Genomic DNA, 103,088 nt, shown 5'->3' with positions numbered 1-103,088 from the left:
CTTTGTGTACTCCCCCCCCCCCCCGGCCGGGCGCGCTAGCGCCCCCCCCCCCCCCGGCTCAGGCTGTGATGACCGGGCGCTTACTTGCCGCAGTGGTTGTCGTTCACCGTCGGCGCCATCGTGCCCGGAGCCTTGCCGGTCGCATCAGGCAGAGCCCCCTGCGGGCCCGGCGGGCAATTCCGGTCGGCATTCGAATTCGTCGTTGAGAAATCGCGAATGCTATTGGTGATGGTCGAATCCGTGCCGGTGTCAGGGCCGCCATTATCCGGGACTACGACCGTCCGCCCGCTACCGTCGGCAACGGCTCCGGACGGGTCGCCGACGTTCTGGGCCATCGCTGACGTGGCCAGACCGATCGTAAGCGCCGAAGCTGCGAGAATTTTCGTGAGCATGATGCTTCTCCTTTTTACGAGGGTCGTCGCGTTGCGACTACGAAAACAACCGTTCGGGCGGGCGAAGGTTCCGACAAATTCCCCATGAAATTCAGCATGTTCTCAGGTGTTCAAGGTGGCCGCCATGCCATTCTCCGCGGGCACGCATCTGTGGACTTTTCTAACGGCACAGCCCGGCATTTTGCTCGCCGCATGAGCGTACGCCTTACCGCCCCGCCGGAACAGGAATGCTCCTTGCGAGTTCATACCTTTGTACAATGCGACGCGCTGATGCGAATGGCGGCAGCGCAAACAAGGAGAGCAGACATCATGGGCCTTGGAACCATTCTCATCATTATCTTGGTCCTTGCCTTGCTTGGCGGCTTCAGCGGCTTGGGCGGCGGACCGTTCTATGGCACCGGCTATTACGGTGGTGGCGGCCTCGGCCTCGTGCTGCTTATCGTCATTATCCTGGTCCTGCTTGGGCGCATTTAATGCATGTCGCGCAAAAGTGTGCAGCGGTTTTGTGATAGCGACATGCATAAAACAGGTACCTAAAGCGCATCGCATGAGGCCAGTCAAACGCGACGCGCCTTAGTGTCACGCTCGCGACAAAAACGCCTGCCGCTTGGCAACAAGCGCCGGGCGTTTTGGAGACAAGATTTCCAAGATCCTTGGCCAACCAGGATCCCTGGCTAAAAAGAGCGACCCGGTGCCGAACCTTTCGGCACCGAGGACACCACCATAGCAGCAGCTTAGTGTTGGCGATCGGCGGCCAGCGCTTCTTTCAGATCGGCGCTGAGCACGCCTTCGTTGAACAGCGACATGATACGGGCGGCCAACCGCTCGCGGACAGGACTGTCGTCCGCAACACCCAACTCGCGGCAGCAGTCGTCGAGCGCTTTTTTCAGCACGCTCAGTTCGGCTGGAGTTGCTGCACCTTGCATCGACATGCCATCCTCCCTTGAAAAAGGGCGAAAGCGCGAAGCGTCTTTCAAGCGTCCACTCGCCATGTCTGTGTGGACGACTCCAATTCAATTAGCGCCGCTCTCGTCCAAACTCAATGTACGGAAATTACCAAACAGACAGTTTGGGAACGACTGCCTTGCACCTGCATTGTTGCTGCGATCCAACCCACCCCTCATTTGGATCATTGGGCGTAGCCCACGACGCCCGAATGGAGCCCGTTGCATCCCTCGCGACGGGCTCTTTCGCGTCCGGTGACCTCAATTGTCGTTTTCGTACCAAACCGTCTTTGGTACGTTTCCAACTCTAACTTTCAGTCGGATGTTTTCGTAGGCAAGCGGCAGGAGAAAGTGCCGTGCATCGATTCATTTTTTTATTTAATAGGCTCCATACCTTTCAGTGCTTATATGAGCATTATCGTCCGCAGGTTATACCGGGCGCGGACGGCTGGGAGATAAAAAAGCTCTTGCCCTGTTTTGGGGCCAGCTATGTCTGATCCAGCAATTTCCAATAGAAATCTATACAGAAACAAGCTGTTGCGCCGGATGAGCGCCGGCGATTTCGCATCTCTCGAGCCGCACATCGAGCGCTGTTCGCTGGAGTTACGGCAATCGCTCGAAGTGTCCGGATCGCCGATCGAGGCCATTTATTTCCTCGAGGACGGCATCGGTTCGGTGGTTGCGAAAATGCCGAACGGCAGCGATGCGGAAGTTGGCCTTGTCGGCTTGGAAGGTATGACCGGCTCGGCCCTGATAATGGGCGACGACCGTACGGTCCATGATTGCTATGTGCAGCTGGCGGGAGAAGCCGCCAGGATCGACGCCGAGCCGTTCAAGGCGGCGCTGACGCAAAGCCCGACGCTGCGGCTGTTCTTGCTGCGCTACGTGCAATATCTGCATGTCCAGACTGGCTATACCGCGCTGGTCAACGCGCGATCGAAACTTGAAGACCGGTTGGCGCGCTGGCTGCTCATGTGTGACGATCGGGTGGACGGCGGCCGGCTGACGATCACTCACGAATTCCTGTCGATCATGCTTGGCGTAAGACGTCCGGGTGTCACGGTCGCGCTGCAGCTGCTCGAGGGGCGAGGGCTCATCCGGTCCCGCCGCGGCGAAATTATCATTCGCGATCGCGATGGTCTCGTCGCACTGGCGGATGGCGGCTACGGCCTGGCCGAGGCCGAATATACCCGCCTGGTCGAGCATATCGGCGAGCGCTGACGCGGCGCTTTCCTGGCCGATTGCTGCCGCAGGTCGAGGCCCCTTGCGACACTACACGGCGGGTCGGAAAAATTTTCAAAGCTCCCGGACCGTCAGGGAACTTGTTTCCCGTCGGAGGGTTATGGGACGCCTCTACTTTGCGAGGCGGCACCAACCATTCGGGAGAGGATCATGGCGACCACGAAAAAGGCCGCGAAGGCGGCAAGCAAGGGCCTTGAGGATCTGTTCCTCGACGGGCTCAAAGACCTCTACTACGCCGAGAAGAAGATACTGAAAGCGCTGCCTAAAATGGCCAAGGGCGCGGAGTCGGAAGAAGTGACCGCCGCCTTCGAGAAACACCGCATGGAAACCGAAGGACATGTCGACCGCCTGGAAGAGGTGTTCGAGAAATTCGGCAAGCCGGCCCGCGGCAAGACCTGTCCGGCGATTGACGGCATCATCGAAGAGGGCTCGGAAGTGCTCGAGGAGTATAACGGTGCTCCCGCGCTCGACGCCGGGCTTGTCGGCGCGGCGCAGGCCGTCGAACATTACGAGATCGCTCGCTACGGCACTTTGATCGCGTGGGCGGAAGAACTCGGCAAGAGCGACGTTGTCGAGCTGCTCAGGGCAACTCTCAAGGAAGAGGTCGCGACCGACGAAGCGCTTTCCAAGCTCGGCGAAAGCGGTGTCAACGAACGCGCAATGCAAGAAGCCGCTTGATTTCAAAACCGCAACCGAGCCTCGGAAATGGTTGCCAAGGCTCGGTTGGCCGCGGTGAACCGGTGAATTCTGCATTGGTCTGTCATGAACGGCAGGACGGGGCAGCAAGAGCTTGAATCGGTGCCTCGGGACGGACTTACTCGATCTGCTCGAACGTGCATTGCCGGGGCTGCTTGTCCGGCCGCCAGCGCAATAGCTTGGTTCCATGCCGGAACCGGTCGCCTGTCACATGGTCGAAACGAACCTCGACCACCAGTTCAGGCTTTATCGGCTCCCATTGTCCGCTGCGCTCCGTGCTCCAGCGGCTTGGCCCGCCCGGCGCCTTGCCGGTGAAACCCGGTTTGGCCCGCAGTTTTTCCAGCTGTCTGGTTAGCGCCGCCCTGTCGTCCTTGCCGATGGTCGAGGTGAATCCGACATGGTCCAGCCTGCCTTCGTTGTTGTAGAGGCCAAGCAGCAGGGATCCGACTTCGTTGCTGCCGGCGAGATAGCGAAAGCCGCCGACCACACAATCCGCAGTTCGCAGCCGCTTGACCTTGACCATGGCGCGCTCGCCGGGCCGGTATGGCCCGGCGATCAGTTTTGCAACGACACCGTCGGTCGAGCCATGGCCGGCGCCTTGCAGCCAGCGCTCGGCGGCAGCGGCGTCGTGCGTATATTTGGACAGGTGCAGTTCGGGCCGTGCCGCCGACGCGACAAAGGCCTCAATCGCCTGCCTCCTGGTGGTGAGAGGCTCTTCGATGATGATCCCGCCGCCGGGTTCGGCCAGCATGTCGAACAGGACCAGCATGGCAGGCGTCTCGAGGCTCAACTTGCGGATCCTGCTTTCGGCGGGATGAAGACGCATTTGCAGGGCCTCGAACGAGGACGATCCGTCGACCTCGATGACGATTTCGCCGTCGGCAACAAACCGCCGCGACCTCACATCGCGCAGCACCGCGACCAGTTCGGGAAAATAGCGGCCAAGCGGCTTGCCCGATTTTGCACGCAGATCGACGGCATCGTCGCCCTTGAACACGAGGCAGCGAAACCCGTCCCATTTCGGTTCGTACTGCCAAAGCCGGTCGCCGCCAGGAATTGCGTCGGCGGCTTTGGCTTCCATCGGACGAAGGTCGAGCGGCAACGGAAATGCGGTCATGGCTGGTCCGCGCCGCCGCTGAGGCATTCGCTACCGCCGTCGGCCATTCCCCTGCGCCCCGCTTTCCCGCCTCGGCACCTTGCGGCCGGTTTGGTCGGGTGAAGGCGACCGCGGATCGACCTCGTCGGACCCACCGATCTCCTTGGTGATGCGATAGGCCAGATAAGCGACGGCTCCGGCAAGCAGCAAGCGGACCATGACTGCAAATCCTTCGTTGGCGTGAACCCACCAACCCGCAGGCCGAAGGTTTTGTTCCGCCGCTGCCTATCGCCGGGGTGAATCGTCGGCGGCGCAACCAAAATCCAAGCGCATCGTTTGTTGCTTATCGACGAAAAGAATTTGCGATGAAGACGCTCTTGCCCTTGTTCGCTTTGACCCTGGCGCGATTCCTGGCCAGCAGCGCTTGGCCTGACGGGTGACCGCGATGCTCCTCGTTGTTCCGGTCTGGCAGGACATCGCGGCACGACTGCTTCTGACCGCGCTCGCCGGCCTGTTGATAGGCCTCAACCGCGAGGCGCGCGGGCACGCGGCGGGGCTACGCACCACCGTGCTGGTCGGATTGGCCGCCGCCATCACAATGATCCAGGCCAGTATTCTGCTCGAGACCGTTGGCAAGCACCCGGATTCGTTTGCATCGATGGACGTCTTGCGCTTTCCGCTGGGCGTGTTGACCGGCGTCGGCTTTATCGGCGGTGGCGCCATTCTTCGCCGCGGCAATCTTGTCAGCGGCGTCACCACGGCGGCCACGTTGTGGGTGATGACGGCGATCGGATTGGCTTTCGGTGGTGGCCAATACGGCTTGGGCGCGGCCGGCACGGCGCTGACGCTGGCCACCTTGCTGGTCCTGAAATGGGTGGACCTTCGAATGTCGCGCGAACACCATGCCCAGTTGGCGCTGACGTGGAAGGCCGCGGCTCGACAGGAGCTCGATGCGCTCATCGGGCCGCTTGGCTACCAGGCACGCCTCGTCGCAATAGAGAGGCGCCCAGATCTCAAGGACCCTGTGTTCTCGTTCGAGATCAGTTGGAGGCGGCCCGACACGGGCGCACCGCCGATGGATCTGCTGGCATCGGTGGGCGAGCATTGCGAGATCCAGAAGTTTGATCTCCTCAGCGAACCTGCCCGCTAGCTGGCGGCTTGCAACGATCGCGGCCTGAATCAGGCCATAGCTTCTCCACACCCCTTTCGATACCTATCTGTCGAGGCAGGACTCAAGGAGCAAGCAAAAGACCGTGGCACAGCGATCGGGAAGTGCTGATCTTCCACTTCACGGCGGACGCGTGCCGAAATGGCTCGGCGACCGCATGACGCGGCTTGGCGCGGTCATGTGCGAGGCGATCATCCACCATTACGGCCGCGATGAGTTGCTGCGCCGGCTGGCGCATCCGTTCTGGTTCCAGTCCTTTGGCGCCGTGATGGGGATGGACTGGCACTCTTCCGGCATCACCACCAGCGTCGTCGGAGCGTTGAAGCGCGGTCTGTCGTCGCTTTCCGGCGAACTCGGCATCCACGTTTGCGGCGGCCGCGGCGCGCATTCGCGCAAGACCCCGCACGAGCTTGCCCTGATCGGCGAGCGTGTCGGCCTCGACGGGCAAGGCCTCGCGACTGCCAGCCGGCTTGTCGCCAAGGTGGACAGCGCCGCGGTCCAGGACGGTTTCGATCTCTATCTGCACGGCTTTATCGTCACCGACGACGGCAAGTGGGTGGTGGTGCAGCAGGGCATGAACGGCGACAGCAAGGTGGCGCGCCGCTATCACTGGCTGTCCGAAGGCCTGAAGAGCTTTGTCGACCAGCCGCATGCTGCCATCGAGGGCGCCAACCAGGGCGAGATCGTCAACCTGACCGACCGCCGCGCTGAAGCGTCGCGCCAGGGACAACTGGACCTTCTGCACGACCTTGGACCGGATCGCATCGTGAGGGAGCTTGCCGCTTTGGAGCGGGGTTCGGCGCCAGCGCCGGAGCCGGCACAAAAGCTGCTGCCGCATCTGGTGATGCCGGCGCACCACGATGTGCGCGAAAGCGATGTCGTCATGCGCCGCCTGCACGGCAACATCGCGGCGGCGGCCGAGCGCGGCCCGACAGATTTCGCCGGGCTTCTCCTGGTGCCCAATGTCGGCGCGCGCACGGTGCGGGCGCTGGCGCTGGTCGCCGAAGTCGTGCATGGCGCGCCGTGCCGTTTTTCCGATCCAGGCCGTTTCTCGCTGGCGCATGGCGGTAAGGACAGGCACCCGTTCCCCGTGCCGCTGAAGGTCTATGACGAGACCATCGGCGTACTGAAGTCGGCTGTCCAGAAGGCCAGGCTCGGCCGTGACGAAGAGATCGGCGCCTTGCGGCGGCTGGACGACCAGTCGAGGCAGGTCGAGCGCTATGTCACCGGCCCAAGCCTGAAGGAAATCGTCGCCGGGGAGTTCGAGCAATCGCATCTGCTCGGCGGCCGCAGCGTCTTCGGTTGGGAGGTCGTACCCGAAACGGCCGCAGTCAAATCAACGAAGTGATCGGCTCGGATCAAGCCTCCAAGTCGATCAGGGCGACGCCGAGTTCGGGACGGTGCCTGCGGCGCAGATGGCCAGGCGTCTCCACCAATGTGACCTCGAGCGTCGGCCGCACGATGCCGTCCAGCAGATGACCGCCCCTCGTGGTGCCGTCACTCAATCCAAGGACTGCGTGGACGTGCAAGCTGGGCCTGCCGTCGTCGCCGATGGCAACATCGCCGATCGCACTCAGCACCTCACATTGTTCCCGGACGGGGATTTTCCGGTAGGTTCTTTCTCCAGGGTCGAACCAGCCGACGGTTGCGCTTTCGAAAGCGCCGAGCGCGGTCAGCGACGCGCCGCCGACGCCACGGTCGACCGCAAATGACGTCAGCTGCGCAAACGCCTCTTCGCCGGGATCAAGCACAACGACGAACGTTCTCTGTCCGGCGCTTTCGGCAACAAGCTGTGATTTCATGATTTCGCTCCAGCCGTCAGGAATTCAAATCCACCACACCAGCAATGCCAGCAAGACGAGACCCACTAGGCCGGCGATGAAAATGATCCGGCGCGCCCGCGTCCGCAGGATGATCTCGCCCTGCCGCGCCTGTTCCGCTGAAAAGACAGGACCATCCTTGTCCCGGTCGTTGCTCATCCATCGTCTCCTTTCGGGCAATTATTCAGCATTGAATAGATCTGGCGCCCGATAGAACACAATCTCGTTTGGCGGATGAGGTTCCACGATGGACCATCGACGGTTGGAACCGACTGGGACTCGGCCGTCTGCCGAGGCGGGACGGAGATCGACCACGAGGCGAACCCAGCCGGCTTGGACCGGCTGGGCGCCGTTTGCATCTATTCCTTCGGCGCGGTCGCGGGCGCGGTATAGCGGCGGCGCACCGCGTCCAGGACGTGGCTGCGGCTCTCCTGCGCCGAAAGTGTGCCGTCTTTCTCCGCTTCGGCGGTTTCGCGCGCCAGTTCCTTGTCCCTGATCTGGTGGCGAAACCATTCGGAATAGTCGCCGGCGCGCAAATGATGTTCCCAGGTCCTGTCGTCGATGCCCTCGGCGATCTGGGCGAAAATCATCAGATTATGGGCGCGGAGGTTCATCGCATTGTCGGGACCGCGGAAATAGAAGCTGCCCTTCTCGTCCAGCTGGCCCTCGGCATATTTGCGGCTGTGGCGCTTGAGCGACTGTCGCGGTTCGATCGGCTCGACCATGGCAGGTTTCTTGCGCGCCTGCGGCCGCCAGAACAGCACGCGCTCATCTTTTGGAGAGTTCAGGTTCTTGTCCTTTGGCGGTTCGGTGCCGGTCTCGTGACAGAACGTCTTGATGACCTTTCTCGCCTTGGGGCCGAGTGCGATGACGGCGGTGACCAGCCGCAATGCCTCGGTTGAGATCGCGTCCGGATGAACCGTGATCAGGATCGTGCCCGGCAATTCCATGGCCAGCACCATTGGCGTGTCGTCGCGCCGCTTCGGCAAGAGGTGATGCGCCTCGTCGATGATCAGCCAGTGTGGTCGTGCCGTGCGGAAGCGAACACCGCCAAGGCCCGGCAGCAGGTCGGCAAAGAAGTCCGGCCGCTCCTTAACGCGCAGCGCCAGGCCATTGACGACCAGATTGTTGTCCGGCTTCTCCAGGAGATCGAGCAACTGCGTCTTCGTCGGCGCGTTCGAGCCGTCGCCCAGCCGGACGGCGCCTTCGAGGCCGTCATAGTCGCCTTCCGGATCGAAGATGCAGAACTGGAACTTTCTCTCGACGAAGCGCTCCGTCAGTGCGGTCGCCAGGGTCGATTTGCCGATGCCGGAGCTGCCGGCGATCAGCACCGTATCGGTTGGCGACAGATACACCTCCTTGCCATCCTCCGAGCCAAGCAGAATGCCGTCGCGGTTCGGCACAAGCTCGCGATCGCGCTCGACCACCTTGGCGATCAGTTCCTCGACGCCTTTTCCGCGCGCGCCGCGTGTCACGAGATCCGCCGTATCCTTGACTGCCGGCAGTGCGTTGTCGACGGCCACGCTGAAGCCGCAGGCGCGCAGGAAGGCGTGGTCGTTTTCGGCGTCGCCGACACCGACGACGTTGTGCGGCGACAATCTGAGGTCCTGAAGCGCAGCTGTCAGCCCGGTCGCCTTGTTGATGCCGCTGGGCAGGATCATCACCGCGCCCTTGTTGAAGATGATTTCCAGCTCCAGCCCCAATTTCTTGATGACCTCGAGCGCGGTAGCCTGATGCGGTTCCCAGGTTGCGACGATCGAGCGTCCGACCGAAAGCGGTTTGACACCGCGTTTCCTGAGTTTGGCGATGAACTCGGGGGCGGGCGGCGGAGATATCGTCCGCTCCTCCTCGCTGGCCGGCGTGTAGATCAGCGCCCCGTTTTCCGCGACCACCTTGTCGAAGATCGCGACTTCGGGAAAGACGCGTTTCAGGTCGGGCAGCTCGCGCCCGGTGACGAGAATGAGTTTGCGCCCGCTCTTCTTGAAGCGTTCAAGCGCCGCAAGCGTCTTCTCGGTAACGACCCCTTCATGCGCCAGCGTGCCGTCATAGTCAGTGGCCAGGGCAATGAAATACATGCCGTCAGTAGCCGCCCACGATCGGCAATATCTCGCCGGTGATGTAGCTCGAGCAGTGCGGCGAGGCGAGGAACACGTAGGCCGGCGCGATCTCCTCCGGCTGGGCCGGCCGTTTCATCGGCGTGTCAGCGCCAAATTTCGAAACATCGCCGGCTTCCTTGTCCGAGGGGTTGAGCGGCGTCCAAACCGGGCCTGGCGCCACGGCGTTGACCCTTATGCCCTTCTCGACAAGGTTGCCCGAGAGCGCGCGGGTGAAGGCATGAATGCCGCCCTTGGTCATGGAGTAATCGACCAGTTGCTTCGAGCCCTCGATGCCGGTCACTGAACCGGTATTGATGATCGCCGAACCGGGTTTCATGTGCGGCACGGCCTCCTGCGCCATGTGGAAATAGCCGTAGAGGTTGGTCTTCAGCGTCGTGTCGAAATGCTCCTCGGTCAGCTCGCTGAAATCGCTGGAGTGGATCTGGAAAGCGGCGTTGTTGACCAGCACGTCGATCCGCCCAAACTCCTGCACGATCTCAGCCACCGCGTTGTGGCAGTGGTTGCGTTCGCTGACGTCGGCCTTGATCAGGATGCAGCGCCGGCCTTCCGCTTCGACGGCCCTTTTGGTATCTTTGGCGTCCCTATCCTCCGAGAGATAGACGATCGCCACATCGGCGCCTTCACGCGCATAGAGCACGGCCACCGCACGGCCGATGCCTGAATCGCCGCCGGTAATGACGGCCACTTTGCCGTCGAGCTTTTTCGATCCGATATAGTACGGCGCATCGTAAAGCGGCGCCGGCTCGATCGCCCATTCATGCCCCGGCTTCGGCTGGTGCTGCTCGGGGAAAGGCGGCTCGGGATATTTGCGGGCGCCGGCCTGCATGGCACCTTTTTGCTTGCCATTGGATTTGGACTTGTCCTTCTCGTCGATACGGCGCTGGATATGCCGCTGCTTGGCGGCCTCGCCGGCGATTTCCGATTTCATCTGCATGGTCGTCTCCCTGGCTTGAAACCCAACAACGCATGTCCGGCGAAAAGGTTTATGCGACCACGTCATTCCTTGAGCCCGGCGACACGCTCCAGCAGCGGCCGTTGCAGCAGCGGCAGATGGCCGACGACGCTAAAGGCCGCGTTCCTGACGCCTTGCATGATGCCGTTGTCCGATTGGGCCAGCGACAGGATGCGCTCGCTGAGCGTGATCCATCGTTGCCCTACCGGGTGGCGTTCGCTTGTGTAGCCGGCAAGCGTGCCTTCGACGAAACGCCTGGCGAATGACGCGGCGTCCTCGATGCCGAGATTCATACCGCGCGCGCCCAGCGGCGAATGCACATGCGCGGCATCGCCTCCCAGGAAGGCGCATGCGGTTTGATAACGCGGTGCCTGTCGCACCGGAATATGGAAGCGGTCGGTCCGCAACAACCGCGTGATCCGGTAATTGCCGGGGATGCGGGCCAGCGCATCCTCGGTGTTGGAGACCGCGCGATAGCGCTTCTCGCCGATCGGGATGACGAAACCGACGTCGCCGTCCTTGTGGAGAAACGCGTGGGCGGCCATCGGCTCATAGGGCCAATCGTCGATGTCGGCGTCGGCAATGCTCCATTGCCGCCGATGCGTGTAGCCATCGAGGCCGATGCCCATGGCATCACGCACCGTGCTTTGCGCACCGTCGGCTCCGAAGACAAGATCGAAACTTGCCTCGTCACGGCCGTCTGGCGCCTCGATCCGCACCTCGGCCCGGCCTTTGTGCTCGGCCATGCCGACAAATGTGCTTCGCCATTCGACGTCGATGCCAAATCCCTTGAGCGTATCGGTCATCAGCGATTCGGTGTCGCGCTGCGGCAGCGACAGCAGGAAATTATGGCGGTGCGGCAGGATCGAGAAATCGATCTCGCCGAGCGCTCGTCCTTCGAAGTAGAAACGGGCTCGGCGAATTTTCAATCCTTCGGCGAGCAATCGGGCAGCGACTTTGGACGATTCAAGGATGTCGAGGCTGTGCGAACTGATGCCGACCGCCTTGGCGAGCGGCGTCGGGCCTTCCTTGCGGTCGATGATGCGAGGTGCAATGCCGCGCCTTGCCAGTTCGACTGCCGCCGTCAGCCCGGTCGGGCCGGCACCGACGATCAGGATGGAAGCATCCCGCGAAGCCGTCATCGTCGGGCGTCAGCTTTTTGGCAGTGCGTAGGCAATGATGTCGTCGCCGATCCTGGTCTCCGTGAAATGGTGGCCGCCGGGTGCAAGGGTCGCCAGCCAGGTCAGGACATAAAGCCATACACCGGCGGCATTGCCGGCAAGCAGCAGGCTGCCGGCGGCCAGCAGGGCGATCCCGGCGGGCAGATAGTACCAGGATCCGCCCAGCGCGATCAGCCAGGCACCGCCCCCTCCGATCAGCAGGCCGAGGATCGTCAGCAGCGCGCCGACGAACATCGTCCACCAGAAGGCAACGCCGGACCGGCGGCGAATGGGATGGGGTGGGGGATGGTCATGATGCTTATCCGGGTGAAACAGAACGTGACCTCATCCGAACGTATGGAGGGTTCGATGGTTTCCGGTCAGCCCGACCTGATGGGCCAGGGCGGGGTAACCATTCTGTGATCTCCGCTGCTCCAGCCGGAACTTACCCACGCAGCCGCAGTTAGGCACTTTGGGGGGTGAATATGGTTTGCTGGATGCGAAATCGGCGAGGGGATGCCGCAGGTCTTTTCAAGGAGTGCCAACGGCATTTCACGCTTCGCTCTGTGGGGCGCGTGTTTCATGGCGATCTTTGCGGCTCTCGGCGGTACCGCCGTCTTGCGTTCGGACTTCGTCACCGGCGTTGGCCGGCCGTTGGCGCAACCAGTGCCGTTCAGCCACAGGCACCATGTCGGCGAGCTCGGCCTCGATTGCCGTTATTGCCATAGCGGCGTCGAGACTGCGTCATCGGCGGGTCTGCCGGCGACCGAGCTGTGCATGAGCTGCCATTCGCAGCTGTTCACCAACGCGGACATGCTGGCGCCGATACGGGCAAGCCTTGCTTCCGGGCAGCCATTGCAGTGGCAGCGGGTGAACAGTGTCCCCGACTTCGTCTATTTCAATCATTCGATCCATATCGCTAAAGGCGTCGCCTGCGAGACGTGCCATGGCGAGGTCGACGACATGCCGCTGATGCGGCGGGCGCACGCACTATCGATGGAATGGTGCCTGGCATGCCATCGCGATCCCGAGCCTAATTTGCGTCCGCCGCAGGACGTGTTCCTGATGCACTGGAAGCCACCGGCCGGCATCGCCGAAATCCGCCGGTCACTCATCAGCCTTCTTGATATCCACCCCGAGACCATGACCGACTGTTATGTCTGCCACCGCTGACAAACCGATCGCGGCTCCAGATATGGCCGGCCTGCGCGAACGGCTTTCGCCCGGCCCGGAGCTGTGGCGAAGCCTCGACGAGCTCGCCGATACGCCGGAATTCCGCCGCTTTGTCGATGCCGAATTTCCCTCGATCGCCGAGCGCATCCCGCGGCTCGACCGGCGCACGCTGCTGAAGCTGATGGGGGCATCGCTGACGCTGGCCGGGCTTGCCGCGTGCAGCCGGGCCGAAGACATCCTGCCTTATATCCGCCAGCCGGAAAACATCGTTCCCGGCAAGCCGCTTTATTACGCGACCACGCTTTCGAGCGATGGCTACGGTATCGGTGCGGTGGTCGAAAGCCATGAGGGCCGGCCGACCAAGGTGGAAGGCAATCCCGACCATCCGGCCTCGCGCGGTGCGACGGACGCCATCATGCAGGCGGCGGTGCTGTCGCTTTTCGACCCCGATCGCTCGCGCATGCCGCTGAAACACGGCGAACCGGCGGCCTATGGCGACTTCCTTGCCGACATGGCCGAGCTCACCTCGCGGCTGGCCGGCTCAGGCGGTGCCGGCGCGGCGCTGCTGATCGAGGCGACGACCTCGCCCACCATGAAGGCGCAGCTCGAGGCGCTGCGCGCGCGCTACCCCAGGCTGAGGCTGTTCCAGCACGATCCCCTGGCAACGCCGTCCGGCGCCGAAGCCACGCAGACCCTTTTCGGCAGGGCGCTTGCACCGGTCTACCGGTTCGATCGCGCCGACGCGATTGTCAGTCTCGACGCGGATTTCCTGGGCGAGGGCCCCGGCCGTCTCGCTTACGCCCGTGACTTTGCCGCGCGGCGTCGCGTGCGCCGGGCGGACGATACGATGAGCCGGGTCTATGCGGTGGAATCGACGCCGACGATCACCGGCGCTGCCGCCGATCACCGCAGGCCGGTGCGGCCGAGCGAGGTCGAAGCCGTCGCCGCGGCGCTGAGCGCGGTGCTTGGCGGCGAAGCGGCGCCAAGCGCCTTGGCACTGGACCCGGCCTGGTTGGCTGCCGCTGCGGACGACCTGAAGGCGGCCGGCCGCGCGGCGCTGATCGTGCCGGGCGCCCATCAAACACCGTTCGTCCATGCCGCGGCTCTTGCCATGAATGCGCGGCTTGGTGCGCTTGGCAACACCGTGGAACTGATCGAGCCGCCTGACGCGATGCCCATCGAGGGCGACCTCGCTGCACTTTGCCAGGCGATCGCCGCGCGAGATATCGACACCGTTGTCATACTCGGCGCCAATCCTCTCCACACCGCACCTGCGGGGCTCGATGTCCGCGACGTGTTTTCGCAGCTGAAGCTTCTTGTCCACTGGGGTCTCTACCGCGACGAAACCGCCTTCGTCGCACACTGGCATGTCCCTGCTGCGCATGATCTCGAGAGTTGGAGTGACCTGCGCGCCCATGACGGAACCGCGTCGATCGTGCAGCCGCTGATCAGGCCGCTTTACCAGGGGCGGGCGGTGCATGAAATCCTGGCCGGGCTTGGCGGTGAATTAGCTGTTTCTGCGCTGCCGCTCGTCCGCCGGACCTGGGCACAAACGACTTGGGCGCAAGCACTGGACGATCCCGCGTGGCGAAAGGCGCTTCGCGACGGCTTTGTATCCGGCAGTGCCAGCACTCCAGTCGATGTTGCGATGCCGGCGGATTTGCGCGGCCTGAACCGGCGCGTCGAAGTGGCCAAAGGCGTCGAAATCCGTTTCGTCGCCGATCCCTGGCTGCGCGACGGACGCAATGCCAACTCGTCCTGGCTGCAGGAATTGCCGCGGCCACTGAGCAAGATCGTCTGGGGCAATGCAGCGCTGGTGTCGCCAGCGACGGCGGGGCGGCTTCAGGTGGAAAACGCCCGGGTCGTCAATATCGCCTCGAACGGCACGGACATCGATGCGCCGGTCTGGATCATGCCTGGCCATCCCGACGAGACCGTGACACTTGCTCTGGGCTTCGGCCGGAAGCTCGGTTCGGTAGCAGCACTCGCCGACGGCCACGACGCGTACAGGCTGCGAAGCCTCGAGGCTCCCTGGATCGTCTATGGCGCCACGGTCGCGCCGCGGGACGGCAGTGCGCGGGTCATCACCACGCAACACCATCAGGCGATGGAGGGCAGGGCGATCGTTCGCCATGCCTCGCTCGAGGCCTTCCGCAAAAATCCACATTTCGTGCGCGACGGCGCCCCGCCCGCGCCAACCGGATTGCTCTATCCCGACTGGCAATACAGCCAGGAAGCCTGGGGCATGTCGATCGACCAGTCGGCATGCATCGGCTGCATGGCTTGCGTTTCTGCCTGCCAGGCGGAAAACAACATCGCCACCGTCGGGCCGGACGAGTCGGCACTCGGCCATGAGATGCATTGGCTGCGGATCGACCGCTACTACTCCGGCCCGCTCGGCGATCCCGACGTCTTTTTCCAGCCGGTGCCTTGCATGCATTGCGAGAAGGCGCCGTGCGAGGTCGTCTGTCCGGTCAACGCCACCACCCACACCCATGACGGGCTGAACGCGCAGGTCTACAACCGCTGCATCGGCACGCGCTACTGCTCGCAGAACTGCCCCTACAAGGTGCGGCGCTTCAACTTCCTGGACTTCCAGGAATTCGACAAGGATGCGGCCGGACCGGAACAGGCCGCGCACAATCCAGACGTCAGCGTCCGTTCGCGCGGTGTGATGGAAAAATGCACCTACTGCGTCCAGCGCATTTCCGAAAAACGCATCAAGGCGCAGATCGAAAACCGCCACATCGCCGACGGCGAAGTGGTGACCGCCTGTCAGCAGGCCTGCCCGACACAGGCGATCGTTTTCGGGGACCTCAACAGCAAGGGCGCCGCTGTCGTGCGGGAAAAAGCAGCGCCGCAACACTACGCCTTGCTCGAGGACCTCAACACGCGACCCCGCACCACCTATCTCGGCAAGATCAGGAATATCAACGGCCGTCTCTCGCCAGGCGGGAAAGCCGATGGCTGAGGCTATTGGTGGAAAACCGGGCGCACTGCCCGTTCTGCGCGGCCGGCACGACCTTCCGGAGATCAGCGGCCGTATCAGTGCGATCGTCCTCGACGGCAGGCTGCCGCGTTATTTCTGGGCAGCCTTTTTCGCCTGCTTCGTCCTCGTCCTCATCTTCCTCTATTCGATCACCTACCTGATCTCGGTCGGCGTTGGCGCGTACGGCATCAACGTCCCGGTGGTCTGGGGCACGATGATTGGCAATTTCGTCTGGTGGATTGGCATCGGCCATGCCGGCACGCTGATCTCGGCGGTGCTTCTGCTTCTGCGCCAACCATGGCGCGCCTCGATCAACCGCTTTGCCGAGGCGATGACGCTGTTTGCCGTGGCGATGGCGGGGCTTTTCCCGATCCTGCATCTCGGCCGCCCGTGGTTCTTCTACTGGCTGCTGCCGCTACCCAACACGCATATGCATTGGCCGCAATGGCGCAGCCCACTGGTCTGGGATTTCGCGGCGATCGCCACCTATGCCAGCGTTTCGCTGATGTTCTGGTATATGGGCCTGCTGCCCGATCTCGCCGTCCTGCGCGACCGGGCGAAATCGCGCCCGGCGCAGCTGTTCTACGGGATACTGGCGCTCGGCTGGCGCGGTTCGGCCTTTCATTGGGCGCGCTACCAGACGGTCTATTTCCTAATGGCGGCACTGGCCACGCCGCTGGTCGTCTCGGTGCATTCGATCGTCGCGCTCGACTTCACCTTCGCCATCACGCCGGGCTTCCATTCGACTATCTTTCCTCCCTATTTCGTTGCCGGCGCGCTGCTGTCCGGCTTCGCCATGGTGCTTACCATCGCCATCCCGCTGCGCTGGGCGTTTTCGGTCCAGGATCTGATCACGCTGCGGCACATGGACAATGCCGCCAAGCTGATGATCGCCGCCGGCATGATCGTCATCTACGGCTATGCCTCCGAGGCTTTCTTCGCCTGGTATTCGGGCGAAACCTATGAGCGCACGATGATGTGGCAGCGCGCCTTCGGACCTTATGTCCCGCTGTTCTGGACCATGCTCGCCTGCAACGGCGCTGTTTTGCAATTGCTCTGGTTCCGGCGGGTGCGCCTCAACATGGCGGTGCTGTTCGCCATTGCCCTGATCATCAATGTCGGCATGTGGATCGAGCGCTACGTCATCGTCGTCACCGGGCCAAGCCGCGATTACCTGCCGTCGTCCTGGGGCGAACAATCACTGAGATGGCTCGACTTCGGCATCCTGTTCGGCTCGATCGGCACCTTCTTCGCATTGGTCTTCCTGTTCATCCGCGTCCTGCCGGCCATCACCATTTTCGAGGTCGAGGAGCTGGCCGGGGAGAGGGGCGGCGCAAGATGAGCCTTTACGGCGTCATTGCGGCTTTCGCCGATCCCGAAGCGCTGACCGAGGCGGTCCGCACCATGCGGGCGCGCGGCTACCGGCGCATGGACGCGTTCTCGCCGTTCCATGTGCATGGGCTGGCCGACATGCTCGGCATGCGCAAGACGCGCTTGCCATGGGCCATCCTTGGCGGCGCCATCGCCGGCGCTGTGTTTGTCTATGGCCTGATCCTCTATTCGGTCGAGATCGATTTTCCGCTCAATGTCGGCGGCCGGCCGCTGCATTCCTGGCCGGCCTTTCTCGTCATCGCCTTCGAGGCCGCGATACTTGGCGCTGCGCTGGCCGCATTCTTCGGCATGCTGGCCGCCAATCGCCTGCCCGAATATTATCACCCGGTCTTCAACGCCACGAGCTTCACCTATGCGCGCGGCGGCAAGTTCTATCTGCTCGTCGAGGCCGCCGATCCGAAGTTCCGCAAGGGCGTGACCAAGGGCCAGCTGACACGGCTCGGCGCCGAAACCGTCGAGGAGGTGGAGGCGTGAACATGCGCACGATCCTGCTGTCGGCAGCCTTGCTGGTCGCCGGCTGCCGGCAGGACATGGAGGACCAGCCGCGCTACGATCCGCTCGAAAGCAGCAACCAGTTCGCCGACGGCATGTCGGCGCGGGCGCCGGTCGAGGACACGGTCGCACGCGATGCCGATCTTTCGCCGGTACCCGACACGTTTCCCTATCCGGTCACGATGACGCTGCTGCGGCGAGGCCAGCAGCGCTTCGACATCTTCTGTTCGCCTTGCCACGGCCGCGCCGGCGACGGCCACGGCATGATCGTCGAGCGGGGCTTTCCGGCGCCGCCGACCTATCACAAGGACGCGTTGCGCAAGGCGAGCGACAGGCATTTCTACGACGTCATCAGCAACGGCTATGGCGCCATGTATTCCTACGCGGCGCGTGTCCCGCCTGCCGACCGCTGGGCGATCGTCGCCTACATCCGCGCCCTGCAATATTCGCGCGATGCACCAATTGCCGAGCTGCCGGAAAGCCTCCGCGCCGAGCTCAATGCGGAGCCGGATCGATGATGCGGGCGATGATGCGGCTTGCCGCCGAACGTTTGATTTTGCCGGCGCTTGCCGTGGCCGCCGTAGGACTTGTGCTTTGCGCCACGGGATTGGCCTTCGACTTCAGAGCCATGTTGGCCGGCTGGCTGCCTGCGGCGCTCTTCCTGCTCGGCCTACCGCTCGGCGCGCTGACCATCCTGATGGTGCATGGGCTGACCGGCGGCCGCTGGGGCGAGGCAATCCGCCAGCCGCTGCGCGCGCTCGTCGCGACGCTGCCGCTGGCGCTGCTTCTGCTGCTGCCGGTTCTGGTCTGGCTTGACCTGGTCTTTCCTTGGGCGAGTGCCGACGCGGCTGCATTGCCTGAGACGGTGCGCCAGAAATTCTTCTATCTGAACGTTCCGTTCTTTTTGCTGCGCTTTGCCGCCTGCGGCGCGATCTGGCTGGTGTTGGCGTGGCGTGTGCTCGACTGGACAACGGCCGATGGCGGCCACGGCAGCGCCGGCCGCGGCAAGGCCTATGCCGCTGGATTGATTGCGCATGGGCTGGCGGTCACGATCTTTGCCATCGATTGGATGCTCTCGCTCGAGCCGGAGTTCTCCTCGACCATCTATGCGCTGCTGGAAGCGTCCGCCGAAGTCGTTGGCGCTTACGCCCTGGCGATGACGGTACTGTGCGTGAACCGCTCGATCGAGGTCATGCCGGGCGGCGAGGAGGATGTCGCGCTCGGCAGGATTTGGCCAACATGCTGTTCGGCTTCGTGTTGCTCTGGACTTACCTGTCGTTCATGCAATGGCTGGTGACCTGGGGCGGCGACCTGCCGAACGAGATCCGTTGGTACCTCATCCGCAGCAGCAATGGCTGGCAGTATCTGCTCTGGCTGCTGATTGCGCTGCAATTCGCGGTCCCCTTTGCCGGGCTGCTCAGCCGGGATCTGAAGCGCAGCCATGCCGGCCTGCTGTCGATCTGCGGCATCGTGCTGGCTGGCCACTACGTCGATGTCCTTTGGCGGATCAGACCGCCGTTGGCGGACGGTAATGTGATCGCATTCTGGTACGATCTTGCCGCGCTGGCAGGAGCTGGCGGCCTCTGGCTTGCGCTGCTGCTTTTCGTGCTTGGCCGGCCGGACCGGATCGCCCTCTGGTGCCGGAGGCCAGTCCATGGCTAGGGCAGCCCGCCATCCCGAAACGCGCGACGTCTGGCCGGGCGCGCTGCTTGCCTTCGCGGCCGGCCTGCTGCTGCTCCTGGCCGCAACAATCATCGTCCCCGGGTTCATCTTCGACACCAGGCCGTTCTGGCCGCTGCCGGGACCGTCATCGGTCGGCAACCGGGGCAGTCCAGCCTTGCAGCGCTTTCCGGAAGACGACCTTGTCGCTTTCCGCAAGGCGGAGGAGCAGGAACTGAACAAGGTCGGCTGGGTCGACCGCGCGGCTGGCATCGCCCGCATTCCGATCGAAGACGCCATGTGGGCGATCGTCAGCCATGGTTTGCCGAACTGGGGGCAGCCGGCGCCGACCGCCGGCGCCGACTGCCGATTGGTCGAGGCCGAGATACCACGCGCGCCAAAGGCCGCCCGCTGCCGGACCGCGCCAGGCCAGGGAGGCCGGCCGTGAAGGCCTGGCTAACCGCTTTTTCCCTTCTCGCGGCACTGCCGGCCATTGCCTTCGCACGCCCGGCCTTCGATCCCGAGATCGGCGCGTAGCTCAGCCTCGACCGGGTGTTTCGCGATGCGTCCGGCGAGCAGCGCACGATCGGCCAAATGCTTGCCGGCCGGCCGGCGCTGCTGATTTTCGGCTACGACAAATGCCCGAACCTTTGTGGTGTGACCCAACAGGCGGTCGCCTCGGATTTGACAAAGACCTCGCTCGACCCCGACACCTATCGCGCTTTGTTCGTCTCGATCGATGCCGCCGACACACCCGAAGATGCGAGCGATGCGCAAGCCACGGTCGCCGCGGCGGCCGACGCGAGGAACCTGTCGGCGTGGCGGTTCCTGACAAGCGCCGACGGCGCCGGCGGCGCCCTTGCCGCGGAAGCCGGCATCAGTTTCGACACCCGCGCCCGGATCGACCAATTCGCCCATCCGATCGCGGTCATCGCGCTGACGCCAAAAGGCCGGATAGCGCAGGTGCTGCCGGCGCTGAGCTTCACGCCGCGCGATCTTGAGCTTGCCCTTGTCGAGGCATCTTCCGGCAGGCTCGGCTCGATCGCCGATCATGTCTTCCTGCTCTGCGCCGGCTTCGATGCGTCCAAGGGGCGATATACGCCGGCGATCTGGGCTGCGTTGAAGCTCGCCAGCATCGTGATGGTGGTGGGGTTGGCGACGGCCATACTGCTGGCGCGCGGGAGGCGGGCGTGAGCTTCGGCATCCGGTTTTTCCCGCAGGAAGCCTCGTCCATCGCAGGCAGCGTCGATGCCTTGTTCTACACATTGCTGGCTTTCGCAGTCGCGCTCGGCCTGTTCCTGACCGTTCTCGTTGTCGGCTACGCCGTCAAATATCGTATCGGCTCCGCAGCCGACCGTACCGGGGCGCGTGCCCGCAGCCTGCCGCTGGAGATGGCGTGGACTATTGCCAGCCTGGTGATGGCCTTCATCTTCTTCGGCTGGGGCGCAGTCCTTTTTGTCCGGCGCGACCGTCCGCCACCGGACGCCGTCGAGATCGCCGGCTTCGGCAAGCAATGGATTTGGCAATTCCGCCATCCCGGCGGCCAGCGCGAGATCAACGAGCTGCACGTGCCGGTCGGCAAGGCGGTGGTGGTGTCGCTGGCATCACAGGACGTCATCCACTCCTTCTACGTGCCAGCCTTTCGGGTCAAGCAGGATGCCGTTCCCGGACGCACGGCCAATGTCTGGTTCATCGCCACGCAGCCGGGGCGTTATCACCTGTTCTGCGCCGAATATTGCGGCACGCAGCATTCCGAGATGGGCGGCTGGGTGACGGTGCTGGCGCCGGAGCAATATGCATCATGGCTCGGCAGTCAAGGTGAAGGCGAAAGCCTTGCCACGAGCGGCGGGAAACTGTTCCGCGCGCTCGGCTGCTCCGGCTGTCACGGCAATTCCAGCAAAGTGCGGGCGCCCGGCCTCGATGGGGTTTTCGGCCAGCCGGTGGCGTTGGCCAACCGGCAGACGGTCATCGCCGACGAACGCTATCTGCGCGATTCGATCCTTGTCCCGAACAAGGAAATCGCCGCCGGCTACCAGCCGGTGATGCCGAGCTTCGACGGTCTCGTTGACGAAGCCGAACTGCAGATGCTGATGGCCTATCTCAAATCCCTATCGCTCCAATCTCCCTCGTTCCCGGCGGCAAAAAACGAGGCGCCGCAATGAGCAGCGATTTGGCGTCGGCAAGCTATCTCGCAGAAGGTGCCGGGCCGCGCTCCTGGCTGCTAACAACCGACCACAAACGGGTGGCGTGGCTCTATTTCGTCTCGCTGACGGCCTTCTTCTTCCTCGGCGGAACCTTTGCCGTGCTGATGCGCATCGAGCTTGCGACGCCCGCCGGCGACCTGGTCTCCGACGATGTCTACAACCTGCTGTTTTCGCTGCACGGCATCATCATGGTGTGGTTCTTCCTGGTGCCGTCGATCCCGGCAACGCTCGGCAATTTCCTGCTGCCGCTGATGATCGGCGCGCGCGACCTCGCCTTTCCCCGGCTCAACCTGGCAAGCTGGTACGTCTTCATGTTCGGCAGCCTGTTCGCGCTCGCCTCGGTGGTTTTGGGTGGCGTCGACACCGGCTGGACCTTCTACACGCCGCTGTCGACGCTCTATGCCAACGGGTTTGTCTCGACCGCGGCATTCGGCGTTTTCATCGTCGGCTTTTCGACGATCATGACCGGCATCAATTTCATCGTCACCGTCCACACTTTGCGAGCGCCTGGCCTCACCTGGTTCCGGCTGCCGATCTTCGTCTGGACCCTGTACGCCACCAGCCTGGTGATGGTGCTGGCGACGCCGGTGCTTGCAGCATCGCTGATCCTCATCGTGCTGGAGCGCGTCTTCGGCATCGGCATCTTCAATCCCGACCTCGGCGGCGATCCGCTGCTGTTCCAGCATCTGTTCTGGTTCTACTCGCACCCCGCCGTCTACATCATGATCCTGCCAGGCATGGGAGTGGTCTCGGAAGTGCTGCCTTGCTTTAGCCGCCGGCCGCTGTTCGGCTACAAGGCCGTCGCCCTGGCTTCGATGGCTATCGCCGTCTTCGGCTTTCTCGTCTGGGGCCACCACATGTTCGTCAGCGGGCAGTCGGCCTATGCCGGCGTGGTGTTTTCGTTCCTGTCCTTCTGCGTCGCGATCCCATCGGCGATAAAGGTCTTCAACTGGAGCCTGACGCTGCGCAAGGGCGAAATCAGCTTCGAGACGCCGATGCTTTATGCGCTGTTCTTCCTGGCATTGTTCACCTTCGGCGGGCTGGCCGGCCTTTTCCTTGCCGCGCTCGCCATCGACGTCCACGTTCACGACACCTATTTCGTCGTCGCCCATTTCCACTACATCATGGTAGGCGGCATGGTGACCGCCTACATGGCAGGGCTGCATTTCTGGTGGCCGAAACTCACCGGCCGAATGTATTCGGAGGTTTGGGGGCGTATAGCCGCGGCGGTCACCTTCATCGGCTTCAACCTGACCTTTTTTCCGCAATATGTGCTCGGCTTTCTGGGCATGCCGCGGCGCTACCATACCTATCCGCCGGAATTCGCTTTCTGGCACATCCTGTCGTCGGCTGGCGCCGTGGTGCTGGCGATCGGCTATCTGATGCCGCTCCTCTATTTGGCGTGGTCGCTGTTTCGAGGCGCGCGAGCCCCGGACAATCCGTGGCGAGCCACCGGGTTGGAATGGCAAACAAGCTCGCCGCCGCCGGCGCATAATTTCAATCGCACGCCGGCCGTCACCAGACCAGCCTACGACTATCCGATGAAAGGCCTGACCGAGAAACGGTCGGACCCGGTGGAGGATCTGGTTTGAAGTCACCAACGACAAGCATCGCCTTCGACCGGCCGGCTCGCGAAACGGCAGCCGACAGCTTTGCCATGTGGGTGTTCATCGGCTCCGAGGCGATGCTGTTCGGCGCCATCCTGCTCGTCTTCATGTTTGCCAGGTTGAGTTACGGCGACGCCTTCGCCGGCGCGGCGAAGCGTCTGTCGCTGCCATTGGGCACCGCCAACACCGTCGTCCTGATCACCAGCAGTTTCGCCATGGCACTCGCCCACATGTACACGACCGCGAGGCGATGGCGCGCCGCCGGATGGGCACTGGCTGCGACGGCCCTGCTCGGCGTCGTCTTCCTGGCGATCAAGGCGACGGAGTACGCCAGGGAATTCGGCGAAGGGCTGGCGCCGGTGCTCGGCGCACCTTTCATCTATAAGGGCCCGGATCCTGTTCATGCCGAATTCTTCTTCGGCCTCTATTTCGCGATGACGTCACTGCACGCGCTGCATCTGATTTGCGGCGTAATCGTGATCGGCGGCATCCTCGCGCTGTGGCCACGCACGATCGAGGCCAGCCGGTTCCGGCGCGTGCAGGCAATCGGCCTCTATTGGCATTTCGTCGATATCGTCTGGGTCTTCCTGTTCCCCGTCCTCTATCTGATCAACAGATGAGCGAGTTCCGCAAACTCACGCTTGCTTATATCGGGCTTTTAGCCTTGCTGGCCCTGACCGTCGGCTCGTCCTTCCTCGCGCTCGGCGGCTTCAATTCGGCACTCAATCTGGTGATCGCCGCGGCCAAGACTGCCGTCATCGCCATCCTGTTCATGCATCTGGCCAGCGACGGCGTCCTGCCGCGTCTTGCGGTCGCTGCTGCCGGGTTTTGGCTGATGATCCTGTTCGGGCTGACGCTGATCGGACAATAGGCCGAAGCGGCGCACCTCGTGATGCCTTGCCTGCGCTCGGACCGGCCTCATACGGCCCGCTTTTGCCCGGCCGCCAGCGTAGAAATCTTTTGGCCGTGGCCATTGAGTTGCCGGGCCTCGTCCTCGGCTGCGTCTTCGAGCTTGGCGACGAGCAGATCCTTGAGGTCGCCAACCTCTTCCTCGATGTCTTCGATGGGTACGCCGGCATCGGCCGCCTCTTCCTTGCATTCCCTGGCGAGGATTTCCGCCTCCCTTTCAAGCTTGATCGGAGGCGGCGGCACATGAACGTTTTCGTGGATCCAGTCCTGCAAGAATTCTATCGCACTGTCACTCGTGGCGCTCACCTATAGCGGCAACCCTGTAGTGCACATTAACGTACGTGCTGCAAAATGGATGCTTGGCAACGCCGGATTTCGGGTAGCGATACTTGACGATAGCGTGATCGCTTAGGAACTGGAGCTTCTGCAGCCAAATGGAATCACTTGGCGTCGCGGAATTGCGTCTAACCAGACAGTTGGAGCGGGATCTAATTTGAAAGCATCCCGCCCTAAGACGTGTTGCGCCGACGCGCCGGTGTTGCTCGATTCGGATCGCTTGTCGGCCGACCATCGTCGTCGGCAGCAGCCGGTCGTGTCGGCCGCTCAGCGGCGCGGTCGGCGCGCATTTTGCGTTTATGCGCCATCCAGAACGGCAAGAGCTCGGCAAGAAAACTGTATATCGTGGTCTTCATCGGCATGCTCCGGACAACGGTTACAACTCGTGGTCCCGCATTTCCGTTCCGACAAAGAGTTCCGTTCCGACAAATCCGTCGCTTCTACAATTGCGATTCGATCGGCAGGCAGCCAACCAGCGCTGCAACGATGCGCCGATAGAGACTGGCCTCCGGTTCACGCGAATATTGACGCATCTCGCCATCCGCCATGCCGAGCCACCGCAAGGCCCCTTTGTCCAGGACCAGTTGATAGCTCGTCTGCGGCGACTTTTCGTGCTCGAACAGCCGGCGCAACTCCATCACCAGATTGGCATCGTGGAAAAGCACGCCCATTTCCGCATTCAACGACACCGAACGCGGATCGAAATTGAAGGAACCGACAAACCCCAGCGTGTCGTCGACCGTAAAGGCTTTGGTATGGAGGCTGGCTCCCTTTGAGCCGAAAACGGAGATGTTGGCCTGGCGGTTGAAGGGTTGCAATTCGAAAAGCTGGATACCTTTTTTAAGCAGCTTGCGGCGGTATCTGGCATAGGCGCCGTGCACGGCGGCGACGTCCGTCGCGGCGAGCGAGTTGGTGAGGATTGCAACCTCGGCGCCACGATCCACCAGCTTCGACAGGATGGCCAACCCGGTGCGGCCGGGGATGAAATAGGGCGAGACGATTTCGAGGCGCTGCCTGGTCGCCGCGATAGCGGGAAGCAGCTCTTTGGTCAGCCAGTTCCTGCGCCGCTTGCCGCGCACCTTTTCCGGCGGATCGGAAATGACGCGAACGCCTTTCGTCCAGCAGACGTCGCTGTGCGCTGCAATGAACTCCGTGATCGTGCGCCAGGCACTGAGGCTGTTCAAAAGCTGGCCGTCCGCGGTCGCATCGAGATTGTCGAGGAAATCGGCGCGCGAGCCCACCGCAGCCGGGTTGAGCACCTGGATCGGCTTTGCCGCCTCGCAATTCCAGAACGCCTCGAAGATCTGCATCGTCTGCCCTACGGCAGGACCGAGAAGCAACAGGTCGAGATCACGGAAATTTGTCTCCGCGGCGTCGAAATAGGCATCGCCGATATTTCTTCCTCCGACGATGGCCAGGCTCCCGTCGGCGATCCAGGCCTTGTTGTGCATGCGGCGGGTCATCGCAAACAGCCGGGCGACCATCTCCAGCGAGCGAAAGATGCTGCCGTTCCTCATGCCGCTGGGGTTGAACAGCCTCAGCTCGATGTTCTTGTAGCTGTTGAGCGCCAGGTAAGCGGCGTCGCTGTTGCGCGGATTGATATCGTCCAGCAGCATGCGGACGCGGACACCGCGCTCCGCCGCCTTGACGACCTCCTGCATCAGCAGCCGGCCGCTATGGTCGTCGTGCCAGAGATAGTACATCAGGTCGAGGCTGCTGGTGGCACTGCGCGCGGCAAGGATTCGTGCGGCAAACGCGTCATAATTGTCGGCGATCAGCACCAGCCCGCTATTGCCGGCAGCGATCTTGTCCCGGGCAAACCGCGAAATGGCTGTATCCATAAAGTGCACCGACAAACATCAGCGAAGCAAACCGTCTGAAATCTGACTAACAACCCTTCAGGTTCATTCTGGTTGCAGTCGCGGCTGCCTTATCGCGTCAAGGTTCAGTCGGGCCTTGATGGGCAGATGGTCGGAGGCGCGCTGCGCCAGCGGCGTCTTGTGCACCTCGATGCTGGAAATCAGGTGCGGCGGCCTGGCCAGGATGCGGTCGAGCGCAAACAGCGGAAAGCGCGACGGAAAGCTCGGCAGAACCGCATCGATCGGACCGAAATGCGGCAGCAGGGCCAGCAGCGAAGACCTGTTGCGGACGCGCCATTCGTTGAGGTCGCCAAGCAGGATTGTTGGCCGCAGAACCGGGTGCGTGGCTTCGACAAGTGCGTTGGCTTGCTGCGAGCGCGAGCGCCGCAGCAAGCCGAAATGCGCGGCTATGATCCTGAGCGAGACGCCCTTCAGCTCCAGGTCCGCAATCACCGCGCCGCGCGGCTCGAGGCCGGGCAGCCGGATCTGGTTCACGCTTTCGACCACGCCGCGGCGTGCCAGGATCAGATTTCCATGCCAGCCATGGCTGCGGCGGTTTTCCGGGATGTGTGTGGGGACGAGATCGCTGTCGCGCTCGAGTGCTGCGAGATCCAGCAATCCCTGCCTGCTTCCGGTTCTTTCGTCGGCCTCCTGCAAAGCGATGATGTCGGCGTCGAGTTCCTTGACCACGGCCGCGACCCGCTCCGGATCGAACCTGCCGTCGGTGCCGACGCATTTATGCACATTGTAGGATGCGACCGTAGTGCATGAAATTTCATTGCCGGGTGCCGCAAACCGCGGCACTTCCCTTCGCAGCGCAGCGCCAAGCGACCTTGGGAGGGTAGGCGATCGATCCAGCATGTGGTCCATTTGCTGTTGAGTCGGCGAGTGGCGGCCATTGCGATTATGGCGCGTGCGGAGGTCTGAAACAACGACGACCTTGGAAAACCGTTCCCGTCGGTCTTCTTCCACCGCGAGCAGCGGTGAGGTTTCATTGGAAGTCCGCCTCTGTCATGGAACAATCGCAGCCGCGCGCGGTTCAGCAAACTTGCGCCGAAAACGATCTGACGCCATGCGGCGTGATCGAAACGGGATGGCCGGATCATGGAAACACCCACCTTCTGCACCACGCCGTTGCTGCGCATCGCGTACATCGCCGGTGGCCCTGGAGCCGGCGCGCCCGTTCTGCTTCTCCACGGCTGGCCGGACGACGCAACCACCTTCACGCGCATTGCGCCTGTCCTGCATCGTGCCGGCTTCCGCACCTTTGCGCCGTGGCTGCGTGGGTTCGGCAAAACCACCTTCCTGTCGGACGAGACCATGCGATCCGGTGAAATTGCCGCCATGGCTCAGGACGTGATCGATTTCGCCGACGCATTTGGCCTCGGCCGTTTTGCGGTCGTAGGCCACGATTGGGGCGCGCGGATCGCTTACCTGCTCGCCTCGGTATTTCCCGAACGGATACGGTGCTGCTCGGCATTGTCGCTTGGCTGGCAGCCGGGCGAATTCGCAACGCCGCCGTTGGACGAGGTCAGGGCATTCTGGTACCAATGGTTCATGGCAACGGATCGCGGCGCCGAGATCGTTCGCCAGCAAGGTAAGGCGTTCGCGCATTTTCAATGGGAAAGCTGGAGCCCGCCCGGCTGGTTCGAGGAAGAGCTTTTTGACAGCGTTGCCGCTTCCTTCGAAAATCCCGATTGGGCCGACGTGACGTTGCACTCCTACAGGGTTCGCTGGGGCGAAGCCGATCCCGATCCGCGCTACGCCGATCTTGCCCGGCGCCAGATTTCCGCCAAGTCCATTCCCGCGCCTACTCTGACGATCCACGGCGATGCCGACCGCGTTGTGCTGCCGCAATCGTCCGAAGGCAAGGAACTATACTTCACGGCCCATTACGAGCGCCAGCTTCTGGCTGGCATCGGCCACTTTCCGACGCGCGAAGCACCCGAGCGCGTTGCCGATCACCTTGTCGGGTTCCTCGACAGTTTCGGAAGAGGAGAAGCGTAGAACTGGAACCCTGACCGGCGATAGTACGTTTCGGGAAGGCAGCGCAGTCAACGGAGAAGTCGAATGCAGTCCTTAGCCGCAGATTCCGCCCCCCGCCCAGGCCCGCTCAGGATTGTCCCGTTTGATGGAACCGTGACCGTCCGGTTCTCCGATGCCATTATTGCGTCGAGCGAGCGGGCAAAGGTGCTCTATGAGGACGGCCATGATCCTGTTTTCTACATACCCTTCGAGGACATCTATTTCGACCTCTTGGAGAAGACGAACACAACGAGCCACGGCCCGCTGAAGGGCACGGCAAGCTATTGGCGTGTTCATGCGGTCGGTTCGTCGGCAGAAGACTTCATGTGGGCCTACGAGACGCCCGACACCCCGGCATTGGCGATCGCCCGCCATGGTGCGTTCGATCCCGGCAGGGCGCGGATCGACGCCGATCCCGCGGAAGACAAGCGGCACACGCCGCACGTCACCGAGTAGACCCACATCGGCGACAGCCGCCAGCTGTCCGTCAGCTCGCGAACTCTTCCCTGAGAATGCGCAGGCCGTCTTCGTATTTCGCTGTCGAGGCACCGATCTGCCGTGCCTGCCATAGATTGTCGGCGAGATCGGCGCGCTTGACCGGCAACGCCAGCGGGTTGGCCGCAGCCCTGCGAACGAACGCGGCATCGCCCTCGTTCGGCCGCCGCGTCATGGCATCGACGGCCGATACGATGGACGGTCCAAACCCGGCCGCCTCAAGCCGGTCGCGGTTCCAGCCGTCGCCTTTTTCGATGACGTCGTGAAGATAGGCGATGGCTTTCTGGTCGAGCGTTTCGACGGCATCGACAACCCGACGGCAATGTTCGATATAGGGCCGCCCTGTCTTGTCAGACTGTCCGGCATGGGCCTGTTCGGCGATTTTCGCTGCGCGATAAAGCACGCTCATTGGGTCGACCCCGTAACGAACAGCGCATGTCCTGGCTAACGCGCCATCGTCAGCGCGAGTTCCGATGCACCGCGGGAACCCTGCTGCCTCACTTGCGAGCTGAATGCCGCGGCGGCGGGCCCGACACGTCAGGAGACGCGTTCAAAACTGTCGAGGCTGGTTCCAAAGGCGCGCCAGGCGGGCAGTTTCCTGGCTCGGGCCGGGGCACCTTCCTTTTCCGCCGACAAAGCAGCATCCGCAACGGTGTGCCACAGCATCTCCAGCTTCCCGTTCCTGAGGATGCCGGTATAGCTCACCGCCGCGGCTCCGACCCGCCCTTCGGCCGCGCAGGTGAAGCCGATGACGTCTCCGTGGCAGGCTCCGAACAGCGGCACGGTCATGCCGAAGAAGGCGCTGTCCTCCAGCGCCGTCCTGAAGGTTCCGCTGATCCGTCCGCCCTCTTCGGTGGTCAGTTCGACGACCGACCCGTACTGATTCCGCCAGATGCCCAGCCAACTCATCGCTGCTCCTCCTGATTGCTACCAAAGGGATTGCGTTGCCACACGGCCGCCAAGCCGCGGCCGGTGTAGCGGCCTTCAATCAGCCGCGATGCCAGCCATCGACATCTGAACGAAGCGCAGCGGCGCTTCCAGCGTCCAAGTAATGCCGTGCCTGGCGAATTCCAGGCGGCCGGTGCCGCTGAGCGCCTGCGGCGTGACGCGTTTGAGCACAACCGTTCCGAAACCGCGTCGCGTGTTTTCATCCACCAATGGTCCGTCCAGTTCCCGCCAGACAAGGCGGAAGCCGTCGCTGCCATCGGCGGCTGGGGTCACGGTCCATTCGACCTCGACCCGTCCGTCATGGTGCGACAGCGCTCCGTGCTTTACCGAATTGGTGGCCAGCTCGTGAAAGGCAATGCCGAGATATTGCACCGCGTTCGGCTGCAGCATGATCGTCGGCCCGCTCATCGACAGACGGGCCTGTGTCGCGAAGGCCTTGGTCTGTGCATGGATCAATTCGCCGATGGTCGCGCCACGCCATTCCGCATCGACCAGGAGGTCGTGCGATTCCGAAAGCGCCATGATGCGTTCCCGGACCCGTGAAAGGAAGGCCTCTGGCGTACCCGCCAGCTTGCTGGTCTCGCGGATCATCGAGACGATCACCGAATACTGGTTTTTAACGCGATGGTTGACTTCGCGATGAGTGTGCGGATGCGCCGTTCGCTTTCCTTGTGGGGGCTGATGTCGCGCGCGATCTTGGAGGCGCCGATGATACGCCCGATGCCGTCGCGTATCGGCGAGATGGTGAGCGAAACCGGAACCAAGGTGCCGTCCTTGCGCTGCCGAATAGTCTCGTATGAAGGAATCCGTTCGCCGGCGCGAATGCGGCTGATGATCATGGCTTCCTCATCCAGGTGGTCGGGCGGGATGAGGATCGTCACCGGGCGCCCGATCGCCTCGGCGGGCGTATAGCCGAACAGGCGTTGTGCCGCGTCGTTCCAGCTGGTGATAATGCCGTTCAGGTCTTTGGACACGATGGCGTCCATCGAGGATTCGACGATGGCGGCGAGCCTTATGCCGGCGTCGTCGGCCAGCGTCTGCACGCGCAGGTCGAGCAGGGTGTTGATGGCGCCGACAACCTCGCCGGCTTCATTGCGAAGCAGGACCGGATGCGCACTGAACGGGATGAGTTGGCCGTCCGGCCGCTCGGCGATGGCTCGGCCCCCACGAACGTCCCGCTCCTCGAGCAAGGCAACGGCCATTGGACACTCGTCATGCGTCATCGGTCGCCCGTCGAGGTGGCGAAGCTTCCATGACCCGCACCAGCGATCCTGGCCGATAACCGGACGATATCCCCAGAGATCGGCAGCGGCTTCGTTGAAGAAGGTGATGTAGCCTTGTTTGTCGGTAGTGTAGACGGCCACAGGCAACGCCTGCATCAGATCGGCGGAGGAAACTTGCGGGATCCCGCCAGTCCTTAGTTCAACGACGTCCACCAGTCCCCCGCTCCGCTTGGCTTGCCGACGGATTGCTACGTCATCTAAATGCGCGCGAGCGTTTTCGGTTCCGTTCGATCCGCTTTCGGACATTCAGGCTGATTTGCGTTTCGGGGCCGTTCTCGGCTTTTTGCTGGGAGCCTTGCCGCCTTCCTGCGCCAGGCTTTTGCGCAGAACATCGGCGAGATTGATGACGTTCGTCTTGGGCTCAGGTGCCGGCTTGGGCGGTTTCTTGCCCTTGCGCTTGGCCTCGATCATTGCAACCAGCGCCTTTTCATAAGTATCGTCGAACTTCGACGGGTCGAATTTGGCGGGCTTCCTGTCGATCAGCAATTGCGCGATTTCCAGCATCTCGGGATCTACCTTGCGAGCCTTCAGCCCTTCGAACACCGCGTCCGCCGCGACCACTTCATTGTGGTTGCGTAATTCCGTCATTACCATGCCCTTGCCCAGCGGTTGGATCAGCACCTCTCGGCCTCGCTGGTAGAGCACGACGCAGGAGCGGGCTGCTACCTTTTTCCTGGCCATGGCGTCCCGGATCACCGCGAAAGCCTCCGTGGAGGGCGCGTCGGCCGGAACGAGATAGTAGGGTTTTTCGAGGTAGCGTGCGTCGATTTCGGCGGCAGGCACGAACTCGCCGATTTCGAGCGTATGCTGCGATACCATCTTCAGTTTCTTGATTTCGTCCGGCTCTATATGGATGAACTCACCCTTTTCGACCTCATAGCCTTTTACCTGCTCGGCCGCCTCGACCGTGTCGCCGGTCTCCTCGTCTAGATAGGCGCTCTTGACCGGGAGACCGTCCTTGCGGTTCAGGATCCTGAAATGCACTTTCTCGGCCTCGCTGACGGCACCGATGATCTTGACGCCACAGGAAACCGATCCGACTTTCATAAAGCCCTTCCAGGCAGCTCGCGGCGTCGCCATGTCGATCACTCATTTGTCGAACGGACGGAACGGCTGCGCGCGGAAATCGTTCCGCCATGGCAGGCTGTTCCATATGCCGGCCCGGACGTTCGTTTCATTTTCGTCAGGGGAAATAGCGGAATGGCCCAACGCAGCGCAGGATTGCTCATCTTTCGCCGAAGGGAAGGACATCTCCAGATCTTGCTGGTGCATCCGGGCGGCCCATTCTGGGCGACGAAGGACGACGGCGCATGGTCGATCCCGAAGGGCTTGGTCGACGAGAACGAGGACGAGCTGGCGGCGGCAAAACGCGAGGCCGAAGAGGAGCTAGGCGTCGCCATCGATGGCGTTTTCGAACACCTTGGCAGCTACAGGCAGCCGGGCGGCAAGCTCGTCATCGCATGGTGCGTCGAGGCGGATTTCGACAGCGACGCCATCAGCAGCAACACCTTTGTCATGGAATGGCCGCCAAGGTCCGGCTCGATGAAGGAATTTGCCGAAGTCGACAAAGCGGGCTGGTTCTCCCTGCCTGAAGCCAACCTCAAGATCCTGAAAGGCCAGCGCGCCATGCTGGCGGACTTTGCCGGCCGGCATGGCGACGGATGAATTTGTTTCAGCCCAGTTCTTAGGGCAGTGCTCGGGCTTCCTCACCGCTCTGCTTTAAGCGCGTTGCGGCCGCAGCGTGCGCAACGTGATCGAGTAGCGATGCTCCGCCCCCGGCGGAATGCTGTGCTCCCATTCGCTGCGCGCGGCGCCCGTCATCAGATAGGCCGATCTTGGCTCGACGGTGACCGTCTTGCGGTCCCATCGCGTGCCGTTTTTCCGCCGCAGGCGAAAGCTGCAGGCGGCCAGCAGGGAAACACCGGCGACGGCCTCGAAATGAGGCTTGTCGCGGTGCCAGCCAATACCGGCGCCCGGCCGGTACTCGTTGATCAGCACCTGCACGAAGGTCTCGGCGGGCAGGCGGGCGAAGGCTGCAACCTTTTCCCTGAGCGGCAGCAGAAAGCCGGGTATCGGCGGTGCCTCGACGACTTCGCGCCGGTCGTAATCATAACGCAGCCCAAAACCGACCACCCGCCGGTTTGCCAGATGGCCGTGAAAGTCGAAGGCCTGAAAAGGCAGGCTTGCGAGCTGGCTCGCCAACGCTGCTTCTTCGTCCGGCGTGATCAGTTCGGGCCGGTAGCGGAATCCTTCCGGCAGATCGTCGGCGGCGGCAAAGAGATCGCCCTGGCGGGCTGCAGCCGATGTCTTGGGCGATGGCATCAACCGTATTTGGTAAAGCCGGCCCGTAGCGGCAAGGCTACTTCGGCAGGAAGGAACCTCGCTCTCCGTGCAGGGTTATTCACACGACGGGGTGGATTGGACCTGTCGAGGATGCCTTCAACTGCGATCAGAAGCATCGATTACCAACCGGCGACGAGGATCCTCTCCGTATGGTTCGTCCCGAGCGGAAACCGCTATGATTACGAGGACGTGCCGCCGCAGGTCCACGCGGCATTCCGCAAAGCCTCGTCAAAGGGCCGGTTCTTCAACGAGCATATTCGCGACCGGTACAAATACCATCTGGTCGAGCAGAGCCAGTCGAGCTGAGCCTTCAGCCGCTTCTCAACCACGATCTCGGCTCTCCGCCATGCCTGGCCGCGTGGTGGCAATGAGCGGCCTTCGCAGTTGGCGAGCGACCTGATATTGATCATGGTCCCACCCGAAACATCGAAAGCTTGGAATGTCCGCCGAGCCGAAAAAACCGAGCGAAGGCGAGACCTGGCCGAAACCCGGCAAGCTCGGAGCACTGATCGCTCAATCGCTGACCGAAAAATGCCAAAGCCCGGTTCGAGGTGGATTCTGCCCCCGGCAAAGGAACGCGGGTGACCATCGTGTTCAACAGATCGGCCGCCCTCGCGACGTAGCCGGTCGAGCAAGCGCCGCCATTCGAGGCCATCCGCCTCAGCCGGGCCCCTCCATCACCTTGCGCGTGTGGCGGGCGATGACACCTTCTTCGTCGGTCGCCACGACGCGGACTTCCACCTTGCTCTCCGCCTGGCTCATCAGCGCGGCATGAGAGCTGTTGGTGGCCTCGTCGATCGCCACGCCGAGCCAGTCAAGCCTGTCGCAAATCGCTTTACGGGCCGTGGCCGAGTGCTCGCCGATGCCGGCGGTGAACACCAGGCATTCCAGCCCGCCCAGCGTGTTGGCGAGGGCGGCAACTTCCCTGGCGGCGCGGAAGGCGAAAAGCTCCACCGCTTCGCGGGCCCGGCCGTCGTCGCTGGCTTCCAGCGAGCGCATGTCGCCGGAAATACCGGACACGCCGAGCAGCCCGGATTCCTCATAGAGCATGTGCTGCAGTGCCTCTCCCGAAACGCCTCTTTCCAGCAGCAGGTACAAAAGCACGCCCGGATCGATGGCGCCGCAGCGCGTGCCCATGACCAGGCCGTCAAGCGCCGAAAAGCCCATCGTCGTATCGACGCTGCGCCCGGCGCGCATGGCGCACAGGCTCGCCCCATTGCCGAGATGGGCGACGATGGTTCTTTTCGCCGCCAGATCGGGCGATATCTGCTTGAGCCGGCCGGCGACATATTCGTAGGAAAGCCCGTGAAAGCCGTAGCGGTGGATGCCGTCTGCCTCATAGCGGCGCGGCAGCGCGAAACGGCTGACCAGAGGCTCGATGGTCCGATGGAAGGCGGTGTCGAAGCATCCGACCTGCGGCAGGTCGGGCCGCAACGCGGCAAGCGCCCGGATCGGCGCGAGGCTGCGCGGCTGGTGCAGTGGCGCAAGCGGGGTCAGCCTGTCGAGAGCCTCGACAATTGTCGGCGTCAGGCGGACAGGTTCGACGAACTCGCGTCCGCCATGGACGATGCGATGGCCGGCGGCGATCAATTTCCTTCCGCCAAGTTCGTTCTCGATCCATTGCAGCATCTGGCCGATGCCTAAATCGGGCGATGCGTCTGCTGCAAGTGGCCGATCGCACTGCACCGCCCCATCGGCGGCTTTTGCGGTCAGCCTTGGCGCATCGCCCAAATCCAGCGAACCGCGCGAGGCAAGATCCAGCTCGGCGGACGCTTCAAGATCGTAAAGCCCGAACTTGATGCTGGAAGAGCCGGCATTCAGCGCGAGGATCGATCGTCGCATCAATCGCCGGCCCTCGTCGCGCCGTCCTGCGGCCAGGACCATTTCTGGATCTCGGGCATGTCCTCGCCATGTTCGCGGACATAGGCCGTGTGCTCAGCCAATTTCCCGTGCAACGCCGCGGCAAGATCCTTCGCCCGCTCGGCCAGCCCCGGCACACGCGCGATCGCGGCGAGCGCCAGATGATAGCGGTCGAGCTGGTTGAGCACCACCATATCGAACGGCGTCGTCGTCGTGCCTTCCTCGCGAAAGCCGTGCACATGCATGTTGTCGTGGTTGGCGCGCCGGTAGGTCAGACGGTGAATGAGATAGGGATAGCCGTGATAGGCGAAGATGACCGGCTTGGCCCTGGTGAACAGCGCGTCGAACCTGTCGTCGGCAAAGCCATGCGGATGCTCGGAATTCGACTGCAAAATCATCAGGTCGACGACATTGACGACGCGGATATTCAGGTCCGGAATGCCCGAGCGCAGGATATCGGCTGCAGCCAGCGTCTCCAGCGTCGGCACGTCGCCGGCGCAGGCCAGGACCACATCCGGATCTTCGTCCTTGGCAACCGTCCCGGCCCATTCCCAGATGCCGGCGCCGGCCTGGCAGTGTGCTTCCGCGCCTTCGGCGGACAGCCATTGCGGCGCCGGCTGCTTGCCGGCGACGATGACGTTGATGCGGTTGTAGGTTTTCAGGCAATGGTCGGTGATCCACAGCAGCGTGTTGGCGTCGGGCGGGAAATAGAGCCTTACCGTGTCGGCTTTCTTGTTGGCGACGAAATCGGCAAAGCCCGGGTCCTGATGGCTGAAGCCGTTGTGATCCTGTCGCCAGACATGCGAGGTCAGCAGGTAGTTGAGCGAGGCGATCGGCTTGCGCCAGGCAAGTTCGCCGGAGGTCTTCAGCCATTTGGCGTGCTGGTTGACCATGGAATCGACGATGTGGACGAACGCCTCGTAGCACGAGAACAGGCCGTGGCGGCCGGTCAGCAGATAGCCCTCCAGCCAGCCTTGGCAAAGGTGCTCGCTGAGCACTTCCATGACGCGGCCGTCGCGGGAAAGATGGACGTCGTAAGGCTCGATCCGCTCCATCCAGATCCGATCCGTGACCTCGAACACATCGTCGAGGCGGTTGGAGGACGTCTCGTCCGGCCCCATCAGTCGGAAATTCCTGGCATCGGCGTTCAAGCGGATCACATCGCGAAGATAGCTTCCGACGGTCCGCGTCGCCTCTCCGACAGCACCGCCCGGACGCTGTACGTCGAGCGCCAGGCCTTTCCAGTCGGGGAGCACCAGGTCTTGTTTCAGCAGGCCGCCATTGGCGTAGGGTATTGCACCCATGCGTCTTGACCCTGTGGGCGCCAGCGCCGCGAGCTCCGGCAGGAGATGGCCGCCTTTATCGAACAGTTTTTCCGGCTCGTAACTGCGCATCCAGTCTTCCAGGATCTGGCGGTGCGCCGCATCGCCGCGTGCATTCGACACCGGCACTTGATGCGAACGCCAGAAATCCTCCACCTTCTTGCCGTCGACCTCTTTCGGCCCAGTCCAGCCCTTTGGGCTGCGCAGCACGATCATCGGCCACAGCGGCCGCTCTCCCTTCCAGCCCGCGGCTCTTGCAGGCTCCTGGATGGAGTGGATCCGGTCGAGCACGGTATCGAGCGTGCGGGCCATCTCGCGGTGCATCGTGGCAGGTTCATGACCTTCGACAAAGAAGGTCTCGTAGCCATAGCCGAGGAACAGGCTGCGCAACGCCTCGTCTTCCATGCGGCCGAGGATCGTCGGGTTGGCGATCTTGTAGCCGTTGAGATGCAGGATCGGCAGGACGGCACCGTCGGATGCCGGGTTCAGGAACTTGTTGGAATGCCAGGCCGCGGCGAGCGGGCCGGTCTCGGCTTCGCCGTCGCCGACGACGCAGGCAACCACAAGGTTCGGATTGTCGAAGGCGGCGCCGAAGGCATGGACCAGCGCATAGCCGAGCTCTCCGCCTTCGTGGATCGAGCCGGGCGTCTCCGGAGCCGCGTGGCTCGGCACTCCGCCGGGAAACGAGAACTGCCGGAACAGCTTGCGCAGGCCGTCTTCGTCCCCGCCGACCTCGGGATAGATTTCGCTGTAGGTGCCCTCGAGCCAGGTGTTCGCGACCATTGCCGGGCCGCCGTGACCCGGCCCGCAGATGAACAGGACATCGAGACCACGTTCACGGATAATCCGGTTTAAATGCACATAGATGAAATTGAGGCCGGGCGTCGTGCCCCAATGGCCGAGCAGCCGTGGCTTGATGTGCTCGGGCCGCAAGGGCTCACGCAAGAGCGGATTGTCGAGCAGATAGATCTGGCCAACCGAAATGTAGTTCGCGGCGCGCCAGTAGCGGTCCATCAGATCGACCTGGTCAAGGCCGGTTGTTTGCGCAGTGGTGCGAGCCTCGTCGTTCATGGAAATGCCTCCGGAATACCCTCGTCCGTCGTTATCTGGGGTGGCGTCGCGTCGGAGAAAGGATTTGCCTCGAAATAAGTTTGGGCGGCGTGGCCAGCGCCCGCTTGCCGATCCTGCAACCCGCCTCGCCACACAAAAGCGGGTCGGTCTTTTGGGGAACCTCGGGGCTTGCTAACGGTTAGGGAGATGCACCGCATTGCTTGAATCCAAAGGGACTGCCGAGGCCCTGAGATACGAGCCGGCCGAGGTGGCGTTGAGCAGCTTGGGCGATTGTAGCGGAGGCCCATAGGAGGAGCAAAAAGATGCTCGATCTCTCCCATGCCCGCAACCAAATGGTCGACATCCACTTGAGCCGCCGTGGCATTCGCGACCGCAATGTCCTTCAGGCGATGCGCGAGGTCCCGCGCGAGGCTTTCGTCGAGCCTGGTTTCGAAGAATTCGCCTATGAGGACGGGCCGCTGCCGATCGCCGAAGGTCAGACGATATCGCAGCCCTATATCGTTGCATTCATGATCGAAATGGCGGAGATCGGAGCCGGCGACCACGTCCTAGAGGTCGGCACCGGCTCGGGCTATGCGGCTGCCGTAATGAGCCGGATCGTCGAACGCGTCTACACGATCGAGCGCCACGCCGCGTTGGCTGAAACGGCAAGGCAGCGGTTCAAAAAGCTTGGCTACGACAATATCGAAGTCCGCACCGGCGACGGCACCAAGGGCTGGCCCGAGGCGGCACCCTTCGATGCGATCCTGGTTGCGGCCGCCGGCCCCGGCGCGCCGCTCGCCCTGCAGGAACAGCTCGACGTCGCTGGCCGGCTTGTCATCCCGGTCGGCGATGAATTCGACTCGCAGCGCCTGCTCAAGGTCACCCGCACCGGCGCCGCAACCTACACCGAGGAGGATTTCGGCGGCGTGCGGTTTGTTCCGCTGATCGGCGAGCAAGGCTGGGGCGAGCCAGGCAGCGACAGCCAAATAGCGGCCGATCTTCCGCACCGGCATCAGCGCAGGAGCAGCTTGCCGCAGATGATAGCGGCCGCCGCCGAACCGCTTCCGGATTTCGACGATCCGGCCTTCGGTGCGCTGTTCGACCGGTTTGCCGACCGCCGCGTCGTCTTGCTCGGCGAAGCCAGCCACGGCACATCGGAGTTCTATCGTGCGCGCGCGGCGATCACTCGCACGCTGATCGAGAAGCATGGCTTCACCATCGTCGCGGTCGAGGCCGACTGGCCCGATGCCGCGGCGATCGACCGCTACGTCCGCCATCGGCCGCCGCGGCCCGGCGCCGATCCGCCGTTCCAGCGCTTTCCCACCTGGATGTGGCGCAACACCGATGTCGCCGTGTTCGTCGACTGGATGCGACAGCATAATGAGCGGATCAGGCTATCCTCCCGGCGGGCCGGGTTCTATGGCCTCGACATCTACAATATGGGTGGATCGATAGCGGCGGTCCTGCAATATCTCGATCGGGTCGACCCACAGGCCGCAAGGATCGCGCGCGAACGCTATGGCTGCCTGACGCCGTGGCAGAACGACCCGGCCACCTATGGCCGTGTCGCACTCACCTCCGGTTACCAGAAATGCGAGAAGGCCGTGCTCGAGCAATGCCGGGAACTGCTTTCCAGAGAGCTCGACTACGCGCAGCAGGACGGCATCGATTTCCTCGACGCGAGCCAGAATGCCCGCCTGGTCGCCTCCGCCGAGCGTTATTACCGCACTATGTATTATGGCGGCGCGCAATCCTGGAACCTGCGCGACACCCATATGTTCGAAACGCTGGAGCACCTGCTGCAGGCCCGCGGCCCGAACGCCAAGGCGGTGGTGTGGGCACATAATTCCCATATCGGCGATGCCCGCTACACCGAGATGGGGATCGTCAGGGACGAACTGAACATCGGCCAGCTCTGCCGCCAGCGTTTTGGCGACGAGGTTGCCTTGATCGGGCTCAGTACGCATTCCGGGACGGTGGCCGCCGCCACCGACTGGGACGGCGACATGGAAGTGAAACCGGTTCGGCCTTCCCACAACGACAGCTATGAGCGGCTTTGCCACGACAGCGGCGTCTCGCCTTTCCTGCTCGATTTCGAGCGCGACGACACGCTGCGCGAACGGCTTCTGGAGCGCCGGCTGGAACGCTTTATCGGCGTCATCTACCGGCCCGAAACCGAGCTCCACAGCCATTATGCGGACGCCTCGCTCGCCCGCCAGTTCGATGCTTTCGTCTGGTTCGATGAAACCAGTGCCGTGACGCCGCTTGGGCCGGAACATGTTGGGACAGGCCTTCCCGAGACCTATCCTTTCGGGCTGTAGCGAATTTGGACCCTGGCAAAGCGGAAAATCAAAAGAAGGAGGTCACCGATGGCCGGAAAAAAGACTCATGAGCAGCAATTGCGCATTATCGAAGAGCGCGAGAACACGAAAAACGCCGGCAAGGATTTCGACGCGGAAGCGGATTTGAAAAAGACCAGGCAAGAGCGCGAGGCGTTCCGGCGCGGTGCCGAGCTCAGATCGGACCCGAAGGACATTGCCGATCCCGACGACCGCAACATCATCCGCGGCGAGCACCAGGAAAGCGCCCACAACAAGCATCGCGCCGACCGCTGAAATGGCAGGATCGCTTGACGTTAAGACAATACGGCCGCCGGGTCCGTTCTCTGATCTGACGGATGCAGCGTTCGTAGCCGCAAATTGGCGGACGAGGGCGCCGTCTTGATCTCCTCGGCGCTATTCGGCAAAAAATGTCGCCGCGATAGCAATTGAGACGAGGCTCAGCATCGCCAGGCCTGCCCTGGCGACATGCGAAGCCTCCCAGACGTTGCGCAAGTCTCTCCAGTCGCCGGTCTGCTTTCGAGAGAACATTGAAAAAAACGTCGCGGCTGATTGCGGCATGGCAACGTCTTGCACCCAGAAATTATTGACGGGATGCGTGATCAACCAATAGGTCGCATGTTCCGCCAGCAGGAAGGCAAGCGCCGCCAGGGTCCACCAGAATCGAGCGCTTGGATAAGGCGTCAGGTAGAGCAGGATGGCGAGGGCAATGATGCCGCCGATTTCGGCGAAGCCGCCGATCGTGAAGCCGGGATAATAGATCGCCTGCACTGATTTGTAGGTGGCCTCCTTGAGGCGCAACTTGCCGGGCAATTCCAGTGCGTGCGCGAGCGAGAGCGCCATCGAGACGGCGACCAGAAGAAGGGTGGCGATCATCAATGCGCGCATGCTCCTGCTCCCGACCATGTCAAGGTGCGCGCGTAGATAGGGTCGTTGGTGATCCGGAAAAGGCAACGACACCCGACTTCGCCGGCAAGTCCGGTTCGGTCATTCCCCGATCTGGCTGGTCGACCGTTCGTGGACTGTGGCGCCGGTCTGCGCGTCGACCGCGGCCATGCTGACCTCGTAGCCCCAGAGCTTGCGGATATGGCGCAGCGTGGCGTCGCGGCTGCCGCCTTCCAGCACTATGCCGTCCTTGACCTTATGCTGCAGGCGCAGATGCCGATCGCCGAGCAGGTCCACGTCCACCACCTGGATGTCCGGCCGGCTGGCGCCGATGTCGTAGCTGTGGGCGAGTGCGGCGCGGATGCTCTCGTAGCCGCGCTCATTGTGTATCGAGGCGACTTCGTAGTGCGGATCGTTGGCCGCATCGGCAAGCACAAAGAACCGCCATTTCCGGATCAGGGTAGGGCTCAGATACTGGCGGATGAAGGACTCGTCGCGATGGTTGGCCCAGGCGTCCAGCAGGGTCTGGCGCCAGTCGCCATTGCCGGCGATATCGGGAAACCAGTCGCGGTCCTCGGCGGTCGGCGCGGTCGAGATGCGCTGGATATCCTGCATCATGTCGAGGCCCAGCACGTAAGGGTTGATGCCGGAAAAGCGCGGATCGTCGAAGCCCGGCTGGAAGATCACGTTCGAATGGTTGCGCAGCACTTCCAGCATGGCGCCTTCGCCGATCAGGCCGCGGTCGAACAAAAGGTTCATCAGCGTGTAATGCACGAAGGTGGCGCAGCCCTCGTTCATCACCTGCGTTTGGCGCTGCGGATAGAAATACTGCGCGATGACGCGGACAATCCGGATGACCTCACGCTGCCAGGGTTCCAGGATCAGGCTGTTCTTCTCCAGGAAATAAAGCAGGTTTTCCTCGGGCAGCTTGAGCGATTTCTTGCGCTCCGCCATTGTATCCGTCTCACGGGGCTTGGTGCCGTCCTTCGAAGGCGGCAGCGTGCGCCATAGGTCATTGTAGGAACGCTCCTCGTATTCTAGGCGCTCGCGAACGCCCTCGCGCTGCTTTTCCGACGACAGTTTCGGCGGCCGGTGATATCTGAACACGCCCTGTTCCATCAGCGCATGTGCGGCATCGAGGATCTCTTCCACCGCATCGACGCCATGCCGCTCCTCGCAGCGGGCAATGTAGCCCTTGGCGAAGTCGAGATAGCTGAGGATGGCGCTGGCATCCGTCCACTGCTGGAACAGATAATTGTTCTTGAAGAAATGGTTATGGCCGAGTGCCGCGTGCGCCGTCACCAGGGCCTGCAGAGCCATGGTGTTTTCCTCCATCAGATAGACGATGCAGGGATTGGAATTGATGACGAGTTCATAGGCCAGCCCCCGTCCGCCTTTGCGATAGAGCAATTCCTGGTAGAGGTAGTGCTTGCCGAACGACCAGTGCCGGTACATCAGCGGCATGCCGACAGAGGAATAGGCGTCGAGCATCTGTTCTGAGGAGATGATCTCCATCTGCACCGGATAGACGTCGAGGTGGAGCTCTTCCGTGGCGATCGCCTCGATGGTCTCGTAGGCACGCGACAGCGTCCTGAAATCCCAGTCGGAACCGGAAAACAGCAACCCGGATTTGCTCGCCATCAGCCCCCTCTTTCAGCGCTCTTTTGATAACCCGGCTGTCTGGCGAAGAGCTGGCGGAAAACCGGGTAGATGTCGGCCGCCGTGGCGATGCGGCTCATCTGGAAGTTCGACCATCTCAGCTTGACCGCACTGTAGGCACGCCACAGCGACGTGCCGTTGTCGGTGGCGCCGAAGATGTGGCTCTCACGCTCGTCGAGGATCTCGACATAGGCGAAATACTGGCAAAGCCGCATGATCTGTTCGTCGAGAAGGGTGATGCAGCGCTCCGAATCGGTGACGAAATTGTCGCCGTCCGAGGCCTGGGCGACATAGATGTTCCATTCGCGGCTGGGATAGCGTTGCTCGACGATGCGGTGCATCTCCTCGAGCGCCGTGGAAACCACCGTGCCGCCGCTCTGAGTGTTGTAGAAGAAGGTTTCCTCGTCCACCTCCTGCGCCTCGTGCGTGTGGCGAATGAAGACCACCTCGGTGCGGTCATAGCGCCGTTTCAGGAACAGGTGCAGCAGCACGAAAAAGCGCTTGGCCAGATCTTTCTCGCGTTCGCCCATCGAACCGGACACGTCCATCAGGCAGAACATCACCGCATTGGCGTTCGGCACCGGCTGGGCGTCGAAGCGGTTGAAGCGGATATCGACCGGATCGACAAAGGCGATCCGCTTGCGGCGGCGCTCCAGCCGCTCAAGCTCTTCCTGCAGCGCCACGATGCGCTGCCGCATCTCGGCGTTTTGCGGCTTCGCCTCCAGCGTCGCGATCTCCTGCGCGACAGCGTCGACCGCCTCCTGCTTGGGGCGCCTGAGCGCTATGCGGCGGCCATGGCTGTTGCGCATCGTGCGTCCGACATTGATGTTGGTCGGCGAGCCGGTCGCGGCGAAGCCGGCCCGGCGCGGCTTGAAGGCGAGGATCTCCTTGAGGTTGAGCTTGACCATATCAGGCAGTTCGAGGTCTTCAAAAAAGAGGTCGAGCACCTCCTCGCGCGACAGCACGAAACGGAAATCGTCCTCCGATTCGGTTCTCCCCGGGGCGGATCCCATGCCGCCGCCCTGGCCGGGTTTAGGCAGCCGGTCGCCTGGGGCAAAATGCTTGTTGCCGGGCAGGACGTGCTGGCGGCTGCCGCTGTTCCGGGCATCCTTGAAGCTCGGCTCGCCGGTGCCTCGCGCCGGCATCGAAACGGCATGCTCGGCGTCCACGTCGGCGATCTTGCCGGTGCGGATCTGATCGCGGATGGTGCGCTTCAACTCTTCGCGCGCCCGCCGCAGGAAACGCTGCCGGTTGCCGAGGCTTTTGTCCTTCGGGTTCAGTCGGCGATCGATGAAGATCGGCATATGTTACCCCGGGCTGGCTTCAACCCGCCTTGTTCACCCGCATGTACCAGTCCACCAGCCGGCGGACCTGGCGCTCGGTGTAGCCGCGCTGGATCATCCGCTGCACGAATTCGGTATGCCGCTTCTCCGTCACGCTGTCCTGCTTGGAGCCGAAGCTGATCACCGGCAGCAGATCTTCGACCTGCCCGAACATCCGCTTCTCGATGACTTCGCGCAGCTTTTCGTAGCTTGTCCATGATGGGTTGCGGCCGTGGTTTCTGGCCCGCGCGCGCAGCGTGAACTTCACCACTTCGTTGCGGAAGTCCTTGGGATTGGCGATGCCGGCCGGCTTTTCGACCTGCGACAGTTCGTTGTCCAGAACCTCGCGATTGAGGATCTGGCCGGTATCGGTATCCTTGTAGTCCTGATCCTCGATCCAGGCATCGGCATAGGCGATGTAGCGGTCGAACAGGTTCTGGCCGTATTCGCTATAGGATTCCAGATAAGCCTTCTGGATCTCGTGGCCGATGAACTCGGCATAACGGGTCGCCAGCTCGGACTTTATGAAATCGAGATAGTCCGCCTCTGTTTCCTTCGGGAACTGCTCGCGCTTGATCGCCTCTTCCAGGATGTACATCAGATGCACCGGATCGGCGGCCACCTCTTCGGTGTCGTAGTTGAAGGTCTGCGACAGGATCTTGAAGGCGAAGCGGGTGCTGACGCCGGTCATGCCTTCATCGACACCGGCCGCGTTTCGGTACTCCTGGACCGACTTCGCCTTGGGATCGGTTTCCTTGAGGTTCTCGCCGTCATAGACGCGCATCTTGGTGTAGAGCGGCGAATTGTCGTGTTCGGCCAGGCGGGTCGAAACGGTGAACCGGCTGAGGATATCGAGCACTTCCGGAGCGCAGGGGCTGTTAGCCAATTCGCTTTCGCGCAACAGCTTCTCGTAGATCTGCCGCTCTTCGGTGACCCGCAGGCAATACGGCACCTTGACCACCAGGATACGGTCGAGGAACGCCTCGTTGTTCTTGTTGTTCTTGAACTGCAGCCATTCCGATTCGTTGGAATGGGCAACGATGATGCCCTGATAGGGGAAAGCGCCGAAATTCTCGGTGCCGTTGTAGCTGCCTTCCTGGGTCGCGGTCAGCAGCGGATGCAGCACCTTGATCGGCGCCTTGAACATCTCGACGAATTCGAGCAGTCCTTGCGTGGTCCGGTTCAGCCCGCCGCTATAGGAATAGGCATCCGGATCGGACTGGCTGAAGTTTTCCAGCTGCCTGATGTCGACCTTGCCGACCAGGGCCGAAACGTCCTGGTTGTTCTCATCGCCCGGCTCGGTCTTGGCGATGCCGATCTGGCGAAGCCTGGACGGCATCAGCTTGACGACGCTGAATTTGGAGATGTCGCCGGACAATTCGTCGAGGCGCTTGGCCGCCCAGGGCGAGATCAGGCCGTTCAGTCGCCGCCGGGCGATGCCGTATTTGTCCTCCAAAAGGTCGCCCATGCGATCGGGGTCGAACAGCCCGAGCGGCGATTCGAACACTGGGCTGACCTGGCCGCCGACCTTCAGCGTATAGATCGGACGCTGCTCCATCAGCCTTTTCAGCTGCTCCGCAAGCGAGGACTTGCCGCCGCCGACCGGGCCGAGGAGATAGAGTATCTGCTTGCGTTCCTCGAGCCCTTGCGAGGCATAGCGGAAATAACCGGCGATACGCTCGATCGTATCCTCCATACCGTAAAAGTCGGCGAAGGTCGGATAGATCTTGATCGTCCGGTTCGAAAAAATACGGCCAAGCCGCTCGTCCTTGCTGGTATCGACAAAGGTCGGCTCGCCAATCGCCTCGACCATCCGCTCGGGCGCCGAGGCGTACATCGACTTGTCCTCGCGGCAGGCAAGCAGATATTGCTGGAGGCTTATCTCCTCCTGCGCCGCATTCTTGTAAACCTCGGAAAACAGATCGAAGACGTCGGATTGATTCTCACGCATGGTATTCCTAGCCCCGGAGCCGGTGTGGCTGCACGTTTGTCTCTTGAACAACCAAATGTCGGAAAGCCCTTGTGGTTCCCTTCACTTTGCAGAGAGTGCCTGTGACAAAATGATAAGACTCTAGATAAGGGCATCCTGAGTGCAGACAAGGCGTGGAACGCCCCGCTCGAAGCATTAAATCCTGAATCGCGCCACGCCGTGCGGGCGACCTCCGATAAGACGGAGGAACGGTTCTGGTCCTTCCCGGTTGTGAAGGAAAGGAGACGGTTCGATGTTTGAGACTAGTTTGTGGTTGCTCGTTGTTGCAGGCGGTCCACTGCTGCTGGCAATCCTGATCGCCTACGCCCTGCTCACCCAGCGTCGTCGCAGCCCGGCGGAGCGCAGGGAAAGCGACCGCGCCACCGAGCGCCTGTACCAGGAAAAGAAGGACTGACCGACAGGATCGCAGCTCAGCTGCCGGCAACCGCCAGCCCGGCCACTTTTTCGGCGCGCAGCAGCATGCCGAACAGGTCACGCGGTTCATCGGGATCGGCCAGAAGGTCTAGTTCCTCGTAAAGGCCGGTCCGCTGAAGCTGATCGCGGACGTAGCGCAGCGCGGAAAAATCCTCGATCGCAAAGCCGACGGAATCAAACAGCGTGATCTGTCCGGCGTCCGTCCGGCCTGCTGCCTTTCCTGTCATCACCTGCCACAATTCGGTGATCGGATGGTCCGCATCGAGCTGCTGGCTCTCGCCTTCGATGCGCGTCTGCGGCGGATACTCGACGAAAATATTCGAGCGCAGCAGAATGTCGCGATGCAGCTCGGTCTTGCCCGGGCAGTCGCCGCCGACCGCGTTGATGTGCACGCCGGACCCGACCATGTTGTCGGTCAGGATTGTTGCCGACCGCTTGTCGGCGGTCACCGTGGTGATGATCTCTGCACCTTCGACGGCCTCCTGCGCCGACGCGCAGAGCTTGATGTCGAAACCCATGCCGGCAAGGTTCTTCATGCATTTGGTCGAGGCCGCCGGGTCGATATCGTAGAGGCGCAGCCTGTCGACGCCAAGCAGCGCCTTGAACGCAATCGCCTGGAATTCCGATTGCGCGCCATTGCCGATGATCGCCATGCACCGGGCGGCCTTGGGAGCGAGGTATTTCGCGGCAACCGCCGAGCTGGCCGCCGTTCGCAGGGCGGTCAGGATGGTCATTTCCGAAAGCAGCATCGGATAGCCGTTGCCTACATCGGCAAGCACGCCGAAAGCGGTCACGGTCTGACGGCCGTCACGCGTGTTCTTCGGATGCCCGTTGACATATTTGAAGCCGTAAAGCTGCCCGTCGCTGGTCGGCATCAGCTCGATGACGCCGTCAATGCTGTGCGAGGCGACGCGCGGCGTCTTGTCGAACAGCTCCCAACGCCTGAAATCCTCTTCGATATAGGCGGCGAGTTCGACCAGAAAACGCTCGATGCCGATGGCAAGCACCAGCTTCATCATGCGGTCGACGCTGACGAATGGAACGATGTTCAAATTGACGGTCATGGCTTAGAACCCCCTCGTCGGGCGATCCATGATCCGCCGGCCCATCAGGCTTGCGGTCAGGTCGACCAAAAGCGTGGCGGTGCGGCCGCGCTCGTCAAGAAAAGGGTTGAGCTCGACCAGGTCGAGACTGCTGACGAGGCCGCTGTCATGCAGCATTTCCATCGCCAGATGCGCCTCGCGGAAGGTGGCGCCGCCGGGAACGGTGGTGCCCACCGCCGGGGCGATCGACGGGTCGAGAAAATCGACATCGAGGCTGACATGGAGCATGCCGTTGGCGGCGCTCACCCGTTCGAGAAAGGCGCGAAGCAGTTGCGCGATGCCGTGCTCGTCGATCGAACGCATGTCGTGGACCGTCACGCCGGCTCTGCGCAATGCATCCCTTTCCGCCAGGTCCACGCTGCGGATCCCCAGCGCGCATATGCGAGCCGGCTCCACCTGCGCTGCAAGGCGGGGGAAATAGCCCTCGAAGCCGGGCTGCCCGCTGGCATAGGCAAGCGGCACGCCATGCAGATTGCCGCTGGTCGTCGTGTCGAGCGTATGAAAATCAGGGTGGGCGTCGAGCCACAGCACGAAGAGCGGCCGGCCGGCATTCGCCGCCCGGCGGGCAATGCCGGCGAGCGTGCCGGCCGAAATGCTGTGGTCGCCGCCGAGAAAGATCGGCATCGCATCGGCGCTCGCGGCATAGGCCGTTTCGCTGATTGCCGCCGTCCAGGCCGCAATTTCCGGCAGCGCCTTCACCGCCGCGTTGCCGTGTACGACAGGACGCATGTCGGCAGGGACGATCGTTCCGAGGTCGGTCAACGTATGGCCGAGCTCGGTCAGTGCGCCGGCCAGGCCGGCCGTGCGCAGCGCACTCGGCCCCATCTCGCAGCCCATGCGGCCTGAGCCGGCCTGGATCGGCGCCCCAACGATCGTGCAATGCATTTGTCATACCCCGCCAATTACGATGCCTTTATTGAAGCCGGCATCGCTGGCAGAATGAACATGTCAAATTGGCAAATTTGTCGAAGTGCCTTACCATAGCGGCAGCATCTACTTCCGTTGTGAGCAATCATGGACCGCCTCGACGAGCAGATCATCACCTCTTTGCGGCACGACGCCCGGCGCAGCATTTCCGACCTTGCCGTTAGCCTGGGTGTCTCCCGGGCAACGGTAAGGTCCCGGATCGAGCGGCTTGAAAGAGACGGCGTCATCGTCGGCTACACCGTCATTCTGCGCGCCGACGCGGTCGATCAGCGCGTGCGTGGCATCATGATGATCGAGATCGAAGGCCACGCCGCCGATCGCGTCATTCGGGCGCTGGGCGGCTTCTCCGAGGTCTCGACCATCCACACCACCAATGGCCGGTGGGACCTGGTGATAGAACTCGGAACCCAGACACTGAGCGAGTTCGACGCGGTGCTGAGACGTATCCGCCTGATCCCCGGAATTACCGGCAGCGAAACAAGCCTGCTCCTGGCAACGCCGCGCACCACCAAGGCGCGGCTGTGACCTTCGAGGAACCGCCTTGGACCTGTAGCGATAACGAAATCCGAAGCCACGGAACCTTCAATTGCCGCCGCGGTTAGAGCAATTCCGGGAAAAGTGTGAAACGGTTTTCCGTTCGGAATTGCGTCAAAACAAGAGAGATCGGTTCAGCGTTTCCCCCGATGAACCGTTCTAGGCTCGGACAGCTTCGAGGGAGAACAATCATGGCTCACGCCCAGCAGGAACTCGTCGAATTCGTTATCAGCAAAGCCTTCAATCCGGTCATGCGGGCCAAACCAGACGGAAAATCCGATGCCGAGCGCAAGACGCTCGAGCACGTCCAGCAAGCCACGAAGACCGAGATCGAGCGCTATCGCCATTACGGCTCGGCCGAGGAGGTCGCGACCAATTTCAAGCGCGACCTGAGCTCAGATGCCGCCAAAAAGTTGCACGCCCAACTGCGGCGCCTGCATCTGCCGACGATCGAGGATATTCGCGACGACTTTGAGGACAAAGCCCGCAAGCTCGGGGTCAAGGCCTCGTCGTAGATCCGCGACCGGTCCTCGGTGACGTCCGTCAGGCTGTCATCACAAACCGTCCTTGGTCGGAGGCCACCCTGACCGAACCGTCTCGGGGATGTTGTCCGACGTCAGATCGCCCCGATTGAGCTTTTCGATCGCTTCATCGGCTTCGCTTTCGTCGAGACCGGAAAGCGGCAACCCGCCGACCACGACGGCTTCGCCGCTCTCGCTGTCATAGACCTCCCAGAGGCCTTCTGAATCCTGTCGTTTGTCGAACGGCATGGCACTCCCCAACACCGCTATTGTACGCCTGCCACCCATTTCAGGGCCTGGGCTTTTTCGTCCTCCGGGAACACCCGCGCCTCGATTTGCGGAAACAGCGCGTCCGTCATTTCCGTAGCTGCCTTGATCCATTGCTTGTCGGAAATCACGGCGGCACGTTTGAAGCGGTGGAGCTCGCCAAGTTTGCTCAGCCCATACTGCAGGTCGCGCCGCAAGGCGCCAGCCGTCATGTCCTCGAAATCAGTAAGATCGGTCAGGACGCCGATGTCCTTATGGTCGCTCAGTTTCGCTTCGATTGCCGGGATGACTCTGTCGTAGTCGTCCGCCGTCACAGTGCCGGTGACACGAAAGGCGGCGACGTTCTGGGGAGCGGAAATCATCTCGATCATTTTTTCCTCCGGTTTCTGACTGGCTGGCTGCCTGAAACAAACTCGGGCCATTCGCGGATGTTCCCTGTCAAAGGCGTGTTTCACTTCGACCTAAAATGACGATCGGCCGGCTTCCCCGACCGGCCCTCGGATCGCCTGGGTGACGACGGTGTAACGCGTGATTTGGCCCTCCTCGGGGTCCTCTCCGTCGAAGTGGATTTCTGCATTCAGCGGCAGCTGCGCGGTGTTGCCGAACTGCTTGACCGCGGAGACATGCACGATCTGCACGTCGGGGTCACGCGTCATGGCCTCCATTGCCGCAAGCTCGGCCGTGCTGCTGCCGCCGATCCGCCAGCTGGCTTCCAGCACACCCGATCGCCAGATGCCCGAGGAATCGACACCTTGGCCGATGTCGTAGTTGCGCCGTGAGGCGAAAAATCCGGGATAGTCATCCATCGCCGCGTCGTAGGTCCTCGCCTGCGCCACAGCCAAACTTAGCGCCGGAGAAAGCTGCAGCCTGTCGAGCGCCTCCCATCCGCCGCGCACGACGACCAGATCGGATCCGCCGTAAACGGGCTGTCCGGCATTGTCGGCCGTCATCCGCTGCACGCCGTAATAGGCGACCGATGTTCCGTCGATCGCCGTTCTGCCAATGCTCAGCGTAACGATGTCGCGAAGCTCCGTTTCGAGAACAAGGCCGTATTCCCTCAGGTCGGAGGATGGATATCGATCCAGCAGCCTTTCGATATCGGCGACGGTCGCGGCGGTGTGCTGGTCGCGGCCCCGCGAAGCGCGCGGTGGCTTGAACCGGACCAGCCCGAGCTGCAGCAGACGTTCCGCTGCGCGCAGCGCGTCATCGCGTGAAAATGCGGTATAGCCGGGCAGTACGGCCGCGCCGACGGCTCTGCCGAAGCCGGCTGGCCATTCTTTTGGCCGTGCCGCCGACCCGTCCACCAGCTCGTGGGTTATGGCCTTGGTGGTTGCGAGGCGCCAGGGCACCACACCGCCGAAGAGGTCGTCCGGCCCGTTTATGCCCAGTTGGAGCGCATCGACGGCAAGCAGGCTGTCGTCCGGCACGAAATACAGTCGGCGACCGTCACCGCCGCCGTCACTCAGGCCCTCGCGGAAGGCAAAGCCCTTCAACGCCGCAATCGTGCGCGCAACGGCAGCGACGGTTTCCCGCTCGTGGGTATAGATTGTCTCGCCGCCCGGCACGGAGAATGCGACCACAACACCTTTCGCCCCGCTTGGTTGCTTACCGCTTAGCCCGGTCATGTCGCGCCCTTCGTCCATTGCCGAGCCTCTTGCCGCCATTCCGCGGCGATGCGTCCGAACCGAAAAACCCGCTTCCTCGGCGAATGTTCCGGCCAACGGCCGGCAATCCGGTTTGACCGGGTTTGACCGGGGCGGCGACCGGAACATCGGCGGCTCGTAGCTGTTTATGAGGGAATCTCAGACAGGGAGATGGAGACCATGGCTTTCACTCTCAAAAGCTCTGCCTTTGCCGATGGCGAAAAAATACCGCCGCGCTATTCCCGCGACGGCGGCAACGTCTCGCCGCCATTGGAGTGGACGGACGCGCCGCAAGGAACCAAAAGTTTCGTCCTGGCCGTCGAGGACCCCGACGCCCCTTCAGGCATGTTCCGTCATTGGGCGGTCTACGACATCGACGCACAGCGCAACTTTCTTCCCGAAGGCACGACCGCCGGCGCAAAGACCGAGAGCCTCGGACACGGCGTCAATGATTTCGGCAATCCTCATTATGACGGTCCCCAGCCGCCGCCTGGGCATGGGCTCCACCATTACCATTTCCGGCTTCTTGCGCTCGACGTCGAGACGCTGGGTCTCGGCGAGAAGGCTGCCGTGGACGACGTGCTGAAGGAGGCCGCGCCGCACGTCCTGGAAGAGGCCGAGCTCGTCGGCACATTCGAACGGGCTTGAGACCGGAACTCGCTGTCGCATGAACTGCGGCGAACCGCCGGAATAATCGCTAAAGCGCGTCGCGTTCGATCGGCCTCATGCGACGCGCTTTAGATTCTTGTTTTTACGCATGTCGTTATCACAAAACCGCTGCACACTTTTGCGCGACATGCATCAGCGGTTCATGTTCATGATCGCGTTCATCGGCATCAAATTGTTGTCGAGGTTGGCCATGATCCAGATCGAGCCGCCAATCACCAGAACTACGATCAGCACGCCGAAGGCAAGCGCTAGAGCGTTGTTGGTGTTGTCCGGCCCCGTCGTGATGTGCAGGAAGAAGACGAGATGCACGCCCATCTGGGCGATCGCAAGCACGACCAGCGCCACCGGAATGCCGGGTGCCCATATCAGGTTGGTTCCGAGCAGCCAGAACGAGGCGATGGTCAACAGCGTTGCCAGCCCGAGGCCGATCACATAGCCGCGTAGCCCGGATCCGACTTCGGTGTCGCCGAGGTATTCGTCACCCGGCGCCGTATCGATGTCGTAGCGCTCCAGCCCATCGGTGTCGCGCCGTTGCGCGTGGCGATCGTCCGCATTGCTCATCGACTTGCTCCCAGGAGATAGACCACCGTGAACAGGGCGACCCAGATGATGTCGAGGGCGTGCCAGAACAGGCTGAAGCACATGAAACGCCGAAGTATATCGTCGCGGAATCCCTTGGCGAAGATCTGCGCCATCATCGTGAGCAGCCACAGCAGCCCCGCCGTGACGTGAAGGCCATGGCATCCAACCAGCGTGAAGAACGCCGACAGGAAAGCGCTGCGCGTCGGTCCGGCACCGCTGGCAACCATATGCGCGAACTCGCGCAACTCGAGCAGGATGAAGCTGGCGCCGAGCACGAAGGTGACAGCCATCGCGACATAGAACCAGGAGCTTCGCCGCGCTGTCACGGCGAGGCTGGCGAGACCGCAGGTGAAGCTCGACAACAGCAAAGCGGCCGTCTCGATCGCGACGTTGCGCAGGTCGAACAGCTCGGCTCCGCTTGGTCCGCCCGCCGTCTTGCCCGCCAGCACGGCATAGGCCGCGAAGAAGGCCGAGAACATCACGATGTCGCTCAGAAGGAAGATCCAGAAGCCGTAGCCGACGACAATCCGAATCGGTGCCGGGCCGCCGTCGCCGTGGCCGGGTGCATGGCCGTGCCCGCCATGGAGGCGGTAAGGGTCACGCTCTCTGACGTCGATCGCGGTCATAGTCTTGGCCCCGTGTAGGTAACCAACGCCTCGCGGCGGGCACTTCGGTTGGCGCGGTCGATCCGGGCGACTTCGGCGGCCGGAATGACGTATTCGGGTATGTCGCGCCACGCGAAGACGACGAAGGTGGCGAAAGCACCGAGCGCGCCGAGCGCCACCATCCACCAGATATGCCAGATGAGGGCGAAACCCATCACGGTCGCAAAGAAGGCGCAGATGAACCCGGTGGGACTGTTGCGCGGCATCTCGATCGGCTCGTAGTCAGGCTCGTCGCGCAGCCGGTTTTGCTCGCGTGCCCGCTGCTTGATGCTCCAGTAGGGCTCTTCACCCTCGACATGCGGAAGCGCGGCGAAGTTGAAGACCGGCGGCGGCGAGGGCGTGGCCCATTCCAGCGAGCGGCCGTCCCAGGGATCTCCGGTGGCGTCGCGAAGCGCCGCGCGCTGCCGGATGCTGACGACGAGCTGTACGATCTGCGCGACCACGCCGGCGGTGGTGATTAACATGCCGACGCCGGCAGCCAGCACCCAGGGATACCATGCCGACACGTCGAAATGCTGCATTCGGCGGGTCATGCCGAGCAGGCCAACAGCGTAGAGCGGCACGAAAGTGACGTAGAAGCCGATCAGCGTCAGCCAGAAGGCCAGCTTGCCCCAGCCCTCGTGCAGCCGGAAACCGAATGCCTTGGGAAACCAGTAGGTATATCCCGCGAAGGCGCCGAACAGCACACCGCCGATAATGACGTTGTGGAAATGCGCCACCAGGAACAGGCTGTTGTGAAGCAGGAAATCGGCCGGCGGCACGGCCAGCAACACGCCCGTCATGCCGCCGATGACGAACGTCACCATAAAGCCCAGCGCCCACAGCATTGGCGTCGCGAAGCGGATGCGGCCGCCATACATGGTGAACATCCAGTTGTAGATCTTCACGCCGGTACCGACAGCAATGATGCTGGTGGCGATGCCGAACGCGGCGTTGACGTCGGCCCCGGCGCCCATGGTGAAGAAGTGGTGCAGCCACACCATGAAGGAGACGATGCAGATGAAGAGCGTCGCGGCCACCATCGACCGGTAGCCGAACAGCGGCTTGCTGGAGAAGGTGGAGATGACCTCCGAGAAGATGCCGAACGCCGGCAGGACGAGGATGTAGACCTCGGGATGGCCCCAGGCCCAGATCAGGTTCACGAACATCAGCATGTTGCCGCCGGCTTCATTGGTGAAGAAATGAAAGCCGAAATAGCGGTCGAGCGTCAGCATCGCGAGCGTGGCGGTGAGGATCGGGAAGGCGGCGACGATGAGCAGGCTGGCGGCAAGTGAGGTCCAGCAGAACATCGACATCCTGAGGTAACTCATGCCGGGCGCCCGCATCTTCAGGATCGTGGTGACGAAATTGATCCCGGTGAGCAGCGTTCCGACGCCCGCAATCTGCACCGCCCACAGATAATAGTCGACGCCGACGCCCGGCGAATAGGCGGTCTCGCTGAGCGGCGGATAGGGCAGCCATCCGGTACGCGCGAATTCTCCGATCACCAGCGAGATGTTGACCAGCAGCGCGCCGGTGGCGGTGAGCCAGAAACTCACCGAGTTGAGCGTTGGAAAGGCAACGTCGCGGACGCCGAGCTGCAGCGGCACGACCAGGTTCATCAGTCCGATGACGAACGGCATCGCCCCGAAAAAGATCATGATGGTGCCGTGGGCGGAAAAGACCTGGTTGAAGTGATCGGGCGGCAGATAGCCGGGCGCCTGGAAGGCGAGGGCTTGCTGGGACCGCATCATGACGGCGTCGCTGAAGCCGCGCAGCAGCATCAGCAGCGCCAGCAGCGTGTACATCACGCCGATCCGCTTATGATCGACGCTGGTGATCCATTCGCGCCACAGATAGGGGAAATGGCCGGCCAGGAAGACCCAGGCCAGCACGCCGAGGATTGCCAGGGCGACGACCGCCGAGGCGATCATCGGCAGAGGCTGATCGAACGGAATGACGTCCCAGCTCAATTTTCCGAGCATTGTCAGCCTCCTGTCTTGGGCGATACGCTCGGCTCGGGGCGACCGGCCTGGGGACCGGGCGCGGGCGGAACGCCCTGCGTCGCGATTTCATGGAAAAGGTCCGGCTCCACCGAGCGATAGGTCGAAGCCGGCACGTCCAGGCTCTGTCTGGCCAGTTCCTGATAGCTCGTCCTGTCGAGTGCCTGTCCCTGGCTTCGCGCCGAACTGACGAATGCGTCGAAGGCATCAGCTGCGACTGCATGCAGCACGAATTGCATACCTGGAAAACCGTCACCGCTGAAATGGGCCGACCGCCCATAGAATTTGCCGGGCTGATCCGCCTGCAGGTGAAGCTGCGTCGTCATGCCGTTCATCGTATAGATCATGCCGCCAAGCTGAGGCACGAAGAACGCGTTCATGACGCTTGCCGAGGTAAGCGAGAAATGCACCGGCCTGCCCGCCGGCACCACGAGCTGGTTGATGCTCGCGACATTCTGCTCGGGGTAGATGAACAGCCATTTCCAGTCGAGCGAGACGACCTGCACCTCAAGCGGCTTTTGCTGCGAATCCAGCGGCTTCATTGGATCGAGGTCATGCGACCCGATCCAGATGATGCCGCTCAGAAACAGGATGACGAGGATGGGGATCGACCAGACCACCAGTTCGATGCGTCCGGAATAGGCCCATTCCGGCAGGTACCGCGCTCTTGTGTTGGTTTCCCGGAACCACCAGGCAAAGCCGAGCGTCGCCACGATCGTCGGGATGACGATGGCCAGCATGATAGCAACCGAATTGAGCAGGATCGTCCGCTGCGCCGCCCCCACCGGCCCTTGCGGATCGAGCACGCCGCCCTGGCAGCCGGCAAGCAGCCCGACCAGCAAGATCGTCGCGCCGAGGCAGCCAAGACGGATGGCGGCACAGTTTCGAACGATCACCCTCAGCAGCATGAGATCTCGCCGTTTCCTGAAAACTGATTGGAACGTTGCAGGCAGCGTGGCTGCCAACCCCGAATGTGCGTGCCGGTGTGCTCCTGGCGACAGTTTCTTCACGCACGCGGCTCCGGCTGGCAGAACCGCATGCCGTGGATGTTGTCGTTAAGCGGTCGACCTGTCGAGAACCCCTCCAAATCCTAACAAACCAGCGCCAAATCTTGAAAAACCAGAGCCAAATCTTAAGAAACCAGGAACAGGACCCAGATCGAAGTTATCGCCAGAAACGTGGCGAATGCCAAGGCGGTAAACCGGTTCATGGCCGCGCCCACGGTTGGTCCATTTAGTCCGCTCCCTGCGACGTGGCTGCTGATTCCAGTGATGCTGCTCCAGATGGCTGCGCCAACCGAACGAATGTTCGTCGCGAAAGTTCCCCAAAAGCCAGATCCATCGCAGCCTTTGGTTGCAGGCCGGCGGCAACGCGATGCGCACCAAGGATGGTTGGGCGGCTTTCTCGCCAAACGGAAGCGAGGACTGGCTTTGCGTATGTAAAAACTACTTGTCTAGGTGAAAATAGTTGCTACTAATCGGCTGGGCCGGCGCATGGCCGCCTCTGGGAGGAATTTCGGGCATGACAAGACTGCGCGGTCTCGCGTGGGATCACCGACGCTGCTGGGGTCCGCTCGACGCCAGCATCGGGCCGTATTGTGACGCCAATCCCGGTCTTGAGATCGAATGGGACCGCCGCAGCCTCTACGAATTCGGCGAGGGCGCGCTTGGTCCGGTGCTCGGCGCCTATGATCTTGTCGTGTTCGACCATCCGTTCATCGGCGATATTGCCGAAGGCGGGCTGATGGTGCCGTTCGATTTGTCGGCCGAGCAGCGCCGCGGCTTCGAACGGGATTCGGTTGGCGCATCCTGGCAATCCTACGCAAGGGACGGGCTTCAATGGGCGTTGCCGATCGATGCTGCCTGTCAGGTTGCCTCGTATCGCCCCGATCTCCTGGAGCGCTACGGACCGCTGCCGCGCAGCCATGACGAGGTGCTGGAGCTCGGCCGGCGCGCCTTGAAGGACGGCAAATGGCTTGGGCTGCCGTTGGTGCCGACTGACGCCATGTGCCTGCTTTTGACGCTGGGTGAGCCCCGGGAAGACGGCGACGAGTTCATCGCCGGGGAAAAAATCGAGCGGGCCGTCGGGCAATTGCGCCAGCTTGCGGCGCTGTCGCATCCGAACTCGCCGAAATGGAACCCGATCCGTTGCTACGATCACATGATCGCGCATGACGACGTGGTCTACGTGCCGTTCGCCTTCGGCTATGTGAACTACGCCTCTAAGGCAGACAGGCCGCATCTGCGCTTCGCCGACGTGCCGACGCCGCGATCCGCCGGCGCCTTGCTCGGCGGCGCCGGCATCGGCGTCAGCGCCCAATCGCAACACAAGCAAGCCGCCATCGACTACGCGCTGTTTCTGTGCTCGCCCGGCTATCAGCGAGGCGACTATGTGAAATCCGGCGGACAGCCGGGGTCGCTGGCGGCGTGGCAGGATACCGTGGTCAACGCTCTCTCGGGCGGCTTCTTCGCCTCGACGCTGGCGACGATCCAAGCCTCCTATCTGCGCCCGACCCATCCGGGCTTCATCAGCTTCTTCCGGCAATGCGCCCCTCATGCCGCGGCGGCGATCGCCGGCGAATTGCAGGCGGCCGAGCTCGCGGACCGGCTGAACCGGCTCTATCGCGAGACCAGGGATGGCCAGCCGCAACGGAGCGTCGCGTAATGGCCGCCGATATTGCCCAGATCGTCGACGAAGGCGAAAGCGGCCGCAACGGCTATCGGGTGCCGGCGGTGGAGAAGGCGCTCGACATACTGGAATTCATGGCTGCCAGCGGCGAGCCGCTGACCCAAACCGAGATCGCCACCGGAATGGGGCGCTCCATTCACGAGATCTACCGCATCCTGCTGTTGCTGGAGAAGCGCGGCTACATTTTCCGGACGCAATCGGACCGCTTCCGCCTGTCGCTGAAGCTGTTCGAGCTGGCGCATATGCATCCGCCGGTAAACCGCCTGGTCGAATGTGCGCTGCCGGTGATGCGCGGCCTCGCCGCCAATGCCGACCAGAGCTGCCATCTGGTCGTGCGCGAAGGCGAGAGCGCACTGGTCGTGCTGCAGATCGATTCGCCTTTGCCGATGCGTTATTCGGTTGCCCTTGGCTCGCATTTCCCGATCCTCGAAACGAGCTCCGGCGCGGTGCTGCTGGCGCATTCGAGCCGCGCCGAGCTTGACCGCATCGTCGAACGGATCGTCGCCGCAGGCGAAGGCCAAGGCAGCCGGGCGGAAATCGAAGCGCGGCTGAACGAGGTCGCAAGGCTCGGCTATGAAATGCGCGCCTCGCTGGCTGTCGAGGGCTGCACCAACATCTCGATGCCGGTGCGCGACCATACCGGCGCCGTCATTGCCGCGCTCACCGTCCCCTTCCTGCCGCAAAAGGCCGCCCGCTTCGATCGCAGCACCGTCTTCGAGCGGACGAAGGCGGCGGCCGAGACGATATCGGCGGCGCTGGGCGCGGGCGAAGCTGCCGTCTCTTCACGTGCCGACCCGGAACGGCGGGACTATCCGTTCAGCAACCGACAAGAAATACAGGGAGAAGAAACATGAACTGGTCCAAATCGATGCTGTTTGCCTCGGCGGCGGTGCTTTCTCTGAGCGCCGCCGCGGCACACGCCGAAAACATGCCGAAGCGCATCGGCTACGTCACCAACTACGCCACGCATGAGTGGTATCAGAACGTCATCAAGGGCATGCAGTCCCGCGCCAAAGAACTCGGTATTGAGCTCGAGGTGCAGGACGCCAATCTGGACGTTGCCAAGGAGGTCTCCGCCGCCGAAGATTTCATGGCCAAGGGCGTCGACGTCCTGATCATCACGCCCGTCAACGAGGAAGGCGTCGTGCCGCTGCTGCGCCAGGCGAAATCCAACAACGTTCCAGTCGTGCTCGAAGGCAATCCGGTTAAGGGCATGACCACAATGGTCGCGATCTGCGACTACGACACCGGCTACACCGCCGGCGTCGAATCCGGCAAATACGCCAAGGAAAAGCTCGAAGGCAAAGCCAAGGTGATGAATGTCGGCCTGCCGCTGCTGTCCGCCACGGTGCTGCGGTCGCAGGGCTTCATGGACGGCCTGAAGACCATCATCCCCGACGCGGTCATGGTCCACGACCTCGACGGCGGCGGCAATCCCGATCGCGCACTCGAAGTCTCTTCGGCGGCTCTTGCCAAGAACGCCGACATCAACATCATCTACGGCATCAACGATTCCTCTTCGCTCGGCGGCCTTCAGGCCTGGAAAGCGGCCGGCAAGTCGCAGGACGGCCTGTTGACTGTCGGCACCGGCGGCGAAGGCCTCGCCTTCATCAATGCAATGCAGAACGAGCCGTCCTATCGCATCGAAGCCGCGATGTTCCCGGAAAAGGAAGGCTACACCGCCATCGATGCAGCGGTTAAGCTCTTCAACGGCGAAGAGGTGCCGGAACACATCGTCAGCCCCACCGCGCCGATGAACGGTGACGACTGGAAGAAGTTCTACGACTACGATGGCACCACACGCAAAATCAAATGGGATGCCGTCAATGCGCTTCAGCCACCGGAAAAATGCATGAAAACTTCCGCCGATCTGAAGAAGTAAGGATTCCGGGTAGCCCTTCCCGCACGGCGGGAAGGGGCGGCGGATCGGATATGCCGAATGGCAAAACAGGGCAACCGTCCTGTTTTGGCCGGCAGTTTCCAGATGGCGACGGCACCGATACGGGCCCGGAAATGAAATGGACATGAGCGAGCTTACGCAATCCTCTGCGCCAAGGCGTTTTATCGGCGGCCAGCTGCTGGGCAGCAGCCAGCTGGTGCTCGGCGTGATCCTGGCCGTGCTCTGCATCGCCATTTCGATTGCCGCGCCGCAATTCTATTCCGAGGCCAACATCATCGCCATTCTGCGCCAATGCGCGCTGGTGCTGATCGTTGCCTCCGGCATGACGATGCTGATCATCACTGCGGAAGTCGATCTGTCGGTCGGTGCATCGCTGGCTTTTGTCGGCTGCATCGGCATGGCCGTGCTCAATTCAACGCACAGCCTGACGCTCGGGCTTCTGGCGGCGCTCGCCTTTTCAGGCGCGGTCGGCCTTTTCAACGGCCTCGTCGTCACCAGGCTCAAGGTGAACTCGCTGATCGCCACCATCGGCACCATGATGATGCTGCAGGGCGGCGTCTATCTGTTCACCCGCGAGGCGGTGCAGAACCACCACCGGCTTGCAAGCTTCACCGATCTCGGCGCCGGCTATCTCGGCGCGATCCCGCTGCCCGTGGTCGTTGCCGCGCTGATTTTCGCGCTGGCCGCGGCAACGCTGCGCTTCACCACGCTCGGTCGTTATCTGTACGCTGTCGGCGCCAATGAGCGAGCGGTCCGCCTCTCCGGCGTGCGCTCGCAACGGCTGAAGCTGTTCGCCTTCGTCGTCACCGGCCTGTGCGTCGGCATTGCCGGCATGATCCTGTCGTCGCTGATGAATGCCGGCCAGCCGACCGCCGGCCGCGGCTTCGAGCTGACGGTGATTGCCGCCGTCATCCTCGGCGGCACCAGCCTGCTTGGCGGCCGCGGCTCGCTGCTCGGCACGTTGCTGGGCGTGCTGGTGCTGAAGGTCATCGACAACGGCATCATCATCCTCGGCTGGAACCAGGACCTGCAGATGGTGGTGCCTGGCATCGTCATCATCCTGGCGACCTATCTCGACATCGTGCGGAACAGAGCCAATGTCGGTTGATTTCCTTCACCCCGGCGAAACCGTGGCTGTCGACAAAAGCGTGCCGGCGCTGGAGATGCGCGGTATCGGCAAGCGTTTTCCCGGCGTGGTGGCGCTGGACAATGTCGATCTGACCTTGGAACCCGGCAAAATCCATGCCCTGATGGGCGAGAACGGCGCCGGCAAGTCGACGCTGATCAAGATCATGGCCGGGGTCTACGGCAAGGATGCCGGCACCATCCGCCTGCGCGGCCGCGAGGCCGACATCAAGTCGCCGCGCGATAGCCTGAAAGAGGGCATCAAGGTGGTGTTCCAGGAGATCGCGCTGATCGCCGAATTCAGCGTCGCCGAAAACATCTTCCTCGAAGGCTATCCGACCGGCAAAGGCGGCTCGATCGACTGGAAGAAGATCCGTGCCGATGCGGCCGCTCTGTTCAAGCGTATCGGCTTCAATGTCGACCCGGCGGCGCGCACGGGATCGCTGCCGGTCAGCCAGCAGCAGATGGTCGAGATCGCCCGCGCACTCGCCCATGAGGCCCGCGTCGTGGTGATGGACGAGCCGACCTCCTCGCTGACGCCGAACGAGGTCTCGCTGCTGTTCACCGTCATCCGCCGGCTGGCCGCGCTCGGCATCGCGGTGCTCTATGTCAGCCACAAGCTCGACGAGGTCTTCGAGATCGCCGACACCGTGACCGTGCTGCGCGATGGCCGCCACGTCTCGACCAGGCCGATCGGCGAGCACACCAACGACACGCTGATCCAGGACATGATCGGCCGGCGCATCGAAAACCTGTTCCCTCGCAAGCGCGGCGCGCCGGGCAGCAAGGTCGCGCTTTCCGTTGAAGGGCTCAGCACCGCCAAGAAGCTGAAGGATGTGTCGTTCGAGGCGCATGCCGGCGAGGTCCTCGGCTTCTTCGGCCTGATGGGGGCCGGCCGGACCGAGCTCGCCAAGGCCATCGTCGGCTACGACCCGATCACTTCCGGCGCCATTTCGGTCGATGGCAGCCGGCTGCTGCCGCACGAAGCGCACACCGGCGTCCGGCTCGGCATCGGCCTGCTCACCGAGGACCGCAAGAGCGAGGGGCTGATGGGCGAGTTGCCGGTCTACCAGAATGCCAGCCTCGCCTCACTCGACGCCTTCGCCAGAATGGGCTTCGTCGACAAGGTCAGCGAACGCAAGGCGGTGCAGGACTATGTCGACCGTTTCCGCATCCGGACGCCCAGCCTGTTCCAGCAGGTCAAGAATCTGTCCGGCGGCAATCAGCAGAAAGTGCTGATCTCGCGCTGGCTGATGCGCGGTCTCAAGGTGATCGTCGTCGACGAGCCGACCCGCGGCATCGACGTCGGCGCCAAGTCGGAGATTTTTGCGCTCATCGACCGGCTCGCCGGCGAGGGCCTGGCGGTCGTCATGATGACGTCCGAAATGCCCGAGCTGCTGGGGCTTGCCGATCGCATCGCGGTGATGTGCGAAGGCCGCCTCACCGCGATCATGCCTCGCGACGAGGCCACGCAGGAGAACATCCTCAATGCGGCAATCGGCTAAGGCGATGACGCTTCGCAAAGGGACCAAGCGATGAGCCTGGCAAGCACCGACACCATGAAAGCTGGGCCGTCCATGCTGGCGCGGCTCGTCGCGCGGCAGGAATTGGCATTGCTCCTCTGCCTCATTCTGGTGATCGCGTTCTTTTCCTTCACCGCCGAGAATTTCTTCTCCGTGCGCAACATCACCAATGTGCTCGGTCAGGCTTCGCTGGCGCTGACAGCCGGCATCGGCTGCGCCATCGTCTTCATATCAGGCGAGGTCGACATCTCGATCGGCTCGCTGCTGGCGACGATCGCGCTGCCGCTGATCATCATCATGAACGACACCAACTCGCTTGTGCTCGGCATCAGTGGCGCGCTGCTGTTCGGGCTGATCATCGGCGTCGTGAATGGCTATCTGACGGCCTATGCCGGCATCAACTCGCTGATCGTGACCCTGGGCACGATGTTCATCATGCGCGGCGGCGTTTATCTCTATACCGGCCAGCGTGCTATTCCAGACGATGCCGCGCTCGACAGCTTCATCGCGCTGTCGGACGGCCGCCTGTTCAACGTCGTTCCCTATTCGGCTGTCATCGCCATCGTCCTGCTCGCCGTCTTCGCCTACGTGATGCAGCACCGGCCGTTCGGGCGGCAGATCTATGCCGTCGGCGGCAATCCGGAAGTGGCACGGCTGGCGGGTTACGACGTGCGCCGCGTCAAGTTCATCTGCTTCATCATCAGCGCGCTGCTGGCGACGGTTGCCGGCATCATACTGGCCGCCCGCGTCGGTTCGGCGCAGCATACGGCGGGGCTGAATTTCGAGTTCCAGGTCGTCGCCGCCACCGTGCTTGGCGGGGTCAGCCTTGCCGGCGGCATCGGCAGCCTGACCGGCATGGCGCTCGGCGTGCTGATCCTGCAATTCCTGTCCAACGGCCTGCGCGGTCTCGGCCTGCCGACCGAATGGCAACTGGTTATCACCGGCATGATCATCATTGCCGCCGTCGCCTTCGACGAAGCAAAGCGCCGGCGCGCCATTGGAGGCTGATATGGACCGTCTCAAAGGGAAAACCGCAATCGTCACCGGCGCCGCCGACGGCATCGGCCATGCGATCGCGGAGGCGATGGCAAGGGAGGGCGCGCATGTCTTCCTTGGCGACATCGCCGACGAGAAGGGTGAAAAATTTGCGGCGGAACTGCGCGCCGCCGGCCACCGCGCCGACTACATCCATTGCGACGTCGCGGACGAGGCCGACATCGCCGCCCTGATCGCCGCAGCCGTCGGCAAGACCGGCCATCTCGACATTCTCGTCAACAATGCCGCCATCGCCATCGGCGGCATGCCGGTCCATGAGATGACCGACGAGCAGTGGCACCGGCTGATCGCGGTCAACCTGACCAGCGTGTTCCGCGGCTGCAAATATGCGCTGCCGCACATGATCGCGCAGAAATCGGGCTCGATCATCAACATGGCCTCGGCACAAGGGCATATCGGGCTCGACGGCTGGACCGCCTATGCCGGCGCCAAGGGTGCGGTGATGGCGATGACGCGCCAGATGGCGGTCGAGTTCGGCCCGCTCAACATCCGCGTCAACTCGATCTCGCCCGGCACCATCAACACGCCGATGAACGACAAATTGGTCAAGGAGATCGGCGGCAATCTCGCCAAGGCCTGGGTCAAGATGCATCCGCTCGGCCGCATCGGCAAACCGTCCGAAGTGGCCGAAGCCGCCGTCTATCTGGCCTCCGACGCCGCCGGCTTCACCACCGGTACCGACCTGCGCGTCGACGGCGGCCTCACCGCAGCACCCCGCTACGTACCCGACCTGCTTTGACAACCAACGAGACATGAAATGAACAAAGCCCTCGAAGGCGTCCGCATTCTCGATTTCAGCCATCTGCTGCAAGGGCCGTTCGCCACGCAGCTGCTCGGCGACATGGGCGCCGACGTCATCAAGATCGAGCGTGCCGGCGCCGGGGACATGTTCCGCAGCATGACCTTCTTCGCCAAATGGGTCGGCGGCTCCGAAAGTCCGAATTTCCTCGCCTGGAACCGCAACAAGCGCTCCATCGCGCTCAACCTGAAAAGTCGCAAGGTGCATGCCATCATCATGGACATGGCCAAGAAGGCGGATGTGGTGGTGCAGAATTTCCGCCCCGGCGTGCTCGCCAGGCTCGGCTATGGCTACGAGGATTTCAGGGCGGTCAATCCCGCCATCATCTATTGCTCGGGCTCCGGCTATGGCGAGGAAGGCCCCTATGTCGAGCGCCCCGGCCAGGACATGCTGATCCAGGGATTGTCCGGGCTGATCTCCAACACCGGCCGCGGCGATCAGGCTCCTGTTCCGGCCGGTGCCGGCCTGGCCGACCAGATCGGCGCCATGAACATGGTCTACGGCATCCTGTCGGCGCTCTACTATCGCGAGAAGACCGGCAAGGGCCAGAAGATCGAGGTCAATCTGCTCGCCGGCATGCTGGCGCATCTCAATCAGGAATATGTCGCCGTGCTCAATCTCGGCGAGGATTTCGTGCGCCCGAATTCCGGCATCGGCCACCCCGGCATGCAGGCGCCGTTCGGTGTCTATGAAGCGAAGGACGGCGGCTATGTGTCGATCGCCATGAGCCCGTTCAAGACGCTGTATGAAGTGCTGGAGGCGCCGCAGCTTGCTGTCTACGACGATCTGAAGACGCTGTTCGACAGGCGCGACGAGGTGTTCGACAAGGTCAACGCCGAAACCAGGAAGTTTGCCACGCAGGACCTGCTGGCGCGGCTGCTGACAGCCGACATCTGGTGTGCCGAGGTGAAGGACATAAGGCGCGCAGCCGAGGACCCGCAGGTCAAGCACCTGGGCATGATCACCAGCTACCATCATCCGCGCGGCGGCAAGGTCAGGGTGGTCGCGCCGGCGGTCAAGATGAGCGAGACGCCGGCTACCATAGAACGGCCGGCGCCGCTGGTCGGCCAGCATGGCCGCGAGATACTGGCCGAGTTCGGCCTTTCCAGCGGCGAGATTGCAGCGCTTGAGGCGTCCGGCGATATGACCGTGGATGCTGCCTGACGATGAGCGCTTACCAGACACTCACCTTGGAAATATCCGGGCGCGTCGCAGTCGTCACCTTCCGGCGCGCCGATCAGCTCAACGCCATGAACCGGCTGATGCAAAGCGAGATCACCAAGGTTTTCGAGGCGCTGTCGCAGGATGACAGCGTCGGCGCGATCGTGGTGACCGGCGAGGGGCGCGGCTTCATGGCCGGCGCCGACATCAAGGAATACGCTGCCCAGACAGCTATCGAGTTCGACGCCTTCCAGGCCGCCGGCACGCGCATGTATGCGGCGGTCGAGAACAACCGCAAGCCGGTCATCGCCGCGGTCAACGGCTTTGCGCTCGGCGGCGGCATGGAGCTGGTGCTGTGCTGCGACATCGTCATCGCCAACCAGTTCGCGAAGCTCGGCCTGCCCGAGATCAAGCTCGGGCTGGTCCCCGGCGGCGGCGGCACCCAGCGCAGCGTCCAGAAGCTCGGCCGCAACCGCTCCAACCTTTTGCTGCTGACCGGCGCCATCGTGCCGGCTTCCGAGTTCGTCGCCGCCGGTCTGGTCAACGAGGTCGTCGATTCCGAAAGGCTGATGCCGCGGGTGCTGGAACTCGCCGGCATGATAGCCGCCGAACCGGCTGCCGCGATCGAGGCATTGAAGGCGCTGACAGCGCACGCCGTGTCGGGCGACTTGGCGGGAGGCCTTGCCATGGAGCGCGACCTACTGGGCGGGCTTTGTCGTAGCGAGACCGGCCAGCAGCGGGTGAAGGCGTTCGCCGAAAAAAGCGCGACGCGGCCGAAGGCTGCGAAATGACGTCCCTGGTCAAGCAAAACCGGCCGCGCTTCACCGATGTCGAGGGCCTGGCCGCGATGGTCGGCAGCGGCGACGTCTTCGGTGTCGGTGGCCATCATTTTGCCCGGCTGCCGATCGCCTTGTTGCGGGCCATCGCCCGCTTGGGCGTCAAGGATCTTCGCTATGTCTGCTGGGCCGGCGGCCTGCCGCTCGAACTGCTTCTCGAAGCGAATGCCGTGGCGGAGGTCGATATCTGCTTTTCCAGCCTCGATATTTTTGGCTTGCCGCCGCGCTTCCGCGCGGCTGCCGAGGCCAATGCCGTGCCGGTCCGCGACTGGACGGCGCTGGCCATGATCCAGGCGCTGCGGGCGGGGCAGCAGAACCTGCCGTTGATGCCGTTTCAGCTTCCGGAGGGTTCGGACATGCTGGCGCGCGTGCCGGGTGCGATCGCCGCGCCCGATCCGATCGCGGGAATCACGACCGGGATCATCCCGGCCTTGCGGCTCGATGCGTTCGTCGTCCATGCCCAGCGTGCCGACGAGAGCGGCAATGTCCAGATCATCGGACCACGGGCGCTGGATTTCGCCATGGCCGGCGCGGCGCGCGAGGTGCTGGTGACGGTCGAGGAGATCGTCCCGGTCGGAGCGCTGCGGCATGATGGTCGGCAGAGCATTTTGACCCGCAACCAGGTGTCTGCGATCGCGCTGGCACCAGGCGGCGCCTATCCCGCCTCCTGCCTGCCATTCTATGTGACGGATTATCAAGCGTTGGCGGGGGCGTTCGCGGCCAAGGAAATACCTTTGTCGGACAGCCTGAGCATGCCTTCGGAAGGCGTGCCGGAGCGGGTTCAAGACGCTGCAAAAGTCCGCTCTGAAACAGTCCTCGCAATGCCCAGGCTCATGCACGGCAACAAGGAGGCGTCCATCGACGAGATCATCGCCGCCCGCATCGCCGCTGAGCTCGACAATGAGAGCTTTGCCAGTGCCGGCGCGGTGTCGCCGCTCGCTAATGTCGCCTACCGGCTGGCCAAAGCGACGCACGCGCCGGACATGATCATCGCCACCATGAGTTGCGGCCATCTCGACATAGCACCGAGCCCGATGATCCTGTCGCTGATCGAAAGCCTCGATTGCGAGACGGCGGTGGCGCATGCCGGCGGCGACGACACCTATTCGACCTACTACCAGGCCGGCGCGGTGACGCATGAGATCGTCGGTGCCGCGCAGGTCGACCGCCGTGGGCGCGTCAACACCATTGCGCTGCGCAAGCCTGACGGCAGCCTTATCCGGCTGCCCGGGCAAGGCGGCATGGCCGACGTCGCCAACATGCATCGCGATTATCTGCTCTACGTCCCCCGCCATTCCGTGCAGTCGCTGGTCGAGACGGTCGAGATTGCCAGCTCGGCGCGCGGCCTGTTGACTGAGGCCGAACGCGAGCCGATGGGCTATCGGACCGGCGCGGCATTGGTGTTCACCGACCTTTGCGTGTTTCGGCTCGACGGGGAGAGCCGGCAATTGGCCGTCATCGAGACCATGCCGTGCGTGACGCGCCAGCAGCTCCAGGATGCCACCGGCTTTGCCCTGACATTCGATGCCGATTGCCGCGAAGTTGCGCTACCCTCGAACGAGACGCTCGACATCCTGCGAAACCGCATCGACCCGCTCGGTCTGCGCCGCCTCGAATTCGTCAGCGCCAGGGAGCGCCGCGCGCTGATCGCCGAGATCCTCGCCGCCGACCGGCGGATGGTCGAGCGCTGTATTGCCGCACGGCGGTCGCATACTGCACCGGATTGAAGGGGGTGCGCATGGCAAAGCCGTTGCTCGAAATGTCGGCCGCGAGGGTCTTCTTCGACGGCATCTTCACCAGCCCGCGCGTCGCCCATCCGGAAGGCGTGGCCATCCATCGCGACGGCTCGATCTGGTGCGGCACCGAAACCGGCGACCTGCTGCGCCTGGCCGCCGATGGCGGCTCGGTCGAACGCATGGGCGGTACGGAGGGCTTTCTGCTCGGCATCGCCTTCGATAGCGCGGGAAACTGTTTTGCATGCGATTTGAGACATTCGGCGATCTTTCGCTGGGATGCCGCGACGGCTGGTATGCAGCGCTTCGCCTCGGCCGGCATCCGCGTGCCGAACTATCCGATCGTCGACGAGACACGCGGCTGGCTCTACGTGTCGGACAGCGTAGGCGAAGACAACCGCTCCGGCATTTTTCGCTACGATTTGAAGACCGGCGAAGGCGGCCTGTGGTGCAGCGAGACCATGGCCTTCGCCAACGGCATGGCGATGGCGCCGGGTGGCGATGGGCTTTACGTCGTGGAAAGCCATGCGGCCTGCCTCAGCTATGTGCCGATCCTTGCCGACGGCACGGCAGGGTCTCGCCAGCTCGTTGTGGAGGGCGTGAGCAACGTTCCCGATGGCGTCGCCTTGGCGCCGGACGGGTCGCTGTTCATCTCATGCTACGAGCCGAGCCGCATCTATCGTTGGCGAAAACACAGCGGGCTCGAGGTGGTGATCGAGGATCCGGCGGCAACGACGCTCGCCCATCCCACCAACATCGCCTTCAAGGGCGACAAGCTCTACACCGCAAATCTCGGCCGCTGGCACATCACCGAAATCGACTTGACGGCGATTTCCTAGATCGGGCCGAACCGGGCGGCGCTGCCCTATCCCAGCCGCCCGTGACTCGATCGGATGCGCAACACCTGCACCCGCGACGGCAACTCGATCAGGAACTCTTCGTCCCGCTCGAGATGGTGGATTTTCGTCGGATCGCCGCCGGTGAGCGCCGCCATCGCCTCGACATTTTCCCAATAGGAAATCGTCACGAATTCCGAATGGGTCGGCGTGTCCTCGCGAAAGGTCTGCACGCCCAGCGCCTTCTCGATCAGCGGCTTGATGCCGGCTTGATAGTTGTAGCTCTCATAGGCATCCGCCTTTTCAGGCACGGTTCTGCCGCGCCAGATACGAGCGATGGTCGGGGATTTCTCTGTAGCTTTCTCTGTCATGGCCAATGAATTCCTGCTGGTCTGATTGGTCCGCGGCGTTCGGCAAGGCCAGCCAAGGAACGCATCTCCCCGGCTGGCAGCCTGGTATCCAGTTGCCGGCGACTTTTTATCCTCCCCGGCCGACGAGCTCGCGCTGCCCCAGACAGGCCTCCTGCCGACCGGTAGGAGACCTACTCCTGATCCTCGGCGCCGCCTCCGTGGAAGAAGGACCGGATTTCCTGCATGTCGACGCTGCCGTCACCGTCCTCATCGACGGCGTTGAATATCCGCCCGACGAAATCCTGGACTTCGCTCTGAGAAAGCGCGCCATCGCCGTCCGCATCTACTATGGCGAACATCATTCGCATCTTCGCGCCATGCATCCCGCGTGCAATGCCGCCGCGGCCTCCCATCTCCCACCCTCGCTCAGGTGGGCCCATCCTGTAGTCGCGATGCCAGCGGTCGGGACCTCGCCGTTCCGCCCGGGGCCCGCGATCCTCCTGCATTCTCTCCTCCAGCATCTCGGTCATCATCTGGCGCATCATTTCGCGCATGGCATCCTGGCTCTGCCCGCTCATTCCGGGCGACGGTTCGGCGCCACGATCCGGTGCCGGCGCGGCCGGCGCAGGTGGGCTCGTCTGGCCGAATGCCGGCGCGGCCAACATAGCCAGCGCCGCGGCAATTACGGTGGTTTTGCTTGCGAGCGTCATCGTATTCTCCATCGGTATGAATTGTAGCCGAATATGTCTGCATCCAAGCCAAACCGGCTGCTCGCCTCACGGTTCCTGGGCAGTCGGCACGACGGCGGAAAAGTCCGCCCGATCGCGGCAACGAAAGCTCGTTGTCCACGTTGCCATGGATGCGACGCTCCACCAGGAGGAAAAAATGGCCGACGATAAGAGCAAGCGAGATTTCCGCGAGCGCGACCGCGTTGCTGCGGAAGACGACCGTGAAGTCGAGTATTTTGCCCAACAGAACGGCATCACCGCCGACCAGGTCCGCCAGCTGATCAAGAGCTTCGGCAATGATCGCGGGCGCCTGACCGTAGCTGCGAAAGCGTTGCGAGGGATTTCACCTGCCGGAGCCGACGAGGTGACCAGGGAAGCCCGCCAGCAGGCGACACCCATGCATCTCGGCAAACCCGACGAGTGATGCCGGGGGGCAACTGCTCTGCCGCTGCCGCGGGCATCAGAACTTGCGGCTCAGATAATCCGAGCCGCGCAGTCCGAACCGCCACTCGGCATCGACAGCCTTGGAAATGCCGATCCGGCGGCCTGTCAGAACGGCGCCGGCTTCGCCCGGCTGCCTGAATTCGAATGGCGGCACGTCCAGCGGCAGCCCGTCATGGGATTTGTCGATTGCCAGCGCCTGGCAAAGGCGGCCCGGTCCCGAGCAAAGCAGCCGGGGGTCGTCAACGCCGCGATTGGCCCGCATCACCTCCAGCCCTAATCGCGGTTCGATTGCGCGGACAAGCACGGCACTGCCGGGCAGGCACACGGCATTGAGGCACCAATGCAGGCCATAGGAGCGATAGACATATGCGCTGCCAGGGGCGCCGAACATTGCGCCGTTGCGCACCGTCCTGCCACCGAAAGCATGTGAAGCCGGGTCATCCGGGCGATAGGCCTCGGTCTCGACGATGATGCCGCCAACGCCGTGCACAAGCAGCGTGGCGCCAATCATATCGCGCGCCACGGTGGTGGCGTCACGGGCAAAGAATTGATGGTTGGTGGTCAATGTGCAGCAGACTCGATCACGCCTGAACTTGGCGCGTCAGAAAGGTCCCGGACCGGAAGCAAAATGTCCAGCCTCTGCGCGCCGCTGAACTTGGATACGATATTCAGTGCAGCATGGCTGCGCCGATGAAAACCGCCGCGGCCAGCACGACGATGGCGGCAATCACCAGCACCGGCCAATATCTGCTCGGTTGGACGTCGGGCTCATCCGTCAGCGGGCGCATCGCATTGGCATAGCTCGCCTGGTTGGTAAACTTCGGCGTTTCATGGCGCGCGGCAGGGCTCTTCGGCGGAGCGTTGCCGGCTGATTCCGCGTCGGCCTCCATGGGAGCCGCAGCCGGATCGATGCCCGGGGTCTTGTCCCCTTCGCGCCCGGCGTCGATATCGCCCCGCGCCTGAGCCGGGCTTCGCCCAAGAGGTGCTGCGTCGGTCATCGTCGAGGTCCTTTCAGAGCATCGGCGTCAAGCATTCTAACCTGCGTCTCATTTCAAAGTTCCCCCGTTTCAAAATTCCCCGGTTCAAAGTTCCCCCGTTTCAAAGTGCCAACGAGCGGAAACCGCCTGGGCCTGCTTCCAGGAACAACCGGCGATCGAGCGGGTTGAGCAAGCATCGGGAGAGCAACATGGACTTGGTGCGCCACGCGCCCAGATCGGCAGTTCGAAACAGGCTCCAGCGCATGATCTACTTCACCGCCGACACACATTTCAGCGACCCGCGCATTTTGCGCATCGACCGCCGCCCGTTCGGCTCGCTGGCGGAACATGACCGGTCGCTCATTGCGTTCTGGAACGAGACTGTCGGGCCGGACGACGAGGTCTGGCATCTCGGCGATTTTGCCACGGGATCGGCCGCGTTCGTGTCGTCGCTTCTGGCGTCTCTTCATGGCAGCAAGCATTTGATCATCGGCAACAACGATGCTGCGGCCACCATTGAGGCCACAGGTTGGGCGAGCACGCAACACTACAAGGAGCTGGCGCTCGACGGCAGCCTGCTGATCCTTTGCCACTACCCTTTTCGCACCTGGAATCAGATCGGCAGGAAATCGATCGACCTGCATGGCCATTCCCACGGCAGGCTGACCCCGGTCACGCGCCAGTATGACGTCGGCGTCGACAGCTGGGCTTTTCGTCCGGTCACGCTGACCACCATCCTTGCCAGCCGCGGCCGAAGGGCGGCGCGGCAAAGCCGTCAAAAAGTCGAGTGATCGAAAGTGCCGGCCGTGCGTTGAGGAATTTCAACGCCAGGGAGCACGCCATGAACAGACGTGAACTGATCGATGCCGATGGCGGCAATCATCCCGCAAAACCCATTCCGCGCGCCGCATTCGACAGCACCTTGGCCCTGCTGCGCGAGGGCTATGATTTCATTTCGGCCCGCTGCCGGCGCATGAACACCGACATCTTTGCCACGCGCCTGATGCTGCGGCCGGCAATCTGTGTCCGTGGTGCCGAGGCTGCCGAGATGTTTTACGGCGGCGACCACTTTACCCGAGTTGGCGCGATGCCGCAGACCACGCTGCGTCTGCTGCAGGACAAGGGCAGCGTCCAGGCGCTCGACGGCGCCGCTCACCGCCACCGCAAGGCGCTTTTCCTGTCGATCCTGTTGGATGGCGACCAGATCGAGCGGCTCCGCGCAACCTTCCGTCGCGCCTGGCTCGACCAGCTGGAAGACTGGCAGCGGCGTGACGAGATCGTCCTGTTCGACGCCGTAAACCTCGTCCTGACCCAGGCGGCAGCGGATTGGGCCGGCATCCCCGCCGACAATGATCGCGCCGAACTCTGCCGCGAGCTCAGCGGCATGGTCGAGAACGCCGGCGGCATCGGGCCGTCGACCATGCTGGCGCTGTGGCGGCGACGCCGGACCGAACGCACTATCGGCGAGCTTGTACGGCGCGTTCGAAGCGGCGCGCTTGATTTGCCGGCAAACAGCCCGGTCCGCCTGGTCAGCGAACATGTCGATGCAGAGGGAAAGCCGCTCGATCTTGCCAGTGCCGCGGTCGAGATCATCAACATCATCCGGCCGGTTGTCGCCATCGGCCGCTTCATCATGTTTGCGGCGCTGGCGCTTCACCAGCACCGCCAATGGTACGATAAGTTCGCCGCCGGCGATGACGACGGGCTGGAAGCCTTCGCCGAGGAGGTTCGCCGGCTCTATCCGTTCTTCCCGTTCATCGGCGGCCGCGCCCGCCACCCGTTTGAATGGAAAGGCTACCGTTTCCACGAAGGCGACTGGATTCTGCTCGACCTGCACGGCACCAACCACGATCGCCGCCTGTTTGTGGAGCCGGACCGATTTATCCCGGAGCGCGGCTTGAGCTGGAAAACCCACGGCTTCGAATTCATCCCGCATGGCGGCGGAGATCCGGCGACTACCCATCGCTGCCCCGGAGAAGCCGTCACCGTCGCGCTGATCATGGAAGCGGTTCGCCTGCTGACGCGGTCGATGGCCTACCAGGTGCCCGATCAGGATATGACGATCTCGCTTGCCCGCATGCCGGCGCGGCCGAAATCCGGGTTCAGGATAGATAATGTGCGGCGAAAACCCGGCTGAAAGGCTGCCGGTCGAACCGGAACCTCTGCGGCGCTGAGGCGTTCGAAAATTGCAAGGCGTAAAGGCAAACGCAATGGCTCAGAAGATCACGACAGGCGCGAACGACCGGCCGCGCAATGAAACCATCGGCCAATCCGGCGAAGGCCTGCCGGACGACAGCAGCAGGCCGCTCGAGGTCGACGAAGGCTGGGTCGCCCGGCTGAGAAACAAGCTGCAGGGCAAGCCCCGGCAAGCCGGTCAGACCAACACGGACGAAGTCCCCGCAGGCACTCCAGGCGCTGGCGAGAATATTTGCCGCCGCTGTGCAGGGTCAGGCATGATCGACGGCCGCACCTGCCCCGAATGCGGCGGAACCGGCAAGGTGACGACGCCGATAGGCGGAGGCTGATCAATTCCAGGAAAAGTGTGAAGCGGTTTTCCGTCCGGTATTTGCGTCAAACAATAAGATAGACCGGTTCTGCGTTTCCGCGGAACGATGAACCGTCCTGCGCCGGTCAGATCGCCGGCACCCACTTCCAGAACACGCCTTCCTTGCGTTCCGGGTAGTGCTTGAACTCGCATTCGAAGCGCCAGCCGTAGTTCTTGGCGGCGGCAAGCGCTTCCTTGCTGACCGGGTTCATGCCAGTTCCCGGCGCAAACCAGTCCTCCAGCAAGTCGTCGGGGACATAGGCGCCGACCCTTAGAGGCAGCTGTTCGAGGACGACATCCATTTCAGGTGGTGCGGGCACGGGGCGCTCCTCAAGTTTATCTCACGAGGAAGTCATTCGAGGTGGATTCGGTTCCAGGCAATGGCTGAGATCGAAGGTGAGTGATGGGCGGGAAGGACTGGATTGTCCGGCTTTACGCGATGTGGCTGGAAAGAACGACCGGCAGACGGCGAGTTTGGCGCACCTGAAAGGATTCGACTTCTGCGGGCGTGGGCTGAAGGGGTTGACTTCCTGGGACAAATAAGCTCCAATGTTCATGGTATGTTCTTATTGTATGCAAAGAGCCAAGGTGCATCATCCGGTTTGCGCCGTTACACCACGTACAGGAGAAGCGCGTGGCGCAGAACAAGAAGATTTCCTAGGGCGGCTACATCGCTACAACACGTTCTAAGTTAAGATGCCGCAGAATCGAGAACGCACATGAGTCAAACCGAGGCTGTTCTTCCTGTCTACCTAGACGGTCACGCGACGACCCCGTTGGCGCCGGAGGCGGAGCAGGCGATGGCGCCTTGGTGGCATCGCCGAGCGGGCAATGCGCATTCTCCCCATCGGCGCGGCACCGAAGCATCGGTTGCGGTGGAGCGGGCACGTATTGAAGTCGCTAGTCTAGTCGGCGCTGCCCCACAGGAACTCGTGTTCACCTCGGGCGCGACAGAGGCGAACAACATGGCCATCCTCGGAGTCGCTAACGCGGCGCAACGCGCAGGAGATGCGCGTCGAGAGATCATAGTGTCGGCCATCGAGCACAAGAGTGTTCTAAGTGCGGCCGCTAGCCTTGAGGAGCAGGGCTTTAAGATTCGCGTCTGCCCGGTGAGGCGTGATGGGCGGCTGGACGTGGTTGCATTTCAACGACTGCTATCCGATCAGACGTTGCTAGTCTCGGTGATGGCCGCAAACAACGAGGTCGGGACAGTTCAGCCAATTGCCGATTTATTGTCCGATGTTCGGGCGGTTGGTGCGATGATCCACGTCGACGTAGCGCAGCTTGCAGGTAAGCTTCCAACCTGCGTAGCCGACTATGACTTCGCTAGCATTTCCTCGCACAAGTTATACGGCCCTATGGGCATAGGCGCGTTGTTCGTCTCCGCTGCCGCGCAACATCGCCCACGACCGCTGTTCCACGGCGGCGCGCAGGAGAGGGGGCTTCGCCCTGGCACGCTGCCTACCCCGCTGATCGTCGGCTTTGGTGCCGCAGCTCGGGTAGCGGCACTTCGTCTCGAGAAAGACCTGGCCCACGTGCGCGATTTGGCCGATCGTCTCGTCGGCCGTCTGGAGGCGAAGCAGGTCCGGCTTCAAAGAAATACAACCGGCTCTCATCAGCTGCCTGGAAGTCTAAGTCTCCGATTTTTCGAGGTAGATGCGCCGTCATTGATCGACGCGTTGGCCGATAGTGTTTGCTTATCAGAAGGTTCTGCTTGCACGAGCGGCCAAATCCAGCCGTCGCATGTTCTCTCGGCAATGAGCTTTACAGAATCCGAAATGCGAGAGACTGTTCGTATTTATTGTGGACGGTATAATGATTGCTCCGAAATAGATTATGCAGCTGACGCAATCGCGGACGCCATCCGGCGCATGACTCTTGCACACTGGACCGATCCTCCAGTAAGGTCGGTCAATGAAGGACGTTCTCACTGATTCTGATGTGCGCCTGCAGTTTGCGGGCCATGAAACTTTCCCGCTCCGCCTTCTTTGGCTAAAGAAGGCGTTTGATGCGGTCGCCTATCATGGGGCGGTGCGTAGAACGTTTCAAGAACAGACGGCCATCGCGCAGTTTGGAGTCGGCAAGAACATGGCGCTTGCCATGCGTCATTGGGCGCTGGCAGCTGGCATGTTGGCGGATGAGAATGGCAACCTTGTACCGACGGCGTTGGCACAGTTGTTGCTAGACAATCGTGTTGGACTTGATCCGTATTTGGAGGATCCGAGCACGCTCTGGCTAGTTCACGCCGCGTTGGCTGGGAAGCCTGAGCAGTCCACAACCTTCTTTTATGCTTTCAACACTCTCAATCAGACGGTCTTTGATCGGGAGGGCTTGGTCGAGGCTATTCATGATCTAGCGAAGGGGCGAGGCGCTCGTGCGACTATGGAGACGGTAAAGCGTGATGTCGAAGTGTTCCTGAGAAGCTATGCGCCACGATCGGGCGATGTGAGTGAAGATGCTGCTGAACCGCTGCTTGCGGAGTTGGCTCTGATCCGAGAGTCTCGCTTGTCGGGGCAGTTTGAGTTCGTTCGCGGACCTAAGCCGAGCCTTCAGGACGGGATTTTCGCTCTGGTCTTGAAGCAGTTTTGGGCGCGGTGGCATCCGGATGCTCCGACGCTATCGGCTGAGCAGGTAAGCTATGGCGCGGGCTCTCCCGGTCGTGTCTTCAAGCTGGACGAGGACAGCGTTATGGCTCGTCTGACGAAGATCGGGGACGTTACGGCTGGCGCCATCATTTGGGTCGACACCGCTGGACTTCGACAGGTTTTATTGACCCGCAAGCTCGCGGATGTCGACGATAGAGCGCTGGTCACCGCCAGCTACCCCTACCGGCGGGCGGCCGCATGACGACCCTCGCAGAGATCGTACGTGTCGAACGGCGGTTCGCGCTATCGGCTAGGCTTGATGCTGACCTGTCCGGAACGCCCCCGCTGACAGGCTATGTACTTCAGCCGAGCGTGCGTAAGTCACTCGAGGCGATGGTTGCGGGAATCGCTGATGGCGGGCAACGTGCCTTCACTTGGACGGGCCCCTATGGCGGCGGCAAATCCTGCGCTGCACTGCTGGTCGCTAATTTGGTGGCTGGCGCTCACGAGCAACGCGAAATCGCAAGGGAGATTGCAGGCCACGATCTGGTTGAGCAGTTCAGGCGCGCGTTTCCGGATGATGGCGCGCAATGGGCGGTAATCGCTCTAACCGGGCGTCGGGCCGGCCTCGCTAGCGACCTCGCAACGGCAGCAGCTGCATCGTTCAAGTGGCCAAAGGCGGTGCGGACGAACGTGGAGGCCGACGACCGGGCATTAATCGGGCGACTCGAAGCCGAGGCGAAGAAGCGCAGCGGACTGTTGGTTATCGTTGACGAGCTTGGAAAGTTTTTCGAGCACGCCATCGCTGAAGGCGGCGACGTCCATCTTTTGCAGGACCTTGCCGAGCGTGCCAACCGCTCTGAAGGCAGATTAGTAATCGTCGGCGTACTTCACCAATCGTTCGAACAATATGCCGGCAAGCTTAATCGCACCACGCGCGACGAGTGGGCCAAGGTCCAAGGCAGATTCCAGAACGTGCCCTTCGTTGCACAGGCGGATGAAGTTGCGGCGCTATTGGCGCGCGCAGTGACTAGTGACCACACGCCGGAAGCGGCAGAGTTGTTAGCGCGAAAGACAGCTGAGGCAGTCGCCGCGAGGCGCCCGGTCGATTCCGATAGTCTGGTTGACGCCTTACGTCAGGCCTGGCCTCTGCACCCGGTCACGGCGCTTCTACTCGGGCCAGTGTCGCGACAGCGGTTCGCACAGAACGAGAGGAGTGTCTTCGGCTTCCTTTCATCGGCCGAGCCTCATGGCTTTCAAGCGCATTTGACGGCGACGGACGCCAGTGAGGCTGATGCGTGGTTCGGCCCGGATCAGCTTTGGGATTATCTTGTCGCTAATTTTGGGTCCGCGTTGTCAGTCGGGCCGGATGGCGCGCGTATGACGTTGGCAATGGAAGCCGTGGAACGGGCGGCGCTTCGTGGTCCCCTGTGCGCTAGATTGGCGAAAGCCGCGTCTCTCATTGAGTTCTTCCGCAATGGCTCCGGGCTTGCCGTAGCTGATGATTTCCTGCGTTTGTGCGCGCCAACCGCCACAGCGGTCGAGGTTGACGCTGCTTTAACTGAGCTGGTCTCACGCGCGATCCTGATCCGGCAACCACGGCTAGGGGGTTACGCGCTTTTTGCCGGCAGCGACTTCGATCTTGACGAGGCCATCCGCTTGGCGAGCGAGAAACTTGAGGCCGAGGCCTTGACAGATCTCCCTGGTCGTTTGGGCATCGGTCCGATCGCCGCCAAGCGTCACTACTTCGAAAGCGGCGCGCTCCGCACGTTCGATGTGCTCCTGCAGTTCGGCGAGTACGTTCCGAGAGACTGCAAGGCCTGGGCGGCCGAGATCGCCGGGCGCTTGGCCAAAACGAAGCGACGCGCCAGCGGCGTGCTGGTCCTACTCCTCCCTGACGCTTATACTTTCGAGGCTAAGGCAGAGACCGCCGCCAAGGCCCTCGGGGAGGCGTTGGAGGAAGCCGGTGTCCTCGCGGCTGTTGCGACGGCCAACAACATTTTTATGCTGCGGGAGCACGCGACCGACCTTTACGCCGTCGACCGCATCGAAGCCTCGCATCCTCAGCTTGAGGGTGACCGTATCGCGCGGCGCGAGCTGTCCGCGCGACGGGCATTGATCACCGATGCGGTGCGGCGCGAATTGCTGGATGCCTTCTCGACAGCGATTTGGTGGCGGCTTGGCGCTCGCGAGAAAAGGCTGGATGGACGCTCACTCAGCGTTGTCGCGTCGGCTGTCGCCGGGGAAGCGTTCTATGATGCGCCTATCATTCAAAGTGAGTTGCTCTACCGGGATCGGCCTTCAACAAGCGCGATGGCTGGCTTGCGTGCGCTCGCGCACGCCATGGTGTCGAAATCCGCAGATCCAGATTTGGGCATAAGCGGGTTTCCGGCTGAACGGGGACTGTACCTTACAATCCTCAAACCCTTCGGATTGCACCGGCAGGATGATACGGGTGTATGGCGGTTTCAGGATCCTGATGATGGAAAAGCTGGCGAGAGCTTGCGCCCTGCCTGGAAAGTTCTGGCGACCGCACGTCATCTAACGCTTGATGAACTATACGACAAATGGAGCGGGAGGCCTTACGGCCTCAAGCGCGGTGTCATGCCCGTCCTGGTCCTCGCGTTTCTGATGGCGCATCGCGCTACGATCGCGGTCTATGTAGATGGCTCCTACCAAGCCATGATCGACGACGTCTTTGTAGATCGCATGCTACAGGAGCCGAAAGCGATTGAATTTCGCCGCATTGTGCGATCAAAAAAAGATGATGCTTTCATCCTGCAGTTGTCCACGCTGCTGTCCCAGACAGGGGACGCCATCGAGGCCGAAGCGCTTTCAGTGGCTTCGGCACTCTACCAGCGCTTCCATGCCCTGCCAGTGTGGACACAGCGAACGACGAGTTTGCCACTTCCTGTGATGCGGGTGCGCGACGTGGTTCTCAAGGCGAGAGACCCTGAGGCTTTGTTGTTCGCTGATTTAGCCAAGGTACTGAGGGATGAGGTGGACCCTGCGGTTGCAGTAGCCAAGGCGCTTGCCGCATCCGAGGCTGCCTATCCGGCGATGCTAGCGGCGCTGAAAGCCGCGGTCGCGAACCATCTTGGGGTGGACCCGGACACCTTCGAGGGATTGGGCATTAGAGCGGTGACGGCCGCAGGTGTCACGGCCGATCTCCGCCTTGACGCGTTCGCGATGCGCGCCGGTGCGTTTGAGGCTAATGAGGGCGATATCGAGGGCTTAGCGAGCTTGCTGGTGCATAAGCCGCCGAGGAACTGGTCTGATCGAGAGCACGAGCAAGCACTTTTCGAACTGGCAAAGCTCGCGAGACGTTTCCGGGAGGCCGAGACGTTTGCTGGGATAAAGGGCCGTGCGCCCACTTCGCAAGCGATTTCGGTCATGGTTGGACTCGATCCGAAAGAACAGCCCGTTTTCCATACGTTCGAGGTAACCGACAAAGAGTTGGCGCAAGCCGAGGAGTTGGCCGACGACTTCTTGCATCGAATGCGTGGCCGCAATTTGCGGTCGACGGTCGAGTTTGCCGCACTAGCACGTATTGTTGAACGGCTTTCTGCCGAGGAAACCACAGAGGCAGTATGAACACCAATCGCGAGCGCCACATTCTCGGCATTTCAGGCGGACGCGACAGCGCCGCTTTGGCCGTGCACATGCGGCAGACCCGTCCTGATCTCGATATAGAGTACTTCTTCACCGACACGGGCAAGGAATTGGCGGAGGTCTACGCCTTTCTGGACCGTCTCGAAGGCTTTCTTGGCCGCCCGATCGTGCGACTTAATCCCGATCGTGATTTCGATTTTTGGCTCAAGGAATACAGGCATTTCCTCCCATCGCCACGCACCCGCTGGTGCACGCGGCAGCTGAAACTTCGCCCCCTTGAGCACTGGCTGAAGGCGGACCTTGAAGCCGGTATCGTTGTCCACTCCTACGTTGCAATCCGCGCAGATGAGCCGAACCGCGAAGGGTATCAAGCCACCAACGGCAACATGGTCGTTCATTTCCCGTTACGTGAGGCGGGGATCGATCGAGCCGGCGTGATAGATATGTTGGAGAGCGCGGGCGTTGGCGAACCAGAATATTACCAATGGAGAACTCGTTCAGGCTGCACCTTCTGTTTCTTCCAGCAGAAGATCGAATGGGTTCGGCTCAAACGTGAGCACCCTGACGCCTATGAAGACGCAAAGAGCTACGAGAAGACGGCGCTAGAGCATGGCTCTCCGTTTACTTGGAGCCAGGGCGAGAGTCTTGTTGATCTCGAACAGCCCGCCCGCATTGAGGCGGTCGAGTTGGAATTCGAGCAGCGGCGCACGCGGATGCTCGCGCGGCGGCGGGCTAATCCGCTAGCCAACGACAAGAACCTGACCATCGACGACTATTACGGCATCGATGAAGCGTCCGCTGGCTGCGTGATCTGCCACAAATAGTCAGGCGGGTTCCTCTTCAGGCTCGGAAGATGAGGAGACCTCGTCCGAAGGGATGAGGTCAGGAACGACGATTTTGCCTTCCGTATGAGGAGTAAGCTGTTGGAGCAGAATTTCCTCGGTAACTGGATATGCTGTTCCGCGAAGATCTTTGTATTGTTTCCGGGCTCGCGTGATGGACTGTCTGCTCGGCGCCGCCAGATGGACGTAGAGAAGGTCACGGAGGACTTCCGCGTTGTCCTTCGATGAGATCATCTTGCCTGTCGTTGGATTGAAGACGGCGAGCCACGGAGCATCTCCGATTCGCCATTTGAGCGCCGACAAGCGCTTCATAATCTCCTCCCAAGACAGGACCCCTTGGGAAGCGATCTCTGCGACCACCCGCGCCACTGCTTTCTGAACTACCGGACGCATGAAGGGTGCGCCATCGGACTCCTTGCCTTTGACCACGCGAAGGTCCTTGGCACTCGCACCGTTTGCCAGCGGCGTCTTCAAATCGCCAGCTGAGGCGAGGAGGTCATCGAGCCTTTGCGAAATGACGCCGTAGGAGGTTTCAAGAATTTCGTCTGACGGCCGGGCCTGCGGTTGGCGCATGGAAGGATCGAGATCGAAACTCAATGTGCGCACGATGTCATACAGGTTGGCGATGGTGGTCAGCGCTTTCTTATCTCCTTGCGGCACGTTGCCAGCGGCAAGACGCAATTCGCCTTCCTCGCCCACCCGGGTAAAAACCTTCACTACCCCTTCATTGGACAGGAATGGGTGCTCCGTCAGCAGTCTACGGGTCAGAATGGCAGCGCCGTCATCCTCATCTAGAACGATGTTTTCCGCGCCGGTCGTCGCTTTCGCGTTGCGGTTAATGTTTGTGAAAAGCCGACGGGTGCGAATTTTTCCATCTTCGGAGTCGAAGTGCGAGACCATGATAACGCAGATGTCCTCCTTCCCCAATGCCGGTTTGTTCTTAATTGCCTCCTTGATGGCCTTCAGCCGATGTTGCCCGTCCAGCGCAAAATACTGCTGGGTGCCGTCAAACGTAAGCACACCGAATTGCCGATCAATGCCCGAGAGGAGGCCATCGGGATCGTCCATCGAAATGTCAACGTAGGTAGGTGCTCCGCCCCAAGCAGCGATGATGAGAGCACCCAAAAAGCGATGATCGCTCTTCAAGAGGTAGTTCTTGATCGAATCGGTGCGGTCGCCAAGTCCACGTTGGATCATGGTGTTCAGATCGGAGTTGCCTCCAAGCTCGTAGGCAAACCCGACTTGACGAGCCACCTCTGCATATTTCATGATACAGATATAATATTCCCAGTCACCTACGGATGCTCTGAAGGCTGGTATAAACGTCTTGTTGGTCATTATCGACTCCTGAATGCAGGCTGAGATTCGCCTTTGTGCAAGCGAAGCAGGCCATTTCGATTGAGGGGTGGGGCGAAAAATTTAATAAGGCGATCTTCAAGGTACGCGATCTTCTCTCGATCTTCCACCACGAGAAACCAATACTCAAGGGGCCAAAGCGAAAGATACCGCTTCAACACCTCAGAACGATTACCTAGAGGGGTGCTGGACCAAAGGTTTTCAGGGTCACCTCCGACGTACTTACTGTACTCATTCCTGTACCTGTCCCTTAGAGTCCTGGCGCTCTCTGAACTGCCCGCCCGCCCGACATACAAGACGCACGTAGCTTGATGCCCGGCGCCATCTGCGATCTGCATCGCGAGGTGCGATCGATAGACAAACATATAGAGCCCGCACTTCGCGGGGATGGTGTGGCCTAGACTTGGAGTTGCTCGGCGAATTTCCCACGAGGAGCCGGTTTCTTTCAGGTCCTTACCCAGCGCAGAGGCTAAGTCTGCGTCGATCTGCCAGTTGATCGGAAAAGTGAGGTTGAGCCCGATCGAAGGTTGCTCGCGATGACGTGCGAGTGTGTCACGGATAATTTGAGTTCCAGTCAACGCGCCCCCCACAGGCAATTCGCGCCAAAACTTAGCCCTGTGTCTTTCTTCGCCCAAGCCTGAGCAGTTAGCAAGGCAGTATGGCTTCCCTATTATAGAGCCTCAAAGCTATCATTCGGTAGGTACAACAACCACTCATGCGGAGTAGCGCTCAGTCATTCCGTCAGACCCGGAGCGATGGATTTGGCGCACCCGACAGGATTCGAACCTGTGACCTCTGCCTTCGGAGGGCAGCGCTCTATCCAGCTGAGCTACGGGTGCCTTCAGGATCGGTGATCCCAAAAACGAACCAGCCGGGTAACCGGCCAGCCACGGCTTCTTAGCGGAAGCAGGCGCCGGCTTCAACGGGCAATCGCCAGCGGGCTCAAGTTGCCGTAGCAGCCCGGGGGAGACAGACACCGTCCCGTCCGGCGCCACCGCCTGCTCATTCTGTCACGGTAAGCACTGCCTTGCCGCTGATGCTGCGCTGCCGCAGCGCGTCGACGGCTTGGCCGACGTCCCGCCACGGCACGGTGAGGACTACGCGCGTTTCGAGCCGGCCGGCTGCGATCAGCGCGAGCAGCGAGGCGATGTCGGCGCCAACCTCCGGACCGGAAGCGTAGTAGGCGAAGGTCTGCAGCCGCGCACCTTCGTGCCCCGGAACGAACTGGCGGAAGCCGATCGGCGTGAGCTCGCCGCTGCTCGAGCCGAACATGACGACGGTCCCGCCGGGCGCGATCCGTTCGATCGCGTGGGCGAGGCTATCGCCGCCCACCGATTCGGTAATCAGCGAGAACAGTCCTTCGGCCAGCTCGATCGTTTCGACGACCCGCTCGGCTCCGAGGCCGCGGAGATCGTCGGTATGCCGTTCAGCGGCGACCGCCACCACCGACGCGCCCTGCTGGCGGGCGATCTGGATCTGGAAACGGCCGACCGCGCCGCTTGCGCCGGTAATCAGCACCCGCTGGCCGGCCAGGTCGCCGCCGAGGCGCAGGGTCCGCAGCGCGGTCGTGCCCGCGACCGGAACAGTGGCGGCGGAGACGAAGCTGACGTCGTCCGGCAGGATGGCGAGGTGGTCGGTCGGAACGGCGACCCGTTCGGCCCACCCGGCCTCGTCGACCAGAGCCGCAACCCGGGCGCCGACGGCCGGCCCGGAGCCGTCGGCCGCGGCGCGCTCGACAATTCCGGCGACGTCCTGGCCAGGCACCCAGCCGTTCGGACGGATGTTGAGCAGGCGCAGTTCGCCGCGGTTCAGCGAGACTGCCCGGACCGAGACCAGCGCCTCATGCGGGGCGGGCTCGGGCTCACCAAGCTCGGCGAGCCGCAACCCGGTGGCGCTGTCGGAAGATGTGACCAAGGCGAGCATTGGTATCGTCCCTTCTTGCTGCGTGGCGGACGCCAGCCTGTTTTCGTGCGCCGGGCTTGTTGGTCCGACGTTCAGAACGCAAGCAGGGCATCACTAAATGGAAGCCCGCCTGTCGGCTTCTGAGTTACTCATCCCTAAACTATCGACTTTCCTGTGTGAGTAATTTAGATATCTTGGCAGTCGATCGCTAAAATCAGTCAATATGAGACAGCCTCTCCGCTATCCCTGGCCTTTCGATCCGGATGATGTCCTCGCCCCGGCAATCGCCGTGCGCGTTGACGTTACCGAAACCGGGGCGGAGGTGCCGGACCACCACCACCGCAAAGGGCAACTCGTCTTCGCGCTGGGCGGTGGCGTCACATGTCGCGTCCCCAGCGGCCTGTGGATGGTGCCGCCGCATTGCGCGGTGTGGATTCCCGGCGACATGGAGCACAGCAATATCGCGACCGCCAATGCCCGGATTTTCTTCGTCTATATCGAACCGGGAGCTACCGACCTGCCGGACCGGTGCTGCACGCTTTCGATCTCGCCGTTGCTGCGCGAGCTCATCATCGAGCTGACGGATCGCGTTGAGGACGATGACGCGAGGGGCGAGCTCCTGACCAGGGCTCTGCTCACCGAACTGCCGCGCATGCCTGTCCAGCAGCTGCATTTGCCGATCTCGTCCGAGCCGCGCTTGAGGCGCATCGCGGCGGCGTTGGCGCAAGACCCTGCCGATCGCAGCACCCTGGCGGAATGGGCCAGTCGCGTCGCGCTCAGCGAGAGCAGTCTCGCACGTCTCGTGGTGAAAGAGACAGGGCTGACCTTCGGGCGCTGGCGCCAGCAACTGCACCTGATCGTCGCAATGCGCGAGCTGGCCTCCGGCGCCAGCGTGCAGCAGGTTTCGGCCGATCTCGGTTACGAATCGATCACCGCCTTCATCACCATGTTCAAGAAAGCGCTTGGCAAGCCGCCGGCAAAGTATCTCAGCAGTGTCGCGCAAAACGGCGGCTCTGCGTTTGTCGCCTGAACCCGCACGCGGTCAACACTCGGACTTCAACTGTCACTGCTCCTCGGCATACAGCAGCCGCGTCTTTGCCTCGGAGGTCGGCAACAGGCTGCGCTGGATCAGCGCCTCGACGTGGTCGTTGCGCTGGCGCGCGCTGTCGGCGCCCATCACCACGATGATCAGCCTGTGCCCGTCCGCATTATAGGAGGTGACGATGTTGAAGCCCGAAGCCCTGATGTAGCCGGTCTTGATGCCGTCGACGCCGCGCACCCGGCCGAGCATGTCGTTGTGGCCGCGCACCAGCCTGCCGCGGAACATGAAGTCGCTTTCGGAGAAATAGTGGAAATGCTGCGGGAAGCGGGCGTGCAGCGCCATGCCGAGCACCGCCATGTCGCGCGCGCTGGTGTGCTGGTCGCCGTCCGGCAGGCCCGAGGCGTTGCGGAACACGGTGCTGCTCATGCCGATCTGGCGCGCCTTGGCGGTCATCATGCCGGCGAACGCCTCTTCGCTGCCGCCGAGATATTCGGCAATTGCGACCGCCACGTCATTGGCCGATTTGACGACGATGGCGCGGATCGCCGAATCGACGTCGATGGTCTCGCCGCGCCTGAACCGCAGCTTGGTCGGCGGCTGCCGGGCGGCGTTGTCCGACACCGGAATTTGTGTCTCCTTGCTGATGCGGCCAGAATCCAGCGCCTCGAACAGGAGGTAGAGCGTCATCATCTTGGTCAGTGACGCCGGATAACGCGGCGCCGTCGAATTGACCTCGAACAGCGTCTTGCCGGTGCCGGCATCGATGACCATGGCGGCATATTTCTGCGGCGGCGCCGGTACCGCCAGCACGCTGTCGGGCGGCGTGACTGTCGTGCAGCCGGCAGCAAACAGCAGCAGCGCCAGCACAGCGACGCATTTGTGGACGGACGAAAAGAACCGAAGGGCGGACAAGTCAGTTCCGAAGGCAGGCAGTTTCTGAGACGAGGCGAAGCTATCTTAACGCAAAGGCACAGTCCATTTGGTTAATATCGGTCTGGGCCTCGAACGGTGCCCTGTCCACAGGCCGACGTGGCGCCGCCTGAGGTGAATTGCCGGCCACCGCGCTTGCGCAACCGGCGGCGAGTGGGCTTTGCTGGCGCCGGCAGAATCGGGCCGCCGGAATCGGGCTGGCAGAATCGGTAGGTGCACATGGATACGGTCACGATCACGGCGAAGGGCATTTCGGTATCGGTCGATCTTGCCGTCGGCCATCTCGCCGACATGACGGTCGATATCGATGGCCGCCGGCTGAAGCCGCTGCATCGCGCACCCTGGGTCGGCGAGCCGCGCGAGATGCTGCCGAAAGACCTGCCTGAAGGGACGGTCCACCTGTCCGGCGATTTCCTCTGCGCGCCGTTCTCGATCAGCGACGTCGAAGCGGCACCTTTGCATGGCTGGCCGGCAAATAGTCGCTGGGACGTCGTCGACAGCGCGGCAACGGCCGACGGCTGGCGCGCCGTCTTCCGGCTGCAGCGCCCGGTCATGGGCGCAACCGTCGACAAGATCCTGACCTTGCGCGACGATCATCCCTTTCTCTATCAGGAACACGTCTTTTCCGGCGGCGCCGGCGCCATTCCCGTCGCCCACCACCCGATGACGGTGATGACGGCCGGCGGCAGGCTGGCCTTCTCGCCCAAGCGCCTTGCCGCAACGCCGAGTGAGGCGCCGGAGCCCGATCCGGCCCGCGGCCGCTCGTTGCTCGCCTACCCGGCGCGAACCGCCGACCTGACGCGCTTTCCCGCCGCCAACGGCGGCACGATTGACCTGACCACCTATCGCATGGACCAGCTGCGTGAGGACTTCGTGACGCTGGTCGAGGCCGATCATGGCGGGCCGGGCTGGACGGCGCTGGCGCGCCAGGCGGAAGCCGATCTCGTGCTGGTGCTGAAGAACCCGGCCGAACTGCCGGTCACCATGCTGTGGGTCAGCAATGGCGGGCGCGATTATGCGCCATGGAGTGGCCGCCACCGCGGCGTGCTCGGCATCGAGGACGGCCGCACGGCCGTCGGCCACGCCGCATCGCTCGGCGACAATTGGCTGAAGCGCGAAGGCGTGGCGACCGCCTTTGCCCTTTCCGAAGGGCGCCGCTTTTCGTTCCGCCATGTCATCGGCGCACTGCCGTGGCCATCCGGCGAGCCGCCGCACGACGTCACGACCTCGCCGGGCCACATGCGCATCCTGGCGGCTGACGGTGCCGTGCGCGACATCGCCTTCGACAGCGATTTCCTGCGGATCGGTCAATCCAGGCCCGATTGAAGGCTTGGCACAATCCGGCGTTTGAAATTTTCGAAAACTGCCGCCAAAATGCGCCAGAACCACGGTAAGGGGGCCAATGTCAGAAATCGCCCATATCGCTGCTGCCATTTTCAAGCGCGCCGGCAAGGCGCCGCGCTTCATCGTTGCCATTGCCGGTCCGCCCGGCGCCGGCAAGTCGACATTGTCGACAGGCTTGCACGACCTGCTGCCGGAAGGCACGGCGGAAGTCGTGCCGATGGATGGCTTCCATTACGATGACGTCGTGCTCGATCGACGCGGCCTTCGCGCGCGAAAAGGTGCTCCGGAAACCTTTGATTTTGCCGGCTTCGAAGCGCTGCTGAAGCGCATCCGCGCCGGCGAGCCGGATATCGCCATCCCGGTCTTCGACCGCAGCATGGAGCTGTCGCGCGCCGCCGCTGCGATTGTCGCCGCCGACACCAAATTCATCCTGGTCGAAGGCAATTATCTGCTGCTCGACGAGGAACCCTGGACGCGGCTGGCGCCGCTGTTCGACTTCTCGATCTTCGTCGATGTGCCGCGCGCCGAGCTCGAGCGCCGACTGCTGGCGCGATGGCACGAGCACGGCCGCTCCGACGAGGACGCGCGCGCCTGGATCGCCTCTAACGATATGCCGAACATCGACCGCGTGCTTGCCCGTCGGCGGCCCGCCGACCTGGTGGTCGGCGACCTGGCCTGACTTGCAAGGAACCGCCCGGCCGGAACCTTGACAGTTTCAGGCCGTTATCCCGGACACGGCAATTGTGCCCATGAGGGAACCGTTCGATGGAAACCATGGCAAGAAAGCCTGCGCCCGCCAAGGGCAGGGCAACACGATCAAAAGCCACTCGAGTGAAAACCAGCGCCGGCCCGGCAGCAGCGGCGCGCTCCAAGGATGCGGCAAAGCCCAGCTTTGGCAAGGCGGCGCCGAAAAAGGTGATGCCTGCCGCGGCCAAAGCCGCTGCACCCAAGCCCAAAAGATCGGCAAGCAGCAGAGGATCGATCGCAGGCAGCGCAATGCGCACTGTTAAAGCAACGGCCAATGTCGCCGCCGGTGCCGTGCTTGCCACCGCCAAAGGTGCGGCGTCGCTTGCTGCTTCCGTAGTCGGCAAGGGCGGCTCAAAGCCCCGGACCAAGGCAAAATAGCCGAGCGGAATCGACGTAAGATCAGTTTCTGGCCGGAATGGTGAGGCCCCTCTGCACCGCCGGTCGGGCGAGGCCACGCTCCAGCCATGCGCCCACGCTGGGGAAATCGTCGAAACCGACGAGTTCCCGCGCCTCGTAGAAGCCGATCAGATTGCGCACCCACCCAAGCATCGAAATATCGGCGATGGTGTAATCGTCGCCCATGATCCAGCTGCGGCCCTTGAGCCTCGTTTCGAGGACGCCGATCAGCCGTCGCGACTCGTCGCGATAACGTTCCAGCGGGCGCTTGTCGGCGATTTCGCGCCCAGCGAATTTGTGGAAGAATCCGACTTGGCCGAACATCGGCCCGATCGAAGCCATCTGGAAGAACACCCACTGGATCGTCTCATAACGCAGCGTCGCGTCTGCCGGGACCAGCTTGCCGGTCTTGTCGCTGAGGTAAAGCAGGATGGCGCCGGATTCGAACAAGCCGATCGGCTTGCCGCCCGGGCCGTCCGGATCGATCATCGCCGGTATCTTGCCGTTCGGGTTCAAAGACAGGAATTCCGGGGTCCAGCTCTCGTTCTTGCCGATATCGACGGCATGCGGCTCGTAAGGCAGGCCAAGTTCCTCCAGCGCGATCGATATCTTCACCCCGTTCGGCGTCGGAAACGAATAAAGCTGGATGCGGTCGGGGTGGCTCGCCGGCCAGCGCCTGGCAATCGGAAACGCGGACAGATCGGTCATCGAAACTCCTGGTAGGGGACCGCGCCGAGCGGCACGGTCATGGCGGGTCGCAGAGAGTTAGGCGCGACGCCTGGCGCGATCAATATGCGCATGGAAAGTTTCGCCGGCCCCGGTGAAGGACCCGCAAGGGGTGCGGTCACACGGCCTTGACCGCCAGCACCGCATTGGTGCCGCCGAAGGCGAAGCTGTTGCTGATCGCGGTGCGCACGGTGCGTTCGCGCGCCACGTTCGGCGTGATGTCGAGATCGCAGTCGGCGTCGGCTTCCCGATAATTGGCGGTCGGCGGTACGATGCCTTCGCGGATCGCCATCACGCAGGCGATCATTTCCAGCGCGCCGGAGGCGCCGAGGCAGTGGGCGTGCATCGATTTGGTCGAGGACACCGAAAGCTTGTAGGCATGGCCGCCGAACACGCGTTTGATCGCCGCCGTCTCGATCTGATCGTTGGCCTTGGTGCCGGTGCCATGCGCGTTGAGATAGTCGACGTCCTCGGGATTGAGCCCGGCATCGACGAGGCAGAAGCGCATCGCCGCCTCAGGCCCTTCGATGGTTGGCGCGACGATATCGGAGGCGTCGGCGGAAAGGCCGACGCCGGCGATTTCGGCAAGGATGGCGGCGCCGCGCGCCATGGCATGCTCATATGTTTCCAGCACCACCATGCCGGCGCCTTCGCCGAGCACGAGCCCCTGGCGGTCGGCCGAAAACGGCCGGCAGGTGTCCGGCGACAGCACCCGCAGGGCCTCCCAGCCCTTGAGGATGCCCCAGACCAGCGGCGCATCGGTGCCGCCGGCGACCATGACGTCGGCCCGGCCGAGCCTGATCTGATCGACCGCCGAGGCAATGGCGTGGTTGGATGACGAGCAGGCAGAGGTGATGCCGAACACCGGCCCGCGCAGACCAAGATTCATGCTGACATGGCCGGCTGCAGCGCCCGGCATTACTTTCGGGACGGTGAAGATGCCGGCGCGGTTCTTGCCTTCGAGCAGGATGGCGCGATAGTTCTCTTCGATTGCCTCCCAGCCGCAGACGCCGACGCCGACGATGGTGCCCATCCGGTAGGTGTTGGCCGCGTGCGGGTTCAATCCCGCCTGCTGTGCCGCCTCCCGCGCGGCGATCGTCGCCAGAAGGCTGAAGCGGTCCATCGACACGACCTGCTTGCGGTCGATGCCGTGCTCGGGAAGCGCCTTGATTTCGCAGCCGACCTTGACCTTCAGATCATGCAGCAGCGGATTGTCGATCGCGCCGATTGCCGAACGGCCGGCGCGCATTTCATTCCAGATTGCCGATGCATTGGTGCCGAGCCCGCATAATCCGCCGATGCCCGTGATGACGACGCGCTTGTGCATTCAGTCAGGCTTTTTTCGCGATCAGCGCGCGAACCGCCTCGACCATGTCGCCGACATTCTTCAGATTGCTCCAGGCATCGACAGTGTTCATCTCGATTTCGATGCCATACTCTTCCTCGAGATCGAAGATGATCTCCGTCAGTTCCAGCGAATGGATGCCAAGGGCGGTCAGTTCGGTACTGGTGGTGATTTCCTCGCCGCCCGGCTCGGCATGAGCCTTGATCTTGGCGATGATATCGTTTGCCAGCTGGTCAGCCATTCGGTTTCTTCCCCAACTCTGTCGTTTCCCGACGCCAACTGATCAGCGCCCCTTTTGTCCTCGATTACGTCGTCATCGTCGCCTTTTACCCCCGCCAGGCGCCGGTGACCGTACCAAGGTGGCTCCCTCTATAGAAACCGAAACGCTGTCAAGCAACAAGCTATATATCGACAAAGCCGCCGCAGTGCTTAACGTTGGTGTCGTGGATACGATCGCATATAGCTTGACTTCAGTGCCGCCGGCCCAGCGTGTTGCCGGCGTCGCGCGGCTTGGCTGCGACTGGAACGGAGGCCGCACGCGTCTTCGGCGTCTGTACCAGGACGGTTCGGCCAAGATCCGCATGCCGGCGGTCTCGGCCGATCCGCTGGAAGCCGTCCTGATCAACACCGCCGGTGGGCTGACCGGTGGCGACCGTCTCGCCTGGGAGGTCGATGTCGGTGCCGGCGCCTCCGCAACCATAACAACGCAGGCCTGCGAGAAAATCTATCGCGCCGCATCCGACCGCGCCGAAGTGCGGGTGCAACTGACTGTCGGGGAAAACGGCCACATTGCCTGGCTGCCACAGGAAACCATCGTCTTCGACCGCTCGGCCTTTGCCCGCAGCCTTGACGTGGAGCTTGCCACCGGAGCCGAGGCGCTGATCCTGGAGGCTACCGTCTTCGGCCGCCTGGCCATGGGTGAACGGGCTTCGCAAGGCCATTTCCACGACCGCTGGCGCGTCCGCCAGGACGGGGCGCTGGTCCATGCAGAGGAGTTCCGCATCGGGCCGGACATTGCGGCCACCTTGAACCGTCCCGCAGCGGCCGGCGGTGCCGTCGCCGTGGCGACGCTGCTGATGGTGTCGCCACGGGCAGAGGCTTTGCTCGAGCCGGCCCGGGGCATAGTTGGCGGCCAGGGCGGCGTCAGTTTCTGGAGCGTGCGGAAATCTGGCAAGTTTCTTGCGAGGCTCTTCGCTGAGGACGGCTACCAGCTCCGCAAGCGGCTGGTGCCGCTTGTCGAATTGCTCAACGGACGGGCGGGCCTGCCCAAATTATGGTCACTCTGATTTCGATTGTGCCACCGCAGGAAAAAGCATGAATCTGACGCCGAGGGAGAAAGACAAGCTGCTGATCGCCATGGCGGCGATCGTGGCCCGCAAGCGGCTCGAACGCGGCGTCAAGCTCAATCATCCGGAAGCGATCGCGCTGATCACCGATTTCGTCGTCGAGGGTGCCCGCGACGGCCGCGCGGTCGCCGAGCTGATGGAGGCCGGCGCCCATGTCGTCACCCGGGCCCAGGTGATGGAAGGCATTGCGGAAATGATCCACGATGTGCAGGTCGAGGCGACGTTTCCAGACGGCACCAAGCTGGTGACCGTGCACGAGCCGATCAGATAACACCGCCAAGGAGAGGAAAATGCTTGAGCTGCGTCCCAACTGCGAGTGCTGCGACAAGGATCTGCCGCCCGATGCGACGGATGCGGTGATCTGCACCTTCGAATGCACCTTTTGCGCCGACTGCGCACAAAACGTGCTCGGCGGCGCCTGTCCGAATTGCGGCGGCAACTTCTCGGCCCGCCCGATCCGTCCGGCAGCGCTGCTGACGAAATATCCGGCCTCCACCAGGCGCGTCCTCAAGGCAGAGGGCTGCGCTCCGGCCCGCAAGGCGGCGTGAGAGGTACTCGAAGATGGAAGCTACGCCGATGATCCCCGCCACGATGAAACGCTCAACGCTGTCGGCGGTCCTGCTGCTGGCGGCAGCAATGCCAGCCTATGCCCATGTCGGCGCCGGCACGGTTTGGTCCTTCACCGCCGGCTTCTCCCACCCGCTCTCCGGCCTCGATCACATGACGGTGATGATTGCCGTCGGCCTATGGGCCGCGCTCAGGGGCGACAAAGCGATCTGGGCATGGCCGCTGGCCTTCGTAAGCGTCATGCTGGCCGGCGGCGTGCTCGGCATGCTGCATGTGCCGATGCCTTTCGTCGAGCCGGCGATACTGGCGTCCGTCGTGGCACTCGGGCTGCTGGTTGCGCTCGCCGTCGATCTTCCTGTCTCGGCCGGCGTCGCCGTCACCGGCCTGTTCGCGCTGTTCCACGGCTATGCCCATGGCACCGAGGTGCCTGAGAATGTCGGCGGACTCGGCTATATGGCGGGCTTTGCCGTTGCCACGGCACTGCTCCACGCCGTCGGCATCGCGGCCGGTCTCGGCCTCGGCTGGCGCTTCCGCAGGCTTGCCCGCGCCGCTGGCGCCGCTTGTGCCGTGATTGGCGCCGGCCTCGCTTTCGGCGTCGTGTGAGGCCGCGATGATCCCCGGCGAAATCATCACGGCAAGCGGCGAGATCGAACTGAACAAGGGTCTGGCGACGGTCACCTTGAAGGTAGCCAACGGCGGCGACCGGCCGATCCAGGTAGGCAGCCATTATCATTTCTTCGAGACCAATGAGGGACTGAGATTCGATCGCGACAAGGCCCGCGGCATGCGCCTCGACATCGCTGCCGGCACCGCCATGCGCTTCGAGCCCGGCCAAGAGCGCGACGTTACCCTGGTGCCGTTCGGCGGCAAGCGCGAGGTCTACGGATTTCAGCAGAAGATCATGGGCGCGCTGTGAGATCGAAGGCGTCGAGCAGTTTCGGCTCAGCCGGGCGGCTTGGCCGCCGCATAGATGACGACCTTTCCCGGATCGTCGAATTCCACCGCCAGAACGTCCTCGGTTTGCACTCGCCGCGAATCGATGGCGTTGAACAGCAATGCGTTCGCCTCGATCTCCTTGCGCAGCTCGGCGATGTCGTCCCGATGTTGCCTGACCTTGTTTTCGATCGCCGGCGGCGGGCCGCCTTCGGTGCGCGCGGCATCGGTAAGAAACACGATATCGACCTTGTCGAGCTTGGATGTCTTGCGCACGGCGGCGATGTTTTCACGCGTGCGGTCGATCGCCGAACTGACCTTGCCGGCTTCCGCATTTGTCTGGGCCTCTTCCTGGCCGACCTCCGAGCCGACGATCCGGTTGACGGTCTCGGCGCTGTCGAGGCTCTGCGCGTTCAGCGCGGCGTGCGGAATGCTGGCTGCCAGAAACGCGGTCGCGGCAATCCCATGCAGCCATCTGGTGTCGGAGAAGGTGGTGATCGCCATCGCTCGTTCTCAGGGTCCTTTTCGAGGCTCGTGTCAGGGCGACAGGACCGAAACGTAACGTCCCCCGTGAAGGTTCCCTTTGCGATGCGGCGGGCTGGCCGGGCGCCGGCCAGCCGCCTCGTCTCGTCAGCTCGCTTTCTTGGTGATCAGCGTCAGCGCGCCATTGGTGCTCATGCTGGCGGCGATCACCTGCGCCGAGGTGAGCCCCTTGGCTTCGAGCGCGGATTTTACCTGCGGTGTCGCGTCGATCGAGCCGCGCAGTTTCTGCAGGTCGGCATCGCTGCGCTTGGCGATCACCTCGTTGACCTTGGCTTGAGTGTCCGCGGGCAGATCCTTGATATCGACGACGTTGATCGCCTGGATGGTGGGCGCCTGCGGCTGCGCCCCGGGCGCGGCAGGAGCAGGCGCAGCCGGCGCCGGACTGGGCTGCTGCGCAGGCTGTTGCTGGGCGCTGGCGGCGGTTGCGAGCACCAGCGTGGCGGCGGCTGCCAGAAGTGTCGTTTTGCGCATGGATGTTCCTTTCCATCGATTGGCAAATGGTCGTTTTGGGGTGGCCCGGCCACCTCAAACGCTAAATGGGATCGGAAAGTGTCGCTCAGCGGGTCATTGCGTGACCATAGGATGGCGGCAATGTGGGGCCCGGCTTCGACAAGCGGTATTTTCGGGCTGTATTTCGGGAGCAATTGCTGATGGCTAAAATCACCCGCGCCGCCTATGCGCAGATGTACGGCCCGACCGTCGGCGACAAGGTCCGGCTCGCCGACACCGAGCTGTTCATCGAGGTCGAAAGGGATCTCACTCTTCACGGCGAGGAGGTGAAGTTCGGCGGCGGCAAGGTCATCCGCGACGGCATGGGCCAGAGCCAGGTGTCGCGCGCGCAAGGCGCGGTCGACACCGTCATCACCAATGCGTTGGTCGTCGATGCCACCGCCGGTATCGTCAAGGCAGATATCGGCCTCAGGGACGGCCGTATCGCCGCGATCGGCAAGGCCGGCAATCCGGATACCCAAGGCGGCGTCACCATCATCATCGGTCCCGGCACCGAGATCATCGCCGGCGAGGGCAAGATCCTGACCGCCGGCGGCTTCGACGCGCATATCCACTTCATCTGCCCGCAGCAGATCGAGGAAGCGCTTATGTCGGGCATCACCACCATGCTCGGCGGCGGCACCGGCCCGGCGCACGGCACGCTGGCGACCACCTGCACGCCGGGGCCGTGGCATCTGGCGCGCATGATCCAGTCTTTCGACGCCTTCCCGATGAATATCGGCCTGTCGGGTAAGGGCAACGCGTCGCTGCCTGCCGCGCTCGAGGAGATGGTGCTCGCCGGCGCCTGCTCGCTGAAGCTGCATGAGGACTGGGGCACGACACCGGCTGCAATCGACTGCTGCCTGTCGGTCGCCGACGATTACGACGTGCAGGTGATGATCCACACCGACACGCTGAACGAGTCCGGCTTCGTCGAAAACACGGTCGCGGCGATCAAGGGCCGCACCATCCATGCCTTCCACACCGAAGGCGCCGGCGGCGGCCACGCACCTGATATCATCAAGGTCTGCGGCCTGCCCAACGTCATTCCGTCCTCGACCAATCCGACCCGCCCCTACACGGTCAACACGCTGGCCGAACACCTCGACATGCTGATGGTCTGTCACCATCTGTCGCCGTCGATCCCCGAAGACATCGCCTTTGCCGAGAGCCGCATCCGCAAGGAAACCATCGCCGCCGAAGACATTCTGCACGACATCGGCGCCTTCTCGATCATCTCGTCGGACAGCCAGGCCATGGGCCGTGTCGGCGAAGTGGCGATCCGCTGCTGGCAGACCGCCGACAAGATGAAGCGCCAGCGCGGTTCGCTGCCGCAGGAGACCGGCGACAACGACAATTTCCGCGTCCGCCGCTACATCGCCAAATACACCATCAATCCGGCCATCGCGCATGGCCTGTCGAAGGACATCGGCTCGGTGGCGGTGGGAAAACGCGCCGATCTCGTGCTGTGGAATCCGGCCTTTTTCGGCGTCAAGCCGGACATGGTGCTGATCGGCGGCATGATCGCCGCCGCCCCGATGGGCGATCCCAACGCCTCGATCCCGACGCCGCAGCCGATGCATTACCGGCCGATGTTCGGGGCCTACGGCAAGGCGATGACCAATTCGTCGGTGACCTTCGTTTCGAAGGCCGCGCTCGACGCCGGCCTGCGCGGCAGGCTAGGCGTCGACAAGCAGATGGTCGCGGTCGAAAACACCCGCGGCGGCATCGGCAAGCATTCGATGGTGCTCAATGACGCCACGCCGCATGTCGAGGTCGACCCCGAAACCTATGAGGTCCGCGCCGACGGGGAACTCCTGACGTGCGAGCCGGCTACCGTGCTGCCGATGGCGCAACGCTACTTCCTGTTCTGAACCACAGGCGTTAGAACGACCGATGTAGAACATGCCGCGCCAGGCCTATGGACCCGCAACTCCCCTACGCCCACGACATTTTCCCGCATATCCGCATCGTCCTGGGCATGGTGATCGGCCTCGGCGTCACCCGCCTGCTGTCGGGGGTCGCCCGCATCGTCCAGCATCCCGGCCAATACCGGCTCTATCCCGTGCACCTCGCCTGGGTTGCGTCGGTGCTTTTAATGCTGGTGCATTTCTGGTGGTGGGAGTTCGGCCTGTTCCAGATCGAGAATTGGACCTTCGGCAAATACCTGTTCATCATCTTCTACGCCGTCACGCTGTTCCTGCTCTGCGCGCTGCTGTTTCCGGATTCGATGCTGGACTACACCAGCTATGAGGATTTCTTTTATTCGCGCCGGGCCTGGTTCTTCGGCCTGCTGGCGGCGACCTATCTGCTCGACGTAATCGATACGCTGCTGAAAGGGCCGGAGCATTTCGCCCATTTTGGTGTCGAATATCTGATCCGCACGCCGGTTTTCGTCGCGCTTTGCGTCATTGCGATCCTGCTGCGCGACCGCCGCTTTCACATCGCCTTTGTCGCCGGCGCGCTCGTCTATCAGATATCGTTCATCCTGCGGCTCTTCGACACGATCGTCTGAGCCCCATTGGGGCGGCGGACGCGATAGGCTAGGCTTTTTGGGAGAGGCAGTTTTTACATGAAGCTCGATATTCGCACCGACTTCACCAAATTCCCGCGCGCCGTCTCCGTCCTGGCCGCAGGCGAAGCCGGAACCACCACGCCATACGACAGTGCGGTGCTTGCCCATGACGAGCGGCATCTGCGCCGCCGCGCCATCGAAACGGTGCGTAACGACAAGGTGCTGGTCGACCTGCCCGAACCGGTGAGCTTGAACCATGGTGACCGGCTGGTGCTGGAGGATGGCCGCCACATCGAGATCATCGCGGCCGAAGAGCCGCTTTACGATATCAGGGCCAGCGACCCTGTCCATCTGGCAGAGCTTGCCTGGCACATCGGCAACCGCCATCTCGCAGCCGCCATCGAAGCTGGGCGCATCCTCATTCTGCGCGACCATGTCATCAAGGCGATGCTGGAGGGATTGGGCGCCACGGTGAGCGACGTCTCCGAGCCGTTCAAGCCGGTGCGCGGCGCCTATTCCGGGCATGGCGGCCACGGCCACGCTCATGCCGAGGCGCATGCGCACAGCCACGCCGAAGCGCATTCCCATACCCATAGCGAATCGCATTCCCACAGCCATTCGCATGACCATGACCATGACTGACCAGCCTTCCAACGTTGCCCAGCCTTCCAATATTGCTTTGTTGCGGCTGATGGCGTGGCTGTCGCCTTCCTTCCCGGTCGGCGGCTTTTCCTACAGCCATGGTCTCGAGCAAGCCGTGCATGCCGGGCTGGTTGCCGACAGCAAAGAGCTCGCCGCGTGGCTGGAAACGCTGGTCGAGATGGGTTCGGGCTGGAATGATGCGGTGCTGTTTGCCGAAAGCTGGCGCAGGGCGCGCGAAACCGGCGATCTCGATGAAATCGTCGCCCTTGCCGAAGCTCTGGCAGGCTCGCGCGAGCGCCATGCCGAGACCATGCTGCAGGGCGCTGCTTTCCTGAAGGCGGCCTTCGCCTGGCCGTGCCAGGTGCTGGATCGCCTGCCGGCCGAATGTGCCTATTGCGTTGCCGTCGGCGCCGTTGCCGGCGATCACGGCATTGCGCTGCGGGACGCCCTGGCGGCCTTTCTGCAGGCCTTCTTCTCCAATCTCGTCCAGGCCGCGATCCGGCTCGGCGTCATCGGCCAGACCGGAGCGACGGCGCTGCTCGCCGGCTTCGAGCCACTGGCGTTGGAAACTGCCGCTCGCGCTTCCGGCTCGACGCTTGACGATCTCGGCGGCTGCGCGTTCGTCTCGGACATCATGGCGATGAAGCACGAGACGCAATATTCGCGGCTGTTCCGCTCATGAGCCTCAGCGCGAACAGGCTTCACCTTGTCGAGGCACTCAATGGCGTTCGCCAGTTGTCGGTCTGTGTGGTCGGGCATTCGATCGGATCGACGATCAACCTCGGGTTTGGTGCAACTGAGCCGCGTCGCTACGCAAAGCGCAGGAGCGGCAAACGTCGCACTGGTTATTCCAGGATTGCCAAGCGCGATCTCTTTTTGGCCTCCGCTGCATGGGAGTTGCGTGGTCCCAACGGCTATAGTCTGCGCTCGTCAGACAATCCACGTCGGATCGCCAAGGAAATCGAATTGATGATCGGGACCATAGTCGTCGGGACACAGTTGCGTGGATTTCGGCAACAAGCAGAAATTCGTTTTGCTGGTGGCGCAACACTGCGGTTCAGGCCTGACCATAGCGAGGACAATGGTGGCTGGAATTTCAAAGTTGGCGGAAGCTACCTGTTTGCCTCGGGTCTGAGCTCATGATCATTCTCGCCTTCGCGCTCTCGCTGGTCCTGCTGCTGATCACCACGCTGCATGTTTATTGGGGCATTGGCGGCATCTGGCCGGGCAGGGACGCCGCCTCCTGCGCTCGCGCGGTCATCGGCTTTCGCGGCGTCGACGAGATGCCGGCACCCTTCGCCAGCTTCGCCGTTGCCGCATGCCTGGGCCTGGCGACACTGTGGCCCATGGCGCTCGAAGGTGTGTTTGCTACGCCCTTTCCCAAGGCAGGGCTTGCCGCCACAGCGCTGCTCATCGCACTGGTCTTCCTGGCGCGCGGCATTGCCGGCTTCACGCCTTGGTGGCGCCGGCTGGCGCCCGAACAGCCTTTCGCGCGGCTTGATGTCAGCTACTATTCGCCGCTCTGTCTGTTGATCGGGCTCGGCTTCGCCATTCTTGCCATCACGGAGTTCCCTAGATGACACAAGCCAACGGTCCTCTTCGCATCGGCATCGGCGGCCCGGTCGGCTCCGGCAAGACGACGCTCACCGAAAAGCTTTGCAAGGCGCTGCGCGACGAGTTCTCGATCGCCGTCGTCACCAACGACATCTACACCAAGGAAGATGCCATGATGCTGGCCCGGCTTCAGGCGCTGCCCGAGGATCGCATCATGGGTGTTGAAACCGGCGGCTGCCCGCACACCGCCATCCGCGAGGACGCCTCTATCAATCTGCAAGCGATCGCCGAGATGACCAAGAAATTCCCGGATCTCGATGTCGTCTTCATCGAATCGGGCGGCGACAACCTCGCTGCCACGTTTTCTCCGGACCTTGCCGACCTGACGCTCTATGTCATCTCGGTCTGTCAGGGCGAGGAAATCCCGAGGAAGGGCGGCCCGGCGATCACCCGGTCCGACTTCCTGGTCATCAACAAGAGTGATCTCGCTCCCTACGTGAACGTCAATCTCGAAATCATGGAGAGCGATGCTGCCCGCATGCGCGGCAAGCGGCCGTTCGGCTTCACCGACCTGTCGCGCGGCAAGGGCCTGCAGCAGGTGATCGATTTCATCGTCGAGCATGGCGGGCTTCGGGTCGGCGCGGCCACCAGCACGGCGGCATAACGGCGCTCGCCTGTACCAAACGAAACCGGTTGCGCGTGTTCCAGCCGCGCGGCATCCTTGCTTCTTTCACGGAGGTTTACGATGAGCATCACGCGCCTGCAGAAGGAAGTGCTGACCAACCTGCCGTTCTATGAGGAGCGCGTCGACCTCGCTTGCGCCTTCCGCTGGACGGCGCGGCTTAACATGCACGAGGCGGTGGCCAACCATTTCTCACTGGCCGTCAACGACAATGGTTCGCAATTCCTGATGAACCCCAACCAGGTGCATTTCTCGCGCATCAAGGCGAGCGATCTGCTTCTGATCGACGCCAATGATCCCGACACGCTGGTCGGCCCGAATGCGCCCGACCCGACGGCGTGGGGCCTGCATGGTGCCATTCATCGCAACGTGCGTCATGCGCGCTGCGTCATGCATGTCCACTCGATCCACGCCACCGTGCTTGCCTCGCTCGCCGACTCGACGCTGCCGCCGGTCGACCAGAACTCGGCAATCTTCTTCAACCGCCATGTCGTCGACGCTCATTATGGCGGGCTGGCCTTCGAGGAAGAGGGCGAGCGCTGCTCGCAGCTTCTTGTCGACCCGAAGGTCAAGGTGATGGTGATGGGCAACCATGGCGTGCTGGTCATCGGCGACAGCGTCGCCGACACCTTCAACCGCATGTTCTATTTCGAGCGCGCCGCCGAAACCTATATCAAGGCGCTGTGGACCGGCCGGCCGCTGCGGGTTCTGTCGGATGAGATCGCGGAGAAAGCGGCAAGGGAACAGGAAGACTATCCCGGCCAGGCCGAGCGCCACCTTTCCGAACTGAAGGCGATCCTCGACGAGCAGGAGCCTGCCTACCGGAGTTGAGCGCGGTCCCGCCGGGCCTGCCTTAAAGCCCGAGTTCGGCCCGCAATTCGCCGGCGCTGTTGATGACAATCGCCCCCGGCGGCCCCTCCATGGGCACCTCTGGCCAGAAGATCGTCTTCATTCCAGCTGCCAGCCCCGCCGTGGCGCCGGTCACGCTGTCATCGACCGCCACGGCCTCGGCGGGATCGACGTCGGCCAACCAGGCGGCGCGCAGGAAAGGTTCGGCATGCGGCTTGCCTTCACGCACGTCGTTGCGGCTGACCGTCTTCATGCCGGGATATACGAGGCCTACGGCGCGCAGATTGGCATCGACGATCAGTCTGTCCGAGTTGGACACCACCGCTTGCGGCACGCCAAGCGCGCGCAGCTCATTGAAAATCTCGATCGCGCCGGTGCGTGGCGTCAGCGTTTCGGCCATCGGCAGGTAGTGATCGTATTTGCGCACAATCCAGTCGTCGAAAGGCAGGTCGAGGCCGAATTCGTCGCGCAGCATTTCGTAGACCGGCCATGCGGCGATGCCGAGCACGCGCTCATGCAGGTCGGCCGGCGGCGCGATGCCGACGCTGTGCAGCGCCGCAATCAGCGCCGCCTCGTGCAGCGGCTCGCTGTCGACCAGCGTGCCGTCCATATCCCAGAAAACCGCTTTCGGCGTCATGCAAGGCTCCATTCTCAAAAAATTCCTTAAAGCGTTTAGCGCACGAGATAAACCGCCGCGTCCCCGCTAATGCATGTCGCGCAAAGTGTGCAGCGGTTTTGCGATGACGACATGCATAAAAAGCAACCTAAAACGTGTCGCATGAGGCCGATCGAACGCAACGCGCTTTAGAACCGGGATTGGTGCAACCTCGACAGCCTTGCTGTTGCAACGAGACTGGGTCGACCTGTCACTTCGCTCCAAACACCAAGTTTCACCACTAGGCAATTGCTCTTACAATCGGCAATTGCGCGCAAGTTCATTCCCTGCGAAACTACTGCGCTCCGCCTCTTATGCTCGGCGGGGTTGGGAGGCAGGAACTTGAATTCGCGGCAGGACAGCGGCGGCAACAGGCTGGACGACGCGGCGCGTGCCGGCTGGCTCTATTATGTCGCAGGCAACACCCAGGACCAGATCGCCGCCACGCTTGGCATCTCGCGGCAGACGGCGCAGCGCCTGGTGTCGCTCGCAGTCTCTGAAGGGCTGATCAAGGTGCGCGTCGACCATCCGATCGCCAATTGCCTCGACCTTGCGGCACGGCTGAAATCGCGCTTTGCGCTCGATCTGGTCGAGGTGGTGCCGAGCGACCCTTCTTCTTCCTCCACCGTCATCGGCGTCGCCGAGGCGGCGGCGGCCGAGATCGAACGGCGGCTGCGGTCGCCGGTGCCGATCGTCATGGCGATCGGCACCGGCCGCACGCTGAAGGCCGCGATCGAGCAACTGCCGCCGATGGAATGCCCGCAGCACAAGGTGGTATCGCTCACCGGCAACATCTCGCCGGACGGCTCGGCGGCCTTCTACAACGTCATCTTCACCATGGCCGACAGGGTCAAGGCGCGTTCGTTTCCGATGCCTTTGCCGGTCATCGCTTCCTCGCCCGAGGAGCGCGAGATGCTGCTCAGCCAGCCGATGATCCAGCCGACGCTGGCGCTTGCGGCCGAGGCCGACGTCACCTTTGTCGGCATCGGCGATCTCGGCCCGAAGGCGCCGCTTTACGAGGACGGCTTCATTTCGGAGGGTGAATTAAAGGCGCTGCAGAAGGCCGGCGGCGTCGCCGAGATCGTCGGCTGGGTATTCGATCGTGACGGCCGCATGATCGAGGGCATCACCAATGATCGGGTGTCGTCGGCACCGCTGCCGTCGCGCGAAAAGTCGCTGGTGATCGCGCTTGCCATGGGCGACCGCAAGCTGCCGGGCATCTTCGCCGCCGTCAACCGGCGGCTGGTCAATGGCCTCATCACCGATGAGCGGACCGCCGCCGCCTTGCTTGCGGGCGCATGATCTCCGAGCCGCTGGCGGTCGGAAACGATCATGGGAAATCGAAACGCCCCTGAAGCCCCGATAAAACGAGCGGCACTACTGGTGCCGGCCGCAAGGATCGTTGCCGTCGAGAAAGCCCATGTCGCGCTGCAGATGCGGCGGCAGCTCCCGGACGTCGAGATAGGCCCGTTTCCGCGCCGCGTGCCTTGCCAATCCCCGCGCCAACTGTGAAAACCAGCCATGGGCTGGAGCAAGAAGCAGCTTTTCCTGTATTGTGGTCATGATCGTCAGCCTTCGCTATCTCTAGGCGTAATTGATCTTCAATACGAAATATCGGTAGGACCGGCCGGTGCCGCCAATCAAACGTCGATCACTGCCCATAAGGAGGGCTTATGCCGGAGCTCAATTCACGACAGCTGGTTTCGCAGCTTCCTCCGCTTCAGGCGATCCGGGTGTTCGAGGCGGT

116 protein-coding genes, 1 tRNA gene and 1 pseudogene (1 of these 118 cut by a window edge) are annotated in these 103,088 nt (G+C 62.7%); 68 read left to right on the top strand and 50 right to left on the bottom strand.

The genetic code is table 11. The features are described from left to right. Window positions 1–80 precede the first annotated feature (80 nt). Window positions 81–392, bottom strand: coding sequence for a hypothetical protein (locus tag NKI97_RS14615; RefSeq protein ID WP_352834839.1), 312 nt, complete (start codon window positions 390–392; stop codon window positions 81–83). A gap of 309 nt (window positions 393–701) precedes the next feature. Here NKI97_RS14615 and NKI97_RS14610 point away from each other — a divergent pair, with 309 nt between their 5' ends. Beyond that, window positions 702–866 carry a DUF3309 family protein gene (locus NKI97_RS14610; protein WP_023677107.1) on the top strand — a complete coding sequence of 55 codons (165 nt, stop codon included), beginning with the start codon at window positions 702–704 and terminating at the stop codon, window positions 864–866. 260 nt (window positions 867–1,126) lie between these two features. On the opposite strand, the gene NKI97_RS14605 is transcribed toward NKI97_RS14610, so the two are convergent. Further along, a complete protein-coding gene (locus NKI97_RS14605; RefSeq protein ID WP_292655400.1) occupies window positions 1,127–1,324 on the bottom strand; it encodes a hypothetical protein in 198 nt (65 codons plus the stop codon). A 558-nt stretch (window positions 1,325–1,882) separates the two neighbouring features. On the opposite strand from NKI97_RS14605, the gene NKI97_RS14600 reads away from it, so the two are divergent. Both NKI97_RS14600 and NKI97_RS14595 read left to right on the top strand, forming a co-directional pair. Continuing rightward, a complete protein-coding gene (locus NKI97_RS14600; protein ID WP_502894902.1) occupies window positions 1,883–2,557 on the top strand; it encodes a Crp/Fnr family transcriptional regulator in 675 nt (224 codons plus the stop codon). Window positions 2,558–2,728: 171 nt separating this feature from the next. Then, entirely contained in the window at window positions 2,729–3,256 is a 528-nt protein-coding gene (locus NKI97_RS14595; RefSeq protein WP_023677104.1) for a YciE/YciF ferroxidase family protein, read from the top strand. 136 nt (window positions 3,257–3,392) lie between these two features. Here NKI97_RS14595 and NKI97_RS14590 read toward each other — a convergent pair whose 3' ends face one another. Both NKI97_RS14590 and NKI97_RS14585 read right to left on the bottom strand, forming a co-directional pair. Continuing rightward, a complete protein-coding gene (locus tag NKI97_RS14590) occupies window positions 3,393–4,391 on the bottom strand; it encodes an ATP-dependent DNA ligase (RefSeq protein WP_352834836.1) in 999 nt (332 codons plus the stop codon). A 30-nt stretch (window positions 4,392–4,421) separates the two neighbouring features. After that, window positions 4,422–4,589, bottom strand: coding sequence for a hypothetical protein (locus NKI97_RS14585; RefSeq protein WP_023677102.1), 168 nt, complete (start codon window positions 4,587–4,589; stop codon window positions 4,422–4,424). Between the two features lie 226 nt (window positions 4,590–4,815). Here NKI97_RS14585 and NKI97_RS14580 point away from each other — a divergent pair, with 226 nt between their 5' ends. Both NKI97_RS14580 and NKI97_RS14575 read left to right on the top strand, forming a co-directional pair. Continuing rightward, the gene (locus tag NKI97_RS14580; RefSeq protein ID WP_031194456.1) at window positions 4,816–5,520 is read left to right on the top strand and encodes an MgtC/SapB family protein; all 705 of its coding nucleotides are present in this window, start codon (window positions 4,816–4,818) and stop codon (window positions 5,518–5,520) included. 103 nt (window positions 5,521–5,623) lie between these two features. Then, the gene (locus tag NKI97_RS14575) at window positions 5,624–6,886 is read left to right on the top strand and encodes a DUF763 domain-containing protein (RefSeq protein WP_352834834.1); all 1,263 of its coding nucleotides are present in this window, start codon (window positions 5,624–5,626) and stop codon (window positions 6,884–6,886) included. 10 nt (window positions 6,887–6,896) lie between these two features. Here NKI97_RS14575 and NKI97_RS14570 read toward each other — a convergent pair whose 3' ends face one another. The 6 genes from NKI97_RS14570 to NKI97_RS14545 all read right to left on the bottom strand — a co-directional run bounded on the left by NKI97_RS14570 (window position 6,897) and on the right by NKI97_RS14545 (window position 11,842). Next, window positions 6,897–7,340: a PPC domain-containing DNA-binding protein gene (locus tag NKI97_RS14570; RefSeq protein ID WP_023677099.1), complete on the bottom strand. Its 444-nt coding sequence runs from the start codon at window positions 7,338–7,340 to the stop codon at window positions 6,897–6,899. A 24-nt stretch (window positions 7,341–7,364) separates the two neighbouring features. Continuing rightward, entirely contained in the window at window positions 7,365–7,517 is a 153-nt protein-coding gene (locus NKI97_RS14565; protein WP_352457805.1) for a peptide ABC transporter permease, read from the bottom strand. A 200-nt stretch (window positions 7,518–7,717) separates the two neighbouring features. Beyond that, window positions 7,718–9,433: an HAD family hydrolase gene (locus tag NKI97_RS14560; protein WP_352834831.1), complete on the bottom strand. Its 1,716-nt coding sequence runs from the start codon at window positions 9,431–9,433 to the stop codon at window positions 7,718–7,720. Window positions 9,434–9,437: 4 nt separating this feature from the next. After that, complete coding sequence (locus tag NKI97_RS14555; RefSeq protein ID WP_352834828.1) at window positions 9,438–10,409, bottom strand: SDR family oxidoreductase; 972 nt, start codon at window positions 10,407–10,409, stop codon at window positions 9,438–9,440. A gap of 62 nt (window positions 10,410–10,471) precedes the next feature. Next, complete coding sequence (locus NKI97_RS14550; RefSeq protein ID WP_352834825.1) at window positions 10,472–11,569, bottom strand: FAD-dependent oxidoreductase; 1,098 nt, start codon at window positions 11,567–11,569, stop codon at window positions 10,472–10,474. Between the two features lie 9 nt (window positions 11,570–11,578). Further along, a complete protein-coding gene (locus tag NKI97_RS14545; protein WP_352834822.1) occupies window positions 11,579–11,842 on the bottom strand; it encodes a hypothetical protein in 264 nt (87 codons plus the stop codon). A 261-nt stretch (window positions 11,843–12,103) separates the two neighbouring features. On the opposite strand from NKI97_RS14545, the gene NKI97_RS14540 reads away from it, so the two are divergent. From NKI97_RS14540 to NKI97_RS14480, 13 genes are all read left to right on the top strand, one after another. Next, complete coding sequence (locus NKI97_RS14540; RefSeq protein ID WP_502907103.1) at window positions 12,104–12,760, top strand: cytochrome c3 family protein; 657 nt, start codon at window positions 12,104–12,106, stop codon at window positions 12,758–12,760. Beyond that, on the top strand, window positions 12,744–15,731 hold the full coding sequence (locus NKI97_RS14535) for a TAT-variant-translocated molybdopterin oxidoreductase (protein WP_352834816.1): 2,988 nt from the start codon (window positions 12,744–12,746) through the stop codon (window positions 15,729–15,731). Before NKI97_RS14540 ends, NKI97_RS14535 begins: the two co-directional genes overlap by 17 nt. Further along, the gene (nrfD, locus tag NKI97_RS14530; RefSeq protein WP_352449572.1) at window positions 15,724–17,091 is read left to right on the top strand and encodes an NrfD/PsrC family molybdoenzyme membrane anchor subunit; all 1,368 of its coding nucleotides are present in this window, start codon (window positions 15,724–15,726) and stop codon (window positions 17,089–17,091) included. Before NKI97_RS14535 ends, nrfD begins: the two co-directional genes overlap by 8 nt. Then, a complete protein-coding gene (locus NKI97_RS14525; protein ID WP_352449571.1) occupies window positions 17,088–17,615 on the top strand; it encodes a DUF3341 domain-containing protein in 528 nt (175 codons plus the stop codon). Before nrfD ends, NKI97_RS14525 begins: the two co-directional genes overlap by 4 nt. A gap of 2 nt (window positions 17,616–17,617) precedes the next feature. Further along, window positions 17,618–18,151, top strand: a complete 534-nt coding sequence (locus NKI97_RS14520) for a c-type cytochrome (RefSeq protein WP_352449633.1) — start codon at window positions 17,618–17,620, stop codon at window positions 18,149–18,151. After that, a complete protein-coding gene (locus NKI97_RS14515; protein ID WP_352834813.1) occupies window positions 18,148–18,930 on the top strand; it encodes a hypothetical protein in 783 nt (260 codons plus the stop codon). The genes NKI97_RS14520 and NKI97_RS14515 overlap by 4 nt, the downstream gene beginning before the upstream one ends. After that, on the top strand, window positions 18,873–19,295 hold the full coding sequence (locus NKI97_RS14510) for a hypothetical protein (RefSeq protein ID WP_352834810.1): 423 nt from the start codon (window positions 18,873–18,875) through the stop codon (window positions 19,293–19,295). Before NKI97_RS14515 ends, NKI97_RS14510 begins: the two co-directional genes overlap by 58 nt. Next, window positions 19,288–19,740 carry a hypothetical protein gene (locus tag NKI97_RS14505; RefSeq protein ID WP_352449569.1) on the top strand — a complete coding sequence of 151 codons (453 nt, stop codon included), beginning with the start codon at window positions 19,288–19,290 and terminating at the stop codon, window positions 19,738–19,740. Before NKI97_RS14510 ends, NKI97_RS14505 begins: the two co-directional genes overlap by 8 nt. Window positions 19,741–19,844: 104 nt before the next feature. Then, window positions 19,845–20,486, top strand: coding sequence for an SCO family protein (locus tag NKI97_RS14500; RefSeq protein ID WP_352834807.1), 642 nt, complete (start codon window positions 19,845–19,847; stop codon window positions 20,484–20,486). Continuing rightward, entirely contained in the window at window positions 20,483–21,454 is a 972-nt protein-coding gene (coxB, locus tag NKI97_RS14495) for a cytochrome c oxidase subunit II (RefSeq protein WP_352834805.1), read from the top strand. The genes NKI97_RS14500 and coxB overlap by 4 nt, the downstream gene beginning before the upstream one ends. Continuing rightward, window positions 21,451–23,088: a cytochrome c oxidase subunit I gene (ctaD, locus tag NKI97_RS14490; RefSeq protein WP_352834802.1), complete on the top strand. Its 1,638-nt coding sequence runs from the start codon at window positions 21,451–21,453 to the stop codon at window positions 23,086–23,088. Before coxB ends, ctaD begins: the two co-directional genes overlap by 4 nt. Next, entirely contained in the window at window positions 23,085–23,723 is a 639-nt protein-coding gene (locus NKI97_RS14485; RefSeq protein ID WP_352449564.1) for a cytochrome c oxidase subunit 3, read from the top strand. Before ctaD ends, NKI97_RS14485 begins: the two co-directional genes overlap by 4 nt. Beyond that, on the top strand, window positions 23,720–23,974 hold the full coding sequence (locus tag NKI97_RS14480) for a cytochrome C oxidase subunit IV family protein (protein WP_023677081.1): 255 nt from the start codon (window positions 23,720–23,722) through the stop codon (window positions 23,972–23,974). The genes NKI97_RS14485 and NKI97_RS14480 overlap by 4 nt, the downstream gene beginning before the upstream one ends. Window positions 23,975–24,021: 47 nt before the next feature. Here NKI97_RS14480 and NKI97_RS14475 read toward each other — a convergent pair whose 3' ends face one another. The 3 genes from NKI97_RS14475 to NKI97_RS14465 form a co-directional block, all read right to left on the bottom strand. Next, window positions 24,022–24,285, bottom strand: a complete 264-nt coding sequence (locus NKI97_RS14475) for a hypothetical protein (RefSeq protein ID WP_352834799.1) — start codon at window positions 24,283–24,285, stop codon at window positions 24,022–24,024. Between the two features lie 503 nt (window positions 24,286–24,788). Beyond that, a complete protein-coding gene (locus NKI97_RS14470; RefSeq protein ID WP_352834796.1) occupies window positions 24,789–26,189 on the bottom strand; it encodes a phospholipase D family protein in 1,401 nt (466 codons plus the stop codon). Between the two features lie 63 nt (window positions 26,190–26,252). Next, a complete protein-coding gene (locus NKI97_RS14465; RefSeq protein WP_023677076.1) occupies window positions 26,253–27,068 on the bottom strand; it encodes an endonuclease/exonuclease/phosphatase family protein in 816 nt (271 codons plus the stop codon). Between the two features lie 243 nt (window positions 27,069–27,311). Here NKI97_RS14465 and NKI97_RS14460 point away from each other — a divergent pair, with 243 nt between their 5' ends. Both NKI97_RS14460 and NKI97_RS14455 read left to right on the top strand, forming a co-directional pair. Continuing rightward, entirely contained in the window at window positions 27,312–28,214 is a 903-nt protein-coding gene (locus NKI97_RS14460) for an alpha/beta fold hydrolase (RefSeq protein ID WP_352449560.1), read from the top strand. Window positions 28,215–28,277: 63 nt separating this feature from the next. Next, the gene (locus NKI97_RS14455) at window positions 28,278–28,688 is read left to right on the top strand and encodes a DUF427 domain-containing protein (RefSeq protein WP_352473066.1); all 411 of its coding nucleotides are present in this window, start codon (window positions 28,278–28,280) and stop codon (window positions 28,686–28,688) included. A gap of 31 nt (window positions 28,689–28,719) precedes the next feature. Here NKI97_RS14455 and NKI97_RS14450 read toward each other — a convergent pair whose 3' ends face one another. The 5 genes from NKI97_RS14450 to ku form a co-directional block, all read right to left on the bottom strand. Continuing rightward, entirely contained in the window at window positions 28,720–29,136 is a 417-nt protein-coding gene (locus NKI97_RS14450) for an HD domain-containing protein (protein ID WP_352834793.1), read from the bottom strand. A gap of 128 nt (window positions 29,137–29,264) precedes the next feature. Next, window positions 29,265–29,636 (bottom strand): avidin/streptavidin family protein, encoded by a 372-nt coding sequence (locus NKI97_RS14445; protein WP_352449557.1) that lies wholly within the window; start codon window positions 29,634–29,636, stop codon window positions 29,265–29,267. A gap of 75 nt (window positions 29,637–29,711) precedes the next feature. Continuing rightward, window positions 29,712–30,266: an HWE histidine kinase domain-containing protein gene (locus NKI97_RS14440; RefSeq protein WP_352834790.1), complete on the bottom strand. Its 555-nt coding sequence runs from the start codon at window positions 30,264–30,266 to the stop codon at window positions 29,712–29,714. A gap of 8 nt (window positions 30,267–30,274) precedes the next feature. Further along, entirely contained in the window at window positions 30,275–31,111 is an 837-nt protein-coding gene (locus tag NKI97_RS14435; RefSeq protein WP_352834788.1) for a PAS domain-containing protein, read from the bottom strand. Window positions 31,112–31,204: 93 nt separating this feature from the next. After that, on the bottom strand, window positions 31,205–32,038 hold the full coding sequence (ku, locus tag NKI97_RS14430; protein WP_352449555.1) for a non-homologous end joining protein Ku: 834 nt from the start codon (window positions 32,036–32,038) through the stop codon (window positions 31,205–31,207). A 120-nt stretch (window positions 32,039–32,158) separates the two neighbouring features. Between ku and NKI97_RS14425 the strand changes: the two genes are divergently transcribed. Further along, window positions 32,159–32,623: an NUDIX hydrolase gene (locus NKI97_RS14425; protein WP_352449554.1), complete on the top strand. Its 465-nt coding sequence runs from the start codon at window positions 32,159–32,161 to the stop codon at window positions 32,621–32,623. Between the two features lie 54 nt (window positions 32,624–32,677). Here NKI97_RS14425 and NKI97_RS14420 read toward each other — a convergent pair whose 3' ends face one another. Next, a complete protein-coding gene (locus tag NKI97_RS14420; protein WP_352449553.1) occupies window positions 32,678–33,280 on the bottom strand; it encodes an alpha-ketoglutarate-dependent dioxygenase AlkB in 603 nt (200 codons plus the stop codon). Between the two features lie 111 nt (window positions 33,281–33,391). On the opposite strand from NKI97_RS14420, the gene NKI97_RS14415 reads away from it, so the two are divergent. Together NKI97_RS14415 and NKI97_RS14410 are read left to right on the top strand one after the other, a co-directional pair. After that, window positions 33,392–33,607: a KTSC domain-containing protein gene (locus NKI97_RS14415; RefSeq protein ID WP_352449552.1), complete on the top strand. Its 216-nt coding sequence runs from the start codon at window positions 33,392–33,394 to the stop codon at window positions 33,605–33,607. A gap of 160 nt (window positions 33,608–33,767) precedes the next feature. Continuing rightward, window positions 33,768–33,924: pseudogene (locus tag NKI97_RS14410) on the top strand (histidine kinase); the annotation flags it as partial. A 37-nt stretch (window positions 33,925–33,961) separates the two neighbouring features. Here the strand turns inward: NKI97_RS14410 and NKI97_RS14405 are convergent. Both NKI97_RS14405 and NKI97_RS14400 read right to left on the bottom strand, forming a co-directional pair. Continuing rightward, window positions 33,962–35,143, bottom strand: coding sequence for an acetate/propionate family kinase (locus NKI97_RS14405; protein ID WP_352834785.1), 1,182 nt, complete (start codon window positions 35,141–35,143; stop codon window positions 33,962–33,964). Continuing rightward, on the bottom strand, window positions 35,143–37,554 hold the full coding sequence (locus NKI97_RS14400) for a phosphoketolase family protein (RefSeq protein WP_352449550.1): 2,412 nt from the start codon (window positions 37,552–37,554) through the stop codon (window positions 35,143–35,145). The genes NKI97_RS14405 and NKI97_RS14400 overlap by 1 nt, the downstream gene beginning before the upstream one ends. A 302-nt stretch (window positions 37,555–37,856) precedes the next feature. Between NKI97_RS14400 and NKI97_RS14395 the strand changes: the two genes are divergently transcribed. Both NKI97_RS14395 and NKI97_RS14390 read left to right on the top strand, forming a co-directional pair. Next, a complete protein-coding gene (locus NKI97_RS14395; RefSeq protein ID WP_352449549.1) occupies window positions 37,857–39,857 on the top strand; it encodes a protein-L-isoaspartate(D-aspartate) O-methyltransferase in 2,001 nt (666 codons plus the stop codon). Between the two features lie 48 nt (window positions 39,858–39,905). After that, the gene (locus NKI97_RS14390) at window positions 39,906–40,151 is read left to right on the top strand and encodes a hypothetical protein (protein ID WP_023720508.1); all 246 of its coding nucleotides are present in this window, start codon (window positions 39,906–39,908) and stop codon (window positions 40,149–40,151) included. A gap of 120 nt (window positions 40,152–40,271) precedes the next feature. Here NKI97_RS14390 and NKI97_RS14385 read toward each other — a convergent pair whose 3' ends face one another. The 4 genes from NKI97_RS14385 to NKI97_RS14370 form a co-directional block, all read right to left on the bottom strand. After that, window positions 40,272–40,763, bottom strand: coding sequence for a DUF1772 domain-containing protein (locus NKI97_RS14385; RefSeq protein ID WP_352449548.1), 492 nt, complete (start codon window positions 40,761–40,763; stop codon window positions 40,272–40,274). A 99-nt stretch (window positions 40,764–40,862) separates the two neighbouring features. Further along, entirely contained in the window at window positions 40,863–42,401 is a 1,539-nt protein-coding gene (locus NKI97_RS14380) for a SpoVR family protein (protein WP_352834782.1), read from the bottom strand. Continuing rightward, on the bottom strand, window positions 42,401–43,723 hold the full coding sequence (locus NKI97_RS14375) for a YeaH/YhbH family protein (protein ID WP_352449546.1): 1,323 nt from the start codon (window positions 43,721–43,723) through the stop codon (window positions 42,401–42,403). Before NKI97_RS14375 ends, NKI97_RS14380 begins: the two co-directional genes overlap by 1 nt. Before the next feature lie 19 nt (window positions 43,724–43,742). Then, entirely contained in the window at window positions 43,743–45,692 is a 1,950-nt protein-coding gene (locus tag NKI97_RS14370) for a PrkA family serine protein kinase (RefSeq protein ID WP_352449545.1), read from the bottom strand. 271 nt (window positions 45,693–45,963) lie between these two features. Between NKI97_RS14370 and NKI97_RS14365 the strand changes: the two genes are divergently transcribed. Further along, window positions 45,964–46,125, top strand: a complete 162-nt coding sequence (locus NKI97_RS14365) for a hypothetical protein (protein WP_352449544.1) — start codon at window positions 45,964–45,966, stop codon at window positions 46,123–46,125. Window positions 46,126–46,141: 16 nt separating this feature from the next. Here NKI97_RS14365 and ocd read toward each other — a convergent pair whose 3' ends face one another. Both ocd and rocF read right to left on the bottom strand, forming a co-directional pair. Continuing rightward, a complete protein-coding gene (gene ocd, locus NKI97_RS14360) occupies window positions 46,142–47,209 on the bottom strand; it encodes an ornithine cyclodeaminase (RefSeq protein WP_352571844.1) in 1,068 nt (355 codons plus the stop codon). 3 nt (window positions 47,210–47,212) lie between these two features. After that, window positions 47,213–48,133: an arginase gene (gene rocF / locus NKI97_RS14355; protein ID WP_352449542.1), complete on the bottom strand. Its 921-nt coding sequence runs from the start codon at window positions 48,131–48,133 to the stop codon at window positions 47,213–47,215. A 129-nt stretch (window positions 48,134–48,262) separates the two neighbouring features. Here rocF and NKI97_RS14350 point away from each other — a divergent pair, with 129 nt between their 5' ends. Then, window positions 48,263–48,700 carry an Lrp/AsnC family transcriptional regulator gene (locus tag NKI97_RS14350; RefSeq protein WP_352449541.1) on the top strand — a complete coding sequence of 146 codons (438 nt, stop codon included), beginning with the start codon at window positions 48,263–48,265 and terminating at the stop codon, window positions 48,698–48,700. A 200-nt stretch (window positions 48,701–48,900) separates the two neighbouring features. Beyond that, entirely contained in the window at window positions 48,901–49,224 is a 324-nt protein-coding gene (locus tag NKI97_RS14345; RefSeq protein ID WP_352449540.1) for a hypothetical protein, read from the top strand. 39 nt (window positions 49,225–49,263) lie between these two features. On the opposite strand, the gene NKI97_RS14340 is transcribed toward NKI97_RS14345, so the two are convergent. From NKI97_RS14340 to NKI97_RS14330, 3 genes are all read right to left on the bottom strand, one after another. Then, window positions 49,264–49,479, bottom strand: coding sequence for a hypothetical protein (locus tag NKI97_RS14340; protein ID WP_352449539.1), 216 nt, complete (start codon window positions 49,477–49,479; stop codon window positions 49,264–49,266). 17 nt (window positions 49,480–49,496) lie between these two features. Beyond that, window positions 49,497–49,868, bottom strand: coding sequence for a SpoIIAA family protein (locus NKI97_RS14335; protein WP_023677052.1), 372 nt, complete (start codon window positions 49,866–49,868; stop codon window positions 49,497–49,499). Between the two features lie 90 nt (window positions 49,869–49,958). Further along, complete coding sequence (locus NKI97_RS14330) at window positions 49,959–51,140, bottom strand: DUF3182 family protein (protein WP_352449538.1); 1,182 nt, start codon at window positions 51,138–51,140, stop codon at window positions 49,959–49,961. Window positions 51,141–51,320: 180 nt separating this feature from the next. Here NKI97_RS14330 and NKI97_RS14325 point away from each other — a divergent pair, with 180 nt between their 5' ends. Then, window positions 51,321–51,788, top strand: coding sequence for a YbhB/YbcL family Raf kinase inhibitor-like protein (locus tag NKI97_RS14325; RefSeq protein ID WP_352449537.1), 468 nt, complete (start codon window positions 51,321–51,323; stop codon window positions 51,786–51,788). A gap of 153 nt (window positions 51,789–51,941) precedes the next feature. Here the strand turns inward: NKI97_RS14325 and cyoD are convergent, their stop codons facing one another. The 4 genes from cyoD to cyoA are packed head-to-tail and all read right to left on the bottom strand — an operon-like array spanning window position 51,942 to window position 55,946. Then, window positions 51,942–52,370 (bottom strand): cytochrome o ubiquinol oxidase subunit IV, encoded by a 429-nt coding sequence (cyoD, locus tag NKI97_RS14320; RefSeq protein ID WP_352449536.1) that lies wholly within the window; start codon window positions 52,368–52,370, stop codon window positions 51,942–51,944. Then, entirely contained in the window at window positions 52,367–53,017 is a 651-nt protein-coding gene (gene cyoC / locus NKI97_RS14315; protein ID WP_352449535.1) for a cytochrome o ubiquinol oxidase subunit III, read from the bottom strand. Before cyoC ends, cyoD begins: the two co-directional genes overlap by 4 nt. Next, window positions 53,014–55,020: a cytochrome o ubiquinol oxidase subunit I gene (gene cyoB, locus NKI97_RS14310; protein WP_352834778.1), complete on the bottom strand. Its 2,007-nt coding sequence runs from the start codon at window positions 55,018–55,020 to the stop codon at window positions 53,014–53,016. Before cyoB ends, cyoC begins: the two co-directional genes overlap by 4 nt. 2 nt (window positions 55,021–55,022) lie before the next feature. Beyond that, window positions 55,023–55,946 carry a ubiquinol oxidase subunit II gene (gene cyoA / locus NKI97_RS14305; protein WP_352834775.1) on the bottom strand — a complete coding sequence of 308 codons (924 nt, stop codon included), beginning with the start codon at window positions 55,944–55,946 and terminating at the stop codon, window positions 55,023–55,025. Window positions 55,947–56,559: 613 nt separating this feature from the next. Here cyoA and NKI97_RS14300 point away from each other — a divergent pair. From NKI97_RS14300 to NKI97_RS14250, 11 genes are all read left to right on the top strand, one after another. After that, window positions 56,560–57,702 (top strand): extracellular solute-binding protein, encoded by a 1,143-nt coding sequence (locus NKI97_RS14300; protein WP_352834772.1) that lies wholly within the window; start codon window positions 56,560–56,562, stop codon window positions 57,700–57,702. Beyond that, entirely contained in the window at window positions 57,702–58,580 is an 879-nt protein-coding gene (locus NKI97_RS14295; RefSeq protein WP_352834769.1) for an IclR family transcriptional regulator, read from the top strand. The genes NKI97_RS14300 and NKI97_RS14295 overlap by 1 nt, the downstream gene beginning before the upstream one ends. Further along, window positions 58,577–59,608, top strand: a complete 1,032-nt coding sequence (locus NKI97_RS14290) for a sugar ABC transporter substrate-binding protein (protein ID WP_352834766.1) — start codon at window positions 58,577–58,579, stop codon at window positions 59,606–59,608. Before NKI97_RS14295 ends, NKI97_RS14290 begins: the two co-directional genes overlap by 4 nt. 142 nt (window positions 59,609–59,750) lie before the next feature. After that, complete coding sequence (locus tag NKI97_RS14285; RefSeq protein ID WP_352834764.1) at window positions 59,751–60,734, top strand: ABC transporter permease; 984 nt, start codon at window positions 59,751–59,753, stop codon at window positions 60,732–60,734. Next, entirely contained in the window at window positions 60,724–62,256 is a 1,533-nt protein-coding gene (locus tag NKI97_RS14280) for a sugar ABC transporter ATP-binding protein (protein WP_352834761.1), read from the top strand. The genes NKI97_RS14285 and NKI97_RS14280 overlap by 11 nt, the downstream gene beginning before the upstream one ends. A gap of 30 nt (window positions 62,257–62,286) precedes the next feature. Further along, on the top strand, window positions 62,287–63,282 hold the full coding sequence (locus NKI97_RS14275; RefSeq protein WP_352834758.1) for an ABC transporter permease: 996 nt from the start codon (window positions 62,287–62,289) through the stop codon (window positions 63,280–63,282). Between the two features lies 1 nt (window position 63,283). Beyond that, window positions 63,284–64,069, top strand: a complete 786-nt coding sequence (locus NKI97_RS14270; protein WP_352449526.1) for an SDR family NAD(P)-dependent oxidoreductase — start codon at window positions 63,284–63,286, stop codon at window positions 64,067–64,069. A gap of 18 nt (window positions 64,070–64,087) precedes the next feature. Next, window positions 64,088–65,293 carry a CaiB/BaiF CoA transferase family protein gene (locus tag NKI97_RS14265; protein WP_352834756.1) on the top strand — a complete coding sequence of 402 codons (1,206 nt, stop codon included), beginning with the start codon at window positions 64,088–64,090 and terminating at the stop codon, window positions 65,291–65,293. 2 nt (window positions 65,294–65,295) lie between these two features. Then, complete coding sequence (locus NKI97_RS14260) at window positions 65,296–66,081, top strand: enoyl-CoA hydratase/isomerase family protein (RefSeq protein ID WP_352834753.1); 786 nt, start codon at window positions 65,296–65,298, stop codon at window positions 66,079–66,081. Further along, entirely contained in the window at window positions 66,078–67,853 is a 1,776-nt protein-coding gene (locus NKI97_RS14255; protein WP_352834750.1) for a CoA-transferase, read from the top strand. The genes NKI97_RS14260 and NKI97_RS14255 overlap by 4 nt, the downstream gene beginning before the upstream one ends. Window positions 67,854–67,864: 11 nt before the next feature. Next, the gene (locus NKI97_RS14250) at window positions 67,865–68,698 is read left to right on the top strand and encodes an SMP-30/gluconolactonase/LRE family protein (RefSeq protein WP_352701912.1); all 834 of its coding nucleotides are present in this window, start codon (window positions 67,865–67,867) and stop codon (window positions 68,696–68,698) included. 26 nt (window positions 68,699–68,724) lie between these two features. On the opposite strand, the gene NKI97_RS14245 is transcribed toward NKI97_RS14250, so the two are convergent. Further along, entirely contained in the window at window positions 68,725–69,066 is a 342-nt protein-coding gene (locus tag NKI97_RS14245) for a hypothetical protein (RefSeq protein ID WP_352701909.1), read from the bottom strand. A gap of 170 nt (window positions 69,067–69,236) precedes the next feature. After that, entirely contained in the window at window positions 69,237–69,755 is a 519-nt protein-coding gene (locus NKI97_RS14240) for an EF-hand domain-containing protein (protein WP_352701907.1), read from the bottom strand. Window positions 69,756–69,930: 175 nt separating this feature from the next. On the opposite strand from NKI97_RS14240, the gene NKI97_RS14235 reads away from it, so the two are divergent. After that, window positions 69,931–70,197 (top strand): DUF3606 domain-containing protein, encoded by a 267-nt coding sequence (locus NKI97_RS14235; RefSeq protein ID WP_352473022.1) that lies wholly within the window; start codon window positions 69,931–69,933, stop codon window positions 70,195–70,197. Window positions 70,198–70,233: 36 nt separating this feature from the next. Here NKI97_RS14235 and NKI97_RS14230 read toward each other — a convergent pair whose 3' ends face one another. Continuing rightward, entirely contained in the window at window positions 70,234–70,782 is a 549-nt protein-coding gene (locus tag NKI97_RS14230) for a DNA-3-methyladenine glycosylase (protein WP_352834746.1), read from the bottom strand. Window positions 70,783–70,885: 103 nt separating this feature from the next. Continuing rightward, window positions 70,886–71,215, bottom strand: a complete 330-nt coding sequence (locus NKI97_RS14225) for a hypothetical protein (RefSeq protein WP_352834744.1) — start codon at window positions 71,213–71,215, stop codon at window positions 70,886–70,888. 242 nt (window positions 71,216–71,457) lie between these two features. Here NKI97_RS14225 and NKI97_RS14220 point away from each other — a divergent pair, with 242 nt between their 5' ends. The 3 genes from NKI97_RS14220 (at window position 71,458) to NKI97_RS14210 (ending at window position 73,719) form a co-directional block, all read left to right on the top strand. Then, window positions 71,458–71,985, top strand: a complete 528-nt coding sequence (locus tag NKI97_RS14220) for a metallophosphoesterase (RefSeq protein ID WP_352834742.1) — start codon at window positions 71,458–71,460, stop codon at window positions 71,983–71,985. Between the two features lie 50 nt (window positions 71,986–72,035). Further along, complete coding sequence (locus tag NKI97_RS14215; protein ID WP_352834740.1) at window positions 72,036–73,331, top strand: cytochrome P450; 1,296 nt, start codon at window positions 72,036–72,038, stop codon at window positions 73,329–73,331. Between the two features lie 73 nt (window positions 73,332–73,404). After that, window positions 73,405–73,719 (top strand): hypothetical protein, encoded by a 315-nt coding sequence (locus NKI97_RS14210; protein WP_352540042.1) that lies wholly within the window; start codon window positions 73,405–73,407, stop codon window positions 73,717–73,719. A gap of 106 nt (window positions 73,720–73,825) precedes the next feature. Here NKI97_RS14210 and NKI97_RS14205 read toward each other — a convergent pair whose 3' ends face one another. After that, entirely contained in the window at window positions 73,826–74,059 is a 234-nt protein-coding gene (locus NKI97_RS14205) for a hypothetical protein (RefSeq protein WP_352834737.1), read from the bottom strand. A gap of 399 nt (window positions 74,060–74,458) precedes the next feature. On the opposite strand from NKI97_RS14205, the gene NKI97_RS14200 reads away from it, so the two are divergent. The 4 genes from NKI97_RS14200 to NKI97_RS14185 are packed head-to-tail and all read left to right on the top strand — an operon-like array spanning window position 74,459 to window position 80,760. Next, a complete protein-coding gene (locus NKI97_RS14200; protein WP_352834734.1) occupies window positions 74,459–75,673 on the top strand; it encodes a cysteine desulfurase family protein in 1,215 nt (404 codons plus the stop codon). Further along, window positions 75,654–76,586: a DUF4007 family protein gene (locus tag NKI97_RS14195; protein WP_352834731.1), complete on the top strand. Its 933-nt coding sequence runs from the start codon at window positions 75,654–75,656 to the stop codon at window positions 76,584–76,586. The genes NKI97_RS14200 and NKI97_RS14195 overlap by 20 nt, the downstream gene beginning before the upstream one ends. Beyond that, entirely contained in the window at window positions 76,583–79,918 is a 3,336-nt protein-coding gene (locus NKI97_RS14190; protein ID WP_352834728.1) for a hypothetical protein, read from the top strand. Before NKI97_RS14195 ends, NKI97_RS14190 begins: the two co-directional genes overlap by 4 nt. Next, window positions 79,915–80,760 (top strand): phosphoadenosine phosphosulfate reductase domain-containing protein, encoded by an 846-nt coding sequence (locus NKI97_RS14185; RefSeq protein ID WP_352834725.1) that lies wholly within the window; start codon window positions 79,915–79,917, stop codon window positions 80,758–80,760. The genes NKI97_RS14190 and NKI97_RS14185 overlap by 4 nt, the downstream gene beginning before the upstream one ends. Here the strand turns inward: NKI97_RS14185 and NKI97_RS14180 are convergent, their stop codons facing one another. From NKI97_RS14180 to NKI97_RS14170, 3 genes are all read right to left on the bottom strand, one after another. Further along, entirely contained in the window at window positions 80,761–82,116 is a 1,356-nt protein-coding gene (locus NKI97_RS14180; RefSeq protein WP_352834722.1) for a DNA sulfur modification protein DndB, read from the bottom strand. Window positions 82,117–82,896: 780 nt separating this feature from the next. Then, a tRNA-Arg gene (locus tag NKI97_RS14175) sits at window positions 82,897–82,973 on the bottom strand. 163 nt (window positions 82,974–83,136) lie between these two features. Then, on the bottom strand, window positions 83,137–84,057 hold the full coding sequence (locus tag NKI97_RS14170; protein WP_352834720.1) for a zinc-binding dehydrogenase: 921 nt from the start codon (window positions 84,055–84,057) through the stop codon (window positions 83,137–83,139). 202 nt (window positions 84,058–84,259) lie between these two features. Between NKI97_RS14170 and NKI97_RS14165 the strand changes: the two genes are divergently transcribed. After that, window positions 84,260–85,066 carry an AraC family transcriptional regulator gene (locus NKI97_RS14165; protein WP_352834717.1) on the top strand — a complete coding sequence of 269 codons (807 nt, stop codon included), beginning with the start codon at window positions 84,260–84,262 and terminating at the stop codon, window positions 85,064–85,066. Window positions 85,067–85,099: 33 nt separating this feature from the next. Here the strand turns inward: NKI97_RS14165 and NKI97_RS14160 are convergent, their stop codons facing one another. Beyond that, window positions 85,100–85,990 carry a D-alanyl-D-alanine carboxypeptidase family protein gene (locus NKI97_RS14160; RefSeq protein WP_352834714.1) on the bottom strand — a complete coding sequence of 297 codons (891 nt, stop codon included), beginning with the start codon at window positions 85,988–85,990 and terminating at the stop codon, window positions 85,100–85,102. A 237-nt stretch (window positions 85,991–86,227) separates the two neighbouring features. Here NKI97_RS14160 and NKI97_RS14155 point away from each other — a divergent pair, with 237 nt between their 5' ends. The 4 genes from NKI97_RS14155 to NKI97_RS14140 all read left to right on the top strand — a co-directional run bounded on the left by NKI97_RS14155 (window position 86,228) and on the right by NKI97_RS14140 (window position 88,477). Then, window positions 86,228–87,334 (top strand): hypothetical protein, encoded by a 1,107-nt coding sequence (locus NKI97_RS14155; RefSeq protein ID WP_352834712.1) that lies wholly within the window; start codon window positions 86,228–86,230, stop codon window positions 87,332–87,334. Between the two features lie 76 nt (window positions 87,335–87,410). Next, entirely contained in the window at window positions 87,411–88,031 is a 621-nt protein-coding gene (locus NKI97_RS14150) for a nucleoside triphosphate hydrolase (RefSeq protein ID WP_352449496.1), read from the top strand. 70 nt (window positions 88,032–88,101) lie between these two features. Beyond that, a complete protein-coding gene (locus NKI97_RS14145; protein ID WP_352834709.1) occupies window positions 88,102–88,362 on the top strand; it encodes a hypothetical protein in 261 nt (86 codons plus the stop codon). Next, entirely contained in the window at window positions 88,349–88,477 is a 129-nt protein-coding gene (locus NKI97_RS14140) for a hypothetical protein (RefSeq protein WP_302893450.1), read from the top strand. The genes NKI97_RS14145 and NKI97_RS14140 overlap by 14 nt, the downstream gene beginning before the upstream one ends. Before the next feature lie 21 nt (window positions 88,478–88,498). Here the strand turns inward: NKI97_RS14140 and NKI97_RS14135 are convergent, their stop codons facing one another. From NKI97_RS14135 to NKI97_RS14125, 3 genes are all read right to left on the bottom strand, one after another. Further along, on the bottom strand, window positions 88,499–89,203 hold the full coding sequence (locus NKI97_RS14135) for a glutathione S-transferase family protein (RefSeq protein WP_352455912.1): 705 nt from the start codon (window positions 89,201–89,203) through the stop codon (window positions 88,499–88,501). Window positions 89,204–89,339: 136 nt separating this feature from the next. Then, complete coding sequence (locus tag NKI97_RS14130) at window positions 89,340–90,548, bottom strand: beta-ketoacyl-[acyl-carrier-protein] synthase family protein (protein WP_352744792.1); 1,209 nt, start codon at window positions 90,546–90,548, stop codon at window positions 89,340–89,342. A 4-nt stretch (window positions 90,549–90,552) separates the two neighbouring features. Beyond that, window positions 90,553–90,807, bottom strand: coding sequence for an acyl carrier protein (locus tag NKI97_RS14125; protein ID WP_023677013.1), 255 nt, complete (start codon window positions 90,805–90,807; stop codon window positions 90,553–90,555). A gap of 223 nt (window positions 90,808–91,030) precedes the next feature. Between NKI97_RS14125 and NKI97_RS14120 the strand changes: the two genes are divergently transcribed. Genes NKI97_RS14120 through NKI97_RS14100 form a run of 5 tightly spaced genes read left to right on the top strand, consistent with a single transcriptional unit; the run spans window position 91,031 to window position 93,395 of the window. After that, window positions 91,031–91,852, top strand: a complete 822-nt coding sequence (locus NKI97_RS14120) for an urease accessory protein UreD (protein WP_502907102.1) — start codon at window positions 91,031–91,033, stop codon at window positions 91,850–91,852. A gap of 28 nt (window positions 91,853–91,880) precedes the next feature. Then, window positions 91,881–92,183, top strand: a complete 303-nt coding sequence (locus NKI97_RS14115) for an urease subunit gamma (protein WP_023677011.1) — start codon at window positions 91,881–91,883, stop codon at window positions 92,181–92,183. A gap of 19 nt (window positions 92,184–92,202) precedes the next feature. Beyond that, window positions 92,203–92,460 (top strand): DUF1272 domain-containing protein, encoded by a 258-nt coding sequence (locus tag NKI97_RS14110; protein WP_352449491.1) that lies wholly within the window; start codon window positions 92,203–92,205, stop codon window positions 92,458–92,460. A gap of 28 nt (window positions 92,461–92,488) precedes the next feature. Beyond that, on the top strand, window positions 92,489–93,082 hold the full coding sequence (locus NKI97_RS14105; RefSeq protein WP_352449490.1) for a HupE/UreJ family protein: 594 nt from the start codon (window positions 92,489–92,491) through the stop codon (window positions 93,080–93,082). Window positions 93,083–93,089: 7 nt separating this feature from the next. After that, entirely contained in the window at window positions 93,090–93,395 is a 306-nt protein-coding gene (locus NKI97_RS14100) for an urease subunit beta (protein WP_352449489.1), read from the top strand. A 26-nt stretch (window positions 93,396–93,421) separates the two neighbouring features. On the opposite strand, the gene NKI97_RS14095 is transcribed toward NKI97_RS14100, so the two are convergent. After that, on the bottom strand, window positions 93,422–93,916 hold the full coding sequence (locus tag NKI97_RS14095; RefSeq protein WP_352449488.1) for a hypothetical protein: 495 nt from the start codon (window positions 93,914–93,916) through the stop codon (window positions 93,422–93,424). Between the two features lie 126 nt (window positions 93,917–94,042). Further along, window positions 94,043–94,426 (bottom strand): hypothetical protein, encoded by a 384-nt coding sequence (locus NKI97_RS14090; protein WP_023677006.1) that lies wholly within the window; start codon window positions 94,424–94,426, stop codon window positions 94,043–94,045. 179 nt (window positions 94,427–94,605) lie between these two features. Between NKI97_RS14090 and ureC the strand changes: the two genes are divergently transcribed. From ureC to NKI97_RS14050, 8 genes are all read left to right on the top strand, one after another. Further along, window positions 94,606–96,318 carry an urease subunit alpha gene (gene ureC, locus NKI97_RS14085; protein WP_502900674.1) on the top strand — a complete coding sequence of 571 codons (1,713 nt, stop codon included), beginning with the start codon at window positions 94,606–94,608 and terminating at the stop codon, window positions 96,316–96,318. 47 nt (window positions 96,319–96,365) lie between these two features. After that, window positions 96,366–96,959, top strand: coding sequence for a hypothetical protein (locus NKI97_RS14080; protein ID WP_023677004.1), 594 nt, complete (start codon window positions 96,366–96,368; stop codon window positions 96,957–96,959). A gap of 57 nt (window positions 96,960–97,016) precedes the next feature. Beyond that, window positions 97,017–97,601, top strand: coding sequence for an urease accessory protein UreE (gene ureE / locus NKI97_RS14075; protein ID WP_352449486.1), 585 nt, complete (start codon window positions 97,017–97,019; stop codon window positions 97,599–97,601). Further along, on the top strand, window positions 97,582–98,283 hold the full coding sequence (locus tag NKI97_RS14070; RefSeq protein ID WP_502907101.1) for an urease accessory protein UreF: 702 nt from the start codon (window positions 97,582–97,584) through the stop codon (window positions 98,281–98,283). The genes ureE and NKI97_RS14070 overlap by 20 nt, the downstream gene beginning before the upstream one ends. Continuing rightward, the gene (locus tag NKI97_RS14065; protein WP_352449484.1) at window positions 98,280–98,744 is read left to right on the top strand and encodes a hypothetical protein; all 465 of its coding nucleotides are present in this window, start codon (window positions 98,280–98,282) and stop codon (window positions 98,742–98,744) included. Before NKI97_RS14070 ends, NKI97_RS14065 begins: the two co-directional genes overlap by 4 nt. Continuing rightward, on the top strand, window positions 98,741–99,181 hold the full coding sequence (locus NKI97_RS14060) for a DUF3995 domain-containing protein (RefSeq protein ID WP_352834702.1): 441 nt from the start codon (window positions 98,741–98,743) through the stop codon (window positions 99,179–99,181). Before NKI97_RS14065 ends, NKI97_RS14060 begins: the two co-directional genes overlap by 4 nt. After that, a complete protein-coding gene (ureG, locus tag NKI97_RS14055; protein ID WP_352449482.1) occupies window positions 99,178–99,819 on the top strand; it encodes an urease accessory protein UreG in 642 nt (213 codons plus the stop codon). The genes NKI97_RS14060 and ureG overlap by 4 nt, the downstream gene beginning before the upstream one ends. Window positions 99,820–99,900: 81 nt before the next feature. Beyond that, window positions 99,901–100,668: a class II aldolase and adducin N-terminal domain-containing protein gene (locus NKI97_RS14050; protein ID WP_352834699.1), complete on the top strand. Its 768-nt coding sequence runs from the start codon at window positions 99,901–99,903 to the stop codon at window positions 100,666–100,668. A 22-nt stretch (window positions 100,669–100,690) separates the two neighbouring features. On the opposite strand, the gene NKI97_RS14045 is transcribed toward NKI97_RS14050, so the two are convergent. Further along, window positions 100,691–101,323, bottom strand: a complete 633-nt coding sequence (locus NKI97_RS14045) for an HAD family hydrolase (protein ID WP_352771149.1) — start codon at window positions 101,321–101,323, stop codon at window positions 100,691–100,693. A 360-nt stretch (window positions 101,324–101,683) separates the two neighbouring features. Here NKI97_RS14045 and NKI97_RS14040 point away from each other — a divergent pair, with 360 nt between their 5' ends. After that, the gene (locus tag NKI97_RS14040; RefSeq protein ID WP_023676997.1) at window positions 101,684–102,643 is read left to right on the top strand and encodes a sugar-binding transcriptional regulator; all 960 of its coding nucleotides are present in this window, start codon (window positions 101,684–101,686) and stop codon (window positions 102,641–102,643) included. Between the two features lie 75 nt (window positions 102,644–102,718). On the opposite strand, the gene NKI97_RS14035 is transcribed toward NKI97_RS14040, so the two are convergent. After that, window positions 102,719–102,904, bottom strand: a complete 186-nt coding sequence (locus NKI97_RS14035; RefSeq protein WP_023676996.1) for a hypothetical protein — start codon at window positions 102,902–102,904, stop codon at window positions 102,719–102,721. Between the two features lie 110 nt (window positions 102,905–103,014). Here NKI97_RS14035 and gcvA point away from each other — a divergent pair, with 110 nt between their 5' ends. Then, a protein-coding gene (gene gcvA, locus NKI97_RS14030; RefSeq protein ID WP_292662413.1) for a transcriptional regulator GcvA crosses the window boundary here: on the top strand, window positions 103,015–103,088 show its start. 838 nt of this gene lie beyond the right edge of the window; only the first 74 of its 912 coding nucleotides appear in the window; its start codon is at window positions 103,015–103,017; its stop codon lies off the right edge, out of view.

It is taken from the genome of Mesorhizobium sp. M0296, assembly GCF_040321675.1.
GTDB lineage: Bacteria > Pseudomonadota > Alphaproteobacteria > Rhizobiales > Rhizobiaceae > Mesorhizobium.
This window is presented reverse-complemented; position numbering and strand designations above follow the sequence as displayed.

Excerpts from the sequence above, each read along its gene's own strand:
- NKI97_RS14615 (WP_352834839.1), bottom strand. The coding sequence starts at position 392 with ATGCTCACGAAAATTCTCGCAGCTTCGGCGCTTACGATCGGTCTGGCC.
- NKI97_RS14610 (WP_023677107.1), top strand. The coding sequence starts at position 702 with ATGGGCCTTGGAACCATTCTCATCATTATCTTGGTCCTTGCCTTGCTT.
- NKI97_RS14605 (WP_292655400.1), bottom strand. The coding sequence starts at position 1,324 with ATGTCGATGCAAGGTGCAGCAACTCCAGCCGAACTGAGCGTGCTGAAA.
- NKI97_RS14600 (WP_502894902.1), top strand. The coding sequence starts at position 1,883 with ATGAGCGCCGGCGATTTCGCATCTCTCGAGCCGCACATCGAGCGCTGT.
- NKI97_RS14595 (WP_023677104.1), top strand. The coding sequence starts at position 2,729 with ATGGCGACCACGAAAAAGGCCGCGAAGGCGGCAAGCAAGGGCCTTGAG.
- NKI97_RS14590 (WP_352834836.1), bottom strand. The coding sequence starts at position 4,391 with ATGACCGCATTTCCGTTGCCGCTCGACCTTCGTCCGATGGAAGCCAAA.
- NKI97_RS14585 (WP_023677102.1), bottom strand. The coding sequence starts at position 4,589 with ATGGTCCGCTTGCTGCTTGCCGGAGCCGTCGCTTATCTGGCCTATCGC.
- NKI97_RS14580 (WP_031194456.1), top strand. The coding sequence starts at position 4,816 with ATGCTCCTCGTTGTTCCGGTCTGGCAGGACATCGCGGCACGACTGCTT.
- NKI97_RS14570 (WP_023677099.1), bottom strand. The coding sequence starts at position 7,340 with ATGAAATCACAGCTTGTTGCCGAAAGCGCCGGACAGAGAACGTTCGTC.
- NKI97_RS14565 (WP_352457805.1), bottom strand. The coding sequence starts at position 7,517 with ATGAGCAACGACCGGGACAAGGATGGTCCTGTCTTTTCAGCGGAACAG.
- NKI97_RS14560 (WP_352834831.1), bottom strand. The coding sequence starts at position 9,433 with ATGTATTTCATTGCCCTGGCCACTGACTATGACGGCACGCTGGCGCAT.
- NKI97_RS14555 (WP_352834828.1), bottom strand. The coding sequence starts at position 10,409 with ATGCAGATGAAATCGGAAATCGCCGGCGAGGCCGCCAAGCAGCGGCAT.
- NKI97_RS14550 (WP_352834825.1), bottom strand. The coding sequence starts at position 11,569 with ATGACGGCTTCGCGGGATGCTTCCATCCTGATCGTCGGTGCCGGCCCG.
- NKI97_RS14545 (WP_352834822.1), bottom strand. The coding sequence starts at position 11,842 with ATGTTCGTCGGCGCGCTGCTGACGATCCTCGGCCTGCTGATCGGAGGG.
- NKI97_RS14540 (WP_502907103.1), top strand. The coding sequence starts at position 12,104 with ATGCCGCAGGTCTTTTCAAGGAGTGCCAACGGCATTTCACGCTTCGCT.
- NKI97_RS14535 (WP_352834816.1), top strand. The coding sequence starts at position 12,744 with ATGTCTGCCACCGCTGACAAACCGATCGCGGCTCCAGATATGGCCGGC.
- nrfD (WP_352449572.1), top strand. The coding sequence starts at position 15,724 with ATGGCTGAGGCTATTGGTGGAAAACCGGGCGCACTGCCCGTTCTGCGC.
- NKI97_RS14525 (WP_352449571.1), top strand. The coding sequence starts at position 17,088 with ATGAGCCTTTACGGCGTCATTGCGGCTTTCGCCGATCCCGAAGCGCTG.
- NKI97_RS14520 (WP_352449633.1), top strand. The coding sequence starts at position 17,618 with ATGCGCACGATCCTGCTGTCGGCAGCCTTGCTGGTCGCCGGCTGCCGG.
- NKI97_RS14515 (WP_352834813.1), top strand. The coding sequence starts at position 18,148 with ATGATGCGGGCGATGATGCGGCTTGCCGCCGAACGTTTGATTTTGCCG.
- NKI97_RS14510 (WP_352834810.1), top strand. The coding sequence starts at position 18,873 with ATGCTGTTCGGCTTCGTGTTGCTCTGGACTTACCTGTCGTTCATGCAA.
- NKI97_RS14505 (WP_352449569.1), top strand. The coding sequence starts at position 19,288 with ATGGCTAGGGCAGCCCGCCATCCCGAAACGCGCGACGTCTGGCCGGGC.
- ctaD (WP_352834802.1), top strand. The coding sequence starts at position 21,451 with ATGAGCAGCGATTTGGCGTCGGCAAGCTATCTCGCAGAAGGTGCCGGG.
- NKI97_RS14480 (WP_023677081.1), top strand. The coding sequence starts at position 23,720 with ATGAGCGAGTTCCGCAAACTCACGCTTGCTTATATCGGGCTTTTAGCC.
- NKI97_RS14470 (WP_352834796.1), bottom strand. The coding sequence starts at position 26,189 with ATGGATACAGCCATTTCGCGGTTTGCCCGGGACAAGATCGCTGCCGGC.
- NKI97_RS14465 (WP_023677076.1), bottom strand. The coding sequence starts at position 27,068 with ATGCTGGATCGATCGCCTACCCTCCCAAGGTCGCTTGGCGCTGCGCTG.
- NKI97_RS14460 (WP_352449560.1), top strand. The coding sequence starts at position 27,312 with ATGGAAACACCCACCTTCTGCACCACGCCGTTGCTGCGCATCGCGTAC.
- NKI97_RS14455 (WP_352473066.1), top strand. The coding sequence starts at position 28,278 with ATGCAGTCCTTAGCCGCAGATTCCGCCCCCCGCCCAGGCCCGCTCAGG.
- NKI97_RS14450 (WP_352834793.1), bottom strand. The coding sequence starts at position 29,136 with ATGAGCGTGCTTTATCGCGCAGCGAAAATCGCCGAACAGGCCCATGCC.
- NKI97_RS14445 (WP_352449557.1), bottom strand. The coding sequence starts at position 29,636 with ATGAGTTGGCTGGGCATCTGGCGGAATCAGTACGGGTCGGTCGTCGAA.
- NKI97_RS14440 (WP_352834790.1), bottom strand. The coding sequence starts at position 30,266 with ATGATCCGCGAGACCAGCAAGCTGGCGGGTACGCCAGAGGCCTTCCTT.
- ku (WP_352449555.1), bottom strand. The coding sequence starts at position 32,038 with ATGGCGACGCCGCGAGCTGCCTGGAAGGGCTTTATGAAAGTCGGATCG.
- NKI97_RS14425 (WP_352449554.1), top strand. The coding sequence starts at position 32,159 with ATGGCCCAACGCAGCGCAGGATTGCTCATCTTTCGCCGAAGGGAAGGA.
- NKI97_RS14420 (WP_352449553.1), bottom strand. The coding sequence starts at position 33,280 with ATGCCATCGCCCAAGACATCGGCTGCAGCCCGCCAGGGCGATCTCTTT.
- NKI97_RS14415 (WP_352449552.1), top strand. The coding sequence starts at position 33,392 with ATGCCTTCAACTGCGATCAGAAGCATCGATTACCAACCGGCGACGAGG.
- NKI97_RS14405 (WP_352834785.1), bottom strand. The coding sequence starts at position 35,143 with ATGCGACGATCGATCCTCGCGCTGAATGCCGGCTCTTCCAGCATCAAG.
- NKI97_RS14400 (WP_352449550.1), bottom strand. The coding sequence starts at position 37,554 with ATGAACGACGAGGCTCGCACCACTGCGCAAACAACCGGCCTTGACCAG.
- NKI97_RS14395 (WP_352449549.1), top strand. The coding sequence starts at position 37,857 with ATGCTCGATCTCTCCCATGCCCGCAACCAAATGGTCGACATCCACTTG.
- NKI97_RS14390 (WP_023720508.1), top strand. The coding sequence starts at position 39,906 with ATGGCCGGAAAAAAGACTCATGAGCAGCAATTGCGCATTATCGAAGAG.
- NKI97_RS14385 (WP_352449548.1), bottom strand. The coding sequence starts at position 40,763 with ATGCGCGCATTGATGATCGCCACCCTTCTTCTGGTCGCCGTCTCGATG.
- NKI97_RS14380 (WP_352834782.1), bottom strand. The coding sequence starts at position 42,401 with ATGGCGAGCAAATCCGGGTTGCTGTTTTCCGGTTCCGACTGGGATTTC.
- NKI97_RS14375 (WP_352449546.1), bottom strand. The coding sequence starts at position 43,723 with ATGCCGATCTTCATCGATCGCCGACTGAACCCGAAGGACAAAAGCCTC.
- NKI97_RS14370 (WP_352449545.1), bottom strand. The coding sequence starts at position 45,692 with ATGCGTGAGAATCAATCCGACGTCTTCGATCTGTTTTCCGAGGTTTAC.
- NKI97_RS14365 (WP_352449544.1), top strand. The coding sequence starts at position 45,964 with ATGTTTGAGACTAGTTTGTGGTTGCTCGTTGTTGCAGGCGGTCCACTG.
- ocd (WP_352571844.1), bottom strand. The coding sequence starts at position 47,209 with ATGACCGTCAATTTGAACATCGTTCCATTCGTCAGCGTCGACCGCATG.
- rocF (WP_352449542.1), bottom strand. The coding sequence starts at position 48,133 with ATGCATTGCACGATCGTTGGGGCGCCGATCCAGGCCGGCTCAGGCCGC.
- NKI97_RS14350 (WP_352449541.1), top strand. The coding sequence starts at position 48,263 with ATGGACCGCCTCGACGAGCAGATCATCACCTCTTTGCGGCACGACGCC.
- NKI97_RS14345 (WP_352449540.1), top strand. The coding sequence starts at position 48,901 with ATGGCTCACGCCCAGCAGGAACTCGTCGAATTCGTTATCAGCAAAGCC.
- NKI97_RS14340 (WP_352449539.1), bottom strand. The coding sequence starts at position 49,479 with ATGCCGTTCGACAAACGACAGGATTCAGAAGGCCTCTGGGAGGTCTAT.
- NKI97_RS14335 (WP_023677052.1), bottom strand. The coding sequence starts at position 49,868 with ATGATCGAGATGATTTCCGCTCCCCAGAACGTCGCCGCCTTTCGTGTC.
- NKI97_RS14330 (WP_352449538.1), bottom strand. The coding sequence starts at position 51,140 with ATGGACGAAGGGCGCGACATGACCGGGCTAAGCGGTAAGCAACCAAGC.
- NKI97_RS14325 (WP_352449537.1), top strand. The coding sequence starts at position 51,321 with ATGGCTTTCACTCTCAAAAGCTCTGCCTTTGCCGATGGCGAAAAAATA.
- cyoD (WP_352449536.1), bottom strand. The coding sequence starts at position 52,370 with ATGAGCAATGCGGACGATCGCCACGCGCAACGGCGCGACACCGATGGG.
- cyoC (WP_352449535.1), bottom strand. The coding sequence starts at position 53,017 with ATGACCGCGATCGACGTCAGAGAGCGTGACCCTTACCGCCTCCATGGC.
- cyoB (WP_352834778.1), bottom strand. The coding sequence starts at position 55,020 with ATGCTCGGAAAATTGAGCTGGGACGTCATTCCGTTCGATCAGCCTCTG.
- cyoA (WP_352834775.1), bottom strand. The coding sequence starts at position 55,946 with ATGCTGCTGAGGGTGATCGTTCGAAACTGTGCCGCCATCCGTCTTGGC.
- NKI97_RS14300 (WP_352834772.1), top strand. The coding sequence starts at position 56,560 with ATGACAAGACTGCGCGGTCTCGCGTGGGATCACCGACGCTGCTGGGGT.
- NKI97_RS14295 (WP_352834769.1), top strand. The coding sequence starts at position 57,702 with ATGGCCGCCGATATTGCCCAGATCGTCGACGAAGGCGAAAGCGGCCGC.
- NKI97_RS14290 (WP_352834766.1), top strand. The coding sequence starts at position 58,577 with ATGAACTGGTCCAAATCGATGCTGTTTGCCTCGGCGGCGGTGCTTTCT.
- NKI97_RS14285 (WP_352834764.1), top strand. The coding sequence starts at position 59,751 with ATGAGCGAGCTTACGCAATCCTCTGCGCCAAGGCGTTTTATCGGCGGC.
- NKI97_RS14280 (WP_352834761.1), top strand. The coding sequence starts at position 60,724 with ATGTCGGTTGATTTCCTTCACCCCGGCGAAACCGTGGCTGTCGACAAA.
- NKI97_RS14275 (WP_352834758.1), top strand. The coding sequence starts at position 62,287 with ATGAGCCTGGCAAGCACCGACACCATGAAAGCTGGGCCGTCCATGCTG.
- NKI97_RS14270 (WP_352449526.1), top strand. The coding sequence starts at position 63,284 with ATGGACCGTCTCAAAGGGAAAACCGCAATCGTCACCGGCGCCGCCGAC.
- NKI97_RS14265 (WP_352834756.1), top strand. The coding sequence starts at position 64,088 with ATGAACAAAGCCCTCGAAGGCGTCCGCATTCTCGATTTCAGCCATCTG.
- NKI97_RS14260 (WP_352834753.1), top strand. The coding sequence starts at position 65,296 with ATGAGCGCTTACCAGACACTCACCTTGGAAATATCCGGGCGCGTCGCA.
- NKI97_RS14255 (WP_352834750.1), top strand. The coding sequence starts at position 66,078 with ATGACGTCCCTGGTCAAGCAAAACCGGCCGCGCTTCACCGATGTCGAG.
- NKI97_RS14250 (WP_352701912.1), top strand. The coding sequence starts at position 67,865 with ATGGCAAAGCCGTTGCTCGAAATGTCGGCCGCGAGGGTCTTCTTCGAC.
- NKI97_RS14245 (WP_352701909.1), bottom strand. The coding sequence starts at position 69,066 with ATGACAGAGAAAGCTACAGAGAAATCCCCGACCATCGCTCGTATCTGG.
- NKI97_RS14240 (WP_352701907.1), bottom strand. The coding sequence starts at position 69,755 with ATGACGCTCGCAAGCAAAACCACCGTAATTGCCGCGGCGCTGGCTATG.
- NKI97_RS14235 (WP_352473022.1), top strand. The coding sequence starts at position 69,931 with ATGGCCGACGATAAGAGCAAGCGAGATTTCCGCGAGCGCGACCGCGTT.
- NKI97_RS14225 (WP_352834744.1), bottom strand. The coding sequence starts at position 71,215 with ATGACCGACGCAGCACCTCTTGGGCGAAGCCCGGCTCAGGCGCGGGGC.
- NKI97_RS14220 (WP_352834742.1), top strand. The coding sequence starts at position 71,458 with ATGATCTACTTCACCGCCGACACACATTTCAGCGACCCGCGCATTTTG.
- NKI97_RS14215 (WP_352834740.1), top strand. The coding sequence starts at position 72,036 with ATGAACAGACGTGAACTGATCGATGCCGATGGCGGCAATCATCCCGCA.
- NKI97_RS14210 (WP_352540042.1), top strand. The coding sequence starts at position 73,405 with ATGGCTCAGAAGATCACGACAGGCGCGAACGACCGGCCGCGCAATGAA.
- NKI97_RS14200 (WP_352834734.1), top strand. The coding sequence starts at position 74,459 with ATGAGTCAAACCGAGGCTGTTCTTCCTGTCTACCTAGACGGTCACGCG.
- NKI97_RS14195 (WP_352834731.1), top strand. The coding sequence starts at position 75,654 with ATGAAGGACGTTCTCACTGATTCTGATGTGCGCCTGCAGTTTGCGGGC.
- NKI97_RS14190 (WP_352834728.1), top strand. The coding sequence starts at position 76,583 with ATGACGACCCTCGCAGAGATCGTACGTGTCGAACGGCGGTTCGCGCTA.
- NKI97_RS14185 (WP_352834725.1), top strand. The coding sequence starts at position 79,915 with ATGAACACCAATCGCGAGCGCCACATTCTCGGCATTTCAGGCGGACGC.
- NKI97_RS14180 (WP_352834722.1), bottom strand. The coding sequence starts at position 82,116 with ATGACCAACAAGACGTTTATACCAGCCTTCAGAGCATCCGTAGGTGAC.
- NKI97_RS14170 (WP_352834720.1), bottom strand. The coding sequence starts at position 84,057 with ATGCTCGCCTTGGTCACATCTTCCGACAGCGCCACCGGGTTGCGGCTC.
- NKI97_RS14165 (WP_352834717.1), top strand. The coding sequence starts at position 84,260 with ATGAGACAGCCTCTCCGCTATCCCTGGCCTTTCGATCCGGATGATGTC.
- NKI97_RS14155 (WP_352834712.1), top strand. The coding sequence starts at position 86,228 with ATGGATACGGTCACGATCACGGCGAAGGGCATTTCGGTATCGGTCGAT.
- NKI97_RS14150 (WP_352449496.1), top strand. The coding sequence starts at position 87,411 with ATGTCAGAAATCGCCCATATCGCTGCTGCCATTTTCAAGCGCGCCGGC.
- NKI97_RS14145 (WP_352834709.1), top strand. The coding sequence starts at position 88,102 with ATGAGGGAACCGTTCGATGGAAACCATGGCAAGAAAGCCTGCGCCCGC.
- NKI97_RS14140 (WP_302893450.1), top strand. The coding sequence starts at position 88,349 with ATGCGCACTGTTAAAGCAACGGCCAATGTCGCCGCCGGTGCCGTGCTT.
- NKI97_RS14135 (WP_352455912.1), bottom strand. The coding sequence starts at position 89,203 with ATGACCGATCTGTCCGCGTTTCCGATTGCCAGGCGCTGGCCGGCGAGC.
- NKI97_RS14130 (WP_352744792.1), bottom strand. The coding sequence starts at position 90,548 with ATGCACAAGCGCGTCGTCATCACGGGCATCGGCGGATTATGCGGGCTC.
- NKI97_RS14125 (WP_023677013.1), bottom strand. The coding sequence starts at position 90,807 with ATGGCTGACCAGCTGGCAAACGATATCATCGCCAAGATCAAGGCTCAT.
- NKI97_RS14115 (WP_023677011.1), top strand. The coding sequence starts at position 91,881 with ATGAATCTGACGCCGAGGGAGAAAGACAAGCTGCTGATCGCCATGGCG.
- NKI97_RS14110 (WP_352449491.1), top strand. The coding sequence starts at position 92,203 with ATGCTTGAGCTGCGTCCCAACTGCGAGTGCTGCGACAAGGATCTGCCG.
- NKI97_RS14105 (WP_352449490.1), top strand. The coding sequence starts at position 92,489 with ATGATCCCCGCCACGATGAAACGCTCAACGCTGTCGGCGGTCCTGCTG.
- NKI97_RS14100 (WP_352449489.1), top strand. The coding sequence starts at position 93,090 with ATGATCCCCGGCGAAATCATCACGGCAAGCGGCGAGATCGAACTGAAC.
- NKI97_RS14095 (WP_352449488.1), bottom strand. The coding sequence starts at position 93,916 with ATGGCGATCACCACCTTCTCCGACACCAGATGGCTGCATGGGATTGCC.
- NKI97_RS14090 (WP_023677006.1), bottom strand. The coding sequence starts at position 94,426 with ATGCGCAAAACGACACTTCTGGCAGCCGCCGCCACGCTGGTGCTCGCA.
- ureC (WP_502900674.1), top strand. The coding sequence starts at position 94,606 with ATGGCTAAAATCACCCGCGCCGCCTATGCGCAGATGTACGGCCCGACC.
- NKI97_RS14080 (WP_023677004.1), top strand. The coding sequence starts at position 96,366 with ATGGACCCGCAACTCCCCTACGCCCACGACATTTTCCCGCATATCCGC.
- ureE (WP_352449486.1), top strand. The coding sequence starts at position 97,017 with ATGAAGCTCGATATTCGCACCGACTTCACCAAATTCCCGCGCGCCGTC.
- NKI97_RS14070 (WP_502907101.1), top strand. The coding sequence starts at position 97,582 with ATGACCATGACCATGACTGACCAGCCTTCCAACGTTGCCCAGCCTTCC.
- NKI97_RS14065 (WP_352449484.1), top strand. The coding sequence starts at position 98,280 with ATGAGCCTCAGCGCGAACAGGCTTCACCTTGTCGAGGCACTCAATGGC.
- NKI97_RS14060 (WP_352834702.1), top strand. The coding sequence starts at position 98,741 with ATGATCATTCTCGCCTTCGCGCTCTCGCTGGTCCTGCTGCTGATCACC.
- ureG (WP_352449482.1), top strand. The coding sequence starts at position 99,178 with ATGACACAAGCCAACGGTCCTCTTCGCATCGGCATCGGCGGCCCGGTC.
- NKI97_RS14050 (WP_352834699.1), top strand. The coding sequence starts at position 99,901 with ATGAGCATCACGCGCCTGCAGAAGGAAGTGCTGACCAACCTGCCGTTC.
- NKI97_RS14045 (WP_352771149.1), bottom strand. The coding sequence starts at position 101,323 with ATGACGCCGAAAGCGGTTTTCTGGGATATGGACGGCACGCTGGTCGAC.
- NKI97_RS14035 (WP_023676996.1), bottom strand. The coding sequence starts at position 102,904 with ATGACCACAATACAGGAAAAGCTGCTTCTTGCTCCAGCCCATGGCTGG.